The organism is Echinicola salinicaeni, from assembly GCF_014280965.1.
In the GTDB taxonomy this organism is placed as follows: domain Bacteria; phylum Bacteroidota; class Bacteroidia; order Cytophagales; family Cyclobacteriaceae; genus Echinicola; species Echinicola salinicaeni.
Genome location: NZ_JACODZ010000005.1, coordinates 1 through 115,343, shown reverse-complemented (window position 1 = coordinate 115,343; position 115,343 = coordinate 1). Strand labels below are relative to the sequence as shown.

109 protein-coding genes, 1 tRNA gene and 1 riboswitch (1 of these 111 running past the window's edge) are annotated in these 115,343 nt (G+C 38.1%); of the genes, 49 read left to right on the top strand and 61 right to left on the bottom strand.

The features are described from left to right. The 7 genes from H7U17_RS10525 to H7U17_RS10495 form a co-directional block, all read left to right on the top strand. On the top strand, window positions 1-52 hold the 3' end of the coding sequence (locus H7U17_RS10525) for a VOC family protein (protein WP_186756682.1). 350 nt of this gene lie to the left of the window's left edge; the window shows 52 of its 402 coding nt (coding positions 351-402); its start codon lies off the left edge, out of view; it ends in the stop codon at window positions 50-52. A gap of 3 nt (window positions 53-55) precedes the next feature. Next, a complete protein-coding gene (locus tag H7U17_RS10520) occupies window positions 56-1,390 on the top strand; it encodes a pectate lyase family protein (RefSeq protein WP_186756681.1) in 1,335 nt (444 codons plus the stop codon). Between the two features lie 114 nt (window positions 1,391-1,504). Continuing rightward, a complete protein-coding gene (yiaK, locus tag H7U17_RS10515) occupies window positions 1,505-2,518 on the top strand; it encodes a 3-dehydro-L-gulonate 2-dehydrogenase (protein WP_186756680.1) in 1,014 nt (337 codons plus the stop codon). Next, window positions 2,515-3,507, top strand: a complete 993-nt coding sequence (locus tag H7U17_RS10510; RefSeq protein ID WP_186756679.1) for a Gfo/Idh/MocA family protein — start codon at window positions 2,515-2,517, stop codon at window positions 3,505-3,507. The genes yiaK and H7U17_RS10510 overlap by 4 nt, the downstream gene beginning before the upstream one ends. A gap of 127 nt (window positions 3,508-3,634) precedes the next feature. Beyond that, window positions 3,635-4,324, top strand: a complete 690-nt coding sequence (locus H7U17_RS10505; RefSeq protein ID WP_186756678.1) for a helix-turn-helix transcriptional regulator — start codon at window positions 3,635-3,637, stop codon at window positions 4,322-4,324. 8 nt (window positions 4,325-4,332) lie between these two features. After that, window positions 4,333-5,040 (top strand): DUF3307 domain-containing protein, encoded by a 708-nt coding sequence (locus H7U17_RS10500; protein ID WP_186756677.1) that lies wholly within the window; start codon window positions 4,333-4,335, stop codon window positions 5,038-5,040. A 175-nt stretch (window positions 5,041-5,215) separates the two neighbouring features. Further along, the gene (locus H7U17_RS10495; protein ID WP_222439190.1) at window positions 5,216-5,965 is read left to right on the top strand and encodes a cyclase family protein; all 750 of its coding nucleotides are present in this window, start codon (window positions 5,216-5,218) and stop codon (window positions 5,963-5,965) included. 6 nt (window positions 5,966-5,971) lie between these two features. Here the strand turns inward: H7U17_RS10495 and H7U17_RS10490 are convergent, their stop codons facing one another. Genes H7U17_RS10490 through H7U17_RS10480 form a run of 3 tightly spaced genes read right to left on the bottom strand, consistent with a single transcriptional unit; the run spans window position 5,972 to window position 8,158 of the window. Next, window positions 5,972-7,006, bottom strand: coding sequence for a c-type cytochrome (locus tag H7U17_RS10490; protein ID WP_186756675.1), 1,035 nt, complete (start codon window positions 7,004-7,006; stop codon window positions 5,972-5,974). A 43-nt stretch (window positions 7,007-7,049) separates the two neighbouring features. Further along, window positions 7,050-7,463: a DsrE family protein gene (locus H7U17_RS10485; protein WP_186756674.1), complete on the bottom strand. Its 414-nt coding sequence runs from the start codon at window positions 7,461-7,463 to the stop codon at window positions 7,050-7,052. Between the two features lie 17 nt (window positions 7,464-7,480). Then, window positions 7,481-8,158 carry a Tat (twin-arginine translocation) pathway signal sequence containing protein gene (locus tag H7U17_RS10480; RefSeq protein WP_186756673.1) on the bottom strand — a complete coding sequence of 226 codons (678 nt, stop codon included), beginning with the start codon at window positions 8,156-8,158 and terminating at the stop codon, window positions 7,481-7,483. 421 nt (window positions 8,159-8,579) lie between these two features. Between H7U17_RS10480 and H7U17_RS10475 the strand changes: the two genes are divergently transcribed. The 6 genes from H7U17_RS10475 (at window position 8,580) to H7U17_RS10450 (ending at window position 15,068) form a co-directional block, all read left to right on the top strand. Next, a complete protein-coding gene (locus tag H7U17_RS10475) occupies window positions 8,580-10,178 on the top strand; it encodes a sulfatase family protein (protein ID WP_186756672.1) in 1,599 nt (532 codons plus the stop codon). A 274-nt stretch (window positions 10,179-10,452) separates the two neighbouring features. Next, window positions 10,453-11,112, top strand: coding sequence for an outer membrane beta-barrel protein (locus tag H7U17_RS10470; protein ID WP_186756671.1), 660 nt, complete (start codon window positions 10,453-10,455; stop codon window positions 11,110-11,112). A gap of 246 nt (window positions 11,113-11,358) precedes the next feature. Continuing rightward, complete coding sequence (gene aqpZ, locus H7U17_RS10465) at window positions 11,359-12,045, top strand: aquaporin Z (RefSeq protein WP_186756670.1); 687 nt, start codon at window positions 11,359-11,361, stop codon at window positions 12,043-12,045. A gap of 274 nt (window positions 12,046-12,319) precedes the next feature. Further along, a complete protein-coding gene (locus H7U17_RS10460; RefSeq protein WP_186756669.1) occupies window positions 12,320-13,354 on the top strand; it encodes a Gfo/Idh/MocA family protein in 1,035 nt (344 codons plus the stop codon). Window positions 13,355-13,510: 156 nt separating this feature from the next. Beyond that, a complete protein-coding gene (locus tag H7U17_RS10455) occupies window positions 13,511-14,665 on the top strand; it encodes a hypothetical protein (protein ID WP_186756668.1) in 1,155 nt (384 codons plus the stop codon). After that, entirely contained in the window at window positions 14,619-15,068 is a 450-nt protein-coding gene (locus H7U17_RS10450) for a hypothetical protein (RefSeq protein ID WP_186756667.1), read from the top strand. Before H7U17_RS10455 ends, H7U17_RS10450 begins: the two co-directional genes overlap by 47 nt. A 42-nt stretch (window positions 15,069-15,110) precedes the next feature. Here the strand turns inward: H7U17_RS10450 and uxuA are convergent, their stop codons facing one another. From uxuA to uxaC, 3 genes are read right to left on the bottom strand one after another with little or no spacing between them, the layout of a single operon-like run. After that, on the bottom strand, window positions 15,111-16,292 hold the full coding sequence (gene uxuA / locus H7U17_RS10445; RefSeq protein WP_230981366.1) for a mannonate dehydratase: 1,182 nt from the start codon (window positions 16,290-16,292) through the stop codon (window positions 15,111-15,113). A gap of 19 nt (window positions 16,293-16,311) precedes the next feature. Then, a complete protein-coding gene (locus H7U17_RS10440) occupies window positions 16,312-17,127 on the bottom strand; it encodes an SDR family oxidoreductase (RefSeq protein WP_186756666.1) in 816 nt (271 codons plus the stop codon). A 36-nt stretch (window positions 17,128-17,163) separates the two neighbouring features. After that, on the bottom strand, window positions 17,164-18,591 hold the full coding sequence (uxaC, locus tag H7U17_RS10435; protein ID WP_394353720.1) for a glucuronate isomerase: 1,428 nt from the start codon (window positions 18,589-18,591) through the stop codon (window positions 17,164-17,166). A gap of 385 nt (window positions 18,592-18,976) precedes the next feature. Between uxaC and H7U17_RS10430 the strand changes: the two genes are divergently transcribed. Then, window positions 18,977-19,990, top strand: a complete 1,014-nt coding sequence (locus H7U17_RS10430) for a LacI family DNA-binding transcriptional regulator (RefSeq protein ID WP_186756664.1) — start codon at window positions 18,977-18,979, stop codon at window positions 19,988-19,990. A gap of 690 nt (window positions 19,991-20,680) precedes the next feature. Here the strand turns inward: H7U17_RS10430 and H7U17_RS10425 are convergent. The 4 genes from H7U17_RS10425 to H7U17_RS10410 all read right to left on the bottom strand — a co-directional run bounded on the left by H7U17_RS10425 (window position 20,681) and on the right by H7U17_RS10410 (window position 24,833). Continuing rightward, window positions 20,681-21,616 (bottom strand): hydroxypyruvate isomerase family protein, encoded by a 936-nt coding sequence (locus H7U17_RS10425; protein ID WP_186756663.1) that lies wholly within the window; start codon window positions 21,614-21,616, stop codon window positions 20,681-20,683. 203 nt (window positions 21,617-21,819) lie between these two features. Further along, on the bottom strand, window positions 21,820-22,425 hold the full coding sequence (locus tag H7U17_RS10420; RefSeq protein ID WP_186756662.1) for an alpha-ketoglutarate-dependent dioxygenase AlkB family protein: 606 nt from the start codon (window positions 22,423-22,425) through the stop codon (window positions 21,820-21,822). 114 nt (window positions 22,426-22,539) lie between these two features. Further along, a complete protein-coding gene (locus H7U17_RS10415) occupies window positions 22,540-23,388 on the bottom strand; it encodes a methylated-DNA--[protein]-cysteine S-methyltransferase (RefSeq protein ID WP_186756661.1) in 849 nt (282 codons plus the stop codon). 311 nt (window positions 23,389-23,699) lie between these two features. Continuing rightward, window positions 23,700-24,833 carry a histidine decarboxylase gene (locus H7U17_RS10410; protein WP_186756660.1) on the bottom strand — a complete coding sequence of 378 codons (1,134 nt, stop codon included), beginning with the start codon at window positions 24,831-24,833 and terminating at the stop codon, window positions 23,700-23,702. Between the two features lie 169 nt (window positions 24,834-25,002). On the opposite strand from H7U17_RS10410, the gene H7U17_RS10405 reads away from it, so the two are divergent. Next, complete coding sequence (locus H7U17_RS10405) at window positions 25,003-25,455, top strand: Lrp/AsnC family transcriptional regulator (protein ID WP_186756659.1); 453 nt, start codon at window positions 25,003-25,005, stop codon at window positions 25,453-25,455. 58 nt (window positions 25,456-25,513) lie between these two features. On the opposite strand, the gene H7U17_RS10400 is transcribed toward H7U17_RS10405, so the two are convergent. After that, a complete protein-coding gene (locus H7U17_RS10400; protein ID WP_186756658.1) occupies window positions 25,514-26,278 on the bottom strand; it encodes a glycosyltransferase in 765 nt (254 codons plus the stop codon). A gap of 35 nt (window positions 26,279-26,313) precedes the next feature. Next, window positions 26,314-26,796 (bottom strand): hypothetical protein, encoded by a 483-nt coding sequence (locus H7U17_RS10395; protein WP_186756657.1) that lies wholly within the window; start codon window positions 26,794-26,796, stop codon window positions 26,314-26,316. A gap of 273 nt (window positions 26,797-27,069) precedes the next feature. Between H7U17_RS10395 and H7U17_RS10390 the strand changes: the two genes are divergently transcribed. The 3 genes from H7U17_RS10390 to H7U17_RS10380 all read left to right on the top strand — a co-directional run bounded on the left by H7U17_RS10390 (window position 27,070) and on the right by H7U17_RS10380 (window position 30,743). Further along, complete coding sequence (locus tag H7U17_RS10390; protein WP_186756656.1) at window positions 27,070-29,436, top strand: TonB-dependent receptor; 2,367 nt, start codon at window positions 27,070-27,072, stop codon at window positions 29,434-29,436. A 248-nt stretch (window positions 29,437-29,684) separates the two neighbouring features. Continuing rightward, a complete protein-coding gene (locus H7U17_RS10385; protein WP_186756655.1) occupies window positions 29,685-30,011 on the top strand; it encodes a hypothetical protein in 327 nt (108 codons plus the stop codon). A gap of 18 nt (window positions 30,012-30,029) precedes the next feature. After that, window positions 30,030-30,743, top strand: coding sequence for a DUF4198 domain-containing protein (locus H7U17_RS10380; protein ID WP_186756654.1), 714 nt, complete (start codon window positions 30,030-30,032; stop codon window positions 30,741-30,743). A gap of 135 nt (window positions 30,744-30,878) precedes the next feature. On the opposite strand, the gene H7U17_RS10375 is transcribed toward H7U17_RS10380, so the two are convergent. The 10 genes from H7U17_RS10375 to H7U17_RS20650 form a co-directional block, all read right to left on the bottom strand. After that, on the bottom strand, window positions 30,879-31,559 hold the full coding sequence (locus tag H7U17_RS10375; RefSeq protein WP_186756653.1) for a hypothetical protein: 681 nt from the start codon (window positions 31,557-31,559) through the stop codon (window positions 30,879-30,881). Beyond that, window positions 31,543-31,923: a GntR family transcriptional regulator gene (locus H7U17_RS10370; protein WP_186756652.1), complete on the bottom strand. Its 381-nt coding sequence runs from the start codon at window positions 31,921-31,923 to the stop codon at window positions 31,543-31,545. Before H7U17_RS10370 ends, H7U17_RS10375 begins: the two co-directional genes overlap by 17 nt. A gap of 1 nt (window position 31,924) precedes the next feature. Continuing rightward, window positions 31,925-32,788, bottom strand: a complete 864-nt coding sequence (locus H7U17_RS10365) for a hypothetical protein (protein ID WP_186756651.1) — start codon at window positions 32,786-32,788, stop codon at window positions 31,925-31,927. Between the two features lie 4 nt (window positions 32,789-32,792). Beyond that, complete coding sequence (locus tag H7U17_RS10360) at window positions 32,793-33,629, bottom strand: ATP-binding cassette domain-containing protein (protein ID WP_186756650.1); 837 nt, start codon at window positions 33,627-33,629, stop codon at window positions 32,793-32,795. A gap of 240 nt (window positions 33,630-33,869) precedes the next feature. Next, complete coding sequence (gene cobC / locus H7U17_RS10355) at window positions 33,870-34,418, bottom strand: alpha-ribazole phosphatase (protein WP_186756649.1); 549 nt, start codon at window positions 34,416-34,418, stop codon at window positions 33,870-33,872. Further along, window positions 34,403-35,209: an adenosylcobinamide-GDP ribazoletransferase gene (locus tag H7U17_RS10350; RefSeq protein WP_186756648.1), complete on the bottom strand. Its 807-nt coding sequence runs from the start codon at window positions 35,207-35,209 to the stop codon at window positions 34,403-34,405. Before H7U17_RS10350 ends, cobC begins: the two co-directional genes overlap by 16 nt. A gap of 34 nt (window positions 35,210-35,243) precedes the next feature. Then, complete coding sequence (gene cobT / locus H7U17_RS10345) at window positions 35,244-36,284, bottom strand: nicotinate-nucleotide--dimethylbenzimidazole phosphoribosyltransferase (protein ID WP_186756647.1); 1,041 nt, start codon at window positions 36,282-36,284, stop codon at window positions 35,244-35,246. Then, on the bottom strand, window positions 36,271-37,014 hold the full coding sequence (locus H7U17_RS10340) for a Dph6-related ATP pyrophosphatase (protein WP_186756646.1): 744 nt from the start codon (window positions 37,012-37,014) through the stop codon (window positions 36,271-36,273). The genes cobT and H7U17_RS10340 overlap by 14 nt, the downstream gene beginning before the upstream one ends. A 1-nt stretch (window position 37,015) precedes the next feature. Beyond that, window positions 37,016-37,528, bottom strand: coding sequence for a bifunctional adenosylcobinamide kinase/adenosylcobinamide-phosphate guanylyltransferase (locus tag H7U17_RS10335; protein WP_186756645.1), 513 nt, complete (start codon window positions 37,526-37,528; stop codon window positions 37,016-37,018). Continuing rightward, window positions 37,525-37,656, bottom strand: a complete 132-nt coding sequence (locus tag H7U17_RS20650) for a DUF5522 domain-containing protein (protein WP_317172740.1) — start codon at window positions 37,654-37,656, stop codon at window positions 37,525-37,527. Before H7U17_RS20650 ends, H7U17_RS10335 begins: the two co-directional genes overlap by 4 nt. A gap of 28 nt (window positions 37,657-37,684) precedes the next feature. Between H7U17_RS20650 and H7U17_RS20645 the strand changes: the two genes are divergently transcribed. Beyond that, window positions 37,685-37,840, top strand: a complete 156-nt coding sequence (locus H7U17_RS20645) for a hypothetical protein (RefSeq protein ID WP_230981392.1) — start codon at window positions 37,685-37,687, stop codon at window positions 37,838-37,840. Between the two features lie 44 nt (window positions 37,841-37,884). Here H7U17_RS20645 and H7U17_RS10325 read toward each other — a convergent pair whose 3' ends face one another. Both H7U17_RS10325 and mgrA read right to left on the bottom strand, forming a co-directional pair. Further along, window positions 37,885-39,798, bottom strand: coding sequence for a TonB-dependent receptor plug domain-containing protein (locus H7U17_RS10325; RefSeq protein WP_186756643.1), 1,914 nt, complete (start codon window positions 39,796-39,798; stop codon window positions 37,885-37,887). A 108-nt stretch (window positions 39,799-39,906) separates the two neighbouring features. Further along, a riboswitch (cobalamin riboswitch) is annotated at window positions 39,907-40,107 on the bottom strand. A gap of 279 nt (window positions 40,108-40,386) precedes the next feature. Continuing rightward, a complete protein-coding gene (gene mgrA / locus H7U17_RS10320) occupies window positions 40,387-41,376 on the bottom strand; it encodes an L-glyceraldehyde 3-phosphate reductase (RefSeq protein WP_186756642.1) in 990 nt (329 codons plus the stop codon). Between the two features lie 364 nt (window positions 41,377-41,740). On the opposite strand from mgrA, the gene H7U17_RS10315 reads away from it, so the two are divergent. The 8 genes from H7U17_RS10315 to H7U17_RS10280 all read left to right on the top strand — a co-directional run bounded on the left by H7U17_RS10315 (window position 41,741) and on the right by H7U17_RS10280 (window position 51,465). After that, on the top strand, window positions 41,741-42,175 hold the full coding sequence (locus H7U17_RS10315; protein WP_186756641.1) for a hypothetical protein: 435 nt from the start codon (window positions 41,741-41,743) through the stop codon (window positions 42,173-42,175). A gap of 667 nt (window positions 42,176-42,842) precedes the next feature. Further along, the gene (locus tag H7U17_RS10310) at window positions 42,843-43,100 is read left to right on the top strand and encodes a hypothetical protein (protein ID WP_186756640.1); all 258 of its coding nucleotides are present in this window, start codon (window positions 42,843-42,845) and stop codon (window positions 43,098-43,100) included. 259 nt (window positions 43,101-43,359) lie between these two features. Beyond that, window positions 43,360-44,037, top strand: coding sequence for a haloacid dehalogenase type II (locus tag H7U17_RS10305; RefSeq protein ID WP_186756639.1), 678 nt, complete (start codon window positions 43,360-43,362; stop codon window positions 44,035-44,037). 346 nt (window positions 44,038-44,383) lie between these two features. After that, window positions 44,384-44,956 (top strand): TetR/AcrR family transcriptional regulator, encoded by a 573-nt coding sequence (locus H7U17_RS10300; protein WP_186756638.1) that lies wholly within the window; start codon window positions 44,384-44,386, stop codon window positions 44,954-44,956. Between the two features lie 126 nt (window positions 44,957-45,082). Beyond that, the gene (locus H7U17_RS10295; protein ID WP_230981365.1) at window positions 45,083-46,408 is read left to right on the top strand and encodes a TolC family protein; all 1,326 of its coding nucleotides are present in this window, start codon (window positions 45,083-45,085) and stop codon (window positions 46,406-46,408) included. A 4-nt stretch (window positions 46,409-46,412) separates the two neighbouring features. Next, on the top strand, window positions 46,413-47,558 hold the full coding sequence (locus H7U17_RS10290; protein ID WP_230981364.1) for an efflux RND transporter periplasmic adaptor subunit: 1,146 nt from the start codon (window positions 46,413-46,415) through the stop codon (window positions 47,556-47,558). Window positions 47,559-47,579: 21 nt separating this feature from the next. Beyond that, a complete protein-coding gene (locus H7U17_RS10285) occupies window positions 47,580-50,738 on the top strand; it encodes an efflux RND transporter permease subunit (protein ID WP_186756636.1) in 3,159 nt (1,052 codons plus the stop codon). Between the two features lie 310 nt (window positions 50,739-51,048). Continuing rightward, a complete protein-coding gene (locus tag H7U17_RS10280; protein ID WP_186756635.1) occupies window positions 51,049-51,465 on the top strand; it encodes a LytR/AlgR family response regulator transcription factor in 417 nt (138 codons plus the stop codon). A gap of 7 nt (window positions 51,466-51,472) precedes the next feature. Here the strand turns inward: H7U17_RS10280 and H7U17_RS10275 are convergent, their stop codons facing one another. Beyond that, a complete protein-coding gene (locus tag H7U17_RS10275; RefSeq protein ID WP_186756634.1) occupies window positions 51,473-52,693 on the bottom strand; it encodes an S-adenosylmethionine:tRNA ribosyltransferase-isomerase in 1,221 nt (406 codons plus the stop codon). Window positions 52,694-52,818: 125 nt separating this feature from the next. Here H7U17_RS10275 and H7U17_RS10270 point away from each other — a divergent pair, with 125 nt between their 5' ends. Then, window positions 52,819-53,907, top strand: a complete 1,089-nt coding sequence (locus H7U17_RS10270) for an o-succinylbenzoate synthase (RefSeq protein ID WP_186756633.1) — start codon at window positions 52,819-52,821, stop codon at window positions 53,905-53,907. A gap of 54 nt (window positions 53,908-53,961) precedes the next feature. On the opposite strand, the gene H7U17_RS10265 is transcribed toward H7U17_RS10270, so the two are convergent. Both H7U17_RS10265 and H7U17_RS10260 read right to left on the bottom strand, forming a co-directional pair. Further along, window positions 53,962-54,153: a cold-shock protein gene (locus H7U17_RS10265; RefSeq protein WP_186756632.1), complete on the bottom strand. Its 192-nt coding sequence runs from the start codon at window positions 54,151-54,153 to the stop codon at window positions 53,962-53,964. Between the two features lie 478 nt (window positions 54,154-54,631). Beyond that, a complete protein-coding gene (locus tag H7U17_RS10260) occupies window positions 54,632-55,801 on the bottom strand; it encodes a lactonase family protein (RefSeq protein ID WP_230981363.1) in 1,170 nt (389 codons plus the stop codon). Window positions 55,802-56,148: 347 nt separating this feature from the next. Between H7U17_RS10260 and H7U17_RS10255 the strand changes: the two genes are divergently transcribed. Continuing rightward, entirely contained in the window at window positions 56,149-58,698 is a 2,550-nt protein-coding gene (locus H7U17_RS10255) for a phosphoenolpyruvate carboxylase (RefSeq protein WP_186756631.1), read from the top strand. A 54-nt stretch (window positions 58,699-58,752) separates the two neighbouring features. Here the strand turns inward: H7U17_RS10255 and H7U17_RS10250 are convergent, their stop codons facing one another. The 6 genes from H7U17_RS10250 to H7U17_RS10225 all read right to left on the bottom strand — a co-directional run bounded on the left by H7U17_RS10250 (window position 58,753) and on the right by H7U17_RS10225 (window position 62,896). Further along, window positions 58,753-59,241, bottom strand: coding sequence for a Dps family protein (locus H7U17_RS10250; RefSeq protein ID WP_186756630.1), 489 nt, complete (start codon window positions 59,239-59,241; stop codon window positions 58,753-58,755). 301 nt (window positions 59,242-59,542) lie between these two features. After that, window positions 59,543-60,559, bottom strand: coding sequence for a hypothetical protein (locus tag H7U17_RS10245; RefSeq protein ID WP_186756629.1), 1,017 nt, complete (start codon window positions 60,557-60,559; stop codon window positions 59,543-59,545). 14 nt (window positions 60,560-60,573) lie between these two features. Next, on the bottom strand, window positions 60,574-60,900 hold the full coding sequence (locus tag H7U17_RS10240) for a DUF3817 domain-containing protein (RefSeq protein WP_186756628.1): 327 nt from the start codon (window positions 60,898-60,900) through the stop codon (window positions 60,574-60,576). A 26-nt stretch (window positions 60,901-60,926) separates the two neighbouring features. After that, a complete protein-coding gene (locus tag H7U17_RS10235; protein WP_186756627.1) occupies window positions 60,927-61,517 on the bottom strand; it encodes a hypothetical protein in 591 nt (196 codons plus the stop codon). A 98-nt stretch (window positions 61,518-61,615) separates the two neighbouring features. Beyond that, window positions 61,616-62,155 carry an acyl-CoA thioesterase gene (locus tag H7U17_RS10230; RefSeq protein WP_186756626.1) on the bottom strand — a complete coding sequence of 180 codons (540 nt, stop codon included), beginning with the start codon at window positions 62,153-62,155 and terminating at the stop codon, window positions 61,616-61,618. An 84-nt stretch (window positions 62,156-62,239) separates the two neighbouring features. Then, on the bottom strand, window positions 62,240-62,896 hold the full coding sequence (locus tag H7U17_RS10225) for a protein-L-isoaspartate(D-aspartate) O-methyltransferase (RefSeq protein WP_186756625.1): 657 nt from the start codon (window positions 62,894-62,896) through the stop codon (window positions 62,240-62,242). Between the two features lie 135 nt (window positions 62,897-63,031). Here H7U17_RS10225 and H7U17_RS10220 point away from each other — a divergent pair, with 135 nt between their 5' ends. After that, on the top strand, window positions 63,032-63,625 hold the full coding sequence (locus H7U17_RS10220; RefSeq protein WP_186756624.1) for a riboflavin synthase: 594 nt from the start codon (window positions 63,032-63,034) through the stop codon (window positions 63,623-63,625). 157 nt (window positions 63,626-63,782) lie between these two features. Here the strand turns inward: H7U17_RS10220 and H7U17_RS10215 are convergent, their stop codons facing one another. The 3 genes from H7U17_RS10215 to tamL are packed head-to-tail and all read right to left on the bottom strand — an operon-like array spanning window position 63,783 to window position 67,729. Beyond that, window positions 63,783-64,367, bottom strand: coding sequence for a phosphatase PAP2 family protein (locus tag H7U17_RS10215; RefSeq protein ID WP_186756623.1), 585 nt, complete (start codon window positions 64,365-64,367; stop codon window positions 63,783-63,785). Between the two features lie 4 nt (window positions 64,368-64,371). After that, complete coding sequence (gene hemF / locus H7U17_RS10210; RefSeq protein ID WP_186756984.1) at window positions 64,372-65,277, bottom strand: oxygen-dependent coproporphyrinogen oxidase; 906 nt, start codon at window positions 65,275-65,277, stop codon at window positions 64,372-64,374. A 34-nt stretch (window positions 65,278-65,311) separates the two neighbouring features. Beyond that, the gene (gene tamL / locus H7U17_RS10205) at window positions 65,312-67,729 is read right to left on the bottom strand and encodes a translocation and assembly module lipoprotein TamL (RefSeq protein WP_186756622.1); all 2,418 of its coding nucleotides are present in this window, start codon (window positions 67,727-67,729) and stop codon (window positions 65,312-65,314) included. Window positions 67,730-67,744: 15 nt separating this feature from the next. Between tamL and H7U17_RS10200 the strand changes: the two genes are divergently transcribed. Further along, on the top strand, window positions 67,745-68,488 hold the full coding sequence (locus H7U17_RS10200; protein WP_186756621.1) for a TrmH family RNA methyltransferase: 744 nt from the start codon (window positions 67,745-67,747) through the stop codon (window positions 68,486-68,488). 13 nt (window positions 68,489-68,501) lie between these two features. After that, window positions 68,502-69,503, top strand: coding sequence for a bile acid:sodium symporter family protein (locus H7U17_RS10195; RefSeq protein ID WP_186756620.1), 1,002 nt, complete (start codon window positions 68,502-68,504; stop codon window positions 69,501-69,503). A gap of 5 nt (window positions 69,504-69,508) precedes the next feature. Here the strand turns inward: H7U17_RS10195 and H7U17_RS10190 are convergent, their stop codons facing one another. The 9 genes from H7U17_RS10190 to H7U17_RS10150 form a co-directional block, all read right to left on the bottom strand. Next, window positions 69,509-70,312, bottom strand: coding sequence for a queuosine precursor transporter (locus H7U17_RS10190; protein WP_186756619.1), 804 nt, complete (start codon window positions 70,310-70,312; stop codon window positions 69,509-69,511). Between the two features lie 6 nt (window positions 70,313-70,318). Further along, window positions 70,319-71,233, bottom strand: a complete 915-nt coding sequence (locus H7U17_RS10185) for a ribonuclease Z (RefSeq protein ID WP_186756618.1) — start codon at window positions 71,231-71,233, stop codon at window positions 70,319-70,321. A 2-nt stretch (window positions 71,234-71,235) separates the two neighbouring features. Continuing rightward, window positions 71,236-71,613 (bottom strand): STAS domain-containing protein, encoded by a 378-nt coding sequence (locus tag H7U17_RS10180; RefSeq protein WP_186756617.1) that lies wholly within the window; start codon window positions 71,611-71,613, stop codon window positions 71,236-71,238. A 65-nt stretch (window positions 71,614-71,678) separates the two neighbouring features. Next, a complete protein-coding gene (locus tag H7U17_RS10175; RefSeq protein ID WP_186756616.1) occupies window positions 71,679-72,614 on the bottom strand; it encodes a phosphoribosylaminoimidazolesuccinocarboxamide synthase in 936 nt (311 codons plus the stop codon). A 122-nt stretch (window positions 72,615-72,736) separates the two neighbouring features. Beyond that, window positions 72,737-74,044: a toxin-antitoxin system YwqK family antitoxin gene (locus H7U17_RS10170; protein WP_186756615.1), complete on the bottom strand. Its 1,308-nt coding sequence runs from the start codon at window positions 74,042-74,044 to the stop codon at window positions 72,737-72,739. Window positions 74,045-74,067: 23 nt separating this feature from the next. Then, window positions 74,068-75,249, bottom strand: a complete 1,182-nt coding sequence (locus H7U17_RS10165) for an acetyl-CoA C-acyltransferase (protein WP_186756614.1) — start codon at window positions 75,247-75,249, stop codon at window positions 74,068-74,070. Between the two features lie 37 nt (window positions 75,250-75,286). Then, entirely contained in the window at window positions 75,287-75,943 is a 657-nt protein-coding gene (locus tag H7U17_RS10160; protein ID WP_230981361.1) for a hypothetical protein, read from the bottom strand. Continuing rightward, on the bottom strand, window positions 75,933-76,586 hold the full coding sequence (locus H7U17_RS10155; protein WP_186756612.1) for a tetratricopeptide repeat protein: 654 nt from the start codon (window positions 76,584-76,586) through the stop codon (window positions 75,933-75,935). Before H7U17_RS10155 ends, H7U17_RS10160 begins: the two co-directional genes overlap by 11 nt. 19 nt (window positions 76,587-76,605) lie before the next feature. Further along, window positions 76,606-77,571 (bottom strand): VWA domain-containing protein, encoded by a 966-nt coding sequence (locus H7U17_RS10150; protein ID WP_186756611.1) that lies wholly within the window; start codon window positions 77,569-77,571, stop codon window positions 76,606-76,608. Between the two features lie 231 nt (window positions 77,572-77,802). On the opposite strand from H7U17_RS10150, the gene H7U17_RS10145 reads away from it, so the two are divergent. From H7U17_RS10145 to H7U17_RS10125, 5 genes are all read left to right on the top strand, one after another. After that, the gene (locus tag H7U17_RS10145; protein ID WP_230981359.1) at window positions 77,803-80,199 is read left to right on the top strand and encodes a TonB-dependent receptor; all 2,397 of its coding nucleotides are present in this window, start codon (window positions 77,803-77,805) and stop codon (window positions 80,197-80,199) included. A 4-nt stretch (window positions 80,200-80,203) separates the two neighbouring features. After that, window positions 80,204-81,031 carry a DUF4249 family protein gene (locus tag H7U17_RS10140; RefSeq protein ID WP_186756610.1) on the top strand — a complete coding sequence of 276 codons (828 nt, stop codon included), beginning with the start codon at window positions 80,204-80,206 and terminating at the stop codon, window positions 81,029-81,031. A 162-nt stretch (window positions 81,032-81,193) separates the two neighbouring features. Further along, entirely contained in the window at window positions 81,194-82,057 is an 864-nt protein-coding gene (locus tag H7U17_RS10135) for a 1-acyl-sn-glycerol-3-phosphate acyltransferase (protein ID WP_230981357.1), read from the top strand. Window positions 82,058-82,063: 6 nt separating this feature from the next. Next, a complete protein-coding gene (locus tag H7U17_RS10130) occupies window positions 82,064-83,023 on the top strand; it encodes a GNAT family N-acetyltransferase (protein ID WP_186756609.1) in 960 nt (319 codons plus the stop codon). A 634-nt stretch (window positions 83,024-83,657) separates the two neighbouring features. Continuing rightward, window positions 83,658-84,911: a hypothetical protein gene (locus tag H7U17_RS10125; protein WP_186756608.1), complete on the top strand. Its 1,254-nt coding sequence runs from the start codon at window positions 83,658-83,660 to the stop codon at window positions 84,909-84,911. Here the strand turns inward: H7U17_RS10125 and H7U17_RS10120 are convergent. Both H7U17_RS10120 and H7U17_RS10115 read right to left on the bottom strand, forming a co-directional pair. Continuing rightward, window positions 84,908-86,323, bottom strand: coding sequence for an SDR family oxidoreductase (locus H7U17_RS10120; protein ID WP_186756607.1), 1,416 nt, complete (start codon window positions 86,321-86,323; stop codon window positions 84,908-84,910). The genes H7U17_RS10125 and H7U17_RS10120 overlap by 4 nt on opposite strands. A gap of 117 nt (window positions 86,324-86,440) precedes the next feature. Continuing rightward, window positions 86,441-87,022 (bottom strand): DJ-1/PfpI family protein, encoded by a 582-nt coding sequence (locus H7U17_RS10115; RefSeq protein WP_186756606.1) that lies wholly within the window; start codon window positions 87,020-87,022, stop codon window positions 86,441-86,443. Between the two features lie 291 nt (window positions 87,023-87,313). Between H7U17_RS10115 and H7U17_RS10110 the strand changes: the two genes are divergently transcribed. The 5 genes from H7U17_RS10110 to H7U17_RS10090 all read left to right on the top strand — a co-directional run bounded on the left by H7U17_RS10110 (window position 87,314) and on the right by H7U17_RS10090 (window position 94,668). Beyond that, the gene (locus tag H7U17_RS10110; RefSeq protein ID WP_186756605.1) at window positions 87,314-88,777 is read left to right on the top strand and encodes a sulfatase; all 1,464 of its coding nucleotides are present in this window, start codon (window positions 87,314-87,316) and stop codon (window positions 88,775-88,777) included. 25 nt (window positions 88,778-88,802) lie between these two features. Continuing rightward, a complete protein-coding gene (locus H7U17_RS10105; protein WP_186756604.1) occupies window positions 88,803-90,353 on the top strand; it encodes a sulfatase family protein in 1,551 nt (516 codons plus the stop codon). A 144-nt stretch (window positions 90,354-90,497) separates the two neighbouring features. Then, on the top strand, window positions 90,498-92,075 hold the full coding sequence (locus H7U17_RS10100; protein WP_186756603.1) for an arylsulfatase: 1,578 nt from the start codon (window positions 90,498-90,500) through the stop codon (window positions 92,073-92,075). 29 nt (window positions 92,076-92,104) lie between these two features. Continuing rightward, window positions 92,105-93,565, top strand: a complete 1,461-nt coding sequence (locus H7U17_RS10095; RefSeq protein ID WP_186756602.1) for a sulfatase — start codon at window positions 92,105-92,107, stop codon at window positions 93,563-93,565. 14 nt (window positions 93,566-93,579) lie between these two features. Then, window positions 93,580-94,668 carry an SGNH/GDSL hydrolase family protein gene (locus tag H7U17_RS10090; protein ID WP_186756601.1) on the top strand — a complete coding sequence of 363 codons (1,089 nt, stop codon included), beginning with the start codon at window positions 93,580-93,582 and terminating at the stop codon, window positions 94,666-94,668. Between the two features lie 199 nt (window positions 94,669-94,867). Here H7U17_RS10090 and H7U17_RS10085 read toward each other — a convergent pair whose 3' ends face one another. The 6 genes from H7U17_RS10085 to sucC form a co-directional block, all read right to left on the bottom strand. Beyond that, complete coding sequence (locus tag H7U17_RS10085; RefSeq protein WP_186756600.1) at window positions 94,868-95,227, bottom strand: nuclear transport factor 2 family protein; 360 nt, start codon at window positions 95,225-95,227, stop codon at window positions 94,868-94,870. 87 nt (window positions 95,228-95,314) lie between these two features. Continuing rightward, window positions 95,315-96,130 carry an alpha/beta hydrolase gene (locus H7U17_RS10080; RefSeq protein WP_186756599.1) on the bottom strand — a complete coding sequence of 272 codons (816 nt, stop codon included), beginning with the start codon at window positions 96,128-96,130 and terminating at the stop codon, window positions 95,315-95,317. A gap of 43 nt (window positions 96,131-96,173) precedes the next feature. After that, window positions 96,174-96,935, bottom strand: a complete 762-nt coding sequence (locus H7U17_RS10075) for a glycosyltransferase family protein (protein WP_186756598.1) — start codon at window positions 96,933-96,935, stop codon at window positions 96,174-96,176. 194 nt (window positions 96,936-97,129) lie between these two features. Beyond that, on the bottom strand, window positions 97,130-99,772 hold the full coding sequence (locus tag H7U17_RS10070) for a twin-arginine translocation pathway signal protein (protein WP_186756597.1): 2,643 nt from the start codon (window positions 99,770-99,772) through the stop codon (window positions 97,130-97,132). A 657-nt stretch (window positions 99,773-100,429) separates the two neighbouring features. Next, window positions 100,430-100,503, bottom strand: a tRNA-Arg gene (locus H7U17_RS10065). A gap of 54 nt (window positions 100,504-100,557) precedes the next feature. Beyond that, on the bottom strand, window positions 100,558-101,775 hold the full coding sequence (gene sucC / locus H7U17_RS10060; RefSeq protein ID WP_186756596.1) for an ADP-forming succinate--CoA ligase subunit beta: 1,218 nt from the start codon (window positions 101,773-101,775) through the stop codon (window positions 100,558-100,560). 140 nt (window positions 101,776-101,915) lie between these two features. On the opposite strand from sucC, the gene H7U17_RS10055 reads away from it, so the two are divergent. The 7 genes from H7U17_RS10055 (at window position 101,916) to H7U17_RS10025 (ending at window position 109,002) form a co-directional block, all read left to right on the top strand. Next, window positions 101,916-102,596: an ABC transporter ATP-binding protein gene (locus H7U17_RS10055; protein WP_186756595.1), complete on the top strand. Its 681-nt coding sequence runs from the start codon at window positions 101,916-101,918 to the stop codon at window positions 102,594-102,596. Window positions 102,597-103,004: 408 nt separating this feature from the next. Continuing rightward, complete coding sequence (locus tag H7U17_RS10050) at window positions 103,005-104,246, top strand: cation:proton antiporter (protein WP_186756594.1); 1,242 nt, start codon at window positions 103,005-103,007, stop codon at window positions 104,244-104,246. A 78-nt stretch (window positions 104,247-104,324) separates the two neighbouring features. Further along, window positions 104,325-105,152, top strand: coding sequence for a DMT family transporter (locus H7U17_RS10045; protein ID WP_262891701.1), 828 nt, complete (start codon window positions 104,325-104,327; stop codon window positions 105,150-105,152). Next, the gene (locus tag H7U17_RS10040) at window positions 105,153-106,628 is read left to right on the top strand and encodes a nicotinate phosphoribosyltransferase (RefSeq protein ID WP_186756593.1); all 1,476 of its coding nucleotides are present in this window, start codon (window positions 105,153-105,155) and stop codon (window positions 106,626-106,628) included. It abuts the gene before it with no gap. Window positions 106,629-106,722: 94 nt separating this feature from the next. Continuing rightward, window positions 106,723-107,340, top strand: a complete 618-nt coding sequence (pncA, locus tag H7U17_RS10035) for a bifunctional nicotinamidase/pyrazinamidase (protein ID WP_186756592.1) — start codon at window positions 106,723-106,725, stop codon at window positions 107,338-107,340. 51 nt (window positions 107,341-107,391) lie between these two features. Continuing rightward, window positions 107,392-108,183, top strand: a complete 792-nt coding sequence (locus tag H7U17_RS10030; RefSeq protein ID WP_186756591.1) for a PhzF family phenazine biosynthesis protein — start codon at window positions 107,392-107,394, stop codon at window positions 108,181-108,183. A 378-nt stretch (window positions 108,184-108,561) separates the two neighbouring features. Continuing rightward, on the top strand, window positions 108,562-109,002 hold the full coding sequence (locus H7U17_RS10025) for an outer membrane insertion C- signal (RefSeq protein WP_186756590.1): 441 nt from the start codon (window positions 108,562-108,564) through the stop codon (window positions 109,000-109,002). A 35-nt stretch (window positions 109,003-109,037) separates the two neighbouring features. Here the strand turns inward: H7U17_RS10025 and H7U17_RS20765 are convergent, their stop codons facing one another. The 8 genes from H7U17_RS20765 to H7U17_RS09990 all read right to left on the bottom strand — a co-directional run. Continuing rightward, entirely contained in the window at window positions 109,038-109,280 is a 243-nt protein-coding gene (locus tag H7U17_RS20765; protein WP_317172728.1) for a VOC family protein, read from the bottom strand. A gap of 9 nt (window positions 109,281-109,289) precedes the next feature. Further along, a complete protein-coding gene (locus tag H7U17_RS20760) occupies window positions 109,290-109,451 on the bottom strand; it encodes a hypothetical protein (RefSeq protein ID WP_317172727.1) in 162 nt (53 codons plus the stop codon). A 64-nt stretch (window positions 109,452-109,515) separates the two neighbouring features. Beyond that, entirely contained in the window at window positions 109,516-110,586 is a 1,071-nt protein-coding gene (locus H7U17_RS10015; RefSeq protein WP_186756589.1) for a transporter substrate-binding domain-containing protein, read from the bottom strand. Window positions 110,587-110,815: 229 nt separating this feature from the next. After that, window positions 110,816-111,451 carry a peroxiredoxin gene (locus H7U17_RS10010; RefSeq protein WP_186756588.1) on the bottom strand — a complete coding sequence of 212 codons (636 nt, stop codon included), beginning with the start codon at window positions 111,449-111,451 and terminating at the stop codon, window positions 110,816-110,818. Window positions 111,452-111,665: 214 nt separating this feature from the next. After that, window positions 111,666-112,724: a fasciclin domain-containing protein gene (locus H7U17_RS10005; protein WP_186756587.1), complete on the bottom strand. Its 1,059-nt coding sequence runs from the start codon at window positions 112,722-112,724 to the stop codon at window positions 111,666-111,668. Between the two features lie 501 nt (window positions 112,725-113,225). Continuing rightward, the gene (locus H7U17_RS10000; protein WP_186756586.1) at window positions 113,226-114,434 is read right to left on the bottom strand and encodes a glycoside hydrolase family protein; all 1,209 of its coding nucleotides are present in this window, start codon (window positions 114,432-114,434) and stop codon (window positions 113,226-113,228) included. 84 nt (window positions 114,435-114,518) lie between these two features. Continuing rightward, on the bottom strand, window positions 114,519-115,142 hold the full coding sequence (locus H7U17_RS09995; RefSeq protein WP_186756585.1) for a YdeI/OmpD-associated family protein: 624 nt from the start codon (window positions 115,140-115,142) through the stop codon (window positions 114,519-114,521). 12 nt (window positions 115,143-115,154) lie between these two features. After that, a partial coding sequence (locus H7U17_RS09990; protein ID WP_186756584.1) for a YdeI/OmpD-associated family protein occupies window positions 115,155-115,343 on the bottom strand: 189 nt, incomplete at its 5' end.

Genomic DNA, 115,343 nt, shown 5'->3' with positions numbered 1-115,343 from the left:
ACAGTTGTGTAAAAGAGCTAAGCCCATGCTGGCATCAAAAACTGGAGTTTAAGCCATGAAACAACTAATTGGATTAATTATTATTATATGTTTTGCTGGATTGGCTTATGCCCAAGAAAATGGGAATATAGATGTGCTTGCATTTCCTGGGGCTGATGGTTTTGGGAAATACACTTCTGGAGGGAGGGGTGGAAAGGTGTTGGTGGTGAGCAACCTGAATAATGATGGTCCCGGGAGTCTTAGAGCAGCATTGAGAAAGAAGTATCCTAGAATTGTCGTTTTTTCTGTTTCTGGAAATATTGAACTAGAGTCAAGTCTGGATATTAATTATGGTAATTTGACCATTGCCGGCCAATCTGCTCCTGGGGATGGAATCACCATTCAGAATTATCCGATCAAAATCAAAGGAGATAATGTTATCATCAGGTATATCCGAAGCCGTTTAGGAGATCTCAGAGAGGTGCAAGATGATGCGATGACTTGCATTCGAAACAAGGATATCATCATAGATCATTGCTCACTGAGTTGGGCGACTGATGAGTGTGGTTCTTTTTATGATAATGAAAATTTCACGTTACAATGGTGTATAATTTCAGAAAGCTTAAATGAATCTGTTCATGCCAAAGGTGACCATGGATACGGTGGAATTTGGGGAGGGATGAAAGCTACTTTTCACCATAATTTATTGGCTAGTCATAACAGTAGATTACCAAGGTTTAATGGAGCAAGGTATCATAAGATGCCAGAAAAGGAAGTGGTTGATTTCAGAAATAATGTGATTTATAACTGGAAGAGCAACAGCTCTTACGCAGGAGAAGAAGGGCATTATAATATTGTTGGGAATTATTATAAAGCAGGTCCAGCTACCCATACAAATCGGGATAGAATTGTGGAACCCTATGCACCTTTTGGTAAGTTTTTTGTAGAAGGGAATATAATGACCGCCTCTGAAGAGGTTAGTGAAGATAACAGTAAGGGAATCGATGGTGTGAATAAAGTGGATGATTTATTGGTGGCTGATCCTTTTCCTTATGTTATAGCTGATGATCAGATAGATGCCAAAGTAGCTTATGAAAATGTATTGGCCAAAGCAGGGGCAAGTTTTAAAAGGGATCAAGTGGATGAAAGGGTAGTTCAAGAAGTACGGTTGGGTAATAGTACTTTTGGAAATCACGCTAATGGGATTATTGATAGCCAATCGGATGTGGGGGGCTGGCCATTGTTAAAGTCAGAAAAAGCACCTTTAGATACAGATCAGGATGGAATGCCAGATACTTGGGAGAAAAAGCACCATTTAGATCCCAATTCTGCAGTGGATGCCGCTGGTTTTGATTTGGATAAAAAATATACCAATATTGAAATTTACCTAAATGGATTGATTGGTGATTGATGTTTCACGCTTTGATAGAAATTGTCATATTGTGTGTATTCTTCTTCTATTTATTATATATTTTCGCTTGGTCGGTGAATGGATTATCAATAAATTGTATCTGATATCTTCACTATGAAAGACCAGCGTATACCTTTTTCTCGTTTGCAGGAAGTCCTAAGCAGCATTCTTATTCAAAATCAATTTTTTCCTGATAGGGCAGCACTTAGTGCTCGTCTATTTGCCCAATCGAGTTTGGACGGAGTGCCCTCACATGGATTGAATCGATTTTTGCATTATTTGAGCTATATTAAAAAAGGGCTAATACAGCCCAATGCAGTACCAGAAAGGATTGGTCAATTCGGCTCTTTGGAACGATGGAATGGGCGGCTCGGTCCTGGTAATATCAATGCCCATTTGGCCATGAAAAAGGCCATTCAATTAGCCAAAAAATCAGGAATGGGTGTCGTGGCCATGCAAAACACCAATCATTGGATGAGGGCTGGGAATTATGGTTGGCAGGCAGTTGATGAAGCTTGTATAGGGATTTGTTTTACCAATACCAAACCCAATATGCCTGCTTATGGAGGAAGTGAGGCGAAATTAGGAAATAATCCTCTGGTAATTGCTATTCCAAGGAAGAATGGTTCGATAGTGCTCGATATGGCGATGTCGCAGTTTGCCTATGGAAAGATGGCTATTTTTGAAAAGCAGGGTCAGAATATGCCCTATGATGCAGGCTTCGATCAGCGGGGGGATTTGACCAAATCACCTAAGGAGATTATAGAAAATGAGCTCGCTATGCCGATTGGTTTGTGGAAGGGAGCGGGACTTTCACTAATGTTGGATATGCTGGCCGCGATACTTTCAGGGGGACAGGCTACTCATGAGGTAGGTGAAAGTGGTGAGGAGTATGGCCTTTCGCAGGTGTTTGTGGCCTTGGAGCCTTCGAAATTAGGGCTGGAAGAGTGGATGGATACTAAGGCAGAGCAGGTTATTGAAGACCTTAAGCAATCCAAAACTTTTGATAATAATAAAAAGGTAAGGTATCCTGGAGAACAAACATTGAGGGTACGGCAGGAGAATCTGGAGCTTGGTGTCCCTGTAGATGTGGATATCTGGAATCAAATCGTAAAAATATTGGAATGAAAAAAATAAAGGATAAAGAAGTACGATGGGGTGTTTTGGGTGTTGGAGACGTTTGCGAAAAGAAGAGTGCACCTGCTATGAATTTGGTTGAAAATAGCCGGCTTGTTGCAGTGATGCGAAGAAATGAGGAAAAAGTAAGGGACTTCGCTCATAGGCACCAGGTGCCCAAATGGTATACTGATGCAGATGAATTAATTAATGATCCTGAGGTCAATGCCATCTATATAGCTACACCTCCCCATGTCCACAAAGGGCTTACCTTGAAGGCTGCTGCTGCAGGAAAGCCTGTTTATGTGGAGAAGCCTATGGCCAGGACCTTTGATGAATGTAAAGAAATGCTGGCAGCATGTGAAGCGGCAGATGTGCCATTATATGTAGCTTATTATCGCAGGACTTTACCGCATTTTGTCAAGATAAAGGAATTGATTCAGGAAGGGGTGATTGGAGACATTAGGTATGTCAATATTCAAATGAACCAGGTTTTGGTTCCTGAAGTGGTAAGAAACTTAGATAATAATTGGCGGGTAAATCCTGAAATGGCCGGTGGAGGATATTTTTATGATTTAGCTTCCCATCAGTTGGATTTTCTGGATTTCGCTTTAGGTCCAATAAAATCTGCCAAAGGATTTAAGTCCAATCAAGCAGGAATCTATGAGGCGGAAGATATGGTTACTGCAGCATTTGAGTTTGAATCAGGGGTGATGGGCACAGGAAGCTGGTGTTTCTCAAGTGGTGAGGTTTCTTCTGTGGACCATACAAGTATTATAGGTAGCAAAGGACAGATTAGCTATGAGACTTTTGGGGCTGGTAAGTTTATTCTTGAAACGGATAGTGGCAAGAAAGAAAGCTTTGAATTTGACCTGCCCAATCATATTCAATACTTTCTCATTCAGTCCATTGTAAGTGATCTTCTTGGAGAAGGCTCAAGCCCTTCTACGGGAGAGTCAGCTGCACGTACAAATTGGGTGATGGAAGAAATCGGTCGATAGGGATTCAAAGTTATTAGCTAAGATATATATATGTTTAAAATACTATATAAGTTATTTATAGGCTTAAAAGCATATAAATTGGATTTATAAGTGTTTAAGCTTATATTTGATAGCTAAAAGTAAATAAATGAAAAAAGTAGCGGTGATTTCTGGAGACATCATTTCTTCTACAAGTTTAGTGGTAGAGGATAGGTCGGCCCTAGAAGAAAAGTTAAAAGACCTATTAAAAACCCTAGATGAAAAATGGGGGATTTATGGAAGACTGATAAAGGGAGATTATCTGGAATGTGTTTGCGAAACACCAGGCGATGCTTTGAGGGTGGCGATGCTTGTAAAAAGTTTCGTAAAGTCTTATAATCCGAAGCAGGCAGATAATAGTGAGGACAATAATAGGATCAGTCTTTTTAAGACACATGGAGTCAGATTGGCAATTGCCATTGGGGAATTGTCGAGATTTGATCCGAAAAAAGGAGTTATTGATGGGGAAGCAGTTTATTTGGCGGGAAGGTTGATTAATCAATCTTCGTCGAGCCATGGCAAGGAAAGGGTGGTCATAAAAAACACCTTGTTTTTTACCTCTCATAATGAAGTTCTCAATGAGCAAATGGAGCCAGTGATGAGATTATTGGATGTGCTTATGAGCAAATCCACTGCGAGACAATCAGAGGTATTGTTTTGGAAGTTATTTGGATTGACAGAATTAGAAATTGCCAAAAAACTGGAAATTAGCCAATCAGTGGTCAATCAACATAGTACCAGCGTAGGCTGGAATAGCATAGAGAAAACTGTAGCATATTTTAATAAAACCATTAAGTAATATTATCCATGAGTCCTATTCAATTTTTTATACTTCAGTTGATTGCCCATGTATTGGCAGACTTTTTTTTTCAATCAGATAGACTGGCTATTCAAAAGAATGAATTAGGGTTTAGAAGCCCATTTTTAAAATGGCATATATTAATTGTATTTTTATTATCCTGGCTTTTATCTTTCCAGATGACTTTTGTGTTTGGGGCCTTGATCATTGCTTTGATGCATTATCTTATAGATGGGCTTAAGCCTTGGGTCAATAAGAGTAAATCATTGGGGAAATATGCTTTTTTTATAGATCAAGGGCTACACATAATCGTTTTATCTGGAGTTTGCTATGCTTATGCCAGTTATGCTTCATTAGATGCATGGTTTAATATTCCTGGTTCAAAGTCCTTTCTATTGGTTGTTTTTTGCTATATGTTATGTTTAAAACCAGCTAATATATTTATAAAAGAGGTATTTAGGGCCTATGAAATTAAGGTGCCTGGTTCGGATGATCTACCCAATGCGGGTAAATTGATAGGGGTATTGGAAAGAGTTTTGGTTTTGACTTTTATATTGTTTAGGCAATTTGAAGCCGTTGGTTTTTTGATAGCTGCCAAGTCAATTTTAAGATATAAAAACGATGATACCATAAAGACTGAATATGTGTTGATTGGTACCATGTTGAGTTTTGGCATTGCTGTTTTGTTGGGCTTGTTGATTGGATTTGTCTGGTAATTGTCGTTTTTGAGTTTAATGGCTGATTTACAGAATTGATTTGTTATATTAAAACAATAAAATCTGTCCAATTTTTTTGTTCATTCTATCATCAAATACAAAAGCCATGAAACCAATTTATCTAATAATAATTCTTAGCCTTTTTTATTCCTGCGAGGAAAAAGAACAGCAAACTATGAAAGAGAGCGATAAAACTGGAAGTAGTAGCTTGAAAGGTAAGATTATTGACTTGACCCATGCATTTTCTGACGAAACGGTTTATTGGGTTACAGCAAAAGAGTTTGAGCTTGAAGAGGTAGCTAAAGGACAAACGGAAAAGGGATACTTTTACTCAGCCAATAATTTTGAGACCTCAGAGCATGGTGGGACCCATATTGATGCCCCGGTGCATTTTGCAGAAAAGGGTGTATCAGTGGATGAGATACCTTTGGATCAATTAATAGGTGAGGGAGTGAAAATAGATGTCAGCGAAAAAGGGCTTGCAGATAGGGATTACCAAGTAAGCATTGAAGATCTTGAAAAATGGGAATCGGTAAATGGGCAAATCCCAGTGGGCAGTATAGTATTATTACAGTCGGGACACGGAAAGTATTATCCTGATAAGAAGAAATATTTAGGAACAGATGGACGTGGGAGCGAGGCGGTTAAGGATTTACATTTTCCAGGATTATCATCTGAGGCAGCCATTTGGCTAATGAAACGAAGAAAGATTAAGTCTGTGGGGATAGATACCCCAAGTATAGACTATGGTCAATCGGAATATTTTGAAACCCATGTAGCCCTCATGAGCAATGATATTCCGGCTTTTGAAAATGTGGCCCATTTGGATAAACTTCCTGCAAAGGGTTTTCAAGTGATTGCTTTGCCGATAAAGATCAAAGGAGGCAGTGGAGGTCCTTTGAGAATCATAGCTATCCTCAATTAAATATAGCTATGGTTTTGAATTGATGATGGCTGTAAAGGGACCATATTTATGCTGTGATTCTGGGAAACTATCAGAATATGGCCCAAAAGGGTGATCAAATGGTTTTTTTGAAACATCAGGCCAATCTCCAGACAAGTCCTTTTCTGGCCGGGGCATAGAATTGACATATGCAGCCACATCCCAAGCCTCTTCATCAGATAAAAATGGGTTTTCATGATTGATTCCAAAGGGCATATTGGCTTTGACAAATGCCGCAAATCTTGAAAGCCTATAGAGTCCGGCCCCTATATTATAGCTGTTTTCTCCAAAAAGTGGAGGGTAGGACCATTCGATACCGTTCGCAGCTAATTGACCTTGCCCATTATCACCATGACAGCGGGCACAATAATTTTTGTATACCAAAGCTCCCTTAACAGGATCGGCAGCCCTTTCCAAAGGTTCCAAAGATTTAAGTCCAAAGCCGGGCATCATTTGTCCTTTTGGTACCTCTTTGCCTACCCATTTTAGATAGGCAACCATGGCTTTCATTTCACGGCTGTCTTCTGGTAGTTTTTCACCATTTAGACTTCTTTCGATGCAGTCATTGATGCGTTTTTCAAAACCTTCCACAGATCCAGACCTATTTCTGAGTTTGGGATATGTCGAGGCTACTTTTCCATAATTATTGCCAAAAGGTATGGTGCCTGCTTTAAGGTGACAGTTTTGGCAGTTCATGCCATTGCTGATTTGGAAGGCCTTTCCTTTTGGACCTAGGTAGACTGCTGTATGGGCGATCAAATTTCGCCCATATCTTATCAGGTCTCCTTCAGGGTTCATAGGGATAGCGCTGGTGTCTGGGGCTTGCCAGTACTGTAAGTCTATTGGTTCATTGGTAATTGCTTCGTTATTGTTCTCTTGTGAGCCAAAAAGAGGTTTGATCTCGAAGAGCCCCAATTCCTTACTGATAAAAAATGCACTTGTACTTAGAACGCAAACAATCAAAAGCTGAACAGCTTTGATCAGTTTTCGTAATAATGGGACGAATTTATCCTCCTTAGGCATTTTAACTAAGTTTAATAAGTTTAGGGCAATATGATTTATCTATTTATTTTGGTATTTCTTTGATATAGCCCCAGCCTTCTTTTTGCTTTTCCACTAATTCCAGGATACCGTCAGGAACTGTTCCCACACCCGGCAATAGCTGGGATTTATCAATATTGTGTCTTTTCATGGTTCCTTCACATACTTTGATCTTTACATTTTCATTTCCTTCAAAGGCCTTGATCTGGTCGGCCACTGTGGATTTATCATTCAGAACCATGGAGATCGCACCACCATAAATGACTACCTCAAACTGAGATTTCGGATAGGCTTCAGACATCATTTTTACATGCCTCATCGTTGTTTGGTGTGCGGACTCCTCTTTACTGGTAAGGTCAAAGGCAATTTTTACCGGTGTAGTTTGTGCCCAGACACTTATTACCAGCAACATTAGGGGGATAATAAGAAACTTTTTCATGACTTTGTATTTTATGATCAGCCCCCAGCGTAGATATATCCACACTTATGCTCTTGTGCTCTTCCCAAGGCCCAAACCCCAGAAGGCACTACTTGAATATGTGGTAATACCCCCGCTACCCATTCTGCTTTTACCGCTTCAGGGTCCATTTCCATTTTCTGTGCCATCATGCTACTGTATACAGTTAAGGCAAGATCACATACACATACCATTACACCTCTTTCTATTTGACGTTCTATGCCATCAATTCCGGGCATTGGGTAATCACCTTCTGTGGGTTGATAATATGGGTTTCTGATAGCAGGAGCACCAGTGGTATTATCGGTGATATTGAAGTTTTCTCCAAACTTATATTTCTCCCAAAGTTCATCTTTCATGGCAAATGGGATAGCATTATGCCTAAGTACAATGACAGAAGTCATATCTTCATCGGGTGTGCCAGTTTGATTATTGGTAAGATAAAACGCCCATGACCATATAAATTGAAAGCCATTATGGGGTTCTGGTGCATCATATACTACTCGGTGTTTTCCTTTCACTTCTTTAAACCATTCGTCAGAATCTTTCAATAATTTTGTATTAGCTATATTAGAAACAGGTTGGCCCATCAATGGGAGGGCCACAGTGGAAAGCGTGGCTGTAGTAGCCAAAGTCCCCAGGAACTTTCTTCTGGACTCGCGTTGTATTGATTTCATGATGTATTTTAGTTTTGGTAATTGGAATTGTATTAGATTCAAGGGCACTTTATATTTTTATTTTGGTGTCCCACTTAAAAGCTCGATTTTACTCGGCCATACCGATGACTATTTAAAATATGCTTGAAAAGTTTATTTAAAATTACGGCCTTCCTATTAGTTTGTCTATCGCTATTGATTCAAATAATAGTAATATCTGTTCATTATCAGTTGGTTATGATGGTCTGTTGCTTGGGGTTTGCTAAATGCATAGCCAGTACAAAAAAATCTTTAAGAAGTTAATTATTGTTGATTTTGGAATGAAGTGTTTATTGGATTGTCAGCAGTGTTTTTTCTATCTAATAAGCTTTTTAAAATGCTTGAATTGTTCTTGCTTTTCCCTATTTTTAAAAAATCATTAACCCAAAAAATTGATTAATAAATGATAAATAAAACAATTTTTGCAGGAAATAAGATGAGCATCTTTATGCTTGCTTTAGGTTTTTTAGGAACCTTGGTCTCCTGCAAATCCCAAGAAGAATCAGATAGCCCAGAAAGACCTAATATTATTTTTATCATGTCTGATGATCATGCCTATCAAGCCATTAGTGCCTATGGATCCCAGCTAATAGAAACCCCTAATATTGACAGAATAGCTAATGAGGGTATGCTGTTTGAAAATGCTTTTGTAAGTAATTCGATTTGTGCCCCAAGTAGGGCTGTAATACTTACAGGTAAACATAGCCATATCAATGGCTTGGTGGATAATGCCGTAAGGTTTGACAGTACACAGGTAACCTACCCTAAAATTTTAAGGGAGAATGGCTATCAAACTGCGATGATAGGCAAATGGCATTTGAAGACCCAGCCAACAGGGTTTGATTATTGGAAAGTGCTTCCCGGACAGGGGCATTATTATAATCCTCAATTTAGAACCAAGGAGGGAATGGTGTTAGACTCAGGGTATGTTACCGATTTGATTACTGATTTTGCCATTGATTGGTTAGATGAAGCGAAAGAAAAGGATCAACCGTTTATGCTGATGTACCAGCACAAAGCTCCACATAGAGAGTGGTTGCCCACTGAGGAGAATTTCAGGGCCTATACCCAAAAAGAATTTCCTGAGCCTGCCAGTTTATTTGATGATTATGAAGGTAGGGGAAGGGCAGCGAAAGAAGCGGAAATGAGAATTTCTACCCATATGGGATTAACCAACGATAGTAAAATCCATCCCGACATAGTAGAGAAATTGGGACATAAGGATTTTATTGATTGGTATTCCAACGCCTATCATGGTAACCTTGATAGGATGAGTAAATCTGAAAGAGCAGCTTGGGAAGAGGTTTATGGTCCAATCAATGAAGCCTTTGAAAAGGCAGATCTTCAAGGTGATGAGCTTACCAAATGGAAATACCAAAGATACATGCAGGATTATTTGGCAAGTATTGAATCCGTGGATGAGAATGTAGGCAGGTTATTGGACTATTTAGAAGAAAATGGCTTGGCTGAAAATACCATCATTATCTATACTTCCGATCAAGGATTTTATTTGGGTGAGCATGGATGGTTCGATAAGAGATTTATGTATGAGGAGTCTTTCAGGACACCATTGATGATTAAATGGCCAAGGGTTATCAAGGCAGGTAGCAAAAACAAGGACCTTGTTCAAAACCTTGATTTTGCAGAAACCATGTTGGATGCTGCAGGTGTGGCGATCCCTGATGAAATGCAAGGCTTGAGTATGCTGCCCTTATTAAAAGGTGATAAGGTTGAGTGGAGGGATGCGTTATACTATCACTATTATGAATACCCGGGAATACATGCAGTGAAAAGACATAATGGAGTGAGAACTGACCGCTATAAATTGATTCATTTTTATTATGATATCGATGAGTGGGAATTGTATGACCTTCAAGAAGATCCTCATGAAATGAATAATGTATATGATGATCCTGGGTATTCAGAGGTAAGAGAAAATATGCATAAAAAATTGGATGAATTAGTTGAGCAGTATAATGATGAAGTAAAGGTTCCTAAATGAAAAAAACTAGGTTTTAATTTATATCCTCAATTCGAAGCAACCGAATTGAGGATTTTTGTTTTAATACTGGTATTGGCCTTTTAGTCAAGAGAAATAATCCAAAATTAATCAGCTAATTTTGATTGAAATGAAATTATTAAGGTGTATGATCTTTGTATTTAGGAAGAGTTAATATGTTAATTGAAATAAAATAAGTTGAAAAAGTTCAATTTTGCGATGAAATTTTGTAAATAGTATAGAGTAAACTGACTTTGTCTTAAAATTAATCTAAGCTATGAAAAGGGCATTTGCGATTATCATCATTTTTCTTCTTTTTTCAGGTTCTACTTTTGCCCAAGAAGAGGGAGTGCGTCTCAACTTATATGGGAATTTTGTGTTTGCAGATAAATTTGATTCTTATTATGATAGGGGAAATGGATATTTTTATTCTGGAAGAATAGAAGATGGACTACAATGGGGGGGAGGATTAGAATATATGGTTAATCCAGCTTTTGGCGTAGAGTTGATGTATTTGAGGCAAGATACCAATAGTCCAACGAGGTATCGCTTTGTAGCTGGTCCAGAAGAGTTTACTAATTTTGATTTAGCTATTAATTATGTTTTGGTTAACCCAACCAGGTATTTTAGGGCGCCAGGAAGCCCTTTTGAGGTATATGGAGGTTTACAAGTAGGAGGTGTGTTTGCCAAGATTACCAATCCGGATAATGGAAGAGATGATACAGCGACCAAATTGGCGGTGGGATTAAGAGGTGGAGGAATATATTGGGCAAGCGATTATGTTGGCATAAAGGCACAGGCTCAATTTATTTCAGTAGTTCAATCAGTTGGTGGAGGATTTTATTTTGGTACAGGTGGATCAGGAGTTGGTGTAAACAGTTACTCGAGTATTTTTCAATTTGGACTAGGATTGGGAGTTGCTTTGAAATTAAACTAGTTACTGGATGGTTGATCAGGTTTATTTTTTAAGGATTAATGTTTTGTGTATTTGACTTCAAAATCAATGAGCAATATATAAAATAGGTGTTTAGATTATTACAAGTAATTTTATGAAAGTACCTGTTGAGGCTTAAGCCTTTTCTTTTGGTCGAGGCTAAGTGTCTTGTATAAGGTTTAGTGGTTTTTGGAGTAATCGATTATTAATCACACGAGAAATTTTTCACTCACATTAACCACAAACTAAATGAAAAACTTTGTTGCAGAATTTATTGGGACCTTCTGGTTAGTACTTGGAGGTTGTGGCAGTGCTGTTTTGGCTGCAGGAATTCCTGGTGTAGGAATTGGATATGCCGGCGTTGCCTTGGCATTTGGATTGACCGTTTTAACTATGGTTTATGCGATTGGGCATATCTCAGGATGTCACCTTAACCCGGCAGTGTCTTTGGGGCTTTGGGCAGGAGGTAGGTTCCCTTCAAAAGACTTATTTCCTTATATAATTGCCCAGGTTTTGGGGGGAATTGCGGGTGCCGGAATATTGTATTTAATAGCTTCAGATCATGCCGGGTTTGAGTTGGGAGGCTTTGCAGCCAATGGATATGGTGAGCATTCGCCCCATGGATTTGGGATGACGGCGGCTCTAATCACAGAAATTGTGATGACCTTTATCTTTCTTATTGTCATCATGGGAGCAACCCACCCCAAAGCTCCCAAGTACTTGGCAGGAGTGGCGATAGGCTTGTGTTTGACCTTAATACATTTGATCAGCATCCCTGTGACCAATACTTCTGTGAACCCTGCTAGGAGTACCAGCCAAGCTATTTTTGTACAGGACTGGGCCGTTGGTCAACTTTGGTTGTTTTGGCTTGCTCCGATTATTGGAGCCATTTTGGCTGGTTGGGTCTATAAGGTATTATTGCCAACAGAAGAATAGGCTTTTTCTTTGTTTGAATGAACTCGATATTTTTAGGCCTTGGAATTTATTTCAGGGCTTTTATGTGCAATTTTCATCAGAGGTCATATAGTTGCAGTAAAGTTTATTAAAATGGAGTTGAGGTCATATCAAACTTTACAATTTGGTATATCGATACAACTCACTTTTTACGCTGTTTTTTTATGAAAAATGACGCCCAAAAAAAGCTTTAGTAAATCTTCCTTATTAATTTAGTTTGATCATGCTATCTATGAACTTTTAATGATCATTAAATATGGAGCAAATTATCAAATTTGGGATTATAGGAACTGGGGCCATTGCGGGTCAGCATGCTGCTGCTATTGCAGCAAGTGATACTGCAGAACTGATAGCGGTGTGTAGCTCTAGTGAGGATAGGGCAAAAAGTGCAGGGAATAAATTTAAGGTTGCTGCATATGATGATTTGGATAAGTTTTTAGAAACCCCAGAACTTGATGCAGTTTGTATCTGTACGGCCAGTGGTCATCATATGGAAGCGGCCATCAAAGCTGCCCAATATAAAAAGCATATTTTGGTAGAGAAGCCTATAGAGATTAACCTTGAGAGAGCTGATAAGATGATTCAGGCTTGCCAACAAAATGGAGTAATTCTAGGAGTAGTCTTTCAAAATCGTTTTAATGAAGGTTACCATCAATTAAAGCAGGCTGTTCAGGAAGGAAAACTTGGAAAATTACTGATGGGCAATGCTTATATAAAGTGGTTTCGAAATGAAGATTATTATAAAAGCAGTGATTGGAAAGGAACATTGAAGGGAGATGGAGGAGGTGCCTTGATCAACCAGGGAATTCATACCATTGATCTATTATTGGATATTATGGGGGAGGTGGATGATGTGTATGGTCAGGTAAAAACAGCCATGCATACAATTGAAGGTGAAGATCTAGCTTCAGCACTTATTAACTTTAAAAATGGAGCAATGGGTAACATAACCGCTGGTACCTCCTTGTATCCTGGCTATCCAGAGAGATTGGAGGTTTATGGTACTCATGGAAGTGTGATTTTGGAAGCCGGAAAAATTGTCGCCTGGAATATTCAAGGTGAAGAAAATCGGCTAGAAAATCCCCATGTTGAAAAGGCCAGTGGCGCTGCCGATCCTATGGCTATAGGGCATTATCTCCATCAATTGCAGATCGAGGATATGGTAAGTGCAATAAGGGAGAATGGTGAGCCATTAATCACTGGTGAAGTTGCCAAGCAATCTCTGGCATTGATAAAGGGTATTTATAGGAGTTCAGAGGAAGGAAAAAATATGGCAATAAATATTAATTAAGTTAACTATATTATTTCATATAGAGGACACAGACGGCTATCATAGTTGATAAGTAATTTTTGATTTTCTGGCTTAGAAGATTATATTTATTAATCTTTTAGTTTTATAACTATTTACTTAAGTTTTTGTTAATTCACTTTTAAATTAATATCTATTATGAAGCATATTAATTGTTTGTTGTTCTTTCTTCTTTTAGCCTTGTTGTTTTCCTGTGGATCGAAAGAGGGCTCCTTTGAATACTATGATAAAAAATCAGGTGACCTGGTTTTTGAATTGGACTCCCTGACACCCAATGCTGTTCATCATATGCAATTGGAAGAGGTAAATGGGAAGAAACTGCTTTATATTCTGTCTCCATTTGGCAATCGGTTTGTGGTTTTTGACTTTTATTCGGGAAAAAAGGTAAAAGAGTTTTCTTTTCCCAATAGTGAGGCAATGCCGATTCGCATTGGAGAGTATAACACAGGTTTTTATTTTCATAATCCAGACTCCATATTTATGGTAGCAAGAGGGTCGGATTTATTTGTTGGTAAGGAAAGTGGAGATTTTGCTCCGGTTTTTCGTTTTAGGAAGGAGTTTCCTGATGATAGGACCTTACGTCCTCAGGTATATCAGTTTTCTAAGCCTTTTTTGATCAATGATAGTATTATATCCTTTGGAGGCTTTATAGAAAATTATCAAGAAGCATATAAGGAAAATATGCGAACTGACCTGCATTTGGATTTAAAGTCCAAGAAGGTAGAACGGACTACCCTATATCCCAAAGGAGTCTATAAGCCTGGAGTTTATTATTCGACAAATCGACACAGTCCAGGAAGGGCATATAGTAAGGAAAACCATACGATATATTATAGCTTTCCCAATGCGGATTCGATTTATGCCAAAGATGTAAACAATGGGAAAATGGAAGCTTTTTATGCCAAAGACGAAAACCTTCAGCCCTTTATAGAAATGCAAAGCTATAAGGAAGCCTCAGATATGATGAAAAACTCCCAAGCGACCTATATTTCCCAGCAGGGAGCGTATAATTCTATATTTTCCGTGGATGAAAAGGATATGGTCGTTAGGTCAGCTTATTTGGGCATTCCCAATTATGATCCACAAATCCATAATGAAAGGGGCTATGCCATTAATAAGGCCTTGATGTTTTTTGGACAGTCAGATCATCAGCATCTGGGCACCATTTACCTGAAAAATATTGATGAACGATTTATTTTCTTTGATGAAGATCACTTTTATGTTTACTCTTTTGACCACCAAGATAATGAAGATCAAATGGTCTTTGATCAGTATGATTATCCAGAATTTTAAGATATTATCATTTTTACTTGTTTTGCTCTTTCTTCCCTTGATTTCATGTGATGATGGATCTGATTTAAAGGACTTTCAAATAGATTCTAAATATACCTTAGTCATTCCTCAATATGGATGTTCGGGTTGTATTAGTCAAGGAAAACGCTTTGCAAAAGAACACTTGAATTCAAGTTGTTTCAGCATCGTATTTACCAAGATTCAAGATCTTAAAAAGCTAAAAATTGATTTTGGATATGAAGAGGTGGACGCTCCGAATGTTATCTTGGATACGGATAATACTTTGGAGGGCTATGTGGAGGGGTACCCAGTAATGATCACTGAAAATGAGAAAATTGAATTGGATAATTCTGGTTTCAAGCATTATTGGGATTTTGCAAAAGACCTAGCAGAGTGTAAATAATTACCTTTCATGCAAAAGGGCAGGGCCTAAACCCTGCTCTTTTTATTGCTTCATGCTATATATCAATCCTAATTCCAAGCCCCTGAGTTCGGCCAGCCCCTTAAGGCGGCCGATCCCAGTATAGCCAGGGTTAGTGGTTTTTCTTAAATCATCCAACATCTGATGGCCATGGTCAGGTCGCATAGGCAATGATTTTTGCCTTCTGGCCTGTACCTTGATCAATTCCTGAATCACTTCAATCATCGGTACATCACCTTCTAGGTGGTTGGCTTCATGGAAATTGCCTTCTGCATCTCTTTGGGTACTTCTAAGGTGGATAAAGTGGATATGATTTCCCCAGTCTCTAATGATTTGCGGTAAGTCATTATCTGCTCTCACACCGAAAGAACCTGTGCAAAATGTAATGCCATTATAATCACTTCCATTATCTGTAAGCAGCCTTTCGACGTCATTGATGGTACTCATTACCCTAGGCAATCCAAACATGGCAAAGGGTGGGTCATCTGGATGTATGGCCATGAAAACCCTGTTTTTTTCTGCTACGGGGATGATTTCATCCAAGAACAGCTTTAAGTTTTCTGCTAATACTTTTTCATCTATGCCATCATAGGTGTCCAAAACTTTCTGGAAATCCTCTACAGAATAGCCTTCCTCAGCACCAGGAAGCCCAGCAATGATATTATTGGTAAGCAATTGCTTTGCATCTTCACTAAGACTTTCGAAATACTTTTCGGCTTTTTGAACAATTTCCTGAGAGTAGGATGCTGCTGCATTTGGTCGCTTCAGGATAAAAAGGTCAAAGGCTGCTAAGGCCTGTAGCTCAAACCTCAGGGCTTTGGCACCATTGTCCAGCTCATAAGCCAGGTCCGTTCTGGTCCAATCCAAAACAGGCATAAAATTATAACAAACGGTATGTACGCCTTCTGCTGCCAGGTTCTCTATGGATTGTTTATAGTTCTCTATATATTCCTTGAAATTGCCACTTCTCGTTTTGATATTTTCATGGACAGGAATACTCTCCACTACAGACCAAGTTAAACCTGCAGCTTCGATGGTATCTTTTCTTTTTTTGATTTCCTCTCGGCTCCAAACCACTCCATTGGGAAGATGGTGCAAAGCTGAAACTATACCAGTTGCTCCGGCCTGCCTGATATCTGATAAGCTTACTGGGTCATTGGGACCATACCATCTCATGGTTTGCTCCATTTTTTTTATTGCTTTCATTTTTAGCTTATTCTATAGATTATACCCCACTATAGGCACTAAAACCACCATCTACGGGGATGATTGTTCCGGTAACAAATTTAGAAGCATCGCTGCATAGGAATCCTACCGCGCCGAATAGATCCTCTGGGTTTCCAAACCGGTCCATTGGTGTATGACTGATTATTTGGTTTCCTCGGTCGGTCAAACTACCGTCTTCTTGAGTCAATAAAGCCCTGTTTTGTTCGGTCAGAAAAAAACCAGGAGCAATGGCATTTACACGGTATTGCTTGCCATATTTTTGACAAAACTCAACAGATAGCCATTTGGTGAGATTGTCAATAGCAGCTTTAGCAGATGCATAGCCTATTACCCTTGTCATAGGCCTTGATGCAGCCATTGAGGAAATATTGATGATGCTAGCTTCTGGATTTTTCAATAATAAAGGGGTGAACACCTGTGTGGGCATCAAGGTGCCCAAATAATTGAGGTCCATTACCTTTTTTACTTCTGCAATCTGTAAGTCTGTGATTTTTTGATCTGGCGTTACAATTGCTCCAGGCATATTCCCGCCTGCTGCATTAATTAAAACATCAATTTTGCCAAATTCTTTTTCCACTTCGTTTTTGGCTGCGAGTAGCGCTTCTTCATTGGTTACATCTGCTAATAAGGCATGGGCTTTTCCGCCATTGTTTTTGATTTTGTTGACCAGCTCATCTACTTTTTTAGGAGTTCTTCCCAGTACGATTATCTGGGCACCTTCTTTAGCTAGGTATTGGGTGATTTGGTTCCCCAAGACACCTGTAGCGCCACTTATTAATATGATTTTGTCTTTTACAGAAAATAGTGCAGACATATGTATTATAGATTTAAAGAGATTGTTAATTGAAGATTATTGGAAATTGAAATAGTTTTTAGCATTGTGGTAACAAATATCCTGTACCATTTTGCCCAACCATTTTTCATCAGCTGGTAATTCTCCATTAGCCACATCATTACCCAAGAGGTTACAAAGCGTTCTTCTGAAATATTCATGACGTGGAAAGGAAAGAAAGCTTCTCGAGTCAGTCAACATCCCTACGAAACAGCTTAATAGCCCCATATTGGAAAGGGCATTCATCTGCTTTTCCATGCCGTCTTTTTGGTCAAGGTACCACCAGCCTGAGCCAAACTGCACTTTTCCGCGGACTGAGCCATCATTGAAATTACCAGCCATGGTGGCCATTACCTCATTGTCCCTTGGGTTGAGATTATACAATATGGTTTTGCAAAGTTGGTCGCTTTTGTCCAGTTCATTTAAGAATTGGGAAAGTGCTTTTGCCTGGCTGAAGTCTCCGATAGAATCAAAGCCTGTATCTGGTCCAAGTGTAGACAGCATCCTTTCATTGGTGTTTCTCAGTGCTCCCAAATGGAACTGTTGTGTCCATCCTTTGGCATGGTAGAGCCTGCAAAGCTCAATGAGGGTTACAAACTTAAAGTAGGCTGTTTCATCCTTACTGATATGCTCGCCAGAAGTAACTTTACTGAAAAGGACCTCAATATCATAAGTGCCCATAGGGTAGAAGTAAAGCTGCTCAAAACCATGATCGGCCAATCTGCCGCCGTTTTCGTGGAAATAGGCAATTCGACTTTCCAGGGCTGCCATTAATTTTTCATGACTGTCAATCTGGATATGACTTACGGCCGACAGTTCCTCCAGATAACTGATATAGCTATTTGGATCTTCTACCGCAAAGGATTTATCAGGGCGGAAAGTAGGGAAAAGTCCAATAGACATACCATCCTTTGCTGCTTTTTGGTGGTATTCCAAATCGTCAGCAGGATCATCGGTAGTACAAACTGTTTCTACATTCATGCCAGTCAATAGTGACTGGGTATTATGGGAATCCTGTTGCAACTGACGGGTAGTTTCAAGATAGACCTCAGCGGCATTATCTGCTGTTAACAGCTCATCAATTCCGAAATATCGCAAGAGCTCAAGATGTGTCCAATGGTAAAGAGGGTTCCTCATGGTATAAGGTACCGTATAAGCCCATTTTTCAAACTTCTCCTTATCAGTACCGTTTCCAGTAATATATTTTTCATTGATACCAAGGGCTCTCATGGCACGCCATTTATAATGGTCGCCAGCTAGCCAAATCTGGGAGATATTTTCAAATTTTCTGTTTTCCGCTAAGTCCTTAGGTGAAAGGTGGCAGTGGTAATCTATGATGGGCATTTCTTTAGCATAATCATGGTATAGCACTTTGGCCATATCAGATTGAAGCAAAAAATCCCCTTGAATAAATTTTGAGCTAGATGTTGTTTGGGTGGTATTCATCATATTTAAATATTCACTTTAATTTTTGAAAAGCTGCTGTCTGGTTCTTCTAATTATTAAAGGGATAATCCAAAACAATGATTGGAATTGGTACAGACTTATCCCCTGATTAAAGAAGAAATATTGATTCAAAAGGGGTTTATAAAATAAGATTTTTGAAACCGTCTAAATCGCCATTAGAAGCGTCATTTCAATAAGTAATAATAGCTAATGTTTGTTGGTTTTTTAAGCAATTAAGCCACTTTAATCACGGAATCGATTTCGTATTCAATCGGATGAGCAAAGTACAGTATATCATTTTGATTGAATTAATTATTTCAGGGCTGAGATGAATTGAGGAATTAGTTTAAATTTGATGTTGGAATAAATATTTTGCAACTGAATTATGAGTGGAGTAAACATCAAAATGTTGGCAGAAGCACTTCAGCTGGCACCATCTACAGTTTCTAGGGCACTCAATGATAGCCATGAGATAAGTGAAAAAACCAAGAAAAGGGTTTTGGCCATGGCCGATAAAATGAACTACCAACCCAATCCTTTTGCCAGAAGTTTAAGAGAACATAGAAGTAAAACTATTGCGATGATCATTCCCGATCTGGTCAATAATTTTTTTTCCCAGGTCATAGAAGGAGTGGAAGAAATTACCCAGCAGTTTGGTTATCATTTGTTGGTCTATCATACACATGAAAATGTGGAGAGAGAAAAAGAGATTGTAACCCACCTGCTCAATGGGAGAGTGGATGGCATAATGATGTCCGTTTCGCATCAAACCAAGGAAACCGAGCATTTGATGCGAGTTTATCAGAAAGGTATTCCATTGATTTTTTTTGATAGGATTTGTGACAGTATTCCTACTACTAAATTTGTTACAAATGGTTATGAAAGTGGTTATGAGGCTACCCAGCATTTGATAGAGCAAGGATGCAAAAGGATTGCTTTCTTATTGCTTTCCAAAGAAATATCCATTAGTCAGCAGAGGTTAAGGGGATATACTGATGCACTTAAGGACAATGGTTTGGAGAAGAATGAAGATCTGATTTTAATGTGTGGTAAAGATGATCATTATAACCACCAATTGATAAAAGAGTTCTTAAATGGAGAACATAGGCCAGATGGTGTATTGGCGGCCGTGGAAAAGTTAGCTATTACGACCTATTACGTGGCTGGTGAGCTTAAATTGAATATGCCAGATGATTTAAGGTTGGTTAGTTTTTCTAATATGAAGATAGCGGATCTTTTGAACCCCAGTCTGACCACCATTTCCCAGCCCACCCATGAATTTGGTAGGCAGGCAGCCAGTTTATTGATGAATAAATTGACCAAGAGAAATACCCCGGATTTTAAGGATGAGATTGTGGTTCTGCCATCCAAATTGGATATTAGGAAGTCCTCAAAATGAAAATGGCTTTATGATATTTTAGTAAAGTGATTGATTATTATGTCTTAGTCCACTTGGTGGTTTTACCTTACATGGTTGCCTGACTTTTTTAACAGTAATGATGCTTTGGATTACAAATTAGATTTATCGGGATTGGTCTTGCCTTTTATTTTCATATATTTCATATCTGATAGGGGTAGTATTCTCTTTGGTCGGTTGTCCGGTAAAATGATCAGCAAGGGTTGTTCAGTCAACAGGAGTAGGAAAACCACATTTTTAATATGTGCATTGTTAGAGCTACCATTGATTTTTGCGGCTAGGATTTCCAATATTTATATAGTCATTGTATTGGTTGCCATTGCTGCAGCTGCCCATCAGGGATGGTCTTCGAATCTATTGACCATGTCTTTAGATTTTTTCCCATAGCGAGAAGTTGGTTCTTTAGTGAGGCTTGCTGGGATGTAAAGTGCATTGTGGGTGGAGCAATAATTGCTGCTCATGTAGGATCGATATTAGTGAATTGGGGATATTTTCTCATATTCATCATTGCATCGCTATCCTATATTGTGGCATTGATATTGATAAAGGTTTTGGTACAAAACATAGATAAAAAAGATACTTTGTATAAATAAGTTCAATTCCCAAATGAATATTAACAAAGTAAAAATCCCGGGATTTTGTCCCGGGATTTTATTTTTGATTTAGGAGTTTTTATTTGAAAGCATCGGCTTCATGATAGGCTTTGATTAAAGCTATTTCTCCTTCTTTTCCTGGAGAAGCATTTCCATGCTCCATGCCACAAACACCTTTGAATCCTTGGGCATCTATCCATTTGAATACATTTTTATAATTGATTTCTCCTGTGCCCGGCTCTTTACGCCCTGGATTATCCCCAATCTGGATATAGGCAATTTCCTCCCAGCATAATTGCATGTTTTTGATGAGGTCTCCTTCGTTTCTTTGCATATGATAGATATCATATAGGATTTTACAGGCAGGGCTGTCTACTGCCTTACAGATCAAATGACCTTGATTGGAATGTCTTAAAAATAGATCAGGATTATCACTCAATGGCTCCATTACCATGGTTAATCCATGGGGTTCAAAAACTTCGGCAGCCCTCCTGTAAGCATCGATGACATGCGCTGTTTGTTGATCCAGCGGCAGCCTTCTTTCAAAGTATCCTGGTACCACTGTCATCCATTTGGCATTGACGATTTTAGCGACTTCAACAGCTTTCTCACATTCCTTTACAAAAGCTTCCTTAAACTCCTCTTTGCCAGTGGTCAATCCTACTTTCCAGTTGAATCCTGGATCGATCACAAAAACGCCCATGGTCATATTGTTTTTTTCCAAGGCTGCGCCAATGCGTTTTTGGTCTTCTGAGGATCTTTTCATTAAGCCATTATCCTCCATTGCAGGGAATCCCTGCTCGGCCATAAAATTGATCTGGTCTACATAATCGTTGCCAGCATGGTTTTTAAACATACCAAAATGTGGGGCATAATTCATATTAAAGGCCCTTCTTTTCAAGCTTTCATGTTGGCTAGCTTCAGCGATAGAGATCCCTCCAGTAAATGAGGCCAGTGCTCCACCAAGTGCTGCATTTTTTAAAAAACTTCTTCTTTGGTTATTATGGTTTTTCATATTGAATAATTATTTGTGCAGATATTATTAAGGTTTTTCAGTCGCTAACTTCAATTTCAAAATCCGACTAATATATATAGGAATAAAGCCTTACACAAGGGAATTCTTTTATGATTGACTGAAAAAGTTATTATTGGTTTTGAGCTATTGTATTGTGCTTCGTTGAAATTTTGAAGGGCGATTTATATGGCTATGGATTAAGTTTATTGATCTACAATGGTTCTAAAAGTCATGCTGATTCTTGGGCGAGTAACCTTTTTAGTCGGAGGGAGCCGATGTAACCAATGGCTTTGGGTAGCACCGCGCATGACTAGGAGACTACCGTTTTCCAATACCGTAGAAATAGTTTGTTTGTTGATTTTATGTTTGAATGTGAATTTTCGTTCTGCTCCCAAGCTAAGGGAGGTAATTACCGTATTTTCCCCTAAGGATTTTTCGCTGTCACTGTGATATGCCATCCCCTCTGATCCGTCATGATAAAGGTTCAATAGGCAAGAATTGAATGCTACACCAGCTTTATCTTCTACCAATATTTTCAATTGTTTTAGTTCTTCGGTCCAGGGAAGTGCCTGTTTGGTGGTATTGGAATAGGTGTAGTCATAGGGCCTGTCCCCATACCAAGCGACTTTTCTTTTGGTGGTATAATGTTTACCATAGATAATGGCCTCATCATGGCGCCATTCAATATTGGACATTAGTCTTTCAAAGAAAAAATGAGATTGTTGCTCACTGAGGATTTTTCCATAGTAATGTACAGTCCCGTCATATGGGAGCAGGTTTTGAAGGCTGTTTTGATTAAATAGGTCCATGATTTGAAGTACGAGGTTTGAAGTGGGAAGTTTGAAGTCAGAAGAGGTAAATTTGAATCATTAAGTGCTAGGGAGGAGGAATGATGACTTCATGCTGTTTCAGGATACTTTAATCTAACGTCTTTTGTCTATCATTGCTGCTTCCCAACCTATAATAGCGGTTTTTCGAATGGGACCCCACATATAGCCTCCAAAGATGCCACTGGCTTGAATGACCCTATGACAGGGGATCAAGAAGGCTACGGGATTACTTCCAATGGCAGTCCCCACAGCTCGGGATGCATTGGGATTGTCAATTTCCTCTGCTATTTGTCCATAAGTTGTGAGTTTACCCATGGGGATTTTTAAGAGACTTTCCCAAACCTTTAGTTGAAAGTCACTTCCCTTGAGGTGGAGTTTGATTTGATCGATCTTGGTCCAGTCTTGCTGAAAGATGCACAGTGCATTTTGCTGTATCTGGTCTTCTTGATTTTTGAAACTGGCATTGGGGAAACGGCTAACTAAACCCTCTATTGTATAAGACTCATCTTCCAGAAAAGCCATATGGCAAATTCCTTTTGGGGTGGAGGCTACCAGAATTTCACCAAAGGGAGTTTCCGCAAAACTATAATTGATCTGTAAGTTGGCGCCACCATTTTTATATTCTCCAGGTGTCATTCCTTCAATATTGACAAAGAGATCATGCAACCTTCCAGCTCCTGAAAGTCCAGTTTCCACACTGGCATCCAAAAGGTTGGTATTGGTTTCTCTGAGTATCTTTTTGGCATGTCCCAAGCTTATATATTGAAGGAACTTCTTCGGACTTACACCTGCCCATTCTGTAAAGACGCGTTGAAAATGGAATGGGCTTAGGTTAGCTTCCCCAGCCAATTCATTCAATCTGGGCTGTTTTTTGAAGTTTTCCTGTAGGTATTGAAGTGCTTCAGCAACCCTTTGGTATGTGATTTTTTCCTGGTTTTGCATAACTGGTTATTCCATATGGACCAAAAGTAATAAGTAATCCAATATAGCACCACCCGAAAATTGCTATTCTAACAAACGAAAATGTTAGGCATTTGAAACTAAGAACCCTGTCATTATTTCTTCGTTTTGTTTATATTGGTTCTATAAAATTAATTAATCATGGCAATACTGGTTGAAGCGATTCTGGCCGCATTTTATACCATCTTTAAGAGATTGTTTTATAAAAAAAGGGACTCTAATGATGCTGGAGAAAAAAAGCCTATTTACTGACTTCCATGCGGTAAATAGGCTTTGGTCTAAACTTATTTTACTTATTCAACCAAGATGGTTTCCTGTTCCTTAACGAGATCACGGATAAATTCATCGATTTGTTCTTTGGTAACATTTGGCATGCAGATGACATGGGTAATATCATCCTCCGTTGCTAGCTGCCATTTGTTTTTGATATGATCAGAAAGTTTGGGCAGGATCACCGTAATGGCCCCGGGGTTTGACCAAGCTTCAATTCCGATTTTTTTCAATTCCCCTATGCAATATTGAGCCACTTCAAGACTGTGGAAATAACGTGCTTTCAATCCTTCAATCCCCATTGATTTGATGGCATACCAGAGGAATAGTGGGCTGAGTCCATTTCTTGAGCCAGTAATGGTGGTATCCATGGAGCCTATATAGGAAATACCCTTGGCAATACGGTCCTTATAAGATCGCTTGGTAACGATTACTCCACAAGGAATTGGCGAGCCGATGAATTTATGCCCACTGATGGAAATACTGTCTGATCCATCTTGGAAGTCAAATGGAATGCGAGGTTCCATAAACGCCCCAAATGCACCTGAAAGCGCAGCATCACAATGGATATAGTGATCCTGAATTGCCAGTTTTTTTAGGATTTGCTTCACCTTGGAAACATCATCCTTGGCTTCTTTCATGGTGGTTCCAAAAGTTGTCAAGATGATGGCCGGCATATGACGGTTGAACCGTAGAGTCTGCTCAAGATCATCATAATCGATTTCCCCGTTTTCCTGTGATCTGATCACGATACTGGGGATGTTTAGCAAATGAATATTTTTTTTAACGCTATAATGTGTCGATTCAGAATAATATACCATTCCTTTGGGGTACATTTCCCTGGCAATATAGAGTCCATAAAGATTACTTTCTGAACCTCCATTGGTTACATACCCCCAATAATCCTTCTGCTTAGCCCTGAAACGTTGTGCAAAAAAGTTGATCACTTCCCTCTCCATATCACAGGTCTGTACCTTATAAGTGGTGGTTTCTTCAAAAGGATCGCCTACATTATTGATAGGGTAATTTAAGAATTCCAACAATGGTCCGTAATTAAAGTCCTTAGCAACAGGATATCCTAAAAGGGATTTGCTCTGTTGTTTTATCCTTTGTAATAGATGTTGAAGTTGTTCTTTATCAGTAGGTTCATTGATCATAATTCGTGCTTTTTGCTCTTTATAACTTGATGTAAAATTACAAAAAATAGATGTTTGGCCTCCTTGTGTGTATTTTATTAGAAAAATAAACTATTATATGTAATTTTATAGTTAAAAATAACTGTTAAACCTGTTCGTTGGTTTCGGAATCAGATAATAAAATCTAGTAATGGACAAAGTTGATAAGAAGATATTGGCAGAACTACAGCGGAATGCCAAGCAGAATACTAAGGAAATAGCCAGTAAGATTGGCTTAAGTGTTACCCCAACCTATGAGCGAATCAAAAAGCTGGAAAAGCAAGGTGTCATTAAGACTTATGTAGCCTTAGTTGATCGAATTAAAATAGGAAAGGAAATAGAGGCTTACTGTCAGATTACAATGGCCCGCCATCAAAAGGGACTGTTGGAAGATATTAATGAAAAAGTACTGTCCTTTCCTGAGGTGATGGAGTGTCACCATGTTTCAGGCAACTATGATTTTTTGTTAAAAGTAGTGGTGGATGATATCCATGCTTTCCATCATTTTATCAATGAAAAATTAATTGTAGTAGATGGTATTTCCACCATCCACAGTGCTTTTGTGATGCATTCCATTAAGGAAAACACTGCCTATTCTTTTTAAATAGCTTGGAGCAAGGGAGGACTAATAAAGGTTGATCTACCTAAGATGATGAATATTACTAAAGGCGACCCAAGATAAAGTCATTCATGATCTGGACTGTTTTCTCGACACCATTGGTAGCCCTTACCATTGCTTTGATTTTGGATGCATTGTCAATAAATTTTTCTGATGTAACCTTACGAACAGCTTTCAATAAGCTTTTGGGAGTAACATCATAAATAGGGATTCGAACGGCCATGCCAGAACGGGCAAGCCCATCAAGGTTAGCTTGTTGTTCAGCTTGAAAACCAATTCCTACGACAGGAGTGCCGGCCCAAGCTGCAGTTTGGACAGTACCTTGCCCACCATGAATAACTGCTATGTCAGCCATTTCATTGACTAGATGAGCTGGAAGAAAGCGACAAGCATAAAAGCGATCGGATGGAATACCCAATTCTTTAGGATCTAAAATAGTAGTGGTGCTACAGACGATATTAAAGTCTTCTTTTTCCTTGAGCGTTGCTATGATCAAACGAAGGGTTTCAGGAAAACCTGAACTTCCTAAGGAACAAAAAATATTCAGTCCTGGTCCAGAAAATACCTTAGTGACTTCTTCAGGTAATGGGATTTCCATTTTAGAAAAAATGGGCCCAGAGTAATAATATCCTTGGTTGAGATCTTCCTCTTTTAAGCCACTTAAAATAGGCATGTCAGGTAAAAGGGTAATATCTCCTCTGACTAGATCGGTGATGTTATAAATTGGCTGGAGGCCAAAATGTTTTCTAGCCTCATTAAAGGTTGTCAGGGAAGCTTTAGCAGCATCTTTAAGAAGGACCCGTTTCATGATTTTTCGTTTAATGAAATCAGGCATGACCCTTCTCATAAAGAAATTTCTTTCCATGGTATTGGGCAATTATACATTTCCTGATGGATGAAAGCAGGGCAGTTGACGGTAGGAACCTGTGTAACCATAGGAAGTTTTGCATAGGGAATTGAGATCATACAACTAAGGTTAAGGCCTGCATAAACTCCGTCCGGTTGGTATGCTGCCAATGCTTCTAAATCAGCTTCAGCCATGCGGATCCATTGATCGGTTGTAAGGGGAAGGGGAGTCCCTACTTTGGCTTTGTAGCGATTGATGTCCATTATGATCTTATGCTGTTCCCAGGATAACTCAGGCCGAAGATCTTCTTCATCGATTCCCGCAGTTGCAATCATATGGTTATGAACACCACCATGATTAAAAAACTTAACTTTAGCACCGGTACTTTTCATGCCTTTTGCGGTTTCTAAGGCACGCGTAAAGTCTCCTAAGTTATGGCCATATGAAAAGAAGGCCCACTTTAGATCTGTAGTATGCATTGGTTGTGTGGTTGGTAAATCTGGACAGTAAAATGCCTCGTACAAAATAAATAATTCGCAAGTTAGCCATTTCTTATAAAACAGACTTCCTATTTATCGTGCAGATATAACAAGGTAAAAGTTCCAATCATCAAGTTAGATATAGCTTTTTCCTTTAACTATTAGCTTCTTATTTTGATAGAAAAATACTATTTAAAATTAGTCTAAATAACTTTAAGGTTTCTGATTTAGGTTATAGATTTGTTCTTAATTAAAATTAATCTAAATAAGAACATGAAAAGACTAATACTTTTACTGCTTTTTATCAGCTTTGGAGAGCTGCTATATGGACAGTCTACAGGTACAATAAGTGGCGACGTGCAAGATGAAGCAGGGAATCCATTACCGTATGCTTCGGTAATTCTTCAAGGAACCTCATATGGAGCTGCTACAGACGAAGAAGGAGGGTATCAATTCACTGCTCCGGTTGGAAATTATACTTTAATTGTGTCGGAAGTAGGATTTACTTCTTTGAAAAGAGAAATAACAGTAAAGGCTGGACAGTTAAATAGCATTCCTTTAGTAAAACTTAAGGAAGCTCAGGAAGTATTGGGAGCGTTTACTGTAAGGGACCAAAAGAGTGAGTATAAAGTAGAGAAGCCTTCTGAAAGTCTTCGGCTGAATACCTCGTTGATAGAGACTCCACAAAATATCCAGATAATTACCGGTGAGCTTTTGGCAGATCAGCAGGTGATTGACATGAGTGATGGAGTACTTAGGAATGTCAGTGGAGCCACTCGTTTGGAACACTGGGGTAATATGTATGCCAGGGTAAATATGCGTGGTTCTCGTGCAGCAGCTTTTAGAAATGGGATGAATATTACGTCAAGCTGGGGTCCTCTTACTGAGGATATGAGTTTTGTTTCCCATGTTGAATTTGTCAAAGGGCCTGCAGGATTTATGATGTCCAATGGTGAACCAAGTGGGATCTATAATGTGGTGACTAAAAAGCCAACCGGAGAAACAAAGGGGGCTGTTAACCTCAGTATGGGTAGCTATGACCTTTACAGAGGAACGATGGACTTTGATGGAAAGTTGAGCAAGGGTGGTAAGTTGCTTTATAGGTTGAATGTGATGGGACAGAGCCAAAACTCTTTTCAGGATTACAATTTCAACAGACGATACAGTGTGGCGCCAGTACTGGACTATCAGTTGGATGAGAGGACCAAATTGACCTTGGAATATGTCTATCAATATGCTAAAATGGCCAATGTAGGATCTGCTTATGTTTTTTCTACCAAGGGGTATGGAATATATGATCAAAGGGCTACTATAGCAGAGCAAGGTTTGGATCCTACTATGGTTGATGACCACAGTGTCACGGCCAATTTACAACATGATATCAATGACAATTGGAAAATCACTGGGCAGTTGGCTTACTTCAACTCTGCACAGGAGGGAAGTTCTATGTGGTTAAGAGGTATTGATGAAAATGACCGTTTGGTTCGATATGTATCGATTTGGGATGCCATCAATGAAAATGCCTTTGGACAAGTATATGTCAATGGAGAGGTCAAAACGGGAGCTGTTAACCACCGAATTTTAGCAGGGCTTGACATGGGAACCAAGGAATATATTGCTGATTGGAGCCAAGCCCATAACTTGGATACTGAGGAGAATCCATTTGATATGAATGACAGATCTTATGGAACTCCAGCAAACGGTTTACCTCAATTTGATAGAACCAAGAGCCTTAAACAACGGGCCAACACTACTGTGATTAGCCAATCCTATTCTGGGATTTATGTGCAGGACGAATTGGGCTTTTTCGAGAACGATCTGAGATTGACTTTGGCAGGAAGATATACCTATGTAAGTCAAAGTTCTTACGGAACAGGAATGGAAGAAAGTCAAGTAACCCCTAGAGTAGGCTTGAGTTATTCTTTTGATAATCAAACATCAGTTTATGCCTTGTTTGATCAGTCTTTCGTGCCTCAGACAGGTGTGCTCAGAAATGGAGGTGATGTGAAGCCGATTACAGGAAATAATATGGAGGTTGGTGTAAAGCGTGATTTCTTTGACGGAAGGTGGAGTACTGGTATTTCAGCTTATAGGATATTGAAAAACAATCAGCTGGTACCTGATCCTCAAGATCCTGATGATCCAGATGACCAAGGCCAATATAGTCTTCAGCTCGGACAGACCAGGACCCAAGGGGTAGAATTTGATGCGAGGGGAGAATTGACAAAAGGAATGGTTTTGATTCTTAACTATGCCTATACCGACTCAGAAATCACCAAAGACAGTAGGGAAGATTTTGTGGGTAATGTGGTGCCTGGTTTTGCCAAGCACCTGGCCAATGGCTGGTTGAATTATAAAGTAGTGAATGGGACTTTGAAAGGATTTGGTCTATCTGCAGGATTTACCTACCAAGGAGATCGGACCACTTGGAACTGGTCTGCAGATACTCAAAGAGCTCTGCCAGACTATTTCAGGGTAGACGGTGGATTGTTCTGGGAAAATGATAACCTGACCCTTAGGGCCAATGTCTTTAATGTACTGGACAAATACCTTTACTCTGGAACTGCCTATGCAACTTATTACTATTATCAGGCAGAGGCACCAAGAAATGCTCGGTTGAGTGTTGGATTTAAATTTTAATTGTTCAGTCTTTTCTTCTTAAGTGTGCCCATAATTTCACTAGAGATGAAAAAGGTTGATTCAATAATATAATATCAAACTTTGCATATGAGAATGAATTGAAAATATCAAGGGAGGAGATTCCTCCCATTCAATTTCCGGTAAAAGATTTTAAGTCCTGTGAAGGGAGAGAGATGTTTTTTTATCCAAAATAGCTGGTTCTTTCCCGCACAGGCCCAAATTAATTTTTCAACCTCAAGTGATGAAATATGAATAATTGCAGTCCTGAAGTATTAATGATGAAAGGCGATTTTATCCTCACCAGGTGTGAGCACTGTGGTCGTATGGTGATGATGTATGGCCAATGTATGGTTGGTTTCAGTGAAATCGATTTTAAGGGCTTTTGTCTATATATAGGTGGAATTTCATTTGAAGGAGACTATAGTCCTTTTTATGATGGTGTGGATAGGATCGTATTGGAAACTTACCATATGGACATTCAATTTTCATTGCTAGAGGAGGACTTTTACAGGTTAAAATCTTATTTACAGGAAGCACAAGTGCAAATAAAAATCAATGATTTATTAAGAAACTAACATTAAAAAAAATAACAGATGAAAACTAAATTCAGCTTATTATTGGCCATGGCTTTATTGATCAACTTAGGCAATGCTATGGCACATGCATTATGGATCGAAACTGCCATCAAAGGAAAAAAGGGAGAAGCACAAGAAATCAAAATTTACTATGGTGAGTATGCAGAAGGGGTGATAGAGCAAGTGGAAGATTGGTATTCAGATGTAAAGGAATTTGAGCTTTGGTTGATCGACCCTGAGGGTAACAAAACCCTTTTGGAAACTGAAGGAAAAAAGGATCATTTTACCAGTAGTTTTACTCCTGAGATGGATGGAGTGTACCGTCTTCAGATAGGACATGCTGCCCAGGATCTAGGAGGGGAGTATCTCTATCAATTCAATACTGCCACACAAGTAAGTGTCGGAAAAGTCAATGAGATGGGCCTAGAGGGAGCCAAAACAGATTTGGCTTTGCTCTTGTCTACACCAGTTAATGGAAAGCTGAAAGAAAGCCTGTCATTTAAGACCTACTTTAAGAATAATCCTAAAGCAGGAGTGAAAGTTGCTGTGGCCAGTCCAGAAGGTTGGAGCAAGGAATATGAGTCAAATGAAGAAGGCGAAGTGACCATTGAAATGCCTTGGAAGGGGCAATACCTCATTGAAGCGACTTATACAGAAGAAGTGTCCGGAGAGCATCAAGGGGTCCCGTATGAATTTATCTGGAGATGTGCCACCCAAAGTATAGAAAAATAGGTTTGTAATTTTTTAACTGACTGACGACCCCATCAAAGTGAAGACTTTGGTGGGGATTTTTTTTCCATTTTGATAATAAAGCTGCTCGGGATTTTAAATCCCGAGCAGCTTATAAAAAGTTATATTATGGCCGAATCAATAGAGATTGACTTTGGAACTATTATCTTTTTCAATATTGATCTGATTAAGAGGCGATTGTTGAATAGTGATCTTACTATTGGTCATTTTTAGGTCTAATGTTTTATTGATGTTTCTAATAAAAGCTTCAGACTGATCAAGAGATAATTCTAAGGAATCACTATGGTGGATAAAATTTTTGGCGTTTTCGGATGACTGCAAGCTCAACTTATTTATTTTAAAGCTATTATTCATATCCAATCTTCCTCCTCGGTTTAAAACATTTAATGAATGGTAATTGCCTTGGATAGATACATTACTGTTTTTGGCTATGTCTATATTTTTTAGATCTGATACATCAATAGTAATAAATTGATTAGGGCTAACATTTTCGTTAGCGCTGATACTCACAAAGCAAGTGTCATTTTTAATTTGAACATTGTAAATGACAGTGGTAGTATCCTTATAGCCAATAATAGAGACTTTTGATTGTTCGCTTGACTTAACCGTGACTCTAGCGTGGTTTGTGATTTTAAGATTCGAAAAGCTTTCGTCCAATGTGAATTCCTTTAAAGGAGCCAAAGGATTGCTTTTTGTATTATGAACTCTTGAGTAATTGTCAGCTATAACAAAGCAAGTGGTTTGTAGAGTAATGGCAAATATTACAAAGCCTAATAATATTTTATTGCTGGTTTTCATTTGATATTTCTTTAATAGCGTTTAAAAGTGGTTTGAGATCATCGTGCGACAATTTGAGCAATTTTACTTTATGTACCAGTAGGGGTAGCTCTTGTTTAAGAAACTCTTCCTTTTGTCTTTGATGAATTTTTAATGCGGCTTTATCGGCTACAAAGAAGCCTATTCCCCGCTTATTGTCCAGAATGCCCTGATCTTGCAAAATGGAGTAAGTACGCATCACAGTGTTTCTGTTTACCTCCATCTCCTCTGCCAGTTCCCTAACGGAAGGCACACGGTTTCCAGGAGCAAATTTCTTTTGCAAAATTTGTTCACAAAGCCAATCGGCTATTTGAAGAAAGATATTTCTAGACTCCTTAAACTCCATATTATACCTCTCTTTCTTTAAGTCGGTAATATGCTGTTGCCCAAGAAACAAAGGAAAGTATGATGCCTATTGACATGGCAGAGATTAATATGAGGGGAATTTCATCATTGAAAAAAACAGGTTTGTCTCCTTTGAGGGTAATGTTCCAAAAATGTCTTGGGTCTGGATTAATAAAATTCGATAAAAGGACTAAGTATAAGTAGATAATAAATATTAATGCTGTTATACATATCGGCCCCAAAAATAAATTCCAATTCTTGAGATAGGTTGCTCCAAGAAATAGAAGAGATGCACCTAATGACCATAAAATACCAACGATTAAAAAAAGAATTTTCGCTTTTGGTTGCTCATTATAGTAGTGCGAAAAAGTAAATTTACTTATTTCGGGAAACATAGTTGTCTGAAAGCCTTTTTGGGAAATGTAGTATTTATGTATTCCCAAATAAATGTCCCCTGTTATGTTTGCTGTAAATTTGAATAATAAGGGATATAGTATTAAGAATAGAAATACCCTAATGCCCCATTGTAACAAGAACTTTTCAAAGGTCGAGGCAGGTAATAGAAGATATTTGAGCGTTTTTCGTTCATTTTTTAAACTAGGAAAACTATTACCTATGATGATTATACCATAAATAAAATATCCAAGAAATAAGGGGAAGGTATAGCTAGAAATCCCAAAATTAAGGGAGGTTGAATTGTAGCCGTTTTTAGTAATTTCCCCAGGGAAATTTAACCATAATACAAATCCTATTCCAAACATGGCCACAGGAATAGTAGCAATATAATAAAGCTTATTGTTGTTAAAGTCGTATTTAAATAGGTTCCAGAACCTATTTAAGCTAAAGGTTTCATTTTTTGAGTTCATGTGCTTAAGCATTTACAGGTTTAAGATAGACCAATTGTTTATTGACTACGGCATTGAAGAGAATTTCCAAGGAAACTTGTGATGGATGTTGTCCGGATTGCAGTGGCCTGATGTAATGATAACCGCCCATATTTTTCTCCACATAGACGCTGTCTTCGTCCGCTTGTGGTGCAAAACCAAAGTACCAGCGGTCACTGATGGTAAGCATATCCTCATCAAAAATCACCTTGCCATTATCGACCATCACGACTCTATCAATCAGGTTTTCCACATCCTTTACCTGATGGGTGCTGATAATGATGGTTTGGTCTTCTTGTATATTGGCAGTGACCAGTTTTCTGAACAAACTTTTGGAAGGAATATCCAAACCATTGGTAGGCTCATCCAATAGCAGCAACTTGCAGTTGGAGGAAAGGGCAAAGGCTATAAGGAACTTTTTCCTCTGTCCATAGGACATTCTACCAAGCTTTTTGTCCCTAGGAAGATTGAATTCATCCAACAGTTTGTCCAGCTTTTCGTGATCAAATCGTGGATAGAATGAGGCCAATGATTTGGTATACTGCTTCATACTGGTCCTTTCTGGTAAAAAGTTTTCCTCGGGCAAAAGAATCAATTCTTCCAAAAACAGTGGTGAACGGTCAAATGGAGTGAACCCATTGATATTGATCGAACCGGAATGTGGTTTTAAAAGCCCGCTGAGCAGTCTTAAAAGTGTAGACTTACCAGCACCATTTTTCCCTAAAAGGCCTATTACCTGTCCAGGATGGACTTCCCAGTCCATTTGATTGAAAAGTTGAGTTTGCTTTTTATGGGCGAAACTCATGTTGTTTAACAAAATCATACTCTAGTGTTTTAGTGTCATAGTGTATTATGACAGTAAATAAATAACTAAAAAACTATTAATACAAGTAAAGGAAGAAAAAAGTAACAAGGACTTAGTACTAAGTATCAGGTATCAAGTACAAAGTATGGAGTGCGAAGTATACACCAAGAGAAAAGATGTAAGAAAAATGAAACTGATCAGTAAGAACCTGGGTGGAATTTGCAATTCTATCTATCATGTAAAAGGGATTTGTAATCCCTAGATAGATTGCATGTTTTCCAGTTGAAGTCTGATTACTTCCCCATAATCGACCTTTAATTCAAAGGAATCCTTCAGTGCAATATTATTTACATGTGCATGAATTGCCCGGATGGGGCCGGCATGGGTAATAATGGCTATGGGACCTACAGATAATTTGTTTAGTTCATTCAAAAAATCAATTCCTCTGTTTGAAAGTTCATGGTAGGATTCTCCATTGGGGCATGGGATATGGACAAAGTCCTCCATCCATGGATTGAGTTCTTCCTGAGGGATTTTATTCCATGCTTTCATTTCCCAAGCTCCAAAATTAAGTTCCATCAGTCGATGGTCTTCTATAATACCATCCCCAAAGAGGCCGATGGCAAGTTTTTTGCACCTTTTCAAAGGGCTGGAATAGACTGATTGGAAATTGATATTATTGGGAATGTTTTTTCTGACTGCTGTTAATTCTTTTTCGAAACTTTCAGCCAAATCCAAATCTGTTTGGCCATAGCAAATGCCTTTGTTTATAGCCGGCTGTGTATGTCGGATCAGGAAAATTTCCATATGACCAAAAGGCTAAGGTAAAAGATTACTTCAGTGATCTGTTGTACAGCGCCTAAGGTGTCACCAGTAAAGCCTCCTATCCATTTATTGAACCAGCGACCTAACCACCATTTTGCAATGAAACAAGGGATCAAGACCAAGAATACGGCATAGTTTTGAAAGAGGGCTAAGGGTAATAGGCCTGCAATAGTGGCTATAAAGAGGTCAATATTATTGATTTTTTCCTTGGCCATTGGTTTGGACTTACTACCGATCGTATCGTTTAATTTGGCATATTGATGAGTTTTGAAAAAAGTTAAGGCCATAAACCTACTGATGGCATGACCTGAAATAAAACAAGCCAATAAAGACTGGTAAAACTCAAAGGAATAGGCGTTCCCCTTGGCCCATCGCACCAATTCCATCAATGCAAGAAACTTAAGGGGCAATAGGATGATAAGGCCTAGAACACCATAGGTGCCTAATCGGCTGTCTTTCATAATGGTCAGGATCTTTTCTTTGGTCCATCCACCTCCAAAACCATCTAGCGTGTCGGCAAAGCCATCTTCATGAAATCCACCAGTCAAAAGCATACTGATTCCCATGGAAAGTAAAATCGTGATCTGGACAGAAAGGAAATTCAAAAATATTAGTACAATCAAACCAGAAATACCTCCAACGATCCAGCCTATCATGGGGAAATATTTTCTGGATAAATTTAAATATTCTTCTGAATGGTCCACCCAACTTGGGCAAGGAATGCGGGTATAAAACATCACCGCAGTAAAGAAAGCCTGTATCTCTTTCTTCATAGATATATATTAAATAGTTCGTTCAAATTGGAATTTATGCCTTACTCACGCCGGCACTTTCAAAACTGGCCATTTCATTTAAAAAGGTACATGCGGCAGCTATAATAGGGTAGGCAACCGCCACCCCAGATCCTTCGCCGAGCCTCATTCCCAAACTTATAACTGGTTTGGCCTTTAAATGTTTTAACATTGCTTGATGTCCCTTTTCTTCCGAGCAATGGGTGAATATGCAATAGGATAATACATTTGGATTGATCTTATTTGCTATCAACAATGCGGCAGTTGAAATAAAACCATCAACTAAAATGACCATTCTTTTTTCAGCTGCCTTTAACATACCTCCGCATATTTGTGCAATTTCGAATCCTCCAAAAGTAGCTAAAATTGACAAAGGATCATTACTAGTATGTTGAAAATCAATGACCTTTTCCAAGGTTTTAAGTTTTTTCTGGAATTGTTCAGGATTGGTTCCTGTCCCCAAACCTACACAATCTTTTAATGGCAACTTACAAATGGCCTGCATGATCAATGCAGCAGATGAAGTATTGCCAATGCCCATTTCTCCAAAGCCGATGATATTGGTGCCATTATTGAAAACTTCGTCTACCAGATCAGCTCCCTTTTCTAATGCCATTAGAGCCTCCGTCTCCGACATGGCAGGAGCCAGAAGGTAATTTTTTGTTCCAAATGCTATTTTTGCATCAATCAAACCTGGTATTTTTCCGAAATTATGGTTAACCCCGGCATCAATAACTTTTACGCCTATATTGTTTTGTTGAGCCAATACATTTACCGCTGCTTTTCCAGAAAGAAAATTCAGGACCATCTGAAAGGTTACTTCTTGGGGGTAAGGGTTGACGAGTCCTTCTTTGGCAATGCCATGATCTCCAGCAAAGACAAGGATTTGTGGCTTTTTCAGTATTGGACGAGTACTTTGTTGTATCATACCAATTTGCAGAGCCAGTTCCTCTAGTTGGCCCAGGGAGCCTATAGGCTTAGTTTTTTGATCTATTTTTTGTTGGAGTTCCCCTTTTAATTCAGGGTTATCAATTTTATCAATCTCAAGTTTGATCATCAGTTTTGGGGACTAGGTCAATATAGTGAAAGCCTGAAAGTTGTTTTTTTTCTTCTGCTTTGGGCAGGCAAGAGTCATTCAAGTCCTTAGGTGTTTCATAACTTCTGAAAATTTTCTCTCCCAGCTCGAATTTAATGGGATGTTTGAATATCGGACCATCAAAAACAAAGGTGTGAAACTCACCATTTTCTCCACATGGGTCTACTGATGAAGGTAGTTCTTTCAGGAAATCTTGATCGATCACTTTTCCTACAAATTCTGCCGGTAAAAGATCTGCTTTTGCACAAACTACGACTGTTTTGAATCCTAGGTCCAGAAATTCCTGTATAAGGTTGTGGGTGTCTTTTTTCCAAAGTGGAAAATGCCCCTTAAGTCCCACTTCTTTTAATCGGTCTTCACGGTACTTTTTTAGGTCTTCCAAAAATATATCACCGAAAATACTGTGACTGATGTTTTGCTGTTTTAGCGGTTCAAGGTTTTCTCTCATTATCCTGTCATAATCGGACATGCTAGGCATTTCTGGTAACCTTATTTCTTGAATGGGAAGACCTAAAGATTCGCCTTGCGCGTATAATAATTCCTTGCGAACCCCATGCATGGATATTCGGTCAAATTGGGCATTAACCGTAGTCATCAATGATGTGACCTCGAATTTCTTTTCATGGAGTATATGATAAAGGGCCAATGCACTGTCTTTGCCGCCGCTCCAATTGAATACGCTTTTTATCATCTTATTTTAGCTCAATGGGTAATCCTGAAACCATAAATATAGCCTTGTCTGCATTTTTTGCAATAAATTGGTTGATCCAACCTTGGAGTTCAGTAAATTTTCTGCCAACCTCATTTTGAGCATGTATTCCCATGCCGATTTCATTGGAAATGATAATAAGGTTAGTGTTGGTGGCTGTATTTTCAAAAATGATTTCCAGTTCCTTTTTGCAGGATTTTAGGCAGGCTTCTATATCGTTTTTATTGTCCACGTACCAATTGGTTAACCATAAAGTCACACAGTCCATTAGCACAGTTTTGTTTTCAATATCTACTTTACTCAAGTACTTTTCTTCTTCAATGGTCGTCCATCTCTCATCCCTGTCAGAAAGGTGCTTATCTACTCTTTTTTTGAAATCTTCGTCCCAAATTCTCGAAGTGGCCAAGTAGTATGGGGTTTCAGAAAGTTGTTCAGCCAATTCCTGTGCATAACGACTTTTTCCGGATCTTTCACCTCCAGTAATATAGTAGATCATGATTTGTTAATTTTATCATATGGACAGTTCTTGCAGCCATTTCCACAGCACTTTCCCTGTCTAAGCAGGTACCAGGCAGTAAAAACATAAAAGCCTTGTTCATTTATAGTATAGTCTATTCCTTCTATTAATTGTTTAGGTAATCCCAGCTTTTGGATGGTTTTTACTTTTGGTCCATCTAGGGATGCCGTCCATTTGTTTATTCTTCTGATGGCTTCAGTTTTTAAGCAGACCGGACAGAGACAGCCTTTGCCTTCTTCCAGCGGTAGGATAGGAGGAAAAGCACTGCACCAGCATTGGCTGGAACAGTGAAATTTGTTTTGGCAATTAGGGCAGTGCTTTTCTATAACCTTCATTTAAAATTGGTACTTGGCGCCAATATTAAAGTTTCTTCCTCTGGTAGTGTAGCCATATATTGCCGTAAATTCTTCGTCCAATAAATTATTTATTCCGGCATATAATTTAAGCTTTTTATTTAGAACAGATTGTTGGGCATAGAGGTCTATTAGGCCATAACTATCCAATTCCAATTCTCCACCATAGCCCCAATCATAAATGGTTCTCTTGCTGGTGAAATTATATTTTAAAGAGACTACTGTATTGTCTGTTGGTTTTGCCATAAAGGTCATGCCCCATTTGTTTTTTGGAATCCTGTAAAATGTTTCAGGTTTATCGGTGCTTACATGGGCATAATTTCCATTTAACTCAAAGAACTGGTTGACTTTCCATGAAAAATCAGCTTCAAAACCTTCCACACGTCGCTCATTGGTAGTGTTTTGATATTCTCCTCTTACGTAATTCCCTTCATCATCATATATGGAAACAAAGTCTATGGGGTCTGATTCATCTCTAGTGAAGTGTACCAAGTTAATGGTAAAGTCTTGGCCTATATAGAAAGAAACACCTTGTTCGTAATTGATGGATTCTTCTGGTTGAAGGCCTTCATTTCCATAAAGAGGGGAATTCAATTGATATAGAGTAGGAGTGACATAGGAGCTGGAAACCGAAGCAAGAATTTTCATGCTCACCTTATCAGAAATGGCCGTTAAATAAGATGGATTCAAATTGTAAACTAATTTACTGTCATATTCTGAATGGGTATTGAGTCTGATTCCTCCATGGATATTGAAGCCAGCGTTGGATTCATAGAATAAACTTGCATAGGGATCGACCAATGTGAATTTGTTCTCATCAAAGTCCAATTCACCAGGCTGCTCATAAGAAAGTTGCTGTAGGTTCACACCCCAGAGACCTTTTAGGCCATTTAGGATTTGATGTTCTTGAGTCAGGTCAAGCTGTAAGTTTCTACCTTTGTATTCGCTAGGGAAACTGCTGATAAACTCCCTTTCATTGATATTATAGATAGATTTAAGTTTAATGGAACCTTTGCTGTAAGTATAGCTAGGGCTTAGGCCAAATCTAAATTGTTGACTGATTTGTTGATTGTCAGCATCGGTGAAAGTATTATCATCATAATCTGCTTCCATATCATCAAATGCAGATACAAAATCCACACGGAATCGGTCTGAAATAGCATAACCCAATTTCAATAGGGCATTTTGCCTTTTCATTCCATCTTTACCAAATGGAGTAGGGGATTGTTCCTCGGATGCAGATGAAAACCCATCTGAAAGGTAAGTGCTTCCTGAAAGCATATAATTAAATTTATTGCTTTTACCATTTAGGTTAAGACCTCCTCTGTAGGTTCCAAATGAACCTCCATTGATATCCACAGAACCTGCCAAGGATTTATCCTCTTGTCCTGATTTAAGTTTAATGCTGATAACTGCAGCAGAAGCACCTGTTCCATAAAGCGTGCTCAATCCACCTTTTAAAACTTCAATGGATGCTACTTGGTCCAAAGATAGTAACCTAAGGTCATAGGTAGAGGCTATTCCAGAGGGATCATTGATAGGGACACCGTCTATGAGAATTAGGGTGTTTTTGCTGCTAGCACCTCTGACAAAATAATTGATGTTGGTACCTGGTGAGCCGAAATTACCTTCTATTTGTATCCCAGGGACTTCATTGAGCAGGTCGGCGACAGTTTTTCCAGCATTTTGTTCAATGGCTTCCTGATCCAGTTTGTAAATAGACTTTCCGGATTTTTCTACTGGAATTTCAAATTTGGTACCTGTAACTACTACCTCTTCCAATTCAGTAGTGTCTTGGGAAAATGCTTGAGAGGGAGAGAAATAAAGGCCAGCCAATACTATTGAAGCAGCCAATTTTCTCCCTTTTTGTGTAAAGGGAACAATACTTTTGTTCATAGCGTAATGATGAATATTAAGAGTTTGACACTATGAACTTTCTGGGAAAACTGATAAAAACACCCTCAGCGCTAAGAATGATTTTTTCATGGCTTTTCACCCGAAAGCTCTGAATAACAGTTATTGGCAGGTCTTCTGACTTACTTCACTTTTGACGGCCTTCCCGTTTGCCTAGGCAGACAGTGGCTGTAGATGCCAAAAGCTGTGTTGAAGCTTACAGCTGCGGGTACAGTTTCGGACTTACACCGAATTCCCTATTAAACCCATCTCTATAAATTGGAGATAGGTACCAAAAACTTGTGCAAAGGTAATTATTTTTTAGAAATCAGCTTAAAAAAATAGTTTTAGTATGATTTTAATGGAAGGATAAAAAAAAGCATCCATGTAATGTCAAAGATGCTTTTTAAAATATGAACATCCGCAATTGTACTAGATAAGGTCAAAAGAGGCTTTAAACGATTGCTTAAACTAAAACAAAACCTGCGTCATGCTTCGGCTTTTAATCTTCCGTCTTCCGATCTCTTCATCAAAGGATTTCAGGTTACTTGCATTAGCGGATAATCAGGTTTTAGAATAAATGATTCCTAATTATTTCAAGATGTCTTCTATTTTGGTAAGTTCTTCATTTGAAAAATCCAGTCTGTTCAGACATTTTAGGGAATCTTCTAATTGGCCGGTTTTGCTGACACCAATAAGCACTGAAGTAACCCTGTCATCTTTTAACAACCATGAAAGGGCCATTTGGGCTAGACTCTGACCTCTTTCTTTGGCCATTTCATTTAAAGCTTTTATTTTATTCAAGGTTGTTTCGGTGATATCAGATTCTTGGAGAAAACCATGTGATTTTGCTGCCCTGGAATCCTCAGGTATTCCCTTTAAATATTTGTCGGTCAACATCCCCTGCGCCAATGGAGAGAATGGGATACATCCAACCCCTTCTTGGCCCAAGACATCCATTAAACCACCTTCTACCCAACGTTCAAACATAGAGTATTTTGGTTGGTGTATAAGGCATGGTGTTCCCATTTCCCTTAGTAGCTTGATGGCCTTTTGGGCTTTTTCTGCTGGATAATTGGAAATTCCTACATACAATGCTTTTCCTTGCTGAACAATTTGGTGAAGGGCTCCCATGGTTTCTTCCAATGGCGTTTCAGGATCAGGCCTGTGGTGGTAAAAAATATCTACGTAATCCAGCCCCATTCTTTTCAAACTTTGGTCAAGACTGGATATTAAGTATTTCTTTGAGCCCCAATCACCATAAGGGCCATCCCACATCAAGTACCCAGCTTTGGAAGAAATCACCATTTCATCTCTAAGACCTGCAAAATCTTCTTTTAAAATTTTACCGAAATTTTCTTCAGCGGAACCAGGAGGAGGACCGTAGTTATTGGCCAAGTCGAAGTGGGTAATACCTGAATCGAATGCCAATTGCAATATTTTTCGGGAATTTTCCAGCACATCCACATGGCCGAAATTATGCCAAAGCCCCAAGGAAAGCGCTGGGAGCTTCAGTCCACTTTTTCCACAGCGACGATAGATCATATTATTATATCGATCGGGATGAGGTAAATAACTCATAAGGTTTATTGTGGTTTTAAAATTTTACAAAGTATGCAATATAATCAGAATGATTCAGCTTTTCTCCATCTCCGAAAAAGAGAGCTAACAAAATTATTTTAAAGTGTGAATTGCTTACGGTTTTTAGGTTTGAAGAGCAAAACAATAGTTTTGAACCCCTTCATATACAAGGATAACTGTGTTTGGTTAGTGGTTTGAAGTATAAAAAACATTGTTTAAAATACGTTTTTATATATAAAAAATGAACAAATATTTGTTTGTTTGAAATTTATTGCTGACATTAGGTTTATAGATAATCAAAATAACCTAAGAGTAAAGAAGTTAGTCATAAGGTTAAATTTTTGTTTCATTAATTGTTTTTGATATGCTATTAGAACAAAGAAGAATGAAGCCCAATTTTCTTCCAGCTTATGGAAAGAAAACATTCGAGAGGAACCTGATGCCATTATTGGATTGGATTCCCATGATGCAAAAAGAGTTTGATAGGGTAGAAAAAATAATTGGGAATGAACTTAAACCTGAAGCTGCTTACTATTATTATGATTTCTATGATTTAGCTCAGATTATAAAAAGGAAGTTGCTAGAAAATCCACCCATACAAGTGTCAGATTTGATTGCAGCAAAAGCAAAATTGGATTTTGGAACTGATGTTTTTCCGAATTATAACAGGGAGATTTTGTGGGAGCTACTAGGTGCAGCTGTGCAGATTGACCAAGCTAATCACTCTTATTTAGAGAATAAAATAAAGGATAAAACTGTTTTGAAATTGCTTACTGCTATTAAAAATTCTTTTCGTTGATTTTTTTAATATGTCAAACTTGGTGAGAAAGGTTCGGGAAATTTTCCCGAACCTTTTTATTTTTCATGATTATTCGTTTTCATTCCAGAAAAATTTTTGACACAGTCTTTTTGGTCCTAAACGGAGGTTCCAGGGATCTAACTTGCGGAAGGCTGGTTTGCAGGGAATAAAATCCAATTTCTCTTGGGTTTCGGGTTCTTCTTTAAAGAGTATCATATTATTCTAAAGCTGCTTGTGTTTTTAATGATATACAGAAAGTTTTTGTCTGATTTATCAAGGACTTGTTTGGTGTTCTTTAATTATAAATATTTGATTAAATAATTGAAATTAAGCTATTATATAAAAATACCTTAATTACGGTATTTTATTATTGTAAATATATTTTAAGGTGGATAGATGCTTGTTGGTTATGTTGATAAGTTGTTGATAAAAATAGGCCAAGGGACTGTTTTTATCATTGTTTTTGTAAAAATCTCTTCCTACTTTTAACTCATAGAAGGCCATATAGATGGTTTTATTGTAAGAAGACGTTAAAATTTCAACTGTTTGTAGCTACCATTTTCAATTAATTATAATCCCATTGCTAGATGGGATGTCAGCCAAAGGACCTTTTTAAGGAATCACCAGTATCTCTAAAGTACAAATAAAAATTATTACTATTATATTTATGTTAATTTCATCTACCAGTGGATTTCTCTCAATAGTGAACTGTCCTTCAGATGGAGATCATGTTCTTGTAAGGGCAACGAAAAAAGTGGTCTTGTCTCGATTATTCGATGATAGAAGGATTAAGTTTATTGAAGAAGAAGGCTTTGATTTCGGTGTATCGGTTTGCAAGCAGGAGCTTGCTGATATCCTAGTAAAGATGGTCAAGAGTATAGATTATACCAATTTCGAATCGGGCTTCATTGCAGCAGATGCTTGATAAGTTTTTATTGAATTTGAAATTGTTTTTGGGTTGAATTATCGTGTTCTTGATTTTTAATAATGCAAGGCAGCTTGTTTTATGTTATATAATCCCCATTTTTTTCGTTTCATATTTTGTGGTTGAATTTTATTATACTTTTTAAAATTGTAAATTACTTAGGTAGTATTATATAAATATATTTTCATCCATAGACGATCTATTATAGGCTGTTTAGCAATATTCATCTTTAAATAGAGAATTTAATTAATAGCTTGATATGCGTATTTCGCTTGCATTTGATGTACATGGTACTTTGGTCGACGCTTCTAGTGTAATTGATATATTGGAAGAATGTATTGGTTCACAAGCGAGCGAAGTATTGGATACTTGGAAATATAAACAGCGTGAATATGCTTTTCGTCATAGACTGATGGAAGAGGATGTGAATTTTACGGTTTGTTCTGAACAGGCTTTGCAATATGCTTGTTTGTACCATAAAGTAGATATAAAAGATGAGGAAAAGGCTGCGATTATGGATTACAGTAAAGCCTTGCCCGCATACCCTGAAGCCCTTGATGCTCTGAAGGCATTGAAGCAACTAGGGTTTCGCTTGTTTGCTTTTTCCAATGGACCACAAGAAGAGGTTAGGAGTTTGTTAATACAGGCTGGCTTGGCATCCCAATTTGAAAATATATACAGTGTTCAGGGTACAAAGACCTTTAAACCTGATCCAGAGGTATATGAGAATTTTTTAAGATATAATCATACAGGGCATCAATTTACTTGGTTTATTTCAGGTAATTCTTTCGATATTATCGGAGCAAAGAATGTTGGGCTTAAGGTCGTATGGGTGCAACGATCTCCAGATATCGTGATGGATCCTTGGGGTATAGAGCCTGATTTGACTGTTAAGGTGCTAACTGATCTGATAGCTTTTTTTAAGGATAAAATTTGAGGTAATTATTTTTAATGACCTAGGATTGAACTTTTTAAATAATAGGTGTGATTAAATCTTATATATAAGGGAACCTTTTGTCCTGAAGCTCGCTTTTATTAAGAAAGTTTATTGTCTGGAAATCTTTACCGAGAGGGTAGATGATTTCCTTGGTACGTATTGTTGAAATAAATGGTGTTATCTAATTTGAGAAATGTTTTTTAGGAAAAAGATATTCTTTTTTAGTGTTGATTTTCAATTGTTTATCAATTTTCTGGTGATTTAATTTTACAATATATCTGTATTGAGGAACTTATTTAATCTTTTGGCGATTGAATGTTCATTCGGTTTTAAGAAGAAGTGATTAATGAGTAAAAAAGAACAAATATTAGCGGCTACCCTTGAGTTGATCGGAGATCATGGTTTTCATGGATGTCCTATGAGTATGGTTGCCAAGAACTCAAAAGTAGCTGCAGGAACCATTTATCATCATTTTGAAAATAAGGATGATCTTATTTTGGAACTTTACTACTATGTAAATCAAAAACTGGTAGATGTTGCAGAAAAAGGTGATGATCCTGATAAAGAATTTAAGTCCCGTTTTATGGATTTTTGGCATAATCTTAAAAGCTTCTATCTGAAGGAGCGGTCTATCCATGGCTTTATTGAGCAATTTATGAATTCACCATATAATTCAGAGGAAGTACAAATGGGAGAAAATAAATGGCATGAATGGTTGAATGATTTTTTCACAGAAGGTATAGAATGCGGTGTTTTAAGATCGGGAGTAAAACCTGCGATTTTAGCGATTTTGGTACATGGAAGCGTAGTCAGTTCAGTTAAAGTCAGTCTTAATCACGGGAAAAAAGTGCATAGGGATCAGCTCGACCTAGGAGAAATAGCAGAAATAGTATGGGATGGGATAAGGCACCAAGGTTAATATTTTAAGCCCCAAAATAATCCGAAAATTTAATAGAAAGAGATAGCCATGATCAATTTGGTCAAGGGCAGAGATCTATATTGTTGAATTGAAAAATCAAGTGTTTTAAGTATAAATTTTATGAGGATGAGTAAATATGTACTTCTGTACTTAGTTGCAGGAGCTTTATTATTTCCGAATGTCAGCTCAGGCCAGGAGGTCATGGGTAAGAGTGGTCAACTAGCCCTCACATTGGAACAGTGCATTCAGTATGCCCTGGACCATGGACCGGGAATGCAACAAGCGTTTTTGGATGAAAAAATTGGAGATCGTGAAATTAAGTCAAGTTTGTCAGGTTGGTATCCTCAGGTTTCTGCCAATGCTTCAGCTAATAATAATATCAAATTGCAGCAACAGCCAATTGGAGGGGAGTTGATTACTTTTGGTCAGAAGTATAATTCAGGAATTTTGCTTCAGGTAGACCAGCAGATCATAAACCGGGACCAGATATTTGCTGGAAGAACATCTAAGTATATTAGGAAACAGTATGAACAAAATATTGAGAATGTTGAAATAGCCACCGTAGTAGATATAAGTAAGGCTTATTACGATATTCTATTGACTTTTGAACAACTCAAAATATTGGATGAAAATCTTCTGAGACAGGAAAAACAGTACAATGATGCAAAAAGTAGGTTTGAATCTGGTTTGGTGGATAAAACGGATTATCAGCGGGCAGCAATAACCCTTTCGAATATAAAAAGTGACCAGCGCAGGGCCAAGGAAAGTGTTCATGCTAAAAAAGCTTTCCTTAAGCAATTAATGGGATATCCTTCTGATGAGGATATAGCATTAAGCTATGATTATAATAAAATGGAGACAGAGGCTTTGGCTGATACAAGTAGAAACTTGAGACCAGAGGAAAGGATAGAATATAGACAGATCCAAACCGAAGAGAATCTGGCTCAGTTGAATACTGGATATCAAAAATGGGCTTATCTACCTAAAATCTCTGCGAGCTATAACTACAACTGGAACTATTTTAACAATTCGATTTCTAAACTGTATGCACAAAGTTATCCGACATCAACATTGGGCTTGACATTGGCATTCCCCATCTTCCAAGGAGGAAAACGCCACCAGGAAATCCGAATCGCAGAACTTCAACAAGAGAAAATCAAGGTAGCTAAAAATGATTTGGAAAAGCAGATTAACACTGAATACCAAACTGCTTTGGCCAAATATAAAAGTGATTTGTTTGAATGGAAAACAATCAAATCCAATATGGAATTGGCAGAGGAAGTATATGATATCATCAAATTACAATATGATGAAGGGATAAAAGCCTATGTGGATTTGATTGTGGCTGAAACTGAACTCAGGACAGCTCAACTTAATCATTACAACGCCATGTACAACTTACTATCAAGTAAAATAGATCTTGATAGGGCATTAGGAAATATAGAGATATAAAACAATGAGAATAATTAAGCGGGAAATGAAACAGTTTTTATGGATAATTTTTAGCGCCGGTATTGCGGGAGTAATAAGTTCTTGCGGATCTGAGGCTACGACACAGTCAAATAATCAGCCATCGGCGGTCGCGGTAAAAGCCACAAAGGTTATTAGTGAGCATGTAACAGGCTTGGATGTTTATCCAGGTACAGTTGTACCGTTGAATGAAATCCAAATTAGACCCCAGGTCAGTGGATATATAACAAATATTTTTGTTGAAGACGGACAGCAAGTCTCCAAGGGACAGGCATTGTATGAAATAGACAGAAGTAAGTATCAGGCGGCTTATGAGCAGGCCAAGGCCAATTTAAAAAGTGCCGAGGCACATCTAGAGCGTGTAAAAAAAGATTTAGCGCGATACAAGGTTTTGGACCAAAAAGAAGCTATCGCCAAGCAGCAATTGGATTATGCCGAAACGGATATTTTGACTGCTGAATCACAGGTTGCTTCTGCGGAAGCTCAGGTAAAGAGTGCAGAAACAGATTATAATTATTCGGTCATCAGAGCACCTTTTTCAGGTACAATTGGGATTTCCCAAGTTCGATTGGGAGCACAGGTTAGTCCAGGGCAAACCTTATTGAATTCCCTTTCTTCAGATAATCCGGTTTTGGTTGATTTTGTGATCAACGAAAAAGACATCAGGCGATTTAGTAAAATGATAAAATCTGAAAATCTTGCGGATTCGACTTTCACAATCCAATTCGGTAAGAATGATATTTACCCCTATCCGGGAAAGCTGACCACAATGGACAGGGCAGTGGGGAGACAATCAGGAACCATCAATTTACGGGTTGAATTTCCTAATCCTGATAAAGAATTAATTGCCGGAATGACCATTAACCTTCAAGTGCTCAACCAAGATATAGGTGAGCAAGTTACCATTCCATTTAAATCAGTTACTGAGCAAATGGGAGAATATTTTGTATACGTGATTGACGAGGAGAGTACTGTTCATCAGCAGAATGTTATACTGGGGACAAAATTTGGGACGGATATCGTGATTAGAAATGGTCTTAAGCCAGGTCAGCAAATAGTGGTGGAAGGAATACAGAAGCTTCGCGAAGGTGCAAAAGTAAGATTGGAAGGGACAGCACAAGCAAGCAAATAAACGCTCAAAGAAGAAAATTTTATGATATCAGAAGTTTTTATTAAGCGCCCTGTGATGGCGATGGTGATCTCTATAGTCATATTGCTAGTAGGATCCATAGCCATCGTAAATTTACCGGTGACACAGTACCCTGATATTACCCCTCCGGTGGTATCAGTATCAGCCAATTATACAGGTGCCGATGCTCAGACAGTTGAGCAAACAGTGGCCACGCCCATAGAAACCCAGATTAATGGTACTCCAGGTATGGCCTATATCAGTAGTAATAATACCAGCACGGGTCAGATGAACATGAATGTTACATTTGATGTGGGGACTGATATTGATATTGCTACACTAGATGTTCAGAATAGGGTGAGTATTGCAGAGCCTACGCTTCCCGAAGCTGTAAAACGCCTTGGGGTCGTGGTAAGAAAGCGGAATCCAAGTATCATGATGGTGATCAGTATGTATTCTCCCAATGGAACCCATGATACCAAGTTCCTTTCTAACTATACCAATATATTTATCAAAGATGCCCTATTGAGGGTAAAAGGTGTAGGGGATATCAATGCTATTGGTCAGGATTTTAGTATGCGAGTTTGGTTGAAGCCTGATAAATTAGCACAATATAATATTTCTTCAAGGGAAGTTTCTGCTGCTATTCAAGAGCAAAATTTACAAGTAGCAGCAGGTACCGTTGGAGGTATGCCTCAAATTGAAACGCAAACATTCGAATATCCAATTACCGTAAATGGCAAGTTGGAAAGAAAAGAAGACTTTGAGGATATAGTGGTAAGGACAAATCCAGAGGATGGGACATTGGTCTACCTTAAGGATATTGCCAGAATAGAGTTTGGTGAATTTGACTATGGAAGATTTTCATTGGTAAATGGAAAGCCTGCAGCTATCCTTTTGGTTTATCAAGCCCCTGGAAGTAATGCCCTGGAAACAGCAGAGGGGATTTATAAGGCATTGGATGAAATGAAAGCATCCTTTCCAGCCGATATGGATTATGTGGTGCCTTTCGAATCTGTTTCTGTGGTCCAGGTATCTATTGATGAAGTATTACATACCTTGGTAGAAGCCCTTATTTTGGTGATTATTGTAGTATTCCTCTTTTTGCAAAACTGGAGAGCTACCCTTATTCCAATATTGGCCATTCCAGTTTCTATTGTGGGTACATTTGTGTTCTTTATTCCATTGGGCTTTACTGTAAATACCCTTACCATGTTTGGTTTTGTTTTGGCCATTGGTATTGTGGTGGATGATGCCATTGTGGTGGTGGAAGCAGCACAGCATTATCTAGATACCCAGCGCATTTCAGCCAAAGAAGCTACCATGAAGGCGATGAAGGATATTACGGCACCGGTAATTGCTATTGCTTTGATTTTGGCGGCTGTATTTATTCCTGTCGGCTTTATTCCTGGAATTGTTGGTAGGATGTATCAGCAGTTTGCCATTACTATTGCCATTTCTGTATTGCTTTCAGCCTTTGTAGCGCTGACTTTGACACCTGCTTTGTGTAGCTTATTGCTTAAGCCGACTTCGATCAATAAGGATTCTAAAGGACTAAATAGATTCTTTTATAAGTTTAATACTTGGTTTGAAAACGTTACAGCTTCTTATGGAGCGGGAGTGAAAAAAAGCATTAAAGCTACACCATTAGTACTTATTCTTTTGGTTTGTCTTTATGCTGGTACTTTCGGTCTTTTCCAATCAAAACCAACAGGTTTCTTACCGACAGAGGATGAGGGAAGGTTGTTTGTCTCTCTTGAATTACCAGAAAGTTCATCCACATCCAGGACCCGGGCCATAATGGATCAAATGTCCGAAATGATTACTTCCACAGATGGGATAAGGAATGTTACAGGAATTGGAGGTTTGAATGCGATTAACTTTTCCTTTAAATCCAATAGTGGTACCTTCTTTATTCAGATGGATCCATGGGAAGAAAGAAAAGACCCTTCCCAACAGCTTTTTGGTTTGATAGGACAATTGAATCAAAAGTTTGCGGCCATTAAAGAGGCCAATATAGTGGTTGTTCCACCTCCTGCAATTCCTGGTTTAGGTCAAACAGGAGGGTTCAGCTTTATGTTGGAACAGCGTGCAGGAGGAGATGTTAAGGAATTTGAACAAGTACTTGGACAATTCTTGGCCGCAGCCAACCAAAGACCTGAAATAGCCATGGCCTATAGTTTCTTTACTGCCAAAACCCCTGGTTATCATGTGACTGTGGATAGGGAGAAAGCAAAGAAATTAGGCGTAGCAATTTCGGATGTATTTTCGACGATGTCGACCTATATGGGGAGTTCCTATATCAATGATTTTACCAGGTATGGCCGTAATTTCCGTGTGGTAGCACAAGCGGACACCACATATAGAATGGATATAGAGGACTTAGGGCAGTATTATGTGATGAATGGTAAAGGAGAGTCTGTTCCATTAGGCGCCTTGGTAGATTATGAAGTAGTAGAAAATGCCTCGGTTATAAGCCACTACAACTTGTTTAGGTCTACAGAGGTAAACGGTAACGCAGCTGCAGGGTACAGTAGTGGGCAGGCCTTGGCTGCTTTGGAAGAAGTGGCTGCCGATGTTCTACCTGCTGGCTATGGTTATGATTTCTCTGGATTGAGTAGGGAGGAATTGTCATCTGGAAATACAACTATTTTGATCTTTGCATTATCTATTATTTTAGTGTCCTTATTGTTGGCTGCCTTATATGAAAGTTGGTCGGTGCCATTTTCAATATTATTGGCACTCCCTTTGGGCGCTTTTGGAGCGATATTGGCCCTTACTTTCTTACCAAAGCTTGATAATAATGTTTATGCTCAAATTGGTTTGGTAACCTTGATAGGTCTGGCTGCTAAAAATGCTATTTTGATTGTGGAATTTGCCAAAGAAAGAGTAGATGCAGGTATGCCGTTACTGCCAGCAACTATTGAGGCTGTAAAACTAAGATTAAGGCCGATTGTAATGACTTCGTTAGCCTTTATATTGGGAGTAGTGCCTTTGGCACTTTCAAATGGGGCTGGTGCTGTGGCTAGGCAGACGATAGGTTGGACAGTGATTGGAGGAATGTTGGCTGCTACCTTTTTAGCTATTTTTGTTGTGCCCGTGTTGTATGTGGTCATAACGAAAATAGCTTATGGAAAGAAAAACCTTAAGGCATTGGAGAAAAGAGAAGCAGTGAAAGTATAAAAAGAGCAATTTTTAAAGTTTTAACAAAGCCTAAAGGCCAGGTGTCTTTAGGCTTTTTTTTATATTTTTATTAAAAAAAATGATTTTTAAATACATAAATATGTATATTATTTTTATATTTATATAAGATTGAATTAGAGAAGGCCTTACTGATAAACAACAGATCGTTTTTGCTTTTACTCTGATATAGCAATAGAAATATTCTGGAATGATACTTCCATTCCAGTATTTTTTATTTGAAAGGGGGACTTAAATGTGAAGAATAAACAATTGGCTGATAAATAAATCTCCAAAGTGAAACAAAGGAATTATGGGGGAAATCATATCACATCATGGAATGGCAACAAACAAAAAACACTCAAAATTAGAGAAGAACCACTCCGATCACGACGAACTTTTGATAAAAGATGCGCTTTTCGTTCGTGATAAAGGTTGCCTAAGACGGGTTAAGTTTAAAAATATTCTTTGGCTAAAGGGGGATGGGAACTATACTACTTTAGTAACCAAAGATAAGGTGTATTCCCTCAGGAATATTCTGAAGGAATTTGAGGCGATATTGCCAGAGGATGAATTTGTCAGGATCCACAAATCTTATCTAGTTCGATTAGATAAGATATCTACAATTTCGCCTAAGGAAGTCACCATAGAAACAGAAAACGTACCAGTTGGAAGAACCTATTACCAAAAATTAATCCATGGAATTAATAAGTTAGGTTCAGGTGCATAATCTTGTTCTATTTTTTGAGATGCCATAATAAACTACTGTCACCGTAACTCAAGAACCTATAGTCTTGGGACAGGGCCTCTTTGTATATATTTTTCCAGCGATTTTTTGTAAAAGCAGCCACTAAAAGTATTAATGTAGATCCAGGTTGGTGAAAGTTGGTCAGTAAACCATTACAAACTTTGAAATGGTAACCAGGCATAATGAAAATTTCAGTGCTTCCGGTAATTTCTTCTAGATTCTCCTCTTCCATGAAGTCTAATATTGCATTGAGACTTTCTTTAAGGCTGGCCTTTATGGAGTGGTTTTGGTAAGGGTAGAGTTTTGGGATGAGGAATAATTTGTCCTCCTCGTTCAATAATTTAACTCCAAACCAATAAATGCTTTCGAGGGATCTCATGGAGGTGGTACCTACCGCTATAATGTTTCCATCGTGAGCCAGGAGGTTTTTAATATTTTCTTTTCTGACCACAACCTGCTCACTATGCATAGGGTGTTCAGTGACGTTTTCATCCTTGATTGGCTGGAAGGTGCCGGCACCTACATGGAGGGTTAAATATTCCTTCTTTATTCCTTTTTCTGAAAGTTGATTTAAGACATCATCTGTAAAGTGAAGTCCTGCAGTTGGAGCAGCTACAGCTCCTTCTTTTTGGGAATAGACAGTTTGATACCTAGGTTTGTCTTCAGAGGTCGCTTTTCTGTTTAAATATGGAGGCAGAGGGACTTCTCCGGAGGCTTCCACTATGGATGCAAAAGGAATGTGCATGGCATCCCAGGAAATCTTTACATGTCTGGATGTACGATCTTCTAAAGTGGCTGAGACTTTTACCTCTTTATCATTGATGATGGCTAAACCTTCAAGCACTTCATCATCTTTCCATTTTTTTAAATTACCAATCATGGCCTCCCAGATAACAGGCCCTTCATGGATCATTACTTCATTGATGACTTGGTTTGGAGCTATAGGCTGTAATAGAAAGATCTCGATTTTTGCACCTGAAGTCCTTTTAAAGATCAATCTAGCAGGGATGACCTTTGTATTATTGAATACCATCAAAGAATCATTTGGAAGAAGCTCAGGGAGGTCATAAAATCGATGATGGTCGATTTCTCCTTTTTCAAAATGAAGCAACTTGGAATGGTCCCTTTTTTCGAGTGGGAATTTGGCAATTCTTTCGTCTGGTAATTCGTATTGGTAATCAGATAATTTGATTTCTGGCCTGCTTTCCATAAGGAGAATAATATCGGTAGTTTGGTATTCTTAATGAAGAAGAAGAAAGAAATTTGTACAATTCCTTTAGTTTTGCTCTTCAGGAGTGCAAATATAATTGTTTAGAAATAGCAGAAGAAAAAAACATGTCAAATACACTTAGGTTGAATGCGGCTTATAAGAAGCATCGCTTGGATTTTCGCTTTGATGCAGGCACCTCCAGAGGCGTGTTAAAAAGTAAGGATACGTATTTTATTTGGGTAAGCAAAGCAGGTGAGCATGAACAAAAGGGGTGGGGAGAGGCTGGACCACTACCTAAATTGAGTATTGATGATATTCCCAATTTTGAGGAAGTTTTGGCTGCTTATATTGAAGTTTTTAAAGAAAAGGAGGTTCCTTGGTCTCAGCAGGGAATATTGGATTTTTGCCAAAAAAATATCTCTGAGGCACATCCAAGTATTCGTTTTGCATTTGAGACAGCCATGCTGGATTTGCTAAATGGAGCAAAAAAGAAGATATGTGAGAATCCTTTTTATTCTGAAAATAGAGCGATTGATATTAATGGCTTGATTTGGATGGGAAATGCCGACTTTATGTTAAGGCAAATAGAGGAAAAACTTAAGGCCGGTTATTCATGCATAAAAATGAAAATTGGCGCAATAGATTTTGATCAGGAATTATCACTATTAGGCCATATTCGGAAAAGTTTTAGTGCGGCCGAGATTGTTCTAAGAGTAGATGCCAATGGAGCATTTAGCCCTGAAGATGCTTTGGAAAAGCTGGATCGTTTGGCGAAGTTTGATTTGCATAGTATTGAACAGCCTATTAGGGCTGGACAAATAGAAAGTATGGCTAAACTTTGTGAGCAAAGCCCTTTGGATATAGCTCTTGATGAAGAGTTAATAGGGGTAAGTAAATATAGTGATAGAAAACGGTTGTTGGAGATTATTAATCCTCCCTATATTATTCTGAAACCTAGCTTGGTAGGGGGGATCAAGGACAGTATGGAGTGGATAGAATTAGCAGAGCAATTTGGTATAGGATGGTGGATGACTTCTGCTCTTGAAAGTAATATTGGTTTGAATGCAATAAGCCAATTAACGGCTAGTTATCATACGGAATTGCCACAGGGGCTAGGTACAGGACAGTTGTACCATAATAATATTCCTTCTCCATTGGCGGTTAAGGGTGGAAAAATATATTATAGGCCTGATGAAACTTGGGGTATGGTATAAAAAAAAAGCTGCTATTAAAAAGCAGCTTTCGGTAATGTCATTAAATGCTATATCTTATGATAATTTTACATTCACTGCATTAAGACCTTTTCTTCCTTCTTTAAGGTCGAAAGTAACGTCGTCATCTTCTTTGATTTCGTCTACCAATCCTGAGATATGAACGAAGTATTCTTTAGAAGACTCATCGTCAATGATAAAGCCGAATCCTTTAGATTCATTAAAAAATTTAACTTTTCCTGTGTTCATGATAATAATAATAAATGATAATATTAATTGATTTGCTCCAAAGGTAATGATACTTTTGACATAATAAACATGCAGCTAAAATTTTTTTTTGTTTTTATGACAATATTTAATATTTACTACATACGAATAACGGTTACGTAAAACCAATTATTATTTTTAATAATCTAAAAGACGATATGTTTTGTATTGCTTATGAATGCTTCACCAATGAATGGGGAGGTGTAGGGGAGCGGAATTAAGTTATTATTGGGTGGTAAATCATTAGGGTTGATGATGAAACCATAATGATAAAATTTTATTATTTACTATCAGTCAGTTGTTTATGGTATTGTTCTTTTGGTAAGTATATATCAAAAGTCATCAAGTTTAGTTTGAGATTTAGCAAAGATTTACACCATGAAAAATTAAAATAAAAAAGGGTGTATAACTGAAAATCAAAGTTATCCATCCTTTTTTATGTTTGCCTTGATCAAAATACTTATTTCATCATAAAGAAATAAACTGGTTTATGGATAGTGATTTTGCCATCTAACTGTTTTATGATTCCTGTATTGGGATTTCGCTTAAAAGCGTAGATATCATTGGAGTCTTGGTTGCCAGAAAATAGGTATTCTCCATCTGGTGAAATGCCGAAATTTCTGGGGTTATTGCCTCCTGAGGATACCGTCTGGATCTTGTCTAGTACTCCTGTGTTTTCATCTACTTTAAATACGGTGATTTCATTGGCATCACCTCGGTTTGATGCATATAGGTATTGGCCGTCTTGAGAAATTCTGATTTCCGCAGCACCTAGAGCGCCGTCAAAGTCTTTAGGGACTAAAGGATAAGTATCTAGGTGAATGATCTTGTTATCTTCTAAGTTATAATCGTAAAGCCCGACTTCGGAGGTCATTTCATGAATCAGGTATATTTTGTCACCTGTTTTATTGAATACCAAGTGCCTTGGCCCTGATCCTGGTTTTACCTCAAAAAATGACGGTGAAGATGGACTTAGTGGCTTTTCATTTGATGGGTCAAAATCGTATATATTTACTTTGTCAGTACCTAGATCACCAACAAAAACCTGTTTTCCGTTGGGGTGAAAGACCAAACTGTGAACGTGAGGACCTTCCTGACGACTAGGGTTTATCCCTTTGCCTGAGTGGTTGATTTCTTGAACAGCTTCTGCAAGAGAACCATCCTCATTGATTGGGATTACGGCAAGATCTCCACTGCCGTAATTTCCTGCCAAAATATATTTTTCGCTTGGATCAAGGGTGATATAACACGGACCGCTTCCTAGTGTTGATGAGCTATTGATTTTTGTGAGTATATTATTATTCTCATCATAGCGGTATGAGCATACGCTTCCTCCTTCTTCCCCACCAATTTCCTGAACTGAAAACAATAAGTCCCCTTTTTTGTTTGACACGACAAAAGATGGGTTTTTAACCCCTCCAAAAAGTAAAAGTGAGTCAAATTTATCAGTGTCGGGATGGTAACCAATTAAATGGATGCCCTGCTCAGGATTTGAAGTGTAAGTGCCCAGCCAGAATTTGATCATAGGAGTGGTCTTTTCATTATCAGTAGTGTTTTGCTTCGTCTGCTGTCCGCAAGACCAAATACTTATGAATACGAAGAAGGTTAATGGTTTTATAAGAGTTTTCAAAGCTTTGATTGATTAGTATGAAATCCTGAAGATAAATATAAATTATGATTGCACCTAGGCATAGAACTTGTGGAAAAAATGATAAATTTATGAGTAGCTTTTTGTATTGATTAAATTTTAGTGAATTTAATAAAATAGATACCATTGATTAGTAAATTACATTTTTGATAAAAAAGGGTGATTGATTGAAAAAATGTCGGAAAAACGGCTAGTTTTTTGATTAAAAGTCAAAGAAAAGTCGGTTTTTATGAATAATTTTCTGTAGATTGCAGTGTTTTTGATCAAAATGTATTTGTGCTATCATGTTTTGATTAAGTTGAAATTTTAATAAAACATTACTTTAAACCATGTCAAATACCTACCAGACTGAGGTGGCCAAAAGGTTTACCATTTATAACAGTTTATTTCTTGATTTACCTTTCGATGATATATACCGTACGGGTACATTGCTCCCGATATTGTCATCAGCCTGTCAAAAGGGGTTTGAGGAAGGTAAAACACCCAAAGAGATTATTAACCAGTTTTTTGAGGGCATGATGTCTTCTCATTCAGTTAAAGAGAAGCACAATTTATTGTTCCAATTGGTTCAATATGTGGAAAGACAGGTTGTATTGTTTGATTCAATTGAGGACGCTGCTTTTGAAAAAATCAATGATGTAAAAGGTCAAGGGACCATGAACGCATTGATATCAAGGGCTGAAAGCGATAAAAAGAAAGAAGAGCTGATAGAAAAGTTAAGGACTTTTTCTATAAGGCTTACTTTAACTGCTCACCCCACTCAATTCTATCCAGGAAATGTACTTGCCATTATTACTGATCTGGAAACAGCTATCAGGAATAATGACTTGGGAAGTATAGATTCCTTATTAAGACAATTGGGTAAAACTGCATTTATTAACAGAGAAAAGCCTTCTCCATATGAGGAAGCAGTTAGTCTTTGCTGGTTTTTAGAGCATGTATTCTACAAGAGTATTCCAGATATCCTAGCTCGAGTATTGAGAAAATTGGATATCCCTCTACATGAATGGGACAACCCTGATTTGCTGAAAGTTGGATTCTGGCCAGGAGGTGATAGGGATGGCAATCCTTTTGTCACACATCAGATTACCATGAGTGTAGCAGATAAGCTTCAAGAAACTATTTTGAAATGTCTGTACAGAGATATTAGAAAAGTTAGAAGAAGACTGACTTTCCAAGGAGTAGAGCCATTAATGCTAGAGGCTGAGAAAGGAATTTACAAAACCCTTTTCAGTGGCGAAAAAGTATTCAAATCCAAGGAAGAACTTCTGGAGGTATTGCTTAAGGCTCGAGATATCATCATTGAGAAGCATGATGGATTGTTCTTGGATCTTTTAGATGAGTATATCCTTAAAGTAAACGTCTTTGGTTTCTACTTTGCAAGTATGGACATGAGGCAGGACAGCCGTAAGCACGAGGCTTTATGGAAAGAAATCATTGAGGTAACCGAAGGAAAGGATGCTTTAGCTGCTTATGAAGCTGCTTCAGAGGAAGAGAAGATCCAGAAGATCCTTAACTTCAAAGAATTGCCAAGTCCTAAAAGTCTCAAAGATGAGTTTCACCAGGAGATGTTGGAGAGTATTGCTTCCATTAGCTATGTTCAGGATAATAATGGCACAGAAGGGCTTCATAGATATATAATTTCCAACTGTCAATCGGCGCTACATATACTTCAGGTATATCAGCTGAACAAACTGACACTGGCCCCAAAAGGAGATCTTAAATTAGATATTGTTCCTTTATTTGAGACTATTGATGATTTAGCGGCTGCACCGGGAATTATGGAGCAGTTGTATACTAATCCAATCTATGCTAAGCACCTAAAATTAAGAGGAGGCAAGCAAACCATTATGTTAGGTTTCTCCGATGGAACCAAAGATGGAGGATATATTAGGGCCAACTGGTCAATTTTGAGAGCAAAAGAGGGCTTGACCTTAATGTCCAGAAAATATGATATTAGTGTCATATTCTTTGACGGTAGAGGAGGACCTCCTGCCAGAGGTGGTGGAAATATGCATAATTTCTATGCCTCTTTGGGAGATCAAGTAGAGAATGAAGAAATTCAGGTGACCATACAAGGACAAACTATTTCTGCGAATTATGGTAAGCCTGTTTCTTGTACCTACAATTTGGAGCAACTGCTGAGTGCAGGTTTGGAAAACCATTTGTATCCAACTGTGGATAATAGGTTGACGGAAGATCAAAAGGCAGTTATCGATGAAATGGCTGATATTAGTTATCAGGCATATAAAGAATTCAAAAGCCATCCGCAATTTGTTCCTTACTTGGAGAAAGTAACCCCTCTAAAATTCTTTGGGAAGACCAATATTGGTTCAAGACCATTGAAAAGAAGCAAGGGTGAGGGAATGAAGTTTGAGGATTTAAGAGCAATTCCATTTGTAGGCTCTTGGGCACAGATGAAACAAAATATTCCAGGTTTTTACGGTGTAGGAAAGGCCATTGAAGAAATGGAAAAAAGAGGTAAAAAAGATCAGGTAGTTAAGCTCTATCAAGACTCCTTGTTCTTTAGATCCCTAATGGGCAATTCTATGCAATCCTTGGCTAAATCTTTCTATCCAGCTACGGCTTATCTGAAAGATGATAAAACCTTCAGTGATTTCTGGGAGTTGATGCATGAAGAATATCAAAGATCATTTGACAGGATCTTGGAAGTATCTGGTATGAGCTCATTATTGGATGATAATGAAGTGAGCAAAAAGTCAATTGAAATCCGTGAAAAGATTGTTTTGCCATTGATCACTATTCAACAATATGCAATCCAGGAAATGCTAGATGCTGGAAAAGAAAATGCCATACTGCAGAAATTGATATTGAGAACAATGTTTGGAATTATCAATGCAGCTAGGAATGCCGCTTAAATTCTAGAATAAATAAGAAAAAAAAATCCCCGGATTTAAAACCGGGGATTTTTTTTATTTAAGGAATGAAGTGAGCATCCAATGATGAAGTTCTATACTCTTGATCATGGAGATCAACATATCTTCAGTAGCTGAGTCTCCAAGCTCTGCTACATTTTCAGCGCATTCATTCATGTTTTCGGCCAATATTTCAAAGTCCTTCAAAACCTCCCTGACCATTTCGTCGGAAGGCAAATCAGTACCGACCTCTTTGATTTCTGAATGTTCCAAGTATTCGCGGATAAGACTTAAAGGTGTCATGCCAAATACCCTGATTCTTTCGGCTATTAAATCAATATTTTCATATGACTCGGTATAAAGTTCCTCGAATTTATCATGGAGATCAAAGAAATCCCCTCCAGTAACATTCCAGTGGAAATTTCTTAGTTTTTGGTAGTGCACATGGTAATTGGCCAATAGTTTATTTAAGGAAGTAACTATTTTATCTGATTCCTCTTTGTTAAAACCTAATTTTTTGAAAACTCTTTTTTCTGTCTGAATCATTCTTGTTTTCTTTTTATGGTTCAAAATATAATTATTGGGTTTAATCCTGATAGAGGGTACAAGTAATTGTATCAATCTATACATCGATTTTTGCGGCAAAAATGAACCGCATAACTTGCTTATAAAAAAGCATATACTATGCCAAGGAATGTATATTGAGAATTATCTGTAAAATATTAGGAAGATTGTGAGGAATCTAAAATAAGGCAGGATCATTGGTTAAAAAGATCATGATGACGATATGGAAAGTTGAAAAATAAAAACCAAGTGTTAAGAATAGAGTGTTTGGTCTGGGTTATAATTATTTATGGAGGACCTGTCTCAAGCTTAGTCGAAGTATTTCACCCATATTCTTGCATTCCAGGAATGCACTGGTTTTATAATGTTTGGACAGATCTTTCTTGAGGTTGTCTATGTTTTCTGGGGTGGAAATGGTATCTCTTTCCATACTGAATAAGATGTCCTCAATCTCTTTGGTAGATGTTTTTAATCTATGAGCTATCAAAGCCCTTTCCTCACGTTGGTACTGCGCCATGGATTCCGGGGTAATATGTTTAATACCCAGTTGAATCAAGGTGTTGTTTTGTTTAAAATACTGGGGAAGATATACTGATTTTTTTCCTTCGTATGATTGTTGGTCAAAATCTATGGCCCTGATTCTGTAATGGATTTCTTCAAAATCAGGAGTTACGTCCACTACAAAATTGGAGGAATGCATATCGCCTAATAATCGTACAAAACACCTCTCATTGAATTTCACGAATTCCTTGGAAATACGAATAGGATTAAGTAACGGATCATGGATATGCTGTCTCATAAACTGTTCACCAGGAATTCCAGCAATATGTTCTTCTACAAGGGTGTCTTTATAGACCAAATAGCCCATTCTGTTTGGCGAAAGCAAATGTTCCAGCTCTAAACCATATACCCGTGAAGCATCGGCCATTTTTACATAGAAATAGTCAAAGTTGTCGTTAATCCGGTTAACTATTCTTACTCGGAAAGGTTGGGTATTCCCGTAAGTACAAATATCCACGCGATCAACATAGAGGTGTTGCATAACGCTCATATCGCCCTCTGCTTTCAGGATTGCATAAATTTTCTTGAGGTTATAATGAATGTCCTCTCGATCCTGCTCATTATAAAAAACTGTTTCCCATAAGGTGTCATTTCCTTTTGAGTCATAAAGGGAAATGGAGCTCACATACCTTAATAATTCTTTGTAATGGATAGGAATATCAATTTCCCGGCCATATTTAATCAGGTACTTTCTGAGCCCTTTATTAATCGGGTAGATATGTTTCTTTCTGTCAATCAATGTATTGGAGAGCTTTACGCATTAGTAACTTCAAATTCCTTTAATTGATTCTTTATTTTGCGATCAAATAGGAATGGGCCAAAGGGTAAAACTGATGCGATCAATGCAAATAGGGTTCTACGGAACGTCCAGTTTAATATAGATCTGGTCGGAAATACCAAATAAACATAAACCATAAATAGAATACCATGTGCCCAGCCTACATATTTTACAGCTAATGGCATGTCCATGGTGTATTTTAGAGGCATTGCTATGAATAATAATATTAGGAAAGATGCACCTTCAGCCATACTGATATATCTGAATCGCTTAAGCGTACTTATTTTTTTCTGATCTTGCATGTACTTGAATTTTAATTGGCCCTTTGTTATTTGTTAATATTGAAGAACACTTGAAGGCTTTTCCAAAGTTTCCTTTTTAGGTTTTCTTCCTCAAAAATTATTTGCAGGTCATCTGCAAATATGTATTCTACATCTTTTTCTGTGGTTACTTCATAGTTGGCTTCTTTTAGATGAACTAAAGGGTGGTTTAGTCGGCCAAAAACCAAAACCTTGTGCGGGTTAAGTTTCCCTACAGCTTTATGGTCCAAGGATTCTAGGTGCGTAGAAGAAACCAAGGCAATGTCCTTAAGGGAATGAGAGACTGCCCTTAAGATTTTCAGCAAAAAGTCTTTTAGTTCATCGGCCAATTCATCTCCTTGATAGATTACCATTAACCCTTTTTCGAATTCTCCATCATAATCGATTTTAGAGGATAGAGCAGCTTCGTTATTGTCTGCAACTGATGAATTGCTGTTCTGGTTTTCAGAGAGAGTCTCGTCTTTTATGTTTTCTGTGGGAGTATCCGCTTTGTATTTATTGAATTTGCGAGCCAGTAACAATTCTTTGGCTTCTTCGGGAATCAAGACAATGTCCTCCTCTATAAATAATCCAAGCTTAAATAGATCAATTTCTTCCATGTGGCTAAAATGATTAAAAATACATCGACAAACAACCAAACAAGCGCTATTTAGTTAGATATCCTATCAAAATATTTTCAAATAAAAACGGCGTTATTTTATTGGTTTTTACCTAAGGCATCCTCAAGACCAAATATGGATTTTAATTCTACAGCATCCTTAGGGTCCATTCTTTTGGCCAACACCAAGCGCAATTGCCTTCTTCTAAGTGCGCCAGCAAATAATTCATCTTCTTCAGGATTGGAAGGTTGGAGTTTTGGTACTTCTATGGGGCGGCCATTTTGATCTACAGCTACAAAAGTGAAAAAAGCCCTATGTGTTTTTGTCTTTATATTGGCAGGTATGTCTTCAGCCCACACCTCAATATATACTTCCATGGAGGAATTAAAGGAGCGGGTAACTTGAGCCTTAAGGGTAACCACATTCCCTAAAGCTATGGGATGTTGAAAAGAAATACTATCTGCAGAAGCGGTCACAACGATGCGATTGGAATGTTTTTGGGCAGCTATTGCGCCCACAATATCCATCCAATGCATTAATTTACCCCCCATGAGGTTGTTTAAGGTATTGGTATCATTGGGCAATACCATTTCCGTCATGATTACTTCAGACTCTTGTACTTTCTTTATCTTAGTCATTAAATGTTTGTTTTTTTACGAAAATAAAAAAATATTTATTTAAATACATTGATGTTTCAACTTAGAATTGGAATATTATTTTGTTTATTCCCATCCTTCTTTCCCCAATAACGGTACAAAAGCAAAATTGCTGTATGATTCTTGACTTACCTGTTTAGCCGTTTTTTTTATGAATTTCATCATTCTTTGAGTTTTTCTGTCACCAATGGGTATTACTAAAATCCCACCGATTTTAAGCTGTTTTAATAAGGAATTAGGGACTATTGGTGCTCCAGCAGTAACAATTATTTTATCAAAAGGAGCTTGTTCTGGCAAGCCCAAAGAGCCATCTCCATGATAGAAATTAATATTAACACCTATTTTAGGAAGGAATTTTTTCGTTCGCTGATATAGCTTTTTATTGTATTCAATTGAATGGACTTCTGCCCCAAGTAGGTATAAGATAGCCGCCTGATAGCCAGATCCTGTTCCTATTTCCAAGACCTTATCTCCTGGCTGGATATTGAGCAATTCGGTTTGAAAAGCTACTGTAAAGGGTTGGGATATAGTTTGTCCTTCACCTATTGGGAAGGCTTTGTCCTCATAAGCATGGGAATGCAATGCGCTGTCAAAGAAGAAATGCCGCGGTATGGTGCCTATGGCATTCAGCACTTTTTTGTCCATGATTCCCTTGTTTTCAATTGTTTTGACCAATGCTTTTCTTTGGCCTTTATGAGAATAGCTGTCCTCCAGTTTTAACATGCTCGATGAATGAACTTATTTTTAGTGAATCTTCTTTTTAATGCTAAGTTAATGGATTAAATGGCTTAATTTTAATTCTCAAAGGGCAATTTAGGTTATTGCCTGATATTATGAACATTAAATTTGCAGGCTTTCATGTTTACAGGTATTGTAGAAACCATGGGTGAGATAAAGGAAATTACCCAAGAAGGTTCAAATATCCATTTTGATATTCGTTCCTCCATAACAGGAGAACTAAAAATAGACCAATCTGTTGCCCATAATGGCGTTTGTCTTACTGTGGTTAAAGTTGAAGGTGAAAATTATAGGGTTACTGCTATTGATGAAACCCTTAAAAAGACCAGTCTAGGAGAGTGGGAGGTAGGAAAAAAAGTTAATCTGGAGCGTTGCATGCCTGCTGATGGACGATTTGACGGGCACATTGTTCAGGGGCATGTAGATCAAGTAGGGACGGTTGAGGGGATATCTTCCCAGGATGGAAGTTGGCTTTTTGATTTTTCTTTCGATGATAGAGGAGGGAACGTGACGGTAGAAAAAGGTTCTATTACCATCAATGGCACTAGCCTTACCTGTTTTAATTCGGCACCAGGTAAGTTTTCAGTTGCTATCATCCCATATACTTATGAGCATACCAATTTTCATCAACTGAAAGTAGGGGATAAGGTCAACCTAGAATTTGATATCGTCGGTAAGTATATCCAGAGAATGATTAAAGGATACGGTAATTGACATTTATGCTAAAATGCTAAGAGGCTGTCTCATAAGTCGATTTTTTTGTGCCATTCTGACGAAAGGAAGAATCTCATAGAGTTGATTCCCAACAACAAATAAATCAAGAGATTTCTCCTAACGTCGAAATGATATATTTTGAGATAATCTTCTTAACTCATTCATCCATTTCTTCTACTTTACGAATAGCTGTCATTTTGATTTTAATTACCAGCCACCAAGAAAACCATCCGGCAATGATCCCCACCATGGCTCCTACGATAAGGTCAGCAGGGTAATGGACGCCGAGATATAAGCGGGTATAACTTACAATGGCAGCCCATAAAAACATCCATCCGAAACCAGGTACTCTTCGTTTGAAGGTAAGCCAAAGGTAGATGGCTAATGCAAAGGTGTTAGCAGCATGGGAAGAGGCAAAACCGAACATACCCCCACATCTTTTATAATTGAACATGAGCCCCTCCCATCTTGGGTCATGACAAGGGCGTGGCCTTTCAAAAAAGGGCTTCATGAATCCTGAGGTAGTTTGATCACTAATTAAGATGGCCAGAAATATTCCTATGAATATCCATATGCTGCTTTGACCTAGCTTTTTAATAATGATATAGACCAGAAAAGCATAGAAAGGAACCCATATTAATGTTTTGGTCATGGCATACATTATAGGGTCCAGCCAATCAAAGTGAAAGGAATTCAGGAATAAAAAAAACTCCTCATCCCATATTTTTATTGCTTCTATCACTGAATTATAAACTTAACCAGTCAATGTCTTTTTTTAAATACTCCAAAGTGTTGGCCTCAGGGGTGCCTTCTTCAGGGATATTCATATATTCCCATTCTGCTTGAGGAGGCATGCTCATTAAGATGCTTTCTGTACGTCCATTGGTGTCCAGCCCGAATTTGGTCCCCGCATCCCAAACAAGATTAAATTCTACATAGCGCCCTCTTCTCAATGCTTGCCATTTCCTGTGTTCATCATTAAAAGGCAGCTGAGCGTTTTTGGCCATAAAGTAGCGGTAAATTTTAGGGAAGAGATAGCCGATGGATTTCACAAAATCAAAAGTAGATTCAAAATCATTTTCCTCCGTGGCTGTTAAACGATCAAAGAAGATGCCACCGATTCCTCTGGTTTCATCTCTGTGGGGGATATAAAAATAGTTGTCTGCCCACTCCTTGAACTTTGGATAGAAATCATCATTAAATTGATCACAAGTGGATTTTAATTCTTGATGGAAATATTTTGCATCTTCCAAATCCACGTAATGAGGAGTGAGGTCAATCCCGCCTCCAAACCAATAAGTACCATTGCTCATCTCAAAATATCGGATGTTCATATGGATGATGGGGACCATGGGATTGTCGGGGTGAATGACTATGGAGACCCCAGTGGCATAGAAATCAGCTTGCTCTAATTTCAACTTTTTCAGGATTTTCTCTGGGGTGGGGCCATGTACTGCAGAGAAAGCAACACCGCCTTTGGCAATGATATTTCCGTTTTTTATGATGCGGGTTCTTCCGCCACCACCCTTTTCTCGGGTCCAAAGATCTTCTTTAAATTTAGCCTTGCCATCACCCAATTCCAGTTCTTTACAAATATGGTCCTGTATAAGTTTGAAATCTTCTGAAATCTGTTCTTTACTGATTTTATGCATAGTCATGATTTAATCAAACTCTAAAATTAATTGATTAGAAAGGATATCCAATACCAATATTGAATACTGTCTGTCCTTTTTCTCCCAGCGGATTCTTGAAGGAGAGTTGATCCAAAATGAACCTTTCTCCCTTTGGTCTTGCCGGGTCGATGGCCTTAATTCCCATGTCCAATCTCAATACCAAAAAGTCAAAATCCATCCTAAGTCCCAAACCTGTTCCGACAGCAATTTCTCTTACAAATTGTTTGGCTTTAAACTGGGCACCTTCACGGGTTGGGTCTTCCTTCAAGGTCCAGATATTTCCAGCATCTATAAAAAAGGCTCCGTCAAAATAGCCAAATAACTTTCGTCGAAACTCAAACATGGCTTCAAGCAGGATATCACCTGGCTGCTCATACCTGTAATCAAAATATCCTTCTTCATTTTCTATGGGAGTGAAAGAGCCCGGTCCTAATCGCCTAGGTTGCCAAGCCCTGATACTGGTACTTCCCCCAGCAAAGAAATATTTTTCGTATGGCAGGACCCCGTTACTTATTCCGTATGGAATGGCCAGTCCTGCATTGAGGCGATAAGCAAAAGTACTCTTTCGGCTCAGCGGGATAAATCTCCTGAAATCTGATTGGAATTTTAAAAATTGGAAATATTGTAGGCTTCTATTTTCAAAGTTTGCTTTGTTAAGGAAATTGATGGAAGTTCCACCACTTTCTACAAACAGTCGTAGCAGGGAGGAACGGTTTCTCTGAAATAGCCCATACTGGTTGAAGTTAATAATGGCCTGACCTGAAATACTACTGACATAGGAGGACTGGAAAGAGTTGATAAGGTTGTTGCCCAGTTCCTGTAATTCCAATAGTCTTTCTTCAAATGCAGGGTCCAGGTTGGAGCGGATCAAGTTAGCATCAAGTGCATTGATGGTATATTGCTGTCTTTGGTTCCTAGTAGCCCAACTATAGGCTAAAATAGTATTAAAACCTTCTCTGACATATTCAGGTCGATTGACATAATTATAGCCCAAAAGCGTTCTTGTCCTTGGATTATAACGACCAAATTGGTTTAGTGCCTTTCGATTGAAGGGGAAAAGGAATTGAGGAAAAATTACTGATGCTGAAGTGTTAAGTTCCCTACTTCTATATACTCCTCCTGCGGTTGTGGCAGAGGCTACCCCTTCCAATCCTGCTCTGAAATTAAATTCAAAAATTTCCAATCCACGGAAGAGGTTTCTGTTCCTCAGTGAGTGGCTAAAGAATGGGCCTGGAAGCTGTTCTGTAATACTTGCCCCCAATTGGTTGGTGATTTGGTATTTTTCATTGGGCTGGGTATAGATTTTTGTGGTGATATTATTTCCCAGTGTATCAAAGGCAATATTTACAAACCTAAATATATCCAGATTGGCCAATTGACGCTGCGTTTCCAGTACTTCGGAACGATTGTAGAGGTCGCCTTTATTGATAAAGACCCTAGAATCAATGATCTTCTCTGAATAGCGATCTCGATACATGATATAGGTAATGTCATCATATTCCCGAGTCACCTCTTGATCTAAAATGACATCTGTAGGAGTGGAAATATTGAAAATGACCGAATCAATGGTATATACCTTATGGTCTTGAGAGTAGGTAGGCTTTCTGATCAATTGCTCTATTGAAACGGTCTTTTCCAGCGTGTCTTTATAGACATTATATTCTATATATGACTTTGAAAAAGTATAATAGCCATTGTTTTTAAGTAATTCTTCAACCCTTTGTCTTTCTTTGGTCAGGTCTTCTTGGTTGTATTTTTTCTTGGGAATGATGAGCTCTTTTTTCTTTTTTTCTCTGAGCAGTCTATAAATGTTTGCATTATCTGATCTTGTATATAGACTGTCAATGATATAAGGTTCCTTTTCGGAGATGTTATAAGTGATAAAAGCTTTTTTCTTTTTTCTTTTTACATCAGCACTGACCTTTGCATCAAAAAAACCATGGTTTACCAGGTAATTATTCATTTCTCGCTCCGTGGTATAGGTTTTTGAACTGTCATATATGGCTTTTGGATTACCAGTTCTCATAAACCAATTACCATAATCAAGCTTTTTGTTTAGATCCTCTATTTTGTTGTTTAATTTATAGTACCTCCTTTGAAGTTTGTTATTGTCAGGTTGTTCTTCAAGTTGCGTTTCCAATTCATGTTGCTCACTGATGAAATTTTCTTTTTTTTCGGCAAGACGTAGACTGTCGTAATTCATCTTTCCGATATTATAAATGATTACACCTGGGGAAAAGTTAAATATTGGTATGCGGGTATTGGGGGTTTGTTTGATGAGTTCTCTTAACTTTGCCTCATTGCTGGCTTGGATTCCTTTCAGGTCAACATCATATATAAGGTACTCATTTTCCTCTAGTCCCCTAGTCAAGGAACAGGAGGTAAATAAAAGTGCGCATAGTATAAAGTTTATATATTTGGTTTTACTCACAATGTTTCGACCTTAATGATCAGCAAAAATACGCTTAAGTTTATTAAATCCTTACAACAGAAAAAATTCCGTAAGCAAGAGAATGCTTTTTTTGTCGAAGGTGCCAAAAATGTAACGGAATTATTACAATCTGATTTTGAAGTTAACCAACTTCTTTATACTGAAAAATTTTATGAAAAGCATAGTTCTTTGGTGGATGGCTTTTCAGGCCAAAGTTTTTTGGTTGCTCAGAAAAACCTAGAATCTGCAGGGGCCTTTAAAACCAATGATGAAGCTTTGGCAGTGGCAAGGATAAAGGAAAACCATTCGTTTGATGTAAAAGAAGGTGAAATGGCTATCGCTTTGGATGATGTCCGGGATCCTGGGAATTTGGGGACTATTATCAGGATAGCAGATTGGTATGGGATCAATAAACTGGTCTTTTCTGAGCAAACTGCTGATTTTTATAACCCAAAAGTGCTACAAGCCAGTATGGGGTCATTTACTAGAATTCAGTTTTTTTATACCTCACTGAAAACCTATTTGTCCCAACAAAATCAAAAAGTATATGGTGCGTTTTTGGATGGTGAAAATATACATCAGGCCCCTTTAAACGGGGAAGGCATCATTCTTATGGGCAACGAATCAAAAGGGATTTCAGCTGAATTGGAGGCTTTGGTAGACTTTAAACTTACCATCCCCAAGTTTGGAAATGCGGAGTCATTGAATGTGGCCATTGCAACAGCGGTGATTTGTGATAATTTTAAAAGAAATAATTAATATAGATAATTAGATGACCAAATTGAAGAAAGTGATTGTTAAGGCGGGCTTAAATGGCTTTTTTTTAGCCTTAATGGGGACTATTTTATTGGCCAATTTATTTCCGGAGTGGGGAAGTGCAGATAGTGTTATTCCATTTAAAGAGATTACCCATTATGGGGTGTCCTTTATTTTTTTCTTTTATGGAGTGAAAATGGATCCTGTCAAATTGAAAACAGGTCTATCGAATTGGAAACTTCATCTATTGATACAGTCTACTACCTTTCTGGTATTTCCTGTAGTTGTATTGTTGGTCAAAAGTGTTTTTGGAGAGGAAGATAGCAATATCTGGTTGGGCGCATTTTATCTTTCTGCATTGCCTTCTACAGTATCTGCCTCGGTCGTTATGGTCTCCATCGCAGGCGGTAATGTCCCCGCAGCTATATTCAATGCTAGCATTTCCAGTATTGTTGGAATATTTATCACACCGGTATGGATGGAGTTGTTTTTGAAAGGTAGCAATATGAGCTTTGATTTGATCGATACTTTTTGGCAATTGAGCTTGCAAGTATTGTTTCCTGTAGTGGCCGGGTTTTTACTTCACAGACTCTTGGGTAAATTCGTCAATAGGTATGGTGCATTGTTGAAATACATTGATCAATCCATCATCTTGATGATTGTATTTTCAGCTTTTTCAGCAGCAGTGGGACAGGGGATGTTTGAAGGTGAAAGCTGGGCTTTCTTGCTTGGCCTGGGGTCATTGATGCTCCTACTTTTTCTTGTCATGGCATTGGCAATGTTTGGGATAGGTAAGGCATTGGGGTTTGATAGGGCAGACCAGATTACAGTATTATTTTGTGGATCCAAGAAATCCTTGATTCAAGGCGCTGCTATGGGAAAGGTCCTTTTTCCAGATCCAGTGACTTTTGGTGTTATTTTACTTCCGGTAATGCTTTATCATGCTTTGCAGCTGGTGATGGGAAGCATAATTGCCCAGCAGCTGGCAGACAGGAAAGAAGTGCCCGCTACCACCTAGTTTCATCATAAAAAGGAGGTGTCGGATGCGGCTTCCTCCATCATTTTCTCAGAAGATTCCTTACCCAGGTATTTGTCAATGATGTCATGGGCAAGGTAAAGTAATGGCGTGAGGACAATAGCTACAGTGAATTTATAGATATAATTGATAATGCCTACAGCAATCAATTGTTCTATGGACCAGTTACCAAACACATAGAAAGCAATCCCCAAGACGACAAAAGAATCAATTAATTGGGAAACCAATGTGGAGCCAGTGGCCCTGAGCCATATCATTTTTGCACCAGTAACCTTTCTTAGTTTTTGAAAAACAAAAACATCGATCAGCTGTCCCAATAGGAAGGCTGTCAAACTTCCTATGATAATACCTAAACCTTGTCTGAAAATCGTGTTAAAGGCATAATCGATATCAAAGGGAGTACCATCTGGGCTGGTGTTGTTTACTTCCAGCCAAAACTGAGCAGGTGGAAGGTTGGTTATTATTGCAATGGCTATAAAAATATAGGCAACAAAGCCAGCAGTGAGAAAACTGATTTTTCTTACACCTTTCTTTCCAAAGTATTCATTGATAATATCTGTAGTGATAAAAACTACAGGCCATAACAATGCCCCGGCTGTCAGGTTGAAGTCCAGGACATATTCCCCAAAAAAACTAATATTGGCAGGCTTGAGTCCCAAGGTAGCTTCGCCGGAAAAAATTTTTACTCCGATTATTTCTGCCAAAATAGCATTGGTAAGAAAGATGCCACTTAGGATGATGAAAAGGTTGGTTTTTTTGTTGTGGAAAGAATTATCCGCTTGCATTTCCATATTTGATTAAACAGTATAAGTTTCACCTTCAATACTTAGCTCACAGCAGGGAAATATATCTTTTGCCTCGCTCAATAAAGGCTCCAAGTCTTGATATCTTGTTGAATAATGTCCCAAGAGCAATTTTTTTACATTAGCCTCTTTTGCAATACTTGCAGCTTGTTTAGCTGTACTGTGAAAGGTGAGAGATGCTCTATAGGCTTCATTCTCCATAAATGTAGCTTCATGATAAAGTAAGTCAGCACCCTGTATATAAGGTACTAAACTTGGGTCATAGATGGTGTCAGAACAAAAAGCATATCGGCGCAAAGGAGGGGCAGGATAGGCAAATTCTTCTACCTTATAAATGATTTTGCCATTCACATCTTTAAAATCCTTTCCACTTTTTAGGGTATTAATGGCCTCAATCCCTATTGGATGAGCCAATAGCTGTTCCTTGATAAGGTTTCGCAGGCCTCTTTTCTCAATGATATAAAAGCCAGTGCAGGGCAATCGGTGTTTGAGAGGGAAGCTAAATACCTGGTACTTTTTTGCATCCACTAATAGTTCTTTGTTTTTTGGATTGGTAGGAACGAACTTGAGCGGATAGTTTAAATGGGTATTACCGTACCTTAGTTGTGTGGTGATAATTTCATCCAGTCCTTGTGGACCATAGATGGTCAGTGGGGCTGTCCGTTTGTTTAAATGAAAAGTGGAGATCACTCCCATCAGTCCGAGGTAATGATCTCCATGTAAATGTGATATAAAGATGTGCTTAATCTTTGAAGATTTAACTTTATATCTTTGAAGTTGTATTTGACTGGCCTCCCCACAATCTATCATAAGCAGGTCATTGCCCACATTGATTATTTGAGAGGTTTGATGCCTGTCATGTGCAGGGACCGCAGAATTGGCGCCTAAAATGGTTACTGTGAATTCCAAATTTAGTTGCCCTCTTCTTCTTCACTCCCTTTGATTTCATGCATAAATATAGCATCTGCGGCTTCTTCTTGAGAATCCACGATAGTTAACACTTTATCCAGCATGGAGATTTTGATAAGTTTGTTTACATGCTCCTGAGGTGCAGAGATGATGAAGATGCCCCCATCTTCGGTGTAAGTTCTGTGACCGACAAGGAGCGCACTTAATCCGCTGGAATCAGCATACTTCACCTGACTCATATCCAATACCAAATTGCGGTATCCCTCTGCATGAACGGTTAATAGTTCTGACTTTAATGCAGGGGAAAGGGGAGAGTCAAGCTTTTCTTCCAATAGGGTGAAAACTACAAACTGCTCTTTTTTATCTACTGAGTATTTCATGGGAATTTACTTACAAATTTTGCCATTCATGATTAATGGCCTAATTACTTTTGATATTTCTTCTATTATATGTTTTCTGCAATGGAAGATTTTATACGTTCCATCATATTGTTATTGTCTGCCTTGACAAAGGTTTCTCCAGTAATTTGCTCGTAAAGCTCAATATAACGTTCCGAAATATCATTTACAATATTATTTGGCATATTGGGGACAGTTTGCCCTTCCTTGCCTTGGAAACCATTGGAAATCAACCATTGTCTAACAAATTCTTTTGAAAGTTGTTTTTGAGCTTGATTTGCTTCTTGATTGGCCTCATAGCCTTCTGCATAGAAGTACCTAGAGGAATCAGGAGTATGTACTTCATCAATCAATAAAATTTCTCCATGGTACTTACCAAATTCATATTTGGTGTCCACAAGAATCAATCCCATTGCTGCGGCCATTTCTGTTCCCCTAAGGAAAAGTGCCCGGGTGTATTTTTCTAGAATGCTATAATCTTCAGCACTTACAATCCCCTTGGCCAAGATATCTTCTCTACTGATGTCTTCATCATGACCTTCGTCAGCCTTGGTCGTTGGAGTGATGATGGGTTCAGGAAGTTTGTCATTTTCTTTTAGCCCTTCAGGCAAGCTTACACCACAAATGCTGCGTTTACCATCCCTATATTCTCTCCATGCATGGCCTGCAAGATATCCTCTAATAACCATTTCTACCTTGAAAGGTTCACATTTCTTTCCAATAGTTACATTCGGATCTGGTGTGGATGTAACCCAATTGGGAACAATGTCTGAAGTAGCTTTTAAGAACTTTGCTGCTATCTGGTTGAGTACTTGTCCTTTAAAAGGGATAGGTAGCGGAAGGACAACATCAAAAGCTGAGATCCTGTCTGATGCCACTACGGCAATCTTGTCCTCAAACATATAAACATCCCTAACTTTTCCCTTATAGAATCCAGTTTGTTCAGGGAATTCAAAATGGGTTTCTTTTATTGCTGTGTTCATGACAATGCTATTTTTATTTTTCCAATAGGTAAAAACCAGATAGGAGGATTAATTCGATCAATAAAATTTTGAATAACAAAAATAGGGGTTAGCATTTTTTTTACCTTTCTTTCTCCCTAAAATTATTTAATTAATTTACCTTCTTTGTTGAAAATTTCTGTTTTTAAGATGTCTCCATCTTGGTCAAAGTATTTCCATTCCTGGTATTTTTTATTGTACCAATAGGTTCCTTCTTCCTTGAGCTGACCATTTTCTTCAAAATATTTATATGGCCCCAATTTCCAATCCAAATCATAAGTGGTAATGGTTTTTAATTTTCCATTGGGATAATATATTTTTTCCTCTCCATGTTTCAGTCCTGCCTTGAAATTCCCTTCTAATAATATTTGTCCATTTTTATCGAAACGTTGATAAGTTCCATCCCATTGCCCTTGTTTGTATGGGATGATTTCTATTCGATTTCCTTTTTCATCATAAACATTCACGATTCCCTCTGGGAGCTTATTGGTGAATTTGATGATTTTGTGGATTTCACCATTCTCATGGAAAAATTCGTGTCTGATTTTTCCTCCGTCTTTATTGTAGGAGATGATTTCTGCTTTATTTCCAGAGGGGAAATTAATGATTTGTTGACCTGTGGGGATTCCGTTTTTGTACTCCGCCACTTCCCTAAGTTGGCCTGTATTGTAAAATGACTGGAATTTGCCTTCTGGTTTTCCTTTTTTGTATTGCCCTTTTTGGGCTACCGTTCCGTTTTCAAAATAGCTGATGAATTCACCGTTTTGTTGACCATCCTTGTATATGGCTTTTTCTTCTAACTCCCCACTGGGGAAGTAGGCGATTAATTCTCCATCTAATTGTCCTTTATCATAGTATTCAATAGAAGAAAGCTGGCCATTTTCATAGAATGTCTTGAAAATTCCATTCAGTACCCCATATTCATAGTTGGCAATGTTCATCACCTCTCCCGAAGGAAAATATTGAATGCTCTGTCCATGGGGTTTATTGGCAAAAAAGCTTGTCTTTTGTTTTATGGGACCATCAGGATAATAGGTGCTCATTTCTCCTTCCAGAACATCAGCATTAAAGTGGGCGATTTGAATTAAATTTCCATCCAGGTCATAAGAATAAGACTCGCCTTCTCTTTTATCCTCTCGAAAGTTGATGACTTTAATAGTGTCTTTTCTTTCTGGGGAATAGTATACAAAGAGGCCTTCCCTTTTTCCATCTTTCCAATGCCCTGCTGTTTGCAAGGCGCCATTTTCGTAATATAATTTATAGGGGCCGGAGATTTGGCCATCTTTCATTTTGTATTCCTCCTTGATTTGGCTTTTTTCCAGATCATAATAGGTGGTTACCTTTTCTTGACCAAAGAGCATGGTGCCATTAATTATGAGGAGGGTTAAGACAGGAAAAAGTTTGATTTTCATAGGAGAAATAGAAAGGTGAAATTTTATCTAAGGTTTTGAATAACCATGGCAGATGCACCTCCGCCACCATTGCAAATACCCGCTACACCAATTTTACCCTTTTTATGATTTAATACTGAGCTTAAGGTAGCCAGTATCCTTGCACCAGAAGCCCCTAAAGGATGCCCCAAAGAGACAGCTCCTCCAAAAACATTCAATTGATCTGGAGACAGATTCAGTTGTTCCTGATTGGCCAAAGCTACTGCTGAAAAGGCTTCATTGATTTCATAAAAGTCAATATCAGCACTTTTTAAACCTGCATTTTCTATGGCTTTTGGTATGGCTAGGGCAGGGGCAGTAGTAAACCATATTGGATCTCTGGCAGCATCCGCAAAGCCTAATATTTTGGCAATGGGTATTAATCCCAACTCCTCGGCTTTCTCTTTACTTACCAATACTAAAGCAGCTGCTCCATCATTCATGGTTGATGCATTAGCTGCAGTTACAGTACCTTCTTTGTTAAAAACTGGTCTTAGGTTCGGGATTTTTTCAAATATGACATTTTTGAACTCCTCATCTTCATCGATGAATATACTTTGGCCTTTTCGGTCTTTTATCTCAACTGGGATAACTTCATCTTTAAAATAGCCGTTTTTCCAAGCTTCGGCAGAGCGCTGATAGGATTGGATGGCATATTGGTCCTGTGCTTCACGAGAGATATTCATGTGTTTTGCAGTATTTTCAGCACAATTTCCCATTGGAAAATCATAATACACTTCATGCAAGCCATCCTTGGCCAAACCATCTATCAATTCAGCGTTACCGAATTTATAGCCGAAACGCGCTTTGGGAATATAGTAGGGGACATTGGACATGCTTTCCATTCCTCCAGCTACCATAATATCGTTTTGTCCACACATGATGGATTGGGCAGCAAACATGACAGATTTCATACCAGAAGAACAGACCTTGTTCACTGTGGTGCAGGGAACATTATAATTGATGCCTGCACCCAATGATGCTTGGCGTGCAGGAGCTTGTCCTAAGTTGGCGGAAAGGACATTTCCCATGAGCACCTCTTGAACAGCTTCTGGTTGAATTTGAGCGGCCTTTAAGGCTCCTTTTATCGCCTGAGCACCTAATTCAATAGCACTCAGTCCTGATAATTTTCCTCCAAAACTCCCCAAGGGAGTTCTGACAGCAGAGATGATATAAACTTCTTTCATTTGGGTTTAAGGTTATAGGGTCATAGAAATTTATCAATTACCAGTCAGGAAGATTTTTGTCAGGTCGCTTCGTTGCCTTTTTCCTGGTTTGCTGAATATATTGCATTTCCGCATTATTCATAGCATCCAGGATTTGCTCTGCCTGCTCTGGTGAAATATTCATTTGTTGTAATTTCTGCTTGAGCTCCTCCATGGCCTTTTCACGCTCTGTCAAATCACTTTCTTGTGTTGATTTTTCCTCAGAGGTATCTTGGCGATCTGATTTTTCTCCACGTTTTTCATCCATCTTCTCAGATTCCTCAGCACCATCTTCTTGGGTTTGTTCTTCACCCTGTCCATCCTGGGATTCTTTTTCTTGCTGTTGCTGGTCCTGTTGGTCTTGGTTTTGATCGCCCTCTTGTTGCTGGTCTTGGTTTTGCTGATTTTGCTGCTGCTCTTTATTTTGCTCCTTTTGATCTTGGTTTTCTTTTTCCTGATCATCTTGGAGTTTATCCTTTAGCGCGTTGAGCTTGGGGTCATTAGGAAACTTTTGCAAGCCTTCTTGTAATGTTTCTCCCAGTTTGGCATAATCAGTATTTACATATTGCTTGGCTGCTTGGTTAAAATAGGCCATGGCAGTTTGGGCCTGTGCTGTTTTGACAACTAGGCTGAAAACCAATAGGCCAATAGAAAAACAAATTATTTTAATTTTCATTGATTTCATTGATGTCTCCTAAGTTCTTAATAAACTCCTGATAGTGTGAAACAGTTTCATCGATTTCCAAAGCCTTGTTCATTACATCCAAAGCTTCTCCAAATTTGAACTGATCTACGAGTTCATCGGCTTGGGCTTTCATACGCTTGGCATAATTGGATGGTTCTTGTTGATCTTGGTTCTCATCCTGCTCCTGATCTTTTTGCTGGTCTTCATTCTTTTCCAGCCATCTGGCCAATAGCTCATAGTTATAACGAGCAATATCATTGTTTGGGTCTTTTATCAAGGCCGTTTTAAAGGCTTGCAGGGCTTCTTGATATTTTTCATTTCTGCCATGTAACACACCATTTTGATTGGCTGCAGAGGATGCGATGGATTTGTTTTGGGCGGCACTTAATTCGAGAAATTTCCTTTGCGCTTCTTCTTGCTGCTCATTGAACTGATAACTTAAGGCCAAATCAAAATTGGCTTCTTCAGCGGTAATGCCAAATTCATTCAGTAAGCTCAGGTGCTGTCGCACAGATTCCTCGTATTCTGCTTTATTATATTTTTCAGCAGCACTATCTATGGCATTATTCCTCTCTGAAATTTGGCTCCAGGATGAAGGGATCAATAGAAGTGTGGTCAGAATAATCTTATTCATAGTTTAAGGGAATCTCTATTTACATACTGATTGTCCTAAGCGGTAAGACCATGTCCAATAAGGCCAAGCCCAAAGCCGCTAATAAGAAATAGAAATATTTATTAGCAGAGGCTTCCACGGTCCTTGATCCGGTTACGGTGCCTTCTACTTTTTCGATTGCAGTAATCAACTGCGGGATTTCCTGTGTATTATTACTGATTTCAAAATATTGGCCATTGGTTTCACTGGCAATCCTTTTCAAAGTATTGCTTGAAAGCTTACTGATCGCCGGGCCACTGGAATTTTTATCCATGATTACTCCGTTTCCTTTAGGGATTGTGCTTCCTTTTTCTGTACCCACACCAAGGCTGAATACTCGAATGCCTTCTTCTTTCATGTCGTCAATAATGGTGTTAAGGTTGTCTCCAAAGTTTTCTCCATCACTTATTAATACAATGGATTTTGACTTTGGATCTTGGTTTTCATCTGTTTTGAACTTTTGAATGGCAAGGGCTAATGGAGCAGCAATATCTGTCCCATAATTGGGGACAAGGTTAGTATGCAAGCCATCTAAATGGAGTTGCAGAACATTTTGGTCAAAGGTCAAAGGACACTGTACAAAGGCCTCTGAACTGAATATTACTAATCCAATGCGGTCGGTGCTGAAATTCTTAATGAGGTTTTTTAACTCAAATTTCACCCTTTGAAGTCTTGAAGGACCAATATCCTGGGCATTCATTGACTGCGAAAGGTCTATAGCAATAAATATATCCTTGCCTTCTTGTTTGATTTCCTTAGTGGCATTTCCCACAGAAGGACCCGCCAAGGCCACCAAAAACAAAAGAAAATAAAGTACTCTCAGGCCCATTTTCAGAAAAAGCCGGTGAGTTTTAACCTTTAACTTTTTATTGATAATATAAAAACGATACAAATATACCGCGTAAAGCAGTGCGAAAATCACTGCAAGTATGGTTAACAAAGAAACATTAGGATATGCCCAAATCATGCCTTGAAATTAGGAATTTTAAATCAAAACGAAACAATGGTCATAAAATTATTATGGTCCATAGGCTATGTCAGGTACGTATGTTTGGCTAAATAGTTAATAGTAAACTAACTAGTATAGTTATCACAAAAAAAATACTATCTTAATTCGAAATTTTGTGGTCAGACAGGATGACTAAAGAAAAGTATTTGATTACCCATGTACCCAAATAGATTAGCCGAAAGTATCCATATGAAGCAATTTTTATTTTGCCCAATAATTTTTTGGCTGATGTGTTTGAGTCCTTTGATCGGTAAAGCCCAAGAGGTTGAAAAAATTACTGGATATATAAAGGCTGAAAAGACGGGAGAGGTACTACCTGGCGCATCAATTTTTTGGTTGGGTGAAGAAACCAAAGGTGTAGTGAGCGATGAGCAGGGTTTTTTTGAAATAGATGTATTTGAACTTCCCAAGACCTTAGTGGTCAGTTTTGTTGGCTTTGAAATCAAGTATTTAGCCGTAAACAGTTCCAGCCAGAAACAAGCATTAGAGCTGGAGTTAAGTGAATTATTGCAGAGTTTGAATGAGGTGGTGATAGAGGGGGATACCGATGTTTCCCTTGTTGAAAGTGTCGATATGGGTAAAAACACCCTTTCCATAAATACCTTAAAAAACATTCCTTCGCTCTTTGGAGAAGTTGATGTGCTTAGAAGCTTACAGTTATTGCCGGGTATACAGACAGCAGGAGAAGGTACGACAGGATTATTTGTTCGGGGAGGCTCATCCGATCAAAACCTTATCCAACTAGATGGGGCCCCGGTATATAACCCGTCCCATTTTTTTGGATTTTTCTCAGTTTTTAATCCTGATGCTCTAGAAAGCGTAGATCTGTATCGGGGAAATATCCCAGCAAGACAAGGAGGGAGATTGTCATCCGTTGTAGATGTAAAGATGAAAACAGGTAGGACTGATAGGATCCATGGAGAAGGAGGTATTGGAACTATCAGTTCAAAATTAAGCCTAGATGGGCCACTGTTTTCAGATAAATCATCTTTTATTATTTCAGCCAGAAGAACCTATGCAGATTTGTTTTTGAGGGCCTTTGGAAGCGATGATATAAAAAACAACCTATTATATTTTTATGATTTAGGAGGTAAACTTGATTTTCGAATTGGGGATAGGGATAAAATTTCATTTACTACTTTTTTAGGAAATGATTATCTGGAAGTGGATGGATTGTTTGGTTTTGGATGGAAAAATTGGGTCAATAGCTTTAATTGGAATAGAATTATCAATAAAAACTTGTTTTTAGAAGTCAATGGATATTATTCCCAATACGGATATAATTTGGTTATCGAAGATGAAGAAGATGGCTTTAGCTGGGAAAACCTGCTTTCTGAGGGAGGTTTGAAGGGGATCGTCAACTGGTCAGTTAATGATAAGGTCAATCTAGAAGTGGGCTTACAAAACAGGTACTATCATTTTTTTCCTTTAGACATGAAGGTGGAGCCAGGAAGTAGTTTGGAGCCTGTGGTGACCAATCCTGTCAATGCTTTTCAATATGATGCTTTTGTTTCCGGTGATTTTGATATTGATGAAAGGTTAAAAGTGGAAGCGGGATTAAGGGTCAGTGCCTATAATCAAATAGGGAGAGGAGCAGAATATATTTATAAAGATGGTCCAAGTGGTGAGGAGGCAGATATATTGGATACGCTATTTTTTAAGCGATTTAGAAAAATGCAGTTTTATCACGGGCTGGAGCCTAGGTTAGCATTTAGATTTAAGATCAATGAAAAACTTTCCTTCAAAGCAGCCTATAACAGGAATTATCAATATTTACAGATAACTGCTAATAATTCCGCCGGTTTGCCTATCGATAGATGGGTTTTATCCAATAGGTATATTGAGCCACAAAGCCTTGACCAATATTCAGCAGGGCTTTTCAAGTCATTTGGGGAGCAAGATTGGGATTTGTCTTTAGAAGGATACTATAAGGATTATGATAATATTGTGGATGTAAGACAAGGAGCTGATTTATTGTTTACTGACAATATTGAGGCAGAGTTGCTAAAAGGTCAAGCTTGGTCTTATGGAGCGGAATTTATGCTGAAGAAGAATGCTGGTAGTTTTACTGGTTGGTTAAGTTATACTTATTCAAGGACTTTCAGAAAAGTGCCAGGGATCAGTTTGGGTGAGGCTTATAATCCCCGATATGATAGGCCTCACGATATCAGCTTGGTGATGCAAAGAACATTTAATTCAAGGTTACTGGCCAATATCACATTTATCTATTCTACAGGTCAGGCAGTTAGTTTTCCTGTGGGGTCTTATGCCATGGATAATCAGGAAATCCCACTTTATGGTCCAAAAAGAAATCAAGATCGATTTCCTGATTATCATCGGATGGATGCGTCCATTGTATGGAAGAACAAAGAGAGGGGGAAAAACTGGAAAGGAAGCTGGAGCTTTAGCATCTATAATCTCTATGGACGAAAAAACCCTTATTTATATCAATTTACTGATATCATCAATAATGATGTAAAATATCAATCTTCTTCCAGTGATGAAATATTTTCAAGGAGACCTGGAGTGGTCATGACTTATTTGTTTACAATAATGCCATCTATATCCTATAATTTTGAATTTTAAACTTATGAAATTCTCGAAGTACGGAATTCTTATTTTGATTCTTTTTCTTATCTCATGTTTGGAGGAAGTAAGGCCAGTATTGCAGACTTTCCCTCCCCAGACTGTTATTGAGGGGATTTGGACAGACAATAGAAGTTTAAATGAAGTGTTAATAAGCAGAAGCCGTGATTATTATGACTCTACTGGATTTAAAGCGATTGATTTTGCAGAGGTATATATTATTCATGAGGATAGACAGATAAGGTATGATTTTCAATATGTGAGCAGTGTTAAGAAATACCTTCCACAAACCAATATTGTAGGAAGTCAAGGGCAAGATTATTCCCTGCATGTGAAAATCGGGGGGCAACATTATATGTCTAGTGGTACCTTATTGGAGGCGCCGGAGATAGATAGTTTAAGCTATTCCTATAAAGAAGGTAATTTGATAAGGGATGAGGGCTACTATATCAAGCTCCACGGGAAAATACCTTTTGAGGAAGATAATTATTATAGAGTGAAAGTAGTAAGGAACGATACCTTATTGAATAGAAGAGGAGATTATTTACTTTTTGATGATACTTTTGGAATAGGAGCCCTTGAAGAAGGTTTAGATATAGATAATATAGTTTTTAAAAAGGGAGATGTGGCCAGGATTTCTCTTTATCGATTGAACAAGGAAGCTTATGATTACCTAGAAAGTCTCCAAGGATTTCTTTTTAATGATGGCGGACTTTTCAGTCCCTTGCCAGAAAATCCTCCAACTAATATTCAATTGCTTGAGGGAGAGAAAGCTGCTTTGGGATATTTTATGGTAGGGCCTGTGGTAACTGAATCTATAACCATAGAATAAGGGCAAGAATTAAGTTGGTATGCGCTAATTTTTAAGTGTCTCTTTGTGATTTTTTTGTATTTTTAGCTTTTGAAGCCCTAAAGGTTGGTTTCAAAAAGGATCAGTTAATCACCCATGAAATCTGCATAAATCTGTATGTCAAACCTTTAAGGTTGCTATAGTTTGTCGGAAAGTCTGGGGCAAATTTTATATCCACAGTTGAAGGAGCCACAAAAGAAATTTATAGAGATTAGGAAAGTAATTAAGGACAAGAATCCTGCGCTTTTGAAATGGGTTCCCGGATTTGTCATTAGTTATATTCGTAGAATAGCCCATGAAGATGAAATCAATCAAATCATGGGTAAGTTGGGACATCTTAGGGGGCTAGATTTTGTAAATGGTTTGATTGAGGAGTTTGGGGTTAAAATTGAACTTAAGGGTGCTGAGAATATTCCTTTAAATGAAAGTGTGATATTTGCGTCAAACCATCCTTTAGGAGGTTTGGATGGCATAGCTTTCATGTATGCATTGGGTAAGTACCGTGAGGACTTGAGGTTTTTAGTTAATGATATATTGACCAATATCAAAAACTTTGAACCTTTGTTTGTGCCAGTAAACAAACATGGGGCTCATGGAAGGTCCGCAGCGAGATTGATAGAGGAGACTTATGCAGGAGAGGAAGCCGTTTTGGTTTTTCCGGCAGGTTTGGTTTCCAGAAAGCAATCTGGGGTAATAAAAGATTTGGAATGGAAAAAGAGTTTTATTGCAAAAGCTAAGAAATATAAAAAGGATGTAGTCCCAGTTTATATAGAGGGAAAGAATTCATCTTTTTTTTATAATCTGGCCTTGATAAGGAAAAAGTTGGGAGTTAAAGCAAATATTGAGATGCTTTATTTGGCAGATGAAATGTTTGGCCAAAAGAACAAAAAAGTAACTATACATGTAGGAAAACCCATTTCTTACGAGTATTTTGATGATTCGAAAAGTGAAAAGTACTGGGCAGAGGACGTGAAAAATACCGTTTACTCCATAGCCACAGAAAGTTAAGTTTTTATGCAAGAGATAATAGCGCCTGTTGATAAGGAGATTTTGAAGAGGGAGTTGACGCCCGAGAGATTTTTACGCCATACGAATAATGGCGATAATCAGGTATATCTAATAAATCACCACAATTCCCCTAATGTGATGAAGGAAATTGGACGTCTTAGGGAACTGACCTTTAGAGGTGCTGGAGGGGGAACGGGGTTGCCTGTGGATATTGATGAAAATGATACCTGTGAAAATTGCTATGAGCAATTGATCGCTTGGAATCCTGAAGAGGAAGAAATCATTGCAGGCTATAGATTGATAAACTGCAAAAATGCTGGAGAAAATGAGCATGGTGAAGTGAATCTTTCCACCGCCCATTTATTTAAATTCACCGATAAATTTAAGAGCGACTATTTGCCAAAAACCATTGAGTTGGGCAGGTCTTTTGTCCAGCCTAAATACCAACCGAGAAAGGATAACCGAAAAGGCGTATTTTCTTTGGATAATCTTTGGGATGGATTAGGAGCTGTAGTGGTTTTGAACCCAGATGTTGAATATCTTTTCGGAAAGGTGACCATGTATCCACATTTCAATGCGGAGGCAAGGGATTTATTACTTTACTTTATGAATCACTATTTTCCCGATAATGAGCATTTAGTAGAACCGATCAGTCCATTGCCCTATAAAACTGATATAAGTGGTTTTAAGGCGCTTTTTGAGGAAAAAGATTATAAGGAAGGCTATAAAGTACTAAATACGAAGGTAAGGGCTTTGGGAGAGAATATTCCACCGCTCATCAATACCTATATGAACCTTTCTCCAAGCATGAAGACTTTTGGGACAGCCATGAACAATGAATTTGGAGCAGTAGAAGAGACAGGTATTATGATTACCCTTAAGGATATTTATGAAACCAAGAAACAACGCCATATAGAAACCTATGAGAGAGATAAGTACATAGATAAAAAGGTCGAAGATAAGTAGGTTTTTGTAAAGAAATATCAATATAAAAAAGCTGTTGGGATTGGATTCAACAGCTTTTTTATTGTGTAATCTGTATATCCGCAAAGACACCAGTAGCTTTTTGTAAATAAGATATTCTTTCAGTAAGAACACAAAAGCCCAAAGAAACGGTATTTTATTCCGTGCAAACCTGTCTTCCGTCAGGTAGATCTGTGGAATCTCCCGATAAATCTGGACAGGCTGTGAGGAACAAGTTTACTGGTGTAATAACGGATAATCATGTTGTGTAAAATTATAGGGGACTCTTAAAATAATAGTTTTAATGAAAAGTGATTTTCCGCTATGATGCCAGTAACCATAAATCCTTTGCTCAAGTGGTCGGAAGACTGAAGCAGCCGATACTTTAATCAAAAGAGTTGTTTCGATTCGCTTTTAATCTTTACGGTAAAATGGCGGATATACATATGATGAAATGGTAGTTTTTGATCATAAAAGTTTGACATTTATATTTTTTTTATCTGTAGAAAATTAATTTTTATAAATAAATAAATGTATTTTAGATTTATTAATATGTGTTTTATGGTTAGGTAGGCAGTTGTTAGCTTGCTTTTATCAGGTAGCTATAGCAATATTTTCAGTTTTTTCATTTTGTGTCATGTCCAATAAGTTTATTCAATACACTATACTATGTGTTTTTATAGGAGTTTTTTCCTGCTCTAAAGATTTAGATGTGCCTGATCAATTGAGAGGGGCAGTGTCCTTTAGTTTTTCTCTTCAGAATAATAGCAGTAATTCCAGAAAGCTAAATGATGATTTTGATTTAGTAGTCAGTGCTTGGATTACAATAAAACGCGAGGATGGGACCTCAACAGATTATTCCAAAAAGTTGATAGAAGTTTATGAATCTGAAGGTATTTTCTTTACTGAAACTATAAGCTTACCTGTGGGGAAATACCTACTCACAGAGTTGCTTTTACTCGATTCGGATGGAACGACCCTTTTTGCTATACCAGAAAAGGGGAAATTGCAGGAGTTTATTGATGCTCAGTTGCCTATTGATTTTGAAGTAATGGAACTCAATAAGGTGAAAGAAATTGTTTTGGATGTCCTTTCGACTTTAGGGTATTCTCCTGAGGACTTTGGCTTTGATCCAGAGAAAGTGAAGTTTAGGCCTCTATTATATTTCTGGGTAGCAATGAGAGATAAGTATGATCCTGAGAAATTTTTAGCAGGTGATTTGGTGATCAATACATCTTATACGATTGAAGTTGATTCAGCTGCGAAAGTTATTTTGAAGGAAGAATATGAAGAAGGTTCGGTCATTGGTGCGGAGGCTATTGTAGATGGTTATTCAAAGGTGAGAGCGCTTATTTCTATTGATAGTTTGTTGAAGCATCAGGAGGAACCATTGTTGATCAAAATGCAAAAAGTACAAGAAGTTGAAAATTCGTATATAGGGAATGTAGTGCTAACCAGTCAGGAAGAAGTGGATGAATTTGGCAAATATCAATATGAAACCATCTGGGGAAATTTAATAATTGAGGAAGATGAGGAGAGTAGCAGTCCCATTATCAATCTATCTCAACTGAAGGGATTAGGAAAGGTTGAAGGAGATTTTATTGTACAAAATAACCCATTTCTAGGATCCTTTAATGGGATGAATATTAATGAGGTCACGGGAGCATTTTTAATTGAAAATAATCCTGAAATGATAGATCTTTCAGGTCTGCATGATTTCAGAATTATTGGAGGAGCGCTTTCTATACTTAATAATTCAAGTTTGATAGATTACTGTGCAATCAGTAAATTGGTTTTTGAAGATCCAGCGGTAGTGATAGTGACACAGGGTAATGGGTATAATCCTACCAAGGAGGAAATTCGAAACTATGGAACTTGTACCGCTGATTAATTGGCCAATTTTCTAATCATTCCGCCAAAAATTGCGCCGTGAAATGGCAGAACGGAATACCAATAAATCCGACCCCAAAGTCCTTTTGGTCGAAAAGTAGCTGTTTGGGTTAGCTTATGATTATCGATTTTAAATTCTAGCCAAGCATCTCCTGGTACTTTCATTTCCGCGTAAAGCAATAATCTTTTTTCTTCTTTCTTTGCATAGAGTACCCGCCAGAAATCGACTGCATCACCATTATTAATGGTTTGAACATGGGTACGTCCTCTTCTGAGTCCAACTCCTCCTGATAGTTTGTCAAGAAAACCCCTCAATTTCCAAAGCCAATTGGCATAATACCAACCTGTTTCTCCACCTATTTGCCATATTTTTTCCAAGCATGCGTCTTCGTTTTTTACTGGTACCGTTCTCCTGTCTTTCATACAGCCAAATTCAGGTACATTGATGAATTCCGAGATATTGTGATCAAACCTGCCACTGATAAGCGAATCTTTCCAGCTGGAAACAACTTCATTGGAATCTATTTTTGTAAAAGCCTTGCTTAATGCTGTTTGATAATCCATCAGTTCTATGCCAAGGTCTTTGGCCAGAGCGTTGGGCTCACAAACTACTTCTATTTTCATACTGTCTACCAATGAAACGGCTAATTTGTAGGTAGTGCTGGTGACAAAAAACAGCCAGTAGGAGGATAATCTTGGTGTCATGACAGGTACAATCCAAATCTTTCTTTTCAGTCCTCTGTTGGCTGCATAGCCCAATAACATCTGCTTGTAAGTTAAGATGTCAGGTCCGCCAATATCGAAATGCCTGTCATAGGTGATAGGGTTGAATATGGAAAGACTCAAAAAACTGATCACATTCCTTATGGCAATGGGTTGGCATTTTGTTGATAGCCATTTTGGAGCAACCATAAGAGGGAGTTTTTCTACTAAATCCCTAATGATCTCAAAGGAAGCGCTACCTGAACCAATGATAATTCCTGCTCTCAAAGCAGTGAAGTGATATTTGCCTTTTGATAATTCATCTTCAACTGCTTTTCGAGATAATAAATGTTTTGAAAGCACTTGGTTATTGATGATTCCACCTAGATAGATTACATGTTTAATATGGGTGGTGTCCATATAGGCCCTGAAATTTTTAGATGACTTTAGTTCCAGGGCACTGAAATCTTCTGAAGTAGACATGGAATGGATCAAATAGAAGGCACCATCTATATCCTTGGGAATAGAATTAAGGGAGGTTTCATCTAAAAAATCAGCCTCTATTACTTCAACCTGATTTACAAATGATTTAGGTAATGAAAATCTGTTTTTGTCCCTTACACAACAAACTACCTCGTGGTCATTGTAGACCAAGGTAGGGAGAATTCTCTTTCCAATATAGCCAGTAGCACCTGTAAGAAGGATTTTCATGGAATGCATCTTTATAATGTAAGACCAAAAAAATGGAGAATTGTTTAAAATGAAATTAGAGTTGAAAAAGACCCTGAATTATTTCAGGGTCCAGAAGTTTTGGCTACCTGCAGTGTATCAGTTAAATGAAATATGCATCCCGAGTAATTGATAAAATTCCTTCAGGATAGCCGGATGGCCTGGCCAAGCTGGTGATGTGGTCAGGTTACCATCAGTAATGGCTTGGTCTGCAGGTATGTTTTTCCAAGTTCCTCCCGCCAATTCAATATCAGGCCCAACTGCCACATAGGCTGTTAAGGTTCTGTTTTCAAGTACCCTTGCAGCAGTTAATATTTGTATGCCATGACAAATAGCTGCCACAGGTTTGTTAGTTTCGAAAAAGTGCCTGGTAATCTCCAGGACTTTTTCATTCAATCTAGTGTATTCTGGAGCCCTACCACCAGCAATATAAAGACCATCATATTCAGCTGGGTTGACCTGATCAAAGTCTTTGGTAATGCCGAAACGGTGGCCAGGAGTTTCTTTATAAGTTTGGTCTCCCACAAAATCATGAATGGCAGTGGGAACTGTTTCTCCTTTTTTTCTTTCTGGTCCAACAGTATCCACTAGTAAACCTACCGAAAGCATGGCCTGAAAAGGGACCATGGCCTCATAATCTTCCACATAATCACCGACAAGCATTAAAATTTTTTTAGCCATAATCTTTAGTTTTATTGGGTTAAAAAGATAGAATTAGAATGTAATTATTTTTACCTATAATATAAAATGAGTCCTGTTAACTATCTTTTAATTTATTATTGAGGTATCAATGTGATTGAATATTATCCTTTTGTTTAATAAAAAAATTTATGTTTGTGGTTTTATTGATTTAAAATTATATAAAAGTTGTCGTTAGTTTTTTTAAATTTGTTTCAAGCCACTGACTACCAAATTTATTTAAGCAAGGAAATGTTTAGGCTTTTGCTAAATTTAATTTTCAGAAATCATTAAATGAATAAACCATTGAAATACCTAATCACGACACTTTTGTGCTTAAATGCGATTTTTGCTTTAGCCCAAAAAAAAGAAAAACCCAATGTATTGTTTATTATAGCAGATGATTTGACAGCCAAAGCTGTGTCTGCTTATGGAAACCCATTAAACATTACTCCCAATATCGATAAACTGGCAGCTGAAGGAACTCAGTATGATATGGCCTATTGTCAGTTTCCAATCTGTGGACCTTCCCGTGCTTCTTTTATGTCAGGATACTATCCTCATGCAACGGAAACTTTTGGATACACTAGTGGGAGAGAAAATATCGGTCCTGATAAAATTACTTGGTCCCAACTGTTTAAAAACAATGGATACTATACGGCCCGAGTAAGTAAAATTTATCATATGGGAGTTCCCATTGATATAGAAACAGGTTCTAATGGTGCCGACGATGAAGCGTCTTGGACAGAGAGGTTCAATAGTCAAGGTCCAGAATGGAAGGCAGAAGGAGAAGCGGAATTGGTGCAAGGAAATCCTTTTGGCAAGCTTCCAAGAAAAGGAGGGAATGTGATGACGATAGTAAAGGCCGATGGAGATGATCTGGCGCATTCTGATGGCAGGACTGCAGAAAAGGCAATAGAATTAATCAAGAATAAAGGTGATGAACCATTTTTCCTAGCTGTAGGCTTGGTAAGGCCCCATGTGCCTTTTGTTGCTCCAAAGCAGTATTTTGAGCCCTATCCTTATCAGGAAATGGTTTTGCCACCAAAAGTGTTTGGTGATTGGGACGATATTCCTGCAAATGGTATCAATTATGTGACCAGTGTAAATGCTCGGATGTCAGAGGATCAAGAGAAAAAAGCCATAGCTGCTTATTATGCCTCGGTATCTTATATGGATGCGCAAGTAGGTAAGGTCTTAAATGCTCTTGAAGAAGAAGGTTTAGCTGATAATACCATTGTGATTTTTACCTCTGACCATGGCTTCCATTTAGGTGAACATCAATTCTGGATGAAGGTGAGCCTCCATGAAGAATCAGCTAAGGTCCCTCTGATCATCAAGGTACCAGGTAAGCAACCTGCAGTCAGTAAATCCTTTGCAGAATTGATAGACTTATATCCTACGGTGGCAGAATTGGCCGGTTTGGAATTGCCCAATGCTATTCAAGGAAAAAGTTTAGTGAAAACATTGGATAATCCTGATTATGAGGTAAGGGATATGGCTTTTTCAGTTTCTAAATGGAGAGGTAAGCATTTATTCCTTTTGAGGAATGAAAAATGGGCATTTATACAATATGAAGAAGATGGAGCAGGAGGGATGGAGTTGTTTGATATGGTAAACGATCCACAACAATTTAATAATCTAGCCCATAATCCTCAATATGAAGAAGTGGTTGAAATGTTTAAATCGAGACTGAAGGAGAAACTGGCTGAGGTTAGGGATAATGATTTAGGAAAAAGCTATACAGCAAGTAAATAAAACCAAGATACCAAAATAATAATCCATGTTTAGAAATGTTTTATGGGCATTGATAAGTCTGGCAGTTGTTTCATGCTCAAAGCCCAAAGAGCAAAAGCCGCCAAATATTGTTATCATCATTTCAGATGATCATACTCGTCAGTCAATCAGTGCCTATGGTAGCACAATCACTGAAACCCCAAATATAGATAGAATTGCGAATGAAGGAGTGTTGTTTAATAATGCTTATGTAACCAATTCTATTTGTGGACCTAGCCGTGCTGTACTTTTAACAGGTAAATACAGTCATCTGAACGGTTTCAGAAGGAATACCGATAGTAAATTTAATCCAGGTCAAGATCAATTTGTGAAAAACTTACAGGCAGCAGGTTACCAAACAGCATGGATAGGAAAATATCATTTGGGTGAAAATCCACAAGGTTTAGACTATTACGAAATCTTACCTGGACAGGGCTATTATTTCAATCCGGACTTTATAGTAAAAGGCAAAGAAGAGCGCGTTAGAAAAACGGGTTATGTGAGTGATCTTGTTGAAGATGCTGCTGAAAATTGGATGGACAATAGGGATCCAGAAAAACCATTTTGCGTAGTAATTGGTCATAAAGCTACTCATAGAACGTGGATGCCTGATCTGAAGGATATGGACATGTATGATGATGTGACTTTCCCAATTCCTGATAATTTTTATGATAACTATGAGGGGAGATTGGCAGCCATGGAAAATGATATGTCTGTCGACAAAACCATGATCATGGGCTACGACCTTAAGATGTTCCCAGATGAGGTAGGAGACCGTAATGTAAAGAGAATGACAGATGAGCAAAAGAAAGCTTTTTTTGCTCATTATACGCCTATTCGTGAGGAACTTGAAGCAAGTAATTTGTCTGGAAAGGAATTGGTTGAGTGGAAATACCAGCAATATATGCGTGATTATTTGGCTACGGCTGCATCGATGGACAGAAATATCGGTAGGACCTTAGATTATTTGAAAGAGAATGACTTGGAGGAAAATACCATAGTTATTTATACCTCAGATCAGGGATTCTATTTGGGAGAACATGGATGGTTCGACAAACGATTTATGTATGAGGAATCTTTCAGTACTCCAATGATCATGAAGTACCCCGGCGTGGTAGAGCCTGGAACAAAATCTGATGCCATGGTGATGAACTTGGATATTGCGCCTACTTTATTGGATGCAGCAGGAGTGAAAATTCCTGAAGACCTTCAAGGTGAGTCCATTCTACCAGTATTAACGGGTGAAGTTGAAAAAGGTAGGGAAGTCCTTTACTATCATTATTATGAAGTAGGAGAGCATAATGTTTCCCCACATTTTGGTGTGAAAACTGATCGATATAAAATCATTAGATTCTATAATCAAGTAGATGCATGGGAATTATTTGATTTGGAAAAGGATCCTTCAGAAATGAACAATGTATCAGGAGAGGAGGCTTATCAGGAAGTAGAAAAAGAAATGAAGGCAAAATTACTTGAAGCGATTAAGAAGTATGAGGATACTGAGGCCGAAGAGATTTTTCATCAAGACATCAGTAACCCGACCATAAATAAAAAATAAAATCCGTTTATGAATAGCAAAGGGTGTTAATGCTTGGTAATAGCTTAACACCCTTTTTTATTAAAATTTAAAAGGAAATGAAGCTTATTTTTTTATTTTAACTATTAAATTTTAATTTTAGAAAGGAATCAAAAGATAAAAATAATGAAAAGCTTATTGTGCACTGTTGTGGGACTGGTTGGTCTTATGGGCTTCAGCTCATGTCAAAAAGCGGTAAAGGAGGATAAAAACAAAAATGCTAGGCCAAATATCATCTATATCTATGCAGATGACCTTGGCTTTGGTGAGATTGGCCCTAATGGGCAGGACAAGATCAAAACGCCTAATTTGGATAAAATGGCCCAAGAAGGGATGTTGTTCAATCAGCATTATACGGCGTCTCCGGTATGCGCTCCTGCTAGATGCGCCTTATTGACAGGTATGCATACTGGACATTCATATATCAGAGGTAATAAACCGGTACTACCCGCTAGCTTTACAGATGAGGTGGAAAACGGTCAAGAACCTCTTCCAAAAGGTCAGATAACTATCGGTGAAATGTTACAAGAGGCGGGATACAAGACTGCGGGAATAGGAAAGTGGGGGCTTGGAATGACAGGAAACGAAGGACATCCCAATAAACAGGGGTTTGATTATTTCTATGGTTTTCTGGATCAACGCCAAGCACATAATTTCTATCCAACCCATTTATGGGAAAATGACAGGTGGGATAGCTTAAACAACCCATATATTTTTGTACATACTCCTTCGGCTCGTGGAAGTAAAGCTAATAAAACTGCCTTGGAGAAATTCAAAAAGAGTGATTTGAAATATGGTGATGAAGGTTTTTTTGATGCTTATATAGGTGAGGAATATGCGGTGGATAAGATGACTGAAAAGGCGGAACAGTTTATACGTAAGAATAAGGATGATGAATTCTTTTTGTACCTGCCTTATACTATTCCGCATGTTTCACTGCAGGTTCCAAATGAGGCGTTGAAACCTTACCTCGGAAAATTTGAAGAAGAACCTTATTTGGGTCAGCAGGGATATGCTCCACATGAATTCCCTAAATCTGCCTATGCGGCAATGATCAGCTATTTAGATCAGGAAGTAGGAAAAATATTTGCTTTATTGGATGAATTAGGGCTTGATGAAAATACTATTGTGATTTTCTCCAGTGATAATGGACCTACCTTCAATGGAGGTGTGGATGCTGAATATTTTGAAAGTACCGCTGGATTGAGAGGTTTAAAGATGGATGTTTATGAGGGTGGAATCAGAATGCCAATGATAGCTTGGTGGCCAGGCAAGATCAGTGCTGGAAGCTCTTCAGACCATATTTCTGCCCAGTATGATGTGATGGCTACACTTGGAGAGTTGACAGGAGCAAAGGTGCCTGAAAATTCGGATGGATTGTCATTTTTACCTACTTTGTTAGGAAATGATTCAGAGCAGCAGTCGCATGAGTTTTTATATTTTGAGTATCCTGAAAAAAGGGGGCAGTTGGCCATCCGTATGGGGAAATGGAAAGGTGTGAAAACTGATTTGGCCAAGAACCCGGAAAATCCATGGCAGCTTTTCGATTTGGAACTTGATAGAAATGAGGAAAATGATGTAGCAGCTTCACATCCCGAGATTTTGAAACAACTGGATGAAATTGTTGCAAAAGAGCATGCTTCTCCTGAATTTGATAACTGGAAGTTTGTGGACAAAATGTTGGAACTTGCTTCAGTAGAATAATAACACTAGCCCAAACCAAAAAAAAAATAATGCGAAAAATAAGCAGATTTCTCTCATTTCTGTGCCTTTTAGGCAGTATGGTTCTTGGCTCATGCGCTGAAAAGCCATCCAATTCTTCCGAGGAGAAAAGGCCGAATATCATCCTGATCAATGTAGATGATTTGGGATGGAAAGACTTGGGCTTTATGGGGAGTGATTATTATGAAACTCCCAATTTGGATAAATTCAGCCAAGAAGGAATGATCTTTACCAATGCTTATGCTGGAGCTTCCAACTGTGCACCTTCAAGGGCCAATATGATCAGTGGCCAGTATGGTCCAAGGCATGGGGTCTATACGGTGAGCCCTTCTGATAGGGGAAATGCCAAAACCCGTAAATTGATTCCTACCAAAAATATTGACTCGCTTTCAGATTCTTTGTTTACAATAGGAGAGATGTTCCATGCCAATGGATATACCACAGGTACCTTTGGAAAGTGGCATGTCAGTGAGGATCCAACCACCATGGGATTTGATGTTAATATTGGTGGAAATCATCGGGGCAACCCTGGTAAGGATGGGTATTTCAGCCCATATAATATAGCGCATATTGTGGATGGCACTGAAGGAGAATACCTCACAGATAGGCTGACAGCCGAAGCTATCAAATTTGTAAAAGACAACCAGGATGGACCTTTCTTTTTGTATTTGCCTTTCTATACGGTTCATAGTCCATTGATGGGAAAGCCAGAATTGGTTGAAAAGTTCAAAGCCAAACAGGGCTCCGGTGGCCAAGATAATGCAGTTTATGCAGCAATGGTTTATTCCATGGATGAGAATGTAGGTCGCTTATTAGAAGTGGTTTCATCCTTGGGTTTAGAAGAAGAAACGATGGTGATTTTTACTTCAGATAATGGTGGAATTCGAAAAACCTCCAATCAATACCCACTTAGAGCTGGTAAAGGTTCATATTATGAAGGAGGAATCCGGGTGCCAATGGTCATTAAATATCCAGGAAAGATTCAAGCGGGGCAAAAGGTAGATGAGCCAGTACTTCAAATGGATTTCTTTCCTACCTTACAAAAGGTAATCAAGGCTGATAATGTTAATCAAAGTTTGGATGGACAGGATTTGAGCCCATTGCTTTTTGAAAATAAGAATTTGGCCAAGAGAGATTTGTTCTGGCATTTCCCAATTTATTTGGAAGCCTATTCTCCCAAAGATGACCAAGCAAAGGACCCTTTATTCCGCACAAGGCCAGGTTCAGTGATCAGGTCCGGAAAATGGAAGTTGCATGAATATTTTGAAGATGGAGATCTTGAGCTTTATAATCTTGAGGAAGATTTGAATGAGCAAAATAACTTGGTAGAGGAATATCCCGATAAGGTAGAAGAACTTTTATCAAAGCTTCAAGATTGGAGATCAGCTACCAAGGCTCCAGTTCCAACTGAGAAGAATCCTGAATATAATGCTGATTTTGAAGCTCAGAGAAAAGAGCAAGTGATGAAATAAACATCTATATAAAAATGAAAATTTATTTAATACCAGTTTTACTTTTAGCCAGTTTTTTGTCAGGTTTTGCCCAGGAATTTACTTGGCATGATCCGCTGCAGACTGATGAATTAGTTTTGGAGGGACAGGGATTTGACAATATTGCATATAATCGGTTGCCTGATGATGCAGAGGGGAAAGTAAGGAAGCCTGTTTGGGGATTATCTCGCCATGCAGCAGGCTTATTGTTAAGGTTTCAATCGGATGCAGCGGAAATTAGGATCAAATATAAACCAGGTGGCAATCTACAAATGCCGCATATGCCTGCTACAGGGGTAAGCGGTCTTGACCTTTATACCAAGGATGATACTGGTAAATGGATTTGGGTCAGAGGAAAGTATAGTTTCGGGAAGGAAGTAAGTTATCAGTTTATTACTCCGGGAAGTCCTGAAGATGGAAGGGAATACCAGCTTTATCTGCCTTTATATAATCATGTTGATAGTTTGATGATTGGCGTAGAAGCAAATGACCAATTCAGTTTCAAGGCAAAGCGGGCAGAAAAACCTGTGGTGGTGTATGGAACTTCCATAGCGCAAGGAGCATGTGCCTCCCGTCCAGGAATGGCTTGGACAAATATCGTTGGGAGAGAGCTAGATCAGCCAATTATCAATTTGGCCTTTTCAGGAAACGGTAGGCTTGAGCCAGAATTGATTGATTATATCAAGACCATTGATGCTAAGATTTTTGTATTGGACTGTTTGCCAAATCTGGGACCTGGAGGAGGTTTTACAGAGGAAGTTGTTAAGGCCAAGATTGTGAATTCTGTCAAATCCTTAAATGAGCAACATCCCAATACACCAATTCTATTAGTGGAACATGCAGGTTATTCAGATGGGCTGGTCGATCCTGTAAGAAAAAAGACTTATACTGATCTCAATAGTTGGACGGAGGATATCTTTTATGAGTTAAAGACCCAAGGTTTTGAGAATTTACATTTGATGACTTATGAAGAAATAGGGATGGGGAATGATGATTTTGTTGATGGAACACATCCCACTGATCTTGGCATGCAGCATTATGCTGAAGCTTATTTGAAAAAGTTGCGTCATATTCTGAGAGAATAGAACAAAAAAGGAAAATTAATAGAAGAAGGAATTTGAATAACTTTCAAATTCCTTCTTCGTTTTTAGGGTCGGATATATTTCGAGGCACATGCCTAGAAGACTATTTCCTAATGTATTAAAGATAGTATGGACTTTTATTCACCATGAATATTTTTTTAGCTTAGCAAAGAATTTATGCGCTATAGTCTTTCCGAAGATATTATAGATTCTCTAATTTTCTGTCTTCCCTGATATCACCAGGAATATTATAATATGCTTTGATTTTATGGATCAGCCTATCTTTTAAATAATGCCATTCTGTTACTTCCAATTTAAAATCGTCCTGAATAGCGGTGTATTGTATACACGATTTATCACTGCAGTAAAGACTGTCATGTATGTCAAATCGATGACCAAGAAATTTATCTTTATTGGCTTCTACTAAGTTTAGATAGGCTTGCTTTCCTTCAATGATACCATAGGGGCTGGAATGGGTAAAATCCTCCGTTATGGGTAAATTCCTGAATTTCCCCAATTCCCAAAGTTGGAACCATTTTTTACTTACCTTTTGTGCTTCCATAATGTAGGTGATTTGTCCATTTTATAAAGCTTAGTATTTAGGGCCTATTTGTTTTACAAAGTATCAAATTCTGAGATATTACTGGGACTATTTTTGAATAATACGCTGTATTTCATTTAGTAATAATGGAAAAGCAGGGGCTGTCATATTATGGCCATAGCCATCCATTTCATATATTTTTGTTTCAGAATGACCTGCTACCTTCATCATACGCATCATATAGGCATTTTCCTCATACCTACCTAGCATTTCCATATTTCGATCACCAGTGATCAATAATAAAGGGGGCGCATCAGGTCTAACATGGTATAAAGGTGCTAAATCATCCACAATGGCTTGTGTTCCTGGGATGCCTCTTTCTTCTCTTACGGTAAAATGAGTAATGGTATGTCCACTGAAGGGAATAAGCCCGGCAATCTGATTGGCGTCAACACTATGCTTATTGAGCCACCTTTTATCCAAACCAACCATGCTGGCAAGATATCCGCCTGCGGAATGTCCTGAGACAAATATCAAAGAAGGATCACCACCATAATTTCGAATATTGTTAAATGCCCAAGCAACAGCTGCTGCTGCATCCTCAATATATTTTGGTGCTTTGATCTTTGGGTATAAACGGTAATTTACCCCAATTACCGCAATGCCCTTTTCTTTTAAAGCTTGGGGGATTTCTTTTTCTCCTCCTGTCAGTCCGCCACCATGGAACCATACTACAGTTGCAAAGCCCTGCTTGCCTATTGGGTAATAAATATCCAATACACATCTATCGTTTATATATTTATCCTCAGCCCGAAGGTCTTCCTCATAATAGGGGATATTGATCTCTGTCTTATAAACATCGGTCTGTGCTGATACCATGATGGTATAGCAAAATGATAGGGTAAATAGAATGATTCGTTTCATAATGGTTTATTAGGGGATTGATTTTATTGGATTCAGCTAAGTTTCAACTTTCAGGATTTTGGCCAAGAAGTTGTTCTTCAACTATATCCCATGAGAAATTAAGGAATAATCGTGAGTGTCCTTTAAATGGATCTTTTGACTTAAGGTATTTGAGTTTTTCATGAAGTAATTCATGATTCACTTTGGTGTCCCTAATCAATAAGTGATGGGATTCTGAAGGATGCTCCTTATGCTCCCTTACCCATACAGGATAGCGCTTGATGGTCTTTATCTTTGTTTTGAGGCTTTTTTGAAGTTCCAGAAAGTAAATGTCTTCATAGCCATAATTACCACAAAATTCTTCGTCTACACCAAGAGATTTGAAAAAGGTGGATTTGGTGCAATAGTAGGTGTTTGGATGAATATTATGTTTCTGCCCATCTTTAAGTCTATTGAAATTGTATAGGGATTTAGGAAGAGGGGCTTTTAAGAGATAGGCCAATGTTTCCTCAGGAAAAGTATGGTCCAGGTCCGTTAGAATTAATTTACTTGATTTGGCCAGTAAGACCCCTAAATTACGTGCGCCCCCCTGGTTCCATTTAATATCATCATTAATCCTTGCTAGGGTGAAATTCAGTTTTTTTGAATTGATATTGACAGGTATAGGTGAACAGTCATCTACAAAAACAAATAGTACTTTCTTTAAAATATCTGGGCTATATTGTTCATATTGCTCCACAAATTTTTCTATAATTTGTGCTTTTTGGTTTTCAATATAGACAGGGATTATATAGGTTATTTCTATAGAAGAATAGGAGCTGAGCATAACTGATGAATTAAACAATAATATTCCTTCAATATCTTAGTCGAAGATAATACTTATTTTTTTAGCCCTATCGGTTGGTGTGACTAAGTAACAGTTTTTGTTAGGAGAAAAATCAGTTGTACTGAATATAAAAAGTGAATTCATATCAGCATTGAAGATAAAAAAAGAGCGACCTAAGGCCGCTCTAATTGGGTTTATATACTGAACATCAGGGTTCCTTTTGATTTTGAACTGGCTTTTATGCCGTTTTTCTCTATAGTTTTTCCAGTTGTGCTGTCTTTTACTTTGATGGTATAAGTGCCTTTGGAAAAAACTTTTGGGGTAAATGTATTTCCTTTGATCGCCATGTAATAAAGGCTTTCTCCAGAATTTTCTTCTATTACTTCTACCACTGGATTGCTAAGTCCGTTTACCTTGATTTCGGGAAGCCAAGCAGCTGCTTTTCTTCCATAATTATCTTGTTGGTCAACAGTAATTGGCCAGCCAGCGTATTGTCCTTCAGGGTTTTTCAAAGGATGAACATATTTTGGCCAACATTCAGTGGTAATGGTTCTATTGGTTTTATTGAAGGTAACAATGCCATATCCAGTAGCCCTATCATAGACAATGGCTGGTTTTTTACCGGTAAGCCTTGGGTTCGCCACTGCTTTTATGGTCATTTTATTTCCAAAGCCATCCTCATAATTTCCTGTGTATGCAGGATTACTTTCAGAATGGTTTTCTGGATTAGCCACTGGTGGCCACCATCTTCTTGGCCAAATATTGTTTAAAGCAGGACCAGCAAAGGCATAGCCACTGTCCCCATATTCCTCAACGCCGTATTGGATGAAACTGGCCAAATGCTGATCTCCAGCAATGTGGAAGGCAAAGCATTTTCTTATTTTAGCTACAGCTTTATCTCTCCCCACCTGAGGCCATCCATTACTGTCCATATCTCCATTGATAACATCCCCACTGACATATTCACCAGCAACTGGGATTTTCAGGCCGGGCACTACTCCGTCATTTTTAGCATCTGCCGGAAGGGTAGATACGGTGCTAAAATTGGTTTGAGTTACCAAGGATTTCATTTTGACATCGCCTGACCAATCTTGTGACCAGTGGTCAAGGAAGCTAAGTTGCCTTTCTCCAAGTAACTGGGCATCTTCAACACGGTGTTTTTTGATATCAAAATCTGGATTTTGGATCCATCCGTTCCAAACTTCTGCTTCTTCAGGAAGAACGTGTTTTGGAGCCGATTTCCATTTTCTATCTTCTAAAATGGCAAAGCTGACTCCACCATAGATCCATTCTGTATAATATACATCAATGCCTCTTTTGACAGGTGTAGGATCATAAGGGTCCGGAAGGTGGCTTGTCTGGCATTTCTGTACCATGTTCACCCATTTAGGAGCCATTTTGTATCCTCCGGAGTCTTGGGCAGGAGCTCCCCAGCTACCAGATATATCGGCTGCCTTACCAGCTTCTCCCCAAATATTGCCATGATAAACGTCATGATCATCAGGGATAATGGCACATGGGATATGGCGGAATACCTCTCTGTATGACCAACCAAACATCATCCATTTACGAAGATAATCCAGTGCTGCTTTATCAATAGGAGAAGTTTGTATTCCAAAACCTCCTGTGCCCTCATAAAATTGGTCACCTACAAAGAGTGCCAGGTCCGGTTCGTGGCAGGCAACGTGAACAGGTACTTCTGAGTCAGGGAAACCATAATCACAGTTGCAACTGAAAACGGCTGTTTTTACATCATCCTTATCAATTGGTTCTTTGGAGATGGATCCTTCATAAGTATAGTAACGAAGTGCTGAACCTTCTTCTGATACCTTGGATTTTAGGGGCAGTTGAAGTTGAATACGGTAGGGAACAGATTCATTATAGTTCCAGTTTTCTTGTCTGAAGTGAACCGTTCTTGACATAGGTTCTACTTCCGACTGCGCCAGCTCTTTCCATTTACCGTCCTCTTTGATTTCAAAACTTACTTTATGTCCAGCAATTTGTTCTACAGGAGTAAGTTGTCCGGTTAGCTTTAAAATACCTTTGTGCAAGGTGTACTGGGCAAAGCAAATGGGACCAAATTCATGTTCTGAACTAGATATCAATTTGCTGCCTGATATTTTCCAGTTGGCAAAAGTGGCGGATGCTGTGGTTTCTTGAATTTCTTTTGATCCTTCTTTGATATGGGCAACCAAAGCAATATTACCTGAAATTGATTCATTAGTGAAAGCTTCTTTTTCTGTAGAAGTATGGATGCTTTCTCCAGATAATGTTTTTAGTTCGACGGTAATACTAGGATGACTATTATGGCTAGAGGTTTTTACCTGAAGGGTGAACTTGTCTTTTATTTGAGTTGGTAAGGGAAGGAGTTTATTTCCAATTTTAAGTTTTCCGCTAGTTGTTACAGCGATATCAATGCCTTTACCATGCACGGCTGCAGAGCGATAATCATCAAATCTGCCTTTAATACCAAGTCGAAGTCCAATATAATTTTCATCGGAAACTGGAAGTGATTGATTAGGTTCAATATCAATACTGGTCTCTAGTGATCCTTTGTCTTTAGTTGCTTGGGTAGTCAGGCAATGCAAGGTTCTGTTGGGACCGCTTACTTGGCAAAGCACTTTTCCGTTTTGGATTTTCCAGTCTTGAAGTCTATTGCCCCAGTATTCGGGGCCTACCCAGTCCATATCTGGCCAAAGGTCCCAGTCACTTTCGAAATACAAACTCGTGTTTTTTTCAATATAGTTTTTGTGGGCACCCAAAGGGGATGAAATAATGCTAATACCAGGAGTCAAGGCTCCAAGTGCCATTATCTTTAAGGACTTTCTTCTCTTCATGCTATTATTTATATCTGCTTCAGGATATGAGAAATATATTCTTCTATAAATTCTGGCTCAATATATAATATATCATTAGGAAATAAAAATAAAAAGAAAGGAATTGAAAGAGTTTGTTTTTAGATAGTTGAAAAAATTGTATTAATGGATATCCAGGTCCGTCGGAGGCGGGAATCAAGGGAAAATGATTACTTGACCAATCTAAAATTTAAACCTTTTAATGCTAATCTACATTGGGGTGAAAAAAGCTTTCTGGGGAAATGTTGTGAAGAAATATTTGTGGATTTAATATAACCTGTGCCTCATTTATTTGGGGGGATACCATTGTCTAAGAAGGTTAGGGATCAAGCAATATTTCTGGGGGGGAATAATTTCAAACTTAAATTTTGTCTACCCTTGTCAGAGTAAGCGTAGTTTAAGTCACAAATCTGCCTAGACAGTCAATCGCGTAAAAGGATGAACACAGATGTTTTTATAAATAAGCATATCTGTGTTCATCTTTATCCATCTGTGGTTAATAAATAGCGCATATCAAAGCTAAAATAGACTGTTTTTCCCCAGCTTTTCGGCTTGATTCAAGAAGGTTAGGAGAGGAAAGTAATGAACGGTATCCAATAAAAAAGCCTAATGAATACTCACCAGGCCAAAATTCGTCAGTACGCGCGGAAGGATTCGAACCCTCAACCCTCGGAGCCGAAATCCGATATTCTATCCAGTTGAACTACGCGCGCAAAAAAACGCTATGAAGGCAATGCCCTCATAGCGGATACAAAGATAAGATATTTTTAGGCGTTTTTAAGCACGTCCTGAACTTTTTCTGCTGCTTCTTTAAGGGTGATGGCAGAGAATACTTTCAATCCTGATTCGTCGATGATCTTAGCACCTTCCTCAGCATTGGTACCCTGAAGTCTTACGATGATAGGTACTTTGATATCACCAATTGACTTATAAGCTTCTACTACACCACTTGCAATTCTGTCGCATCTTACGATACCTCCAAATACATTGATAAGGATCGCTTTTACATTAGGGTCTTTCAAAATGATTCTGAAACCAGCTTCTACTGTAGTGGCATTGGCTCCACCTCCTACATCTAGGAAGTTGGCAGGCTCACCACCTGAAAGTTTGATCATGTCCATAGTGGCCATGGCCAAACCAGCACCATTAACCATACAACCTACGTTTCCGTCAAGTTTTACATAGTTAAGGTCAGATTTTCCAGCTTCAACTTCTAATGGATCTTCTTCAGAAAGATCTCTTAGTTCGGCAAGGTCTCTATGTCTGTATAGTGCATTATCATCTAAATTAACTTTGGCATCTACCGCTAAAATCTTATCATCAGAAGTTTTTAATACAGGGTTGATCTCAAACTGAGAAGAATCGGTAGCATCATAAGCTTTATATAGAGCAGTAATGAATTTCACCATTTCCTTCAATGCATTACCTGAAAGTCCAAGGGCGAAAGCTACTTTTCTAGCCTGAAAACCTTGAAGGCCTACTTTAGGGTCGATCCACTCTTTGATGATTTTCTCAGGAGTTTTTTCAGCAACCTCTTCAATGTCCATACCGCCTTCAGTTGAGGCCATGATTACATTGCATCCCTTAGCTCTGTCCAACAAGATAGAAAGATAATATTCTTTTGGTTCAGAATCTCCAGGATAGTATACGTCTTGAGCAACGAGAACTTTACTTACTTTTTTGCCTTCTGGTCCTGTTTGGTGCGTTACCAAAGTCCCACCTAGGATGTTTTTAGCTTTTTCAGTCACATCATCCAGTTTCTTGGCCAAAACCACACCGTTTGAGTCTGTTTCCTGAATTTTACCTTTACCACGTCCACCCGCATGGATCTGAGCTTTGATCACATACCATGAGGTACCTGTTTCTGCGTTGAGTTGCTTGGCTGCTTCTAGTGCTGCTTCTGGGGTATCAGCGACGATACCTTCCTGAATTTTAACACCATAACCTTTTAGAACTTCTTTAGCTTGATATTCGTGTATATTCATCCTAGCGAAAATTTTTGCTCGAAGTTAAGTAGTGAAAGGGGATTATTCAAGGATTTTGACCCTCTTTTTCCTAAAATAAATGCATTTTTGAACTAATCTGTTAAATAGTTTTATCTTTGAAATTGTTCAAATAATTAATCATGCTTAAAGCAACTGGCATACAAAAATATTATGGCGATCTCCATGTTCTTAAGGGTGTGGATATTAGCATTCAATCCGGAGAAATAGTTTCTATTGTAGGTGCATCTGGAGCGGGTAAAAGTACGCTTTTACATATTTTGGGTACTTTGGATAAAGCTGATGGAGGAGAAGTAATTGTTGGGAATAAAAATTTGGGAAAGTTGAAGGGGGATAAGCTCGCTGCATATAGAAATTCAGAAATAGGATTTATTTTTCAGTTCCATAATCTTTTGCCTGAGTTTACGGCCGAGGAGAATATTATGATACCAGGACTGATTGCCAAAAAGGATGAGCAGCAATTAAGGAAAAAAGCTTTGGAACTGGCCAAGCTATTGGGCATTGAAGGAAGATTATCACATAAGCCTTCAGAATTGAGTGGGGGAGAACAGCAAAGGGTGGCTGTTGCACGAGCCTTGATCAATGACCCGAAGATTATATTTGCAGATGAACCGAGTGGTAATTTGGATACTCAAAGTGCTGAGGCTTTACATGAATTGTTTTTTAAGCTGAGAGACAGTTTTGGACAGTCTTTTGTAATTGTTACACACAATAAAGAACTCGCCCAGATGGCCGACAGGATGTTGACCATGCAGGATGGAATCATCATTTCAGAGGAGAAAGCAGTAGAGAACCTTTCTTAACTCCTGGATGACAATTAATGGATGGGGTTTATTTTGGTTTAAGCTTCTGCTATTATTACATTCCGGTTCACTTAGTATTCATCAGTGATGTCTTCCTGGGCTTTACCACTAGAAATTGTCCATGATTTTTTATGCCAAAATTTACCAATTTATCCTCTGTTTTGACAACAAATATGCCCATAAGATGTTTCTTGTATTGTTCCTTTTTTTAGCTCAAGAAACTTTTTTTAAAAGTTTTAAGCTATTATTACAATAAGATTAAGTCGATTTTTCCTATTATAGGACTAATTGATTCATAATCAGTTTATAGAAGTTTTTGAAAAAACAATTGGAAAAGGGCTGCCCTTTTAATTTGCTCCAAAGTGGTAAATCGATCTATTTTGGAGCTGAACCTTTATAAAATTACGCATGACCACGACGATCATTATAACACTTTGTAGTTTATTACTGATTGCCTATTTGTTTGACTATAGTTTCAAAAAAACTAAGATACCGTCAGTAATATTATTGCTCTTGCTAGGATGGCTGGTTAAACAAGGGACCATGCTTTTTGAATTGGATTTACCAGACCTTTCCAATATTTTGCCGATTTTGGGTACTACTGGTTTAATTCTGATTGTATTGGAAGGGTCCTTGGAATTGGAGTTGAACAAGGATAAGATCACTTTGATAAAAAAGTCTTTCTTTGGGGCTTTGGCGCCTTTATTGGCCCTTTCTTTTTTATTGGCCTATATATTTGAAATGTATGGGGGATATTCCTTTAAGGATAGCTTGATCAATGCGATCCCTTTGTGTGTGATCAGCAGTGCCATAGCGATTCCAAGTGTGAGGAATTTGTCTACTTCCAATAAGGAATTTGTAATTTATGAAAGTAGTCTTTCTGATATTTTGGGTGTGGTTTTCTTTAATTTTGTTTTAAGGAACGATACCTTTGGGTTTAACTCATTCGGGGTATTTGGCTTGCAGTTGGTGATCATTACATTGATCTCCTTTATTGCGACGGTAGGGCTTTCCTTTTTGCTGAGTAAGATAGAGCACCATATTAAGTTTGTTCCTATCATCCTTTTGACCCTGCTGATCTATGCGATTTCTTATGTGTATCATCTACCTGCATTGATCTTTATTTTGATATTTGGCCTATCCATAGGTAATCTTAATGAGCTTCATAACTTGAAGTTTTTCAATGTCTTCAGAACGGATATTTTGAATAAAGAAGTCCAGAAGTTTAAAGAGCTGACCATAGAAGCCACTTTTTTGATCAGGTCATTGTTCTTCCTGCTTTTCGGATATCTCTTGGAAACTTCTGAAATTCTCAATACCACTACGCTGATATGGTCAATAGGCATAGTGATATTGATATTTTCTCTTAGGGCGTTACAGCTCAAACTAAGTAAGCTCCCGCTTAAACCATTACTGTTTGTGGCTCCAAGGGGCTTGATCACAGTTTTGCTGTTTTTGTCCATTGAACCATTTAATGTTATTGGACTGGTAAATAAATCATTGATCATTCAGGTAATTGTGCTGACGGCATTGGTGATGATGTTTGGAGTGATCACCAGTAATCCCGAAAAGGCGGAAGCTGAGCAACGCAAGGCTGCAGAGGCCAAAACCAATGGCGAGGACATTAAATCTACCGTCAAGGCAAGTTAATCTGTCTTGATGGAACCATTTTGGGGAATTAATGATTGCCCATTAAATTATAATCTAGCAGTCTAAAAATCCTAAGTTTTGAATCAAAAAAGTGTGCAACATATGTTGCTGGCAGGGATATTTTTTGCCATGATGCAAGTTCTGGTGAAATTTGTCCCTCATTTGCCTGCCGTTGAAGTGGTCTTTTTCAGGTCTATTTTCAGTTTGGTAGCAAGTTATGTCATTTTGAGGAAGCAAAATGTCCCGCTATTTGGGAATAATAAAAAGTTATTGATTCTTCGCGGGGCTTCAGGAGCTTTGGGGCTGATCACCTTCTTTTACACCTTGCAAAATATTCCCTTAGCCAGTGCAGTTACCCTACAATATTTATCACCGATTTTCACTACTATTTTTGGTATCTTCATTGTCAAGGAAAAGGTTAAGCCCATAAGGTTCTTATATTTTGCCATCGCCTTTGGTGGCGTCTTGGTTATAGAGGGATTTGATCCAAGAATATCTATTGAATATACCCTGATAGGTGTTTCATCAGGTTTGTTTGCAGGCTTGGCTTATAATATCATCCGAAAACTCAAGGGCTCTGAACATCCTTTAGTGATTGTGTTTTATTTCCCTTTGGTTACCCTGCCTATTGTTGGGTTATGGAGTTATTTTAACTGGGTGATGCCACAGGGCTGGGATTGGTTGCTGCTGCTTGGTATTGGTGCGCTGACCCAAATGGCACAATACTATATGACTTTGGCCTACCAGCACGCCAATTTAGCCAAGATTACCAGTCTAAATTATATAGGAATCCTATATGCATTGTTTTTTGGTTTTATCTTTTTCGGGGAAACCTTTAACTTGCTAACCTATTTGGGGATGGGATTGGTGCTGTTTGGTGTAGTATTAAATATAAGATCAAAATAGATGAAGATTACCAGGGATTTGTATCAAGGCTCATTGGCCCTTTTGACAGACTTTTATCAATTGACCATGGCCTATGCTTATTGGAAGTCAGGCAAAGCAGAACAGGAAGCAGTATTCAACCTGTTTTTTAGAAAAAATCCCTTTCAAAGTGGTTTTACTATAGCTGCAGGCTTAGATTATGTGATAGATTATTGCCGGAATTTTAAGTTTGATGATAATGATCTGGAATACCTTTCCCAGATGAAGCTTGAAAATGGAGATCCAACCTTTGAACCGGGATTTATCCAATATCTCAGGGACTTGGAATTTTCTTGTGATGTAGACGCAGTGGAAGAAGGTGCTGTAGTTTTTCCTAATACACCTATCATCAGGGTAAAGGGACCGTTATTACAATGTCAGTTGTTGGAAACTCCTCTGTTGAACATTATCAACTTCCAGACCTTAGTAGCGACCAAAGCGGCAAGGATTACTTTGGAGGCTAAGGGAGATCCTGTCTTGGAATTTGGATTGCGTAGGGCACAAGGAATTGACGGAGCACTTGCAGCAAGCAGGGCCAGTTATATCGGTGGCTGTTCTTCTACCAGTAATGTTATGGCGGGTAAACTTTTCGGTATTCCGGTATCAGGGACCCATGCCCACAGCTGGATCATGGCTTTTGAAAGTGAAGTAGAGGCTTTTGAGGCTTATGCAGCAGCTTTTCCGGATAATTGTATTTTCTTGGTGGATACTTATGACACTATTAAGGGAGTTCAAAATGCCATTAAGGTGGGGCGTGCCTTGGAGGCAAATGGAAAGAAATTACTGGGAGTAAGGATAGATTCAGGTGATTTGGCTTACTATAGTAATGTAGCCAGAGAAATGCTGGATGAGGCCGGTTTTACTGAGACCAAGGTAGTTGCTAGCAATGACCTGGATGAGCATATTTTGTCATCTCTAAAAATGCAGGAAGCTTCCATAGATATTTGGGGGATAGGCACCAAACTGGTAACAGCTTATGATCAGCCTGCTTTGGGAGCAGTGTATAAAATGGCTGCACTCAGAGACAACGAAGGAAAATGGGTACCGAAGGTCAAGGTTTCACAGCAAGCTATTAAAATCAATATTCCTGGATACCATAATGTGAAGCGTTTTTATAAAAATGGAAAGGCAGTATCCGATATGATATTTTTGGAAGATGGAACTGAATTAACTAATGAGGTTACCATCATCGATCCTTATGATCCCACTAAAAGGAAGAAAATTAAAATGGATGACTTGGAAAGTAAGACACTTATTGTGCCGATTTTCAAGAAAGGGGAGAAGGTGTATAAAAGACCAAAAATTCAAGATATTAGAGAGGCTACTTTGACCAATTTGGATCGTTTTGACAAAGCGCACAAAAGATTGATCAACCCTCATATATATCCAGTGGGATTGGAGGAGAATCTGTACCATCTTAGAACTAATCTGGTACTTCAGGCTAAAAACTATAGCTAGTGAGACTTAGGTAGCCATGTTTTGCAGGTCAATGGAATAGAAGTTGAGACTCTAATAATAATTGGTTAGTAAGAAAATCTAAAAGATTAAGTTTATGAATGCACTGTTGATTGTTGATGTACAGAATGATTTTTTACCTGGAGGGGCCCTTGCCGTGGATGAAGGGGATCAAATTATTCCTGTTATCAATGAATTACAGGAGAAATTTGATTTTATCGTTGCCACTCAGGATTGGCATCCTGCTATTCATAAAAGCTTTGCTGATAACCATCCGGGAAAGATGATAGGAGACATCATTTGTCTAAAGGGCGAAGAACAAGTATTATGGCCTGTTCATTGTGTTCAAGGAACTGAAGGGGCTGATTTTCATAAAGATTTGAATCGGAAAAAATGGAAAAAGGTTTTCCAGAAAGGAACCAATCCTGTCGTAGATTCATACAGTGGATTTTATGATAATAGCCGAAGGGAAAATACAGGCCTGAGTGACTATTTACATGATCATGATATAACCGATGTATACATAGTAGGCTTAGCAGCTGATTACTGTGTTAAATTTACAGTGCTGGATGCTATTAAAGAGGGTTTTGATGTGAATTTGGTTACTGATGCGACAAAAGCTGTAAACCTTTCTCCTGATGATTTAGAAAACTCCTTAAAAGAAATGAGTAAATCCGGGGTGAATTTGCTTAGTAGTGATGAGATAACCCTATAGATTTTATAAAAGTATTCTTAAATTGATAGTAGACCATTAAAACTTAATACTATGCAACTTCCCATTGTCACTATTGATGCCTTTACAGATACACCCTTTTCAGGAAATCCAGCGGCTGTTTGTTTGCTTCCGGGACCATTGGCGGAAGAAGGAATGCAGTTGATTGCGGCAGAGATGAATCTAAGTGAAACTGCTTTTTTACAACAGACCGGTCCTACGGAATTTAAATTGAAGTGGTTTACTCCAGAAAAGGAGGTTGACCTATGTGGGCATGCTACTTTAGCAAGTGCTTTCATGTTATACATTGAGGAGGTAGTCGATGAGAACGAAGAAATATCTTTTGATACTAAATCCGGGGTGTTGAAGGTGAAAATGGTAGAGGGGGAAATTGAGATGGATTTTCCCTTATTAGCTACCAAAGAAGAAAGTCATCCTTATTTTGCTGATAATTTTTTTGGGCAAAAGATAGTGGGGTCGGCTAGCCTGAAAGGGAATTGGATATTGGAACTTGAAAGTTTTCATCAATTGGAATATGTGGAACCAGAGTTTCACCTGCTGGCCATGCATAGTGATGAAGGCATTATCATTACTTCTAAGGGCAATGAAAATTTTGATATTTACTCTCGATATTTTGCGCCGAATTTGGGAATCAACGAAGATCCTGTGACTGGTTTTGCTCATTGTGCCTTGATAGATTATTGGCATAAAAAAGAAGGGAAAACCAAGCTGAATGCTTACCAAGCCAGTAAGAGAGAAGGGGATATGCGATTGGAATTGATTGGGGAGAGGGTCAAGATACTGGGTAAAGCAGTAAAGATTTTTGAAGGTTTCTTAGAAGTTTAGTGAAAAGCATTTTAAACTGAGTCATTTCAATTAAATAAGTTGTTAAAGGCACAAAATGAGAATTCTCTTTTGTGCCTTTTTATATTTTAGTAGATCTATATATTGAGTAAAGCATTATAGTTTAAATTTTACTATGAGATTTATTCCGCTTATTTTCAACCTGAATGATGCATTGGCCTCTCAGTTGCTGGCTGAAAATCCTCGGGATGGGCTATGACGATTCCAATTACATAATCCGGACGCCAAAGCAAATATTTTATGTAATACATTTTTTACACAAGTGATTTATTTAATTCAAATTTTCTTATATTTATTTCATACTTAAACATTGAAAAGTATAATTTTTAATTTTGTGTTATTCTCAAATCCTTGAAAACTATGAAAAAGTTATTACTATTATTTGCCTTAGTAACCATGTCATATGGATTGTATGCTCAAGAGTTGGGTGTACGTTTTGGTGATGGTTATAATAATGTCGCTGTTGATGGAGTTTTTACCTTAGGGCAATTTAGCAGGGTCCATGCTGATGTTAATTTTGGAAATGGAGTGGGAATAGAAGCGCTGTGGGATTTCTTATACAGGCCTGTAGCAGATGTGGACGGCCTTGATTGGTACGTCGGTGTAGGTCCTTCGATGTGGATTGACGATCCTTTCTTTTTGGGAGCTGCAGGTGAAATAGGTATGGAATACCATTTTGATTTTCCATTGGCAATAGGCGTTGACTGGCGACCTATATTTTGGATCATTGAAGATACTGATTTTAGAGCAGATTCTTTCGGCTTAAATATCCGTTATGTTTTTGGTAATGTAGATAGATAATTTATCAATACATATTTGTATCAGGATAATGGGAGTTATTTGGTGCGGACTGCTATGATCTTATCGTACTCCTTATCAAATGGCTCCCATAATTCTATTTTATTACCCTCAGGATCTAGAATATGGATGAATTTTCCATATTCATAGCTTTCGATTTCATCACAAATAGTCACACCATCATTTTTTAATTCTTCGATCAGCGCTACAAGGTTTTCTACACGGTAGTTGATCATAAATTCTTTTTCTGATGGTCTAAAATAGCTGGTATGCTCATCCATAGGACTCCATTAGGTAAAGCCTTTCTTTTCCGCTTGGTCTGCTTGGCGCCATTCAAATGTGGTACCATATTGATCGGTGTTTAAACCTAAGTTTTTTGCATACCAATCTTTCATTTTGTCTGGGTTTTGACATTTAAAGAAAATTCCTCCTATTCCAGTTACTTTTTTCATAGATCATTGACTATTAAATGATAGATGTATTTATCATTCCAATCCATTCGAATTACGCTATTTACTAGTTAGAAAGGTTGTTTTCAGAGAGCATGACCTTATAATCAATAGATTCGGTGTTTTCTAAAAGGGAGATATTAATTTGATCCTTAAGCCCATTGTCTAAGGTTTTACTCATTCCGAATGCATAAAACTGTGGATTGTATTTTGTATCTAAGAGCGTATATTTTTCAGATAGACTGTCATCTTCTATTAGTTTATACAGTAGTGGACGGTCATAAGCAATTGCTAATATTTCCCCATTGTCAAGGGCATTTAACATATTGCTCATTTGATCATACTCCATACGATTTGAATAGAAATTATATTGTAGCCAATGGCTTGTGCCGGAATTCTTAATGGTCCCGATTTTTTCTTTTTTGAAATCTTCAATAGAATTATTGGCGCTCCCCATGCGATTAACGGTGAGAGAGGAGGCTATCCCTGCTGTAAACCCGGAAATGATAATGATGGCCGTGAACATCCATATTAGGCCTATCACCCGTCCTCCAATGGTCTGCGGGGATTTGTCACCATAACCAACAGTAGTCATGGTGACCGCTGCCCACCAAAAACCATCCCAAAAGCCTTTATAATCATCGCCGAATTCATCTTTGTTTTTCTTGCGCTCAAAAAGCCAAACTAATGCACCAAAAATGAACAGGATCAAAGCCAAGGCCCCCACAGCTTTTAAAAAGTTCAAGTTGAAAATCGACCCAATGAATTGAAGTCCTTGATTTAATGCAGATTGGCTTTTTTGCATTAGGGAAGTATGAGCAATATAATAAGGGGAAGAGAAATTGATGGTCTTAGTTCGTTCAGAAGTGATGGTCAGCGGTGAAAGACTCAAATCGATTTCATTCTTGGAAAGACCTTCAAGAACCTGTTCCAATTCCATCTTTTTGTATTTGAAGACGATGTCATTTTCTTCGGCAATTTTGTTCCAAAGCCAAACGGAAGGACCTGAAATGCCCTGGTTGGACTCCATCACAAAAGGTGGGCTGACATGGTAGCCTACAAGTAATGTGTCTTTTTCAAAGGCTTGCGAAGGGAAAATTGCGACCAATATCAAAAAGAATGCAATTAGAAATTTCATATTTATTAAGCTTATCAGTTTTTTTAATAAGAGCATTTGACTGCTAGAATTTGGGAAATAATGGTGAAAATAATTTTGACCGATATTTAATATAACCAAACTTTAATAAACCACAAAAATCAAGACTTCAAGTCCTTCACTTAAAACACTAAATAAGAAATATAAAAAAAATAGCCACTGATTATATTTGATAATCAATGGCTATTTTCAATGGAAATATGATTTAAACTTAAATATTTGGCTGAGGGGTTGTTCTCAGGTATGGTTTAATTTCCTTGTGGCCTTTAGGGAACTTAGAAGGGATTTCTTCATTGGTAATTGCTGGTGCTATCACCACATCTTCACCATGTTTCCAGTTGGCTGGAGTGGCAACAGAATAATTGGCAGTAAGCTGTAGTGAATCAATTACCCTTAAAAGTTCATTAAAGTTTCTACCTGTACTTGCGGGGTAGGTAATGATAAGCTTTATTTTTTTGTCAGGGCCGATAATAAATACAGAGCGTACAGTTTGGCTTTCATTGGCATTTGGATGTATCATATCATAGAGTTCAGAAACTTTGTGGTCCTCGTCTGCAATGATAGGATAGTTAACAGTAGTGCTTTGGGTCTCATTGATGTCATTCACCCATCCCTTATGGCTTTCAAGTCCATCTACACTAAGCGCGATCATTTTGACATTTCTTTTATCAAATTCACCCTTTAGCTTAGCAGCGGTACCTAGCTCAGTAGTACAAACTGGTGTGTAATCAGCTGGGTGAGAGAATAGTATTCCCCATCCATCACCAAGAAATTCATGAAAATCAATTTTACCCTCAGTGGTTTCGGCAGTGAAATTTGGAGCAGTATCTCCTAATCTTAATGACATAGTATTTTGGTTTTTGGTTAAAATTTACTCTATAGGTTTTGTAGGAAAACGAGAATAAGACTTTAAAAGTTTAGTTTTTGGAAGAATTTTAAGGTGATGTGGAAATTTATTTTTTTACCTCGCTTAAATGAATATTCAGGAGGTAATTTGATTACCAAAACATAAAAAAGGCTGCCTTTTATATCAAAGACAGCCTCAATAATCATTAAAAATATTAGCCTGGTAATTCTAAGTTTTCTGGAACCAAAATATAATCTATGGCATGTATCACACCATTTTTTGCGTGTATATCAAGAAGATCGCCTATCAATCCAACCTCATTGCCACTTGAGCTCTGAAGGATCAAGCCACCAGCCTTAAAGGTCAGATAATCTTTGTTTAATGTTGGGATCATCATTCCATCTGATAGACAGAAGGAAAAGGTACTTCCAGGACTGACATGGTGTAATAATACTTTGGTCAATTCATTAGGATTGTCCAATAAGTAAGCGGTAATACCGGGGTTGTCTGCTTCAAGGTTTTCAAAAGCCATATCCGTTGGAGCAAAAACTGTATTGTTTGTTGTCTCATCGGCAAAAACACCAACTAGGTCAGTCTCAATCAATAAAAAAACTAAAGTTTCAAAATCATCATTACCACTTGCTATCTCAGCGATATTCATATCTGGTGGCAATAACACTTTATCAATGCCATGAAAGATACTGTTTATGGCTCTTTTATCGGTAAAAACTACTTTAGCCGGGTCTTCCGTACCGTCCTTGATATAAACCATTCCATCCATGAAATTAAATCCGATACTGCTACCATTCATCATTTCTAGAGAACATGCAGGAAGTTTGTTTGAAAAAGTAAATCCTTCAGCAGCATGATAGAGCAAGATATCTGTAAGTACATCCTTTGGCAATTCTTTAATATTCATGAAGTTCAAACCCATGTCAGCAAATGCTTTATCATCTGGGGCAAAAAGGGTCAATTTATTCTTGGCCACAGTAGGGAACAAGCCTGTATATTTCAAGGCAGCTGTTAATGTGAAAAAAGTAGGTTTTCTAAGGTACTTTGTAGGACCTTTTCTGGCATCAGCATCATTTCCATCATCTTCCAAATATTCATATTCTCCATCGAAGTCAGAAAGTGCCTGGATTAAGTTTGGAAAATCATTATTTGTATCAGGGCTGATATCTTCTGTCTCCTGACAGGCCGTAAAGGCAATTACTGAAAATAAAGCAATCATAAAAATTTTAAGATTGCTGTTGCGGAATTGTAGTAAGCTCATGATTTTAGAATTTAGTGGTTGATAAAACAATTTTTTGTGTAAAGTGTAAACCGTTTAAATTCTAAATTGTTTAGTTTGAAATATTAAAAGTGTGTTTTGTAATGGTTTAGTGCTGAGATGTTTGCCTTAAAATTGACCTGAAAAAAGGGGAGTGAGATGATTGTAACATAAAATTCAAGTAAGTATAGTTATTGCTTTTTCAATTCTTGAATGACCCAAACAATAAGTAAAAATCCAATTCCAGTTAATCCTGGGGCTGGAATTTGGGCCATAAAACTTATACTTATCATGATAATGGCTATTGTAGCCAATAATAGAGAAATGAAATTGAGCTTATTATTGAGTGACATATTTTTTCAGTTTATTGAGTAAATAAGGATAATTGGTTTTACTTACTCAGCAAGATGAAAAGACCGGACCATGAAACCTATTTCCCGGTTTTTTATTCAATATAATTAATGTCAATCAAATATGATAGTGATCTATTGATTTAGGCGTTGATCAATAAGTATTTAGGGGAATATGTACATTAAATGAACTTCCATCGGTTCTAGTGTTTACATTGGTAATGGCTCCTGCACTGTAAAGCACCTTTGGATTTCCCTTTTCGTCAATCAATAATTGTGGGCGTTCAAGTCGGTCCATGTGCAGGGTGTCTCCGTTATTTAAAACCACTTCTTTCTTCATAAAAAAAGACCTTTCTGGTTTGGTCCATTTGATACCATCCAGGGATTCCAAAAGTGCAAGACCGGGCTTCCCCGATGTGATTTTTCCAGTGAAATCTTTTAATACTACATAGAACTTTTCATGTCCTTTGTGATACCATACATAAGGATCTTCTCCGCTTGCAAGTGTGCCGTCTTCATTATAAATATCAAAAACAAAACTGTCTAAAGCTTTAAAAGGTCCTGTAGGAGAATCACCTATGGCTACACCATGAACTCCTCGCCATCCTGGATTGTAGAAATTACCTTTAAAGAACAAAAGGTATTTTCCGTCTGAAGGTCTTTGTACTACCGATGGATTTACTACAATAATATTGTCAGGTTTTGGCTCTGTTCCTTCAGGAGATGGATTGACGATATTATTTGGTTTTACTCTTGTCCTAGGGGTTAAAATAGGTGCATTCGACCTTTTGAAATCACCCTTTAGGAGGTCCTCAAAACTATCAAACTCAATAACACCAATGCATTGGTTTTGCTGAACCCTATTTCTCCAGTCAACATTTTCTCCTTTGGAGCCTTTGGGCTGAATGCCTGGGTCTTTTGAGCCGATATAGTAGAGGTAATATTTACCATTGAATTTTTTGATATGGGGATTATGCACCATTTGGGCATCCCAAGCTAAGGAATCCCCTTCAAGGGACCTTCCTGTTAGTACAATGCCTTGGAATTTAAAGTCACGGTCGGGGTAATCAGAGACGGCATAGGCGATTTTTGAATGTAAGACCCATGATTCAGAAAATTGTGGAATACTGTCTCCGCTTTCCCATGTCGCGTATAGCATATGGTATTTTTGATCATCTCCCTTCACAACACTTCCTCCCCAAACGAATCGGTCAGGATCATTTAAGACAGATGGTCCAGTTAAAATATTACCTTCTATTTTGGCATCTATTGGCGCAGGGTTTACTTTAAGAATTTGAGAATCAGTTTTATTGCAAGAGATAAGTAGGATACCTATGAAAAGAAGAAATAATATTTGTTTCATTTTCTTGATGATGGGCTAGGTTGTTTTTATATTTCAATAGACTAAATTAGTTAATTATTGATGCTAGCGGGATACTAGTTCATTTTATCTATCATTAAATCCCTTGCCCTCAAAAATTTTGGGCATACATTTTTCAATTCTAGCCATTCTGGTTTTGGATTGCTTGGCTTGAGAGAAATGCAATAAGTAGCCTCTTTGCCTACCAGGCGTCAAAGCTTCGAAAGCGGATTTGAAATCTGGGTTTTCTTCAAGCGCTTCTTGCAGTTCGCCTGGGACTTCGTATTGGTCCGTATTTTTCACTTCGACATTTAGTCCAGATTTTTCCACTTCAATTGCTTCGTAAATATAAGCTTTGATGGTGGATTCTTGCTGCAAAATGTCGGAAACAGACTGGTATTTAATAAGCCTTCCCGCTTGGGTATTCTCTCCAGGTTTTTCTAGTAATTTCGCTTGGTCCTGCAACAAGGCGCCTTTGAAAAAACTAATTGCTGCATAAGCCTTAAAAGCACTAATTATCAAGATATTCTTTTTCTTATAAGTGTAACATGGTACTGACCATTTTAATTCTTCTGTTAATCCACAATCTAAAGCTATCCTTCTAAGCTGCAACAATTCCTCTGTCCACTTATGGACCTTACAATCCGGAGTTCCACCCAAAGGACATCTTCCGCATCCTTCATTTAAATAATTGTCTATTTTGTTATTCACTTTACCCAATATTTACCTGTCATTAAATCCTTTGCCCTCAAAGATTTTGGGCATACATTTTTCAATTCTAGCCATTCTGGTTTTGGATTGCTTGGCTTGAGAGAAATGCAATAAGTAGCCTCTTTGCCTACCAGGCGTCAAAGCTTCGAAAGCGGATTTGAAATCTGGGTTTTCTTCAAGCGCTTCTTGCAGTTCGCCTGG

What these genes read in the sequence shown, in the direction of transcription:
- H7U17_RS10300 (WP_186756638.1), top strand. Translation starts at nt 44,384, where the DNA reads ATGAGTAAAAAAGAACAAATATTAGCGGCTACCCTTGAGTTGATCGGA.
- H7U17_RS10380 (WP_186756654.1), top strand. Translation starts at nt 30,030, where the DNA reads ATGAAAACTAAATTCAGCTTATTATTGGCCATGGCTTTATTGATCAAC.
- H7U17_RS10150 (WP_186756611.1), bottom strand. Translation starts at nt 77,571, where the DNA reads ATGATTTGGGCATATCCTAATGTTTCTTTGTTAACCATACTTGCAGTG.
- mgrA (WP_186756642.1), bottom strand. Translation starts at nt 41,376, where the DNA reads ATGAGTTATTTACCTCATCCCGATCGATATAATAATATGATCTATCGT.
- H7U17_RS10485 (WP_186756674.1), bottom strand. Translation starts at nt 7,463, where the DNA reads ATGAAAAAGTTTCTTATTATCCCCCTAATGTTGCTGGTAATAAGTGTC.
- H7U17_RS10420 (WP_186756662.1), bottom strand. Translation starts at nt 22,425, where the DNA reads ATGGACCTATTTAATCAAAACAGCCTTCAAAACCTGCTCCCATATGAC.
- H7U17_RS10430 (WP_186756664.1), top strand. Translation starts at nt 18,977, where the DNA reads ATGAGTGGAGTAAACATCAAAATGTTGGCAGAAGCACTTCAGCTGGCA.
- aqpZ (WP_186756670.1), top strand. Translation starts at nt 11,359, where the DNA reads ATGAAAAACTTTGTTGCAGAATTTATTGGGACCTTCTGGTTAGTACTT.
- H7U17_RS10040 (WP_186756593.1), top strand. Translation starts at nt 105,153, where the DNA reads ATGAAGATTACCAGGGATTTGTATCAAGGCTCATTGGCCCTTTTGACA.
- H7U17_RS10165 (WP_186756614.1), bottom strand. Translation starts at nt 75,249, where the DNA reads ATGAAAGAAGTTTATATCATCTCTGCTGTCAGAACTCCCTTGGGGAGT.
- H7U17_RS10005 (WP_186756587.1), bottom strand. Translation starts at nt 112,724, where the DNA reads ATGAGCTTACTACAATTCCGCAACAGCAATCTTAAAATTTTTATGATT.
- H7U17_RS10295 (WP_230981365.1), top strand. Translation starts at nt 45,083, where the DNA reads ATGAGTAAATATGTACTTCTGTACTTAGTTGCAGGAGCTTTATTATTT.
- H7U17_RS10015 (WP_186756589.1), bottom strand. Translation starts at nt 110,586, where the DNA reads ATGAAATTTCTAATTGCATTCTTTTTGATATTGGTCGCAATTTTCCCT.
- H7U17_RS10475 (WP_186756672.1), top strand. Translation starts at nt 8,580, where the DNA reads ATGATAAATAAAACAATTTTTGCAGGAAATAAGATGAGCATCTTTATG.
- H7U17_RS10200 (WP_186756621.1), top strand. Translation starts at nt 67,745, where the DNA reads ATGATCAGCAAAAATACGCTTAAGTTTATTAAATCCTTACAACAGAAA.
- H7U17_RS10460 (WP_186756669.1), top strand. Translation starts at nt 12,320, where the DNA reads ATGGAGCAAATTATCAAATTTGGGATTATAGGAACTGGGGCCATTGCG.
- H7U17_RS10155 (WP_186756612.1), bottom strand. Translation starts at nt 76,586, where the DNA reads ATGAATAAGATTATTCTGACCACACTTCTATTGATCCCTTCATCCTGG.
- H7U17_RS10360 (WP_186756650.1), bottom strand. Translation starts at nt 33,629, where the DNA reads ATGATTTTGTTAAACAACATGAGTTTCGCCCATAAAAAGCAAACTCAA.
- H7U17_RS10140 (WP_186756610.1), top strand. Translation starts at nt 80,204, where the DNA reads ATGAAATTCTCGAAGTACGGAATTCTTATTTTGATTCTTTTTCTTATC.
- H7U17_RS10230 (WP_186756626.1), bottom strand. Translation starts at nt 62,155, where the DNA reads ATGACTAAGATAAAGAAAGTACAAGAGTCTGAAGTAATCATGACGGAA.
- H7U17_RS10025 (WP_186756590.1), top strand. Translation starts at nt 108,562, where the DNA reads ATGAAAAAGTTATTACTATTATTTGCCTTAGTAACCATGTCATATGGA.
- H7U17_RS10225 (WP_186756625.1), bottom strand. Translation starts at nt 62,896, where the DNA reads ATGTTAAAACTGGAGGACAGCTATTCTCATAAAGGCCAAAGAAAAGCA.
- H7U17_RS10100 (WP_186756603.1), top strand. Translation starts at nt 90,498, where the DNA reads ATGAAAAGCTTATTGTGCACTGTTGTGGGACTGGTTGGTCTTATGGGC.
- H7U17_RS10095 (WP_186756602.1), top strand. Translation starts at nt 92,105, where the DNA reads ATGCGAAAAATAAGCAGATTTCTCTCATTTCTGTGCCTTTTAGGCAGT.
- H7U17_RS10385 (WP_186756655.1), top strand. Translation starts at nt 29,685, where the DNA reads ATGAATAATTGCAGTCCTGAAGTATTAATGATGAAAGGCGATTTTATC.
- H7U17_RS10415 (WP_186756661.1), bottom strand. Translation starts at nt 23,388, where the DNA reads ATGCAAAACCAGGAAAAAATCACATACCAAAGGGTTGCTGAAGCACTT.
- H7U17_RS10030 (WP_186756591.1), top strand. Translation starts at nt 107,392, where the DNA reads ATGCAACTTCCCATTGTCACTATTGATGCCTTTACAGATACACCCTTT.
- uxaC (WP_394353720.1), bottom strand. Translation starts at nt 18,591, where the DNA reads ATGAATACCACCCAAACAACATCTAGCTCAAAATTTATTCAAGGGGAT.
- H7U17_RS10250 (WP_186756630.1), bottom strand. Translation starts at nt 59,241, where the DNA reads ATGATTCAGACAGAAAAAAGAGTTTTCAAAAAATTAGGTTTTAACAAA.
- H7U17_RS10450 (WP_186756667.1), top strand. Translation starts at nt 14,619, where the DNA reads ATGAAGATCAAATGGTCTTTGATCAGTATGATTATCCAGAATTTTAAG.
- H7U17_RS10390 (WP_186756656.1), top strand. Translation starts at nt 27,070, where the DNA reads ATGAAAAGACTAATACTTTTACTGCTTTTTATCAGCTTTGGAGAGCTG.
- H7U17_RS10280 (WP_186756635.1), top strand. Translation starts at nt 51,049, where the DNA reads ATGGGGGAAATCATATCACATCATGGAATGGCAACAAACAAAAAACAC.
- H7U17_RS10265 (WP_186756632.1), bottom strand. Translation starts at nt 54,153, where the DNA reads ATGAACACAGGAAAAGTTAAATTTTTTAATGAATCTAAAGGATTCGGC.
- H7U17_RS10075 (WP_186756598.1), bottom strand. Translation starts at nt 96,935, where the DNA reads ATGCTCAGCTCCTATTCTTCTATAGAAATAACCTATATAATCCCTGTC.
- H7U17_RS20760 (WP_317172727.1), bottom strand. Translation starts at nt 109,451, where the DNA reads ATGAAAAAAGTAACTGGAATAGGAGGAATTTTCTTTAAATGTCAAAAC.
- H7U17_RS10010 (WP_186756588.1), bottom strand. Translation starts at nt 111,451, where the DNA reads ATGTCATTAAGATTAGGAGATACTGCTCCAAATTTCACTGCCGAAACC.
- yiaK (WP_186756680.1), top strand. Translation starts at nt 1,505, where the DNA reads ATGAAAGACCAGCGTATACCTTTTTCTCGTTTGCAGGAAGTCCTAAGC.
- H7U17_RS10105 (WP_186756604.1), top strand. Translation starts at nt 88,803, where the DNA reads ATGTTTAGAAATGTTTTATGGGCATTGATAAGTCTGGCAGTTGTTTCA.
- H7U17_RS10170 (WP_186756615.1), bottom strand. Translation starts at nt 74,044, where the DNA reads ATGAAAATCAAACTTTTTCCTGTCTTAACCCTCCTCATAATTAATGGC.
- H7U17_RS10410 (WP_186756660.1), bottom strand. Translation starts at nt 24,833, where the DNA reads ATGATCAATGAACCTACTGATAAAGAACAACTTCAACATCTATTACAA.
- H7U17_RS10115 (WP_186756606.1), bottom strand. Translation starts at nt 87,022, where the DNA reads ATGGCTAAAAAAATTTTAATGCTTGTCGGTGATTATGTGGAAGATTAT.
- H7U17_RS10055 (WP_186756595.1), top strand. Translation starts at nt 101,916, where the DNA reads ATGCTTAAAGCAACTGGCATACAAAAATATTATGGCGATCTCCATGTT.
- H7U17_RS10190 (WP_186756619.1), bottom strand. Translation starts at nt 70,312, where the DNA reads ATGGAAATGCAAGCGGATAATTCTTTCCACAACAAAAAAACCAACCTT.
- H7U17_RS20645 (WP_230981392.1), top strand. Translation starts at nt 37,685, where the DNA reads ATGGTTTTTACTTTTGGTCCATCTAGGGATGCCGTCCATTTGTTTATT.
- H7U17_RS10145 (WP_230981359.1), top strand. Translation starts at nt 77,803, where the DNA reads ATGAAGCAATTTTTATTTTGCCCAATAATTTTTTGGCTGATGTGTTTG.
- H7U17_RS10175 (WP_186756616.1), bottom strand. Translation starts at nt 72,614, where the DNA reads ATGAACACAGCAATAAAAGAAACCCATTTTGAATTCCCTGAACAAACT.
- H7U17_RS10490 (WP_186756675.1), bottom strand. Translation starts at nt 7,006, where the DNA reads ATGCCTAAGGAGGATAAATTCGTCCCATTATTACGAAAACTGATCAAA.
- H7U17_RS10110 (WP_186756605.1), top strand. Translation starts at nt 87,314, where the DNA reads ATGAATAAACCATTGAAATACCTAATCACGACACTTTTGTGCTTAAAT.
- pncA (WP_186756592.1), top strand. Translation starts at nt 106,723, where the DNA reads ATGAATGCACTGTTGATTGTTGATGTACAGAATGATTTTTTACCTGGA.
- H7U17_RS10180 (WP_186756617.1), bottom strand. Translation starts at nt 71,613, where the DNA reads ATGAAATACTCAGTAGATAAAAAAGAGCAGTTTGTAGTTTTCACCCTA.
- H7U17_RS10315 (WP_186756641.1), top strand. Translation starts at nt 41,741, where the DNA reads ATGCTATTAGAACAAAGAAGAATGAAGCCCAATTTTCTTCCAGCTTAT.
- H7U17_RS10500 (WP_186756677.1), top strand. Translation starts at nt 4,333, where the DNA reads ATGAGTCCTATTCAATTTTTTATACTTCAGTTGATTGCCCATGTATTG.
- H7U17_RS10325 (WP_186756643.1), bottom strand. Translation starts at nt 39,798, where the DNA reads ATGAACAAAAGTATTGTTCCCTTTACACAAAAAGGGAGAAAATTGGCT.
- H7U17_RS10350 (WP_186756648.1), bottom strand. Translation starts at nt 35,209, where the DNA reads ATGAAGAAAGAGATACAGGCTTTCTTTACTGCGGTGATGTTTTATACC.
- H7U17_RS10405 (WP_186756659.1), top strand. Translation starts at nt 25,003, where the DNA reads ATGGACAAAGTTGATAAGAAGATATTGGCAGAACTACAGCGGAATGCC.
- H7U17_RS10290 (WP_230981364.1), top strand. Translation starts at nt 46,413, where the DNA reads ATGAGAATAATTAAGCGGGAAATGAAACAGTTTTTATGGATAATTTTT.
- H7U17_RS10080 (WP_186756599.1), bottom strand. Translation starts at nt 96,130, where the DNA reads ATGAAACGAATCATTCTATTTACCCTATCATTTTGCTATACCATCATG.
- H7U17_RS10395 (WP_186756657.1), bottom strand. Translation starts at nt 26,796, where the DNA reads ATGCATACTACAGATCTAAAGTGGGCCTTCTTTTCATATGGCCATAAC.
- H7U17_RS10310 (WP_186756640.1), top strand. Translation starts at nt 42,843, where the DNA reads ATGTTAATTTCATCTACCAGTGGATTTCTCTCAATAGTGAACTGTCCT.
- H7U17_RS10455 (WP_186756668.1), top strand. Translation starts at nt 13,511, where the DNA reads ATGAAGCATATTAATTGTTTGTTGTTCTTTCTTCTTTTAGCCTTGTTG.
- H7U17_RS10130 (WP_186756609.1), top strand. Translation starts at nt 82,064, where the DNA reads ATGCAAGAGATAATAGCGCCTGTTGATAAGGAGATTTTGAAGAGGGAG.
- H7U17_RS10220 (WP_186756624.1), top strand. Translation starts at nt 63,032, where the DNA reads ATGTTTACAGGTATTGTAGAAACCATGGGTGAGATAAAGGAAATTACC.
- sucC (WP_186756596.1), bottom strand. Translation starts at nt 101,775, where the DNA reads ATGAATATACACGAATATCAAGCTAAAGAAGTTCTAAAAGGTTATGGT.
- H7U17_RS10520 (WP_186756681.1), top strand. Translation starts at nt 56, where the DNA reads ATGAAACAACTAATTGGATTAATTATTATTATATGTTTTGCTGGATTG.
- H7U17_RS10195 (WP_186756620.1), top strand. Translation starts at nt 68,502, where the DNA reads ATGACCAAATTGAAGAAAGTGATTGTTAAGGCGGGCTTAAATGGCTTT.
- H7U17_RS10125 (WP_186756608.1), top strand. Translation starts at nt 83,658, where the DNA reads ATGTCCAATAAGTTTATTCAATACACTATACTATGTGTTTTTATAGGA.
- H7U17_RS10000 (WP_186756586.1), bottom strand. Translation starts at nt 114,434, where the DNA reads ATGAAACAAATATTATTTCTTCTTTTCATAGGTATCCTACTTATCTCT.
- H7U17_RS20765 (WP_317172728.1), bottom strand. Translation starts at nt 109,280, where the DNA reads ATGGATGAGCATACCAGCTATTTTAGACCATCAGAAAAAGAATTTATG.
- H7U17_RS10340 (WP_186756646.1), bottom strand. Translation starts at nt 37,014, where the DNA reads ATGATAAAAAGCGTATTCAATTGGAGCGGCGGCAAAGACAGTGCATTG.
- hemF (WP_186756984.1), bottom strand. Translation starts at nt 65,277, where the DNA reads ATGCATAAAATCAGTAAAGAACAGATTTCAGAAGATTTCAAACTTATA.
- H7U17_RS10240 (WP_186756628.1), bottom strand. Translation starts at nt 60,900, where the DNA reads ATGCAAGATCAGAAAAAAATAAGTACGCTTAAGCGATTCAGATATATC.
- H7U17_RS10510 (WP_186756679.1), top strand. Translation starts at nt 2,515, where the DNA reads ATGAAAAAAATAAAGGATAAAGAAGTACGATGGGGTGTTTTGGGTGTT.
- H7U17_RS10285 (WP_186756636.1), top strand. Translation starts at nt 47,580, where the DNA reads ATGATATCAGAAGTTTTTATTAAGCGCCCTGTGATGGCGATGGTGATC.
- H7U17_RS10160 (WP_230981361.1), bottom strand. Translation starts at nt 75,943, where the DNA reads ATGAAAATTAAAATAATTTGTTTTTCTATTGGCCTATTGGTTTTCAGC.
- H7U17_RS10270 (WP_186756633.1), top strand. Translation starts at nt 52,819, where the DNA reads ATGTCAAATACACTTAGGTTGAATGCGGCTTATAAGAAGCATCGCTTG.
- H7U17_RS10505 (WP_186756678.1), top strand. Translation starts at nt 3,635, where the DNA reads ATGAAAAAAGTAGCGGTGATTTCTGGAGACATCATTTCTTCTACAAGT.
- H7U17_RS10365 (WP_186756651.1), bottom strand. Translation starts at nt 32,788, where the DNA reads ATGAACTCAAAAAATGAAACCTTTAGCTTAAATAGGTTCTGGAACCTA.
- H7U17_RS10480 (WP_186756673.1), bottom strand. Translation starts at nt 8,158, where the DNA reads ATGAAATCAATACAACGCGAGTCCAGAAGAAAGTTCCTGGGGACTTTG.
- H7U17_RS10495 (WP_222439190.1), top strand. Translation starts at nt 5,216, where the DNA reads ATGAAAGAGAGCGATAAAACTGGAAGTAGTAGCTTGAAAGGTAAGATT.
- H7U17_RS10470 (WP_186756671.1), top strand. Translation starts at nt 10,453, where the DNA reads ATGAAAAGGGCATTTGCGATTATCATCATTTTTCTTCTTTTTTCAGGT.
- H7U17_RS10440 (WP_186756666.1), bottom strand. Translation starts at nt 17,127, where the DNA reads ATGTCTGCACTATTTTCTGTAAAAGACAAAATCATATTAATAAGTGGC.
- uxuA (WP_230981366.1), bottom strand. Translation starts at nt 16,292, where the DNA reads ATGAAAGCAATAAAAAAAATGGAGCAAACCATGAGATGGTATGGTCCC.
- H7U17_RS10425 (WP_186756663.1), bottom strand. Translation starts at nt 21,616, where the DNA reads ATGAAAAACCATAATAACCAAAGAAGAAGTTTTTTAAAAAATGCAGCA.
- H7U17_RS10120 (WP_186756607.1), bottom strand. Translation starts at nt 86,323, where the DNA reads ATGAAAATCCTTCTTACAGGTGCTACTGGCTATATTGGAAAGAGAATT.
- H7U17_RS10085 (WP_186756600.1), bottom strand. Translation starts at nt 95,227, where the DNA reads ATGGAAGCACAAAAGGTAAGTAAAAAATGGTTCCAACTTTGGGAATTG.
- H7U17_RS10305 (WP_186756639.1), top strand. Translation starts at nt 43,360, where the DNA reads ATGCGTATTTCGCTTGCATTTGATGTACATGGTACTTTGGTCGACGCT.
- cobC (WP_186756649.1), bottom strand. Translation starts at nt 34,418, where the DNA reads ATGGAAATTTTCCTGATCCGACATACACAGCCGGCTATAAACAAAGGC.
- H7U17_RS10070 (WP_186756597.1), bottom strand. Translation starts at nt 99,772, where the DNA reads ATGAAGAGAAGAAAGTCCTTAAAGATAATGGCACTTGGAGCCTTGACT.
- H7U17_RS10275 (WP_186756634.1), bottom strand. Translation starts at nt 52,693, where the DNA reads ATGGAAAGCAGGCCAGAAATCAAATTATCTGATTACCAATACGAATTA.
- H7U17_RS10400 (WP_186756658.1), bottom strand. Translation starts at nt 26,278, where the DNA reads ATGAAACGGGTCCTTCTTAAAGATGCTGCTAAAGCTTCCCTGACAACC.
- H7U17_RS10370 (WP_186756652.1), bottom strand. Translation starts at nt 31,923, where the DNA reads ATGGAGTTTAAGGAGTCTAGAAATATCTTTCTTCAAATAGCCGATTGG.
- H7U17_RS10090 (WP_186756601.1), top strand. Translation starts at nt 93,580, where the DNA reads ATGAAAATTTATTTAATACCAGTTTTACTTTTAGCCAGTTTTTTGTCA.
- H7U17_RS10050 (WP_186756594.1), top strand. Translation starts at nt 103,005, where the DNA reads ATGACCACGACGATCATTATAACACTTTGTAGTTTATTACTGATTGCC.
- cobT (WP_186756647.1), bottom strand. Translation starts at nt 36,284, where the DNA reads ATGATCAAACTTGAGATTGATAAAATTGATAACCCTGAATTAAAAGGG.
- H7U17_RS10335 (WP_186756645.1), bottom strand. Translation starts at nt 37,528, where the DNA reads ATGATCTACTATATTACTGGAGGTGAAAGATCCGGAAAAAGTCGTTAT.
- H7U17_RS10255 (WP_186756631.1), top strand. Translation starts at nt 56,149, where the DNA reads ATGTCAAATACCTACCAGACTGAGGTGGCCAAAAGGTTTACCATTTAT.
- H7U17_RS10235 (WP_186756627.1), bottom strand. Translation starts at nt 61,517, where the DNA reads ATGGAAGAAATTGATCTATTTAAGCTTGGATTATTTATAGAGGAGGAC.
- H7U17_RS10375 (WP_186756653.1), bottom strand. Translation starts at nt 31,559, where the DNA reads ATGAAAACCAGCAATAAAATATTATTAGGCTTTGTAATATTTGCCATT.